This is a genomic window from Gemmatimonas sp., assembly GCF_027531815.1.
Lineage (GTDB): Bacteria > Gemmatimonadota > Gemmatimonadetes > Gemmatimonadales > Gemmatimonadaceae > Gemmatimonas.
In genome coordinates, this window is the sequence record NZ_JAPZSK010000004.1 from 455,740 (window position 1) to 569,960 (window position 114,221).

Genomic DNA, 114,221 nt, shown 5'->3' on the forward strand with positions numbered 1-114,221 from the left:
GCCCGCAGCATCTCTTCAGCGTGGATGTGGAGGACTACTTCCAGGTCAGCGCCTTCGAGACGATCGCCCCGATCGCCACCTGGGATCGTTTCCCCACGCGCGTCGACACGAACACCCGCCGTCTGCTCGACCTGTTGGCCAAGCACGATGCACAGGCCACGTTCTTCACGCTCGGCTGGGTAGCGGAACGTTTTCCGGAGTTGGTGCGCGACATCGCCAGGGCCGGCCACGAGGTGGCTTCACACTCCTTCTGGCATCGTCGGGTGACCACGCTGACCCCGGACGCGTTTCGTGAGGACCTACGTCGGTCGAAGGCGGTGCTCGAGGCGGTCACCGGCGAAGCAATCACGGGCTACCGTGCTCCGTCGTTCTCCATCGTGCCCGGTGTCGAGTGGGCATGGGAGATTCTCGTCGAAGAAGGCTTCACCTACGATTCCAGCGCCTTTCCCATCGTGCGTCCGGGGTACGGCAACCCGGGCGCTCCGCGCGATCCCTACGTGATCCCAACACCCAGCGGCCCCCTGCATCAGTATCCGCTTGCCACCGCCTCGTTCGGTTCCATGCGGCTGCCGGGCGCCGGCGGTGGTTATCTGCGCATGCTGCCTCCGGCGCTCATGCATCGGGCGGTCCGGGAAGCGGCCGCGCGCCACGCTCCGGCGATGTGCTACATCCATCCCTGGGAGATCGATCCGGACCAGCCGCGCCTCGCCGCTGGGTGGCTGACGCGCATTCGTCACTACAGCGGGCTCGCGACCGCACACGCGCGACTCGATGCCCTGCTGGCGTCGGCCTCCTTTACCTCGGTGCGGCACTATCGCGCCAACGACTTGGTAGCGGCCTGATGTCGATCGACGCCGTGTCGTCGCCTTGGCGCATCGTGCGCGGCTTTGCCGATGATGGTGCGTGGGATGCGTTCGTGCGTGCCCAACCATCATGGACGCACTTCCATCTCTCAGGGTGGTCACGCGTCTTCCGCGACGTGCTGGGACACGAGGACTGCCGTCTTGCCGCGTGCGACGCGCAGGGACGTTTACGGGGCGTGCTCCCCCTCATGCGCATTCGGAGTCCCCTGTTCGGGCATTTCCTGGTCTCGATGCCCTTCGTGAACCACGGGGGGGCGCTCGGTCCCGATGACGTCGTGCAGGCGCTCGTGGCCGAGGCCGTGCGCTTGGCGGGCACTGATCACGTGGACCTGCTCGAGCTGCGCAGTCGCACTGTCCAGCCAATCGACCTTCCGGCGTCGCATCGCAAGGTTGCCGTCATTCTGCCGTTGCCCGAAACCCCCGAGGCGCTGTTCAAGGGGTTTCCCGCCAAGTTGCGGAGCCAGGTTCGCCGTCCGCAGAAGGAAGGCGTGACCGTGCGGTTCGGCCGCGACTGTGTGGCAGACTTCCATCGCGTGTTTTCGTCGCATATGCGCGACCTCGGCACTCCCACCCACGGCGTTCGTCTCTTCGAGGCCCTGGCCGATACCTTTGGCGACGAGGCGTGGGTTGGGGTCGCCTATCTCAACGGCGCCCCGATCGCCTGCGGCATGGGATTTCGCTGGGATCAGGAGTTCGAGATCACCTGGGCGTCGTCACTGCGCGCCTACAACCGCGTGGCGCCGAACATGCTGCTGTATTGGGAGTTCATGCAGCGGGCCCTGGCGGCAGGGTGTACCCGTTTCAACTTCGGGCGATCGACCCCCGGTGCCAGCACCCACAAGTTCAAGCTGCAGTGGGGCGGGCACGACGAGATGCTGCACTGGTATCAGGCGGCCAAGGGCGGGCGCACGGCCACCCCTAACCCCGAATCGGGCATGATGTCGTATGCCCCGCGCGTCTGGCGTCGCCTGCCGCTGCCGGTGGCCAATCGCCTGGGGCCGCTCGTGGTCCGGCTCATTCCCTGAGAGAAGACGACCATGTGCGGGATAGCAGGATTGCTGTGGCGTGACGGCCAGCGCGCCGGAGACGCCGCCCTTGTCGGGGCGATGTGCGATGCACTGCGGCATCGCGGGCCAGACGACGAGGGGGTGTGGGCCGACGGCCCCGCCGCCATCGGCATGCGGCGCCTGTCCATCATCGACCTCGCGGGCGGGCATCAGCCGATCTTCAACGAAACCGGCCGCATCGGTGTCGTGATGAACGGCGAGATCTACAACTACCAGGCGCTGCGGGAACAACTGCTGGCGCGCGGTCACGTGCTGCGCACGCACAGTGACACGGAAGTGCTGGTGCACCTGTACGAGGACCACGGCGAGCGCCTCGTGGAGCACCTGCGCGGCATGTTTGCCTTTGCCATCTGGGATGCCGATCGCGGCACCCTGCTGCTCGGTCGCGATCATTTCGGCATCAAGCCGCTGTACGTGGCGGAGGGGCAGGGATTCGTGGCCTTCGCCTCGGAACTCAAGGCGCTGGTTGCCGTGGGCGCCACGTCACGTGAGATCGACGGCGAGGCGCTCGATCTCTATCTGCAGCTGGGGTACGTCCCGGCCCCATGGAGCATCTTCCGGGACGTGCGGAAGCTGCCACCCGCGCACACCATGACCATCCACCGCGGCGAAGCACCGCAGCTGCGCCGCTTTTGGCAGCTGCCCACGGGCACGGCCGATCCGGGGGGCGATGTCGTCGCACTCGTGCGCGACGCGCTCGACGATGCGGTCGCCGCGCATCTAGTGGCCGACGTACCGATCGCCGCGTTCCTCAGTGGCGGCATCGATTCCTCAGCGGTGGTCAGCGGCATGGCCGGCATGGGCTACGCGTCGCGGGCCTTCACCGCGCGCTATCACGGCAGCGGCGCCGAAGGGACCGACGAGGTGCCGCTGGCACGGGCGCTCGCCGATCAGTACGGCCTGCCCCTTACGGTAGTCGATGTGGAGCCGGCGGTGCAGGACCTGCTGCGTCCCATCTGTCACGCGCTCGATGAGCCGCTCGCCGACGAATCGGCCGTGCCCACATGGATTCTGTCGCAGGCCGTGGCCGCGTCGTACAAGGTCGTACTGGCCGGAACTGGCGGAGACGAACTGTTCGGCGGGTATCGTCGGCATCGCGGGCTCGCACTGGCCGACAAATGGAATCACGTGCCGCCGCTGCTGCGCCGCGGCGTGAGCCGTCTGGCCCAGGCGATCCCCGAGCCCCGCGACGGCTCGCTGTCGATCACGCGACTCAAGCGGTTCGTCCGCGCCGGCAGTGGCACGCCGGTCGAACGGTATGCAGACTTCGTTGGACGGCTCGGACCGGCGGAGTTCACCGCCTTGCGCCCACAAGGTCGTGGCGATCGCCACACCGCACACTTCAACGCGCTCGGGGCACCCGGTACCGCCGATGGGGCGCTGCGCACGGCGCTGCGGATCGACTACGGCGGCTATCTGCCCGACGACATCCTCGCCCTCAGCGACCGGGTGTCATCGGCGCACTCGCTCGAGGTGCGCGTGCCGTTCGTCGACGTCCGGCTCGTGGAACGGCTCTTCACGCTGCCCGATCACTATCGCATTCGCGGGGCCGTGCAGAAGTGGGTCCTCCGTGAAGCGGTCCGGCCACGCCTCACACCGGCGCACTTCACGGCGCCCAAGCGTGGCTTCGTCGGACCAACTGCCTCGTGGCTGCGGAACGAAATGCGCGCGGCGTTGGAGGACGAGCTGTCCGCATCGCGCATGCGGCGGCTGGGACTCTTCGACGTGAGTGCGATCGGCGAGCTGCTGCAGGCGCACGCCACCCGTCGTGCGAACCACGAGAGCACGTTGTGGGCGCTCATGGTGTTCTCGCTGTGGCATGGCCAGTACGTCGAACGGCAACCCTCGGGACTCCGCGTGACGGCCTGAGGTGTCACGCCTCACGGCGTCACACCGTGAGGCCGTAGAGCGACATGTAGGCAGATGTCATCGCATCGGCCGTGAACTCGCGGGTGAACGTCGCGCGTGCCCGCGCGCCGAGGGCCACGGCGCCGTCGGCGCGTCCCAGGCCGTCCAGCGTCTCGCAGAGGGCTCGCGCCAGCGCTGCGGCATCCGACGGTGGCACCAGGATGCCGGCCAGCGATGGGCCCAGCGCCGCCGGCATGCCACCAACGGCAGAGGCGACGATGGGCAGCCCCATCGACATCGCCTCCAGCAGCGCCAGCGGCAGCCCCTCCGACACCGAGGGGAGCACGAAGACGTCGAGCGCGCTGTAGAACGCCGCCATGTCGGAAACCATCCCCGGCATGTGCACCGACCCCCCGAGGGCCTGCTGCGCAACGATCGTCTCGAGTGCCGTTCGCTCGGGACCGTCGCCGCCGATCAGCAGGCGGGCACGGGGGTGCGCCGCCAGCACCTGCGGCCACGCGGCGAGGAGGACGTTCAGCCCCTTTTCCCACACGAGTCTCGCGGCCAGCCCGACGATGGGCCCGTCGGTGCGGCCAAACCAACGGGATCGCGTCTGCTCGCGCAACGCCGCGGTCACGGGAGCCACGGCGTTCACGCCATTGGCAATGACATGCAGCTTGTGTGGGCCGATGTGCAGGTGAGCGGCGAGTTGCTCCGCCAGCGGGGCGGAGACGGCGACCATCGCGCCAACAACGGAGGCGGCACACCGTTCGGCGATCATGATGTGTCGTCTGCCGGGCAGAACACGACCGTGGTCGGTATGCACGATGCGTCGTACGCCGCACCAGCGGGCGGACGGCGCACCGTAGATCAGCGGGGCCGAATTGTGCGTGTGAACCACGGTGGGGCGTACCTCGCGCAGCACCGGCACCAGGCGCCGCCACGCGAAGTAGTCCGGTGGTGATACCGGTACGCCCGCGAGGTGCACTGGGATCCCCATGTCCCGCAATTCCTCAGCCACCGCGCCCAGCTGCTTCATGGCGATCACGCTCGTGCGGATTTGCCGTGCTCGCAGCGTTCGGCACAGCGTGGCGATGGCACGCTCCATTCCCCCCATGCCCAGTGTTTCCACCACATGCACGACATGCGGCTCGTCCGGCGTCGCGGTGGTCGCGCTCATTCAAGGACCTCGGGGTTCATGACCCCGTCATCACCGCGGGTGACGTAGAGCTGTGCCGGCGTGAGGCCCACCTCGGCAAGCGCACTGGCGAGCGCCGGCGAGGCCAGACAGGCAAACGACGGCGGCGCTTCCAGAAAGCCTGCCGCGCGAAAGGCGGGGCGCCACTCCGGTGCGCTGTGATTTGCCACAAGCAATTGTGCTCCACCCTCGATCAACGTGCGAACCGCTGCTGTCACGACGGTGCTGGCGTTGGTGGGGTCCGCCAGCATGTCGTGCAGCATCCCCACGCGCAGTGCGCCATACGGACGATGGCGTGCACGCCGAAAGTCGAACTGCTGCGCGGCGAACCAGCCGAGGCGCTGACCGTGCCGTTCGACCGTCCAGAAGCCAACCCCCGGCGCCGACGAGGGGATCGCCCACGCCACCGTGCGTCGACTGCGGTCTGCGATGGCGGGATAGCTGCCGCGCAGCTGGTGAAAGAGCGCGTCCCACCCGTCGTCGGGATGGCGGTGCCGCGAGACCCGAATACCGCTCCGGGTCCCCGCCCCTCGCACGGCGCTCCACGCGCGAAACGCCCCGCGCGCGATTGGACCCGCACCACACTGGCGGAGCACTGATGCGGCGCGCCGGATACGAGGGCGCGACGCGAGTTGCGGCAGTTCCGTCAGTACGACCAGCGGATCGGCAGGGAGCACGTACGTGGGCACGACCGCCCCCGACCAGCGAAGGGCTTGCAGCAGCTTGGCGAACTGTCCCTGCAGGCCACCCATGCCCACCGCCAGCAGCGTGGGCAACTCGCGTTGGAGGTGCATGATCATGGCGGCCGGCACCCCTGCATAGCGTCGCTCCACCAGGCTTTCGGCCACCGGATACTTGATCCATCCCACCGGTATCGAACGATCGGACATCCACAGCCGGCTGCGCCGCAGGTAGACGCTGCCGCGAATCTCATCGCCGTCGGCGACGACGTAGTACGACTCCCGCGGCTCGTCCGGCTGGGCGGCGGGAACGACGTCCGGCGGATACACCGTGGTGTCCACACCGCCCGCCCTGAGGCGCGCGTTGAGCCGCGCGATGGCCTCGGCGTCGTCGGGGCGGGCCAGTCGGATCTGCAGCCCCATCGCGTCAGCGTCCCCCGTGCTGCCCGGCGTGGCGCTGAAGTCGCGGGAGGGCGAACCAGGTGAAGCGCAAATGCTCCGGGAGCGCGCGACGACGGTAGTGCGGACCGAACTGCCCTTCGTAGGGAACAGCGTCGACGGGCTCGCCGCGGGACAGCCGGTCGATTTGCCGGAGCACCACGTCGGTGCCCGCGGCGAATGCGCGACACCAGATGGTCACGTCATCGTCGTCACGGCCGAAGGGCACGCGCGCCACCGCCACAGCGCCACCGGTGTCCACGGTGGGGGCGACATGGTGCACGGTCACCCCGAGGTTGCCGAGGTCGCCATGGGCGAGCGCATGGAAGGTGCTCGCGTGTCCGCGATACTCCGGGAGCACGCCGCAATGGATGTTCAGTGCCGCCACGCGAGCCAGCTCGAAGGTCGCCCGGTTGAGAATCCCGGTGGCGTGCACGACCAGCAGATCCGGCGCCCAGTCGGTGATGAGTGCGCGTGCCTCGGCACTGTTGAGCGATCGGACTGTCCTGACCGGCACGTCGTTGGGCAGCGGTCGCGCTGGGGGAAGTATCCGGGCCACCGCGTCGCCCAGCGCCGAGGGGCGTGTCAGCCGATCGAACACCTCGTAGGCGAGCACCCACGCGGTGTGCCACCATCCTTCCCGTCGGGCGTTGCGCCGGAGATACCGGAGCCGGTCTCCCAACGAGCGGAATCGGTCCTCGTAGATCACCCCGGCCAACGCGTGCCGCTCCGCCAGCCTGCTCAGCAGGTGGCTCGTGAGAGGGTGCGGCTTGGACAGGACGACCACACGCACGGTGGGCGGGGGCACGGCGTCAGGCATCGGGGCGGGATCGCATGGCGGTGGAGATGTCGTTTAGAATAGCAGCGTATCTCCGCACAGGCAGAGAAACGTTCACGGGCGATCATGTCAGGACCGGATTCCATCACATCAGCTGAGGCGGCTCGTGGGCCGCAGGACCCGGAGGCACCGACAGGCGCGCAGCCGCCGGTGATCGTCATCGCTGACGATTGGGGGCGCCATGTATCGACGACCCAGCACCTCTTCCGTCGCATCGTGCGCTCCCACGACGTGATCTGGGTGAACAGTTTTGGTCACCGAAGGCCGCAACTGACCTGGTACGACTTCCGCCGGGCACTGTCGAAGGTCGCGAAGATGTTGTCGGCGCGGAAGGCGCCGCCCACTGACGGGGAGGGCCCGCGCCTGATCATCAATCCGCGCGCCCTGCCATGGCACAACGTCGATTGGGTCAGGCGCTGGAACCGGGGCGTCGTTCTCGCCGACGTGGAGCGGGCGCTTGCCGCCGTCGCGCCGGGACGCACGCCCATTTTCGTTACCGCCACGCCGCTCGGTGCCGATCTCGTCGGTGCCTTCGGCGAGCGCGCCGCCGTGTACCTCTGTCTCGACGACTACGACCAGTTGCCGGGCGTCGAGCGCAACCTGCTCGTACCGTACGAGGCGCGACTGCTCGCGCGGGTGGACGCCACGATCGCCACGGCGGAAAGCCTGACACACAGCAAGCGCCCCGCGTCGGGCCGCACGCTGCATCTCCCGCAAGGCGTGAACTACGCCCACTTCGCGACCGCACGGGAAGTGCCGACGGAGCTGGCCGCCCTGCCGCGACCCATCATCGGCTTTGCTGGTGGCGTGGGACCGGTGATCGACCGCGGGCTGCTCCAGGCCGTTCGCAATCGTTTTCCCTTGGCGTCCATCGTGCTGGTCGGGATGCATCAGGAGGAGATCGATCCGGCCGCCTGGCCCGACGGCACGCACTTCCTCGGTGCCCGCAGCTACGATGTCCTGCCGGCGTACGTGCAGGCGTTCGACGTGGGGCTGGTGCCATATGTCCACAACGCGCACACGGCCGCCGTCGACCCGTTGAAGGTGCTCGAATACCTGGCGGCGGGGATTCCGGTGGTGTCCACCGGCCTGCGCGAGGTGAAAAAGTACGCCACCGTGGTCGAGATCGCAGACGGTGGTGAGGCATTCGCCGACGGTGTGGCACGGGCCCTGAACGCTCGAACCCCCGCGGATCGGGCCGCGCGGCAGGCCGTGGCGGCACAGCACACCTGGGAGCGGCGGGTGCAAACGTTCCTCAGCTATATCGACGACCTGCCGTCTCGACGGTCGCCCGGGTAACGCAGATCGCCTCCCGCGCCGCCTCGGATGATTACGGCCGCGTGAGCACCGCCTGCAACGATCGCGCCGCATCGGCGCAGTCCCGTGGCCCACACGGGGTGCTGATGGCGACGAACTCCGACGGCGGGCTGCCGGTGATCCCGGCAGGAATCTCGAGCAGCTTGGCCTTCATCGATTGCGTGGTGCTGACCCCCGCCACCCGGTACCAATACCACACCAGCCGGACCCCGTCCCTGTGGCGCACGATGGCCTGACGAACAAGTCGCATAGGAAGCGTGGAGAACGCGGTGACTTGGTCGGTCAGCACCTCCACGCTGTCACCGAGATGGCGGTCCGTTCCGATGAGTTCGCCACCCTGCCGCTGGTCCGTGAAGATGACCCGGTCGATCTGTATGGGTGTCGCGCCGTCGCGCACGAGCGCCTGCAGGTGTCGCTGACCGGAAATCGCGCTCGGCGTCCACTGGCCGGGCCGCGCCGTTGTCGGCGCGTTCGCCAGGGCAACGGTCGGGAACTCCGGGAGCGTCGCAGGCGCGGCCGCTCGCGGTCTGGCCTGTAACGCCAACGCCAGCGCCGGTCCGGTCAGGCAGGCGAGCGATGCGCCGGCGACCACCCGCCAGTCCACGTGGCCGATCGGCGACGGCACGACGCGCTCGTGCGGCGCGTGGGGCCAGCGCTGCTCCGCTCTGGCGGCGATCCACAGCCAAAGGGGCTGCACCGCCGCAAAGATCACCCAGCCGTACCAGCCATGGTCGTTGATCAGGGGGTGCTGCATGTTGGTCCAGTGACCTACAAGGATGAGCCCGAATACGCGGAGCCAGTTCGTCACCAGGGACAGCAGCACCGCCGACAGCACGATCACGACGGCGGCCTGTCGAGAGGTGCGCATGAGGCTCACGTACATGGCGGCCAGGCTGATGCTGGCGGCGAAGAAGGCCGACCCCGCGCAGCCGTCGGCCACCTCGAATAGCCCTTCCGGGATCCGAATGAAGGTACCCGTGATTTCGGCCTTGAGTCCCCAGGCGGCCAGCAGCAGGGCATTCGCCGATACCGTGACCGACTGGAGGAGCGGCACGAATGCCGTCAGCAACGGAACGGCGAGGAGCAGCATAACCGCGGCCGCGGCCACCACCGGACGTGCCCCGCGCCCGAACACCGCCAGCGCCCAGCTCGCAAGGATGAGCGGCAACATGGTCTGGTGCACGATCTGCAGCAACGCGATCTGGCCAAGCAACCAGCCCAGCGACAGGGCGAGGGCGACACCGACCATCGCCCACCACGGACAGACGCGCCGGGCGATCTCATGACGCCTCGACCACACCAGCCAGAAGCCGTAGGGCGCGATCAGGAAGCCATGCGAGTAGAAGTCGTTCCACGCAACGAACAGGCTGCGCCACGTCGAGGCGAACCCAGCGGCAACCACGGTGAAGACCAGAACGACAATGGGAACGGGCATGCGCTACACGATTAGGGGAGACGCGTCCTCCGAGCAGCGCGAGGCGCTGAGCGGTGCCTCGCTGGCCGGTGGCGGACGCTCACGGACAGAGACGGCAGGGGTCGCGAGGCGGTCACATCGGTGACGCACCCGCGAGGCCGTGCATTGGCCTACGGCTGCTTCGAGAGCACCCGCACAATGTGGCGAAGGTCCTGCTCGCGAACATGCCGGTGGGTCGGGAGCGTGTGCGTGAAGGCCGCCAGCTGACGGGCGCCCGGCATGTCGCGGCGTCCCAATATGCGCGCGGCGATTTGTTGATACGCATCCAGCGGGCGCGGGTACGAACGCACGACCCCCAGTCGGTGCAACTGCGCCGCCCGCCCGGGATCGACGAGCACCGGAACGCGCAGCGCACCGGACAGCGATGACGGATGCGGCGCCGGCAGCGATACCTCGCGACACCCCTCGAGCGCGTCCAGATACTGCCGCTCGTGGCGGCGGCGGGCCTCGGCAGCCCGTGCCGACTGCTGGATGGCGGTGGCGAGCAGCGCCAGCGCACTCCGACTGATGGGCGTCGGCGGTGCGGGGGCGTGGTAGCGCGTTTCGCCGAGTCCGAGCGCCGGTATGCCGGCGGGAATGCCGTACAGCGTCGGATGCGACAGCAGCTGCGTAATCACGGTGGTGACGGCATGGCGCAGTTCCCCCAGCCGCCCCGGCGCACGCGCATCGACCGGCAGGGGGTCGTCCACTGGTGGCGTGGGGCCCAGCAGGATGCCACCGCCGCCAGCATTGTACCCCTTACCGCGACCGAGGCTCAGAATGGACCAGTCGGCCAGATTGCCGGCGCACACGCCGTTCCAGCAGGCGTCGGCTCCCTGCGCCGCGTCTTCGATGACGATGGCGCCGGTCTCAGCGGCGAGTGCACGCGCCGTATCGAGATTGGCCGTGCGTCCATACGCGTGAATGACCACCACATGGCTCGCGCCACCCGCGAGCGCTTCAGTCAGCGACGCGAAATCTGGCTGGAGCGTATCGGGCTCCACGTCGTAGAGCAGGATGTGGGCGTTGGCGGCAATGGCCGCTGTCCCGAGATCGGGGCAGCCGTAGGCCGGGAGCGCGACCACGGGTTGGTGCGCTCGCCCTGGCGCGGCGCTTGCCGAGATCGCCATCGCCAGCGCCGAGGTGCCGCTGTCGGTCAGGGTGATGGAGCGATCGGGAAAGCGCGCCTCCAGCACCGCTCTGGCGTCCGCGTCCAGCTGTTGCCGGTCGCGCCAGGCCGCACCGAGCGACGCCAGCAGGGCCGTCAGAGGGAGTGGGAAGTGAACCGGGGGCAGGTGGCGTGTCACGGCGCAGGCAAAGGGTTGAGGCGGTCTGCAAGTTGCTCGCACTATCCCCGTGCGTCCATGCTTACAGCTGGGTCATGTGTCTTTTCTGTGCGCAAGCGGAGGGGAGCGGTGGAAGGGTTTGGGTGGTTTCTGGTGGCGCTGCCGATGGTCCTGGGCGGGTACGCCTTCGTGGTGTACCCCCTGCTGGTGAGCCTTTGGGCGCGCCTGCGTCCGTTGTACACCCTGCCTCCGGAGCCGGCCGAGTGGCCGCTCGTCACCATCCTCATCGTCGCCTACAACGAGGAGCGGCGATTGCGGCGCACGCTCGAGAAAGCCCTCGAAACGGAGTATCCTTCCGACAAGCTCGATGTACTGGTCGTCTCCGACGCGTCGACCGACGGAACCGATACGCTGGTGCGTGAATTCGGCGACGCGCGCGTACGTCTGCTGCGCATGCCGGAGCGCAAGGGCAAGGCGGCCGGTGAGAACGCGTCGTCAGCGCACTTGCGTGGCGACATCGTGGTCTCCATCGATGCGTCGATCCTCATCCCGCCTGGCTCGCTCAAGCCGCTCGTGCGTGCGTTGCTCGACCCGGCGGTGGGACTTGCGTCCGGTCGCGATATCAGCATCGGCGACGAAACCCGTGAGGGGAACAAGGCGGAGTCGTCGTACGTCGGCCTCGAAATGCAACTGCGCGCCATGGAAACGCGCGTGCATAGCATCGTGGGGGCCAGTGGCTGCTTCTATGCGGCGCGTCGCCACCTGCATCAGGTGCAGCTGCCGGAGGAACTCGCGCGCGATTTCGCGGCGGCCAGCGTGGCGCGCGCCCACGGCTATCGGGCGGTGTCGGTGGACGAGGCGACCTGTCTCGTCCCCCGGACGCCCACGCTCAAGGCGGAATTGCGACGCAAGAGCCGCACGATGGGCCGCGGACTCGACACCTTGCTGTTCCTGCGGGGCATGATGAACCCCTTCCGCTACGGTAGCTACGCGTGGATGATGGCATCGCACAAGCTGGTGCGGTGGATGCTGTTCCCGGCTTTTCTGGGATGGATCATCGGGCCGTTATTCCTTCTCGAGCGCGCGCCGTGGGCGCTGCTGCTGACCGCCGGGATGCTGGTGGGGCTGTTTCTCGCCAGACTGGTGCTCACGTGGCCCGACGATCGCAAGCTGCCGAAGCTGGTAGCGTTTCCTGGCTATGTCTTCATCAGCATCGTGGCCGGCTGGAAGGCGTGGCTGCATCTGCTCAAACAGGAAAAGAGCGCGATGTGGGAGCCTACCCAGCGACCGGTCGCCGAGGCCCCACTGGCCTGACAGGCGTCAGTGGCCGACTGGCTTGATGCCGCGGACCCGACGCTTGGCGGCGACAAGACCGCGACGCAGCACCGGCGGCAGTACCGCCAACCCGAGCAGCAGCAACGCCCGCAGCGACGGGGCGAGGCGGAGTGACTCCCAGGCGTGCGTCATGGCGGCGCGCGCATCGGTATCGAGTGCTGCGCGGGCCAACTCCCGCAGTTGTACGGGGCGTTCCGCGTCCATCTTGCGGCGATAGCTCGCGGGATAGGCCTCAGGCGCGCGCCGCATGAGGTCGTGCAGTGCGAAGAAGCCATGCAGCATGGCCATTCCGTCCTTGTGACTGTTGCTCTCGTGCACCACCCACTTGATCAGGGGGCGCTGGACGAAAACGAGTGCACCGTACTTGAGCACGCGCAGGAAGCAGCCGGTGTCCTCCCAGCGTCGGGTACGCACGTCGAACGCGCCGGCCTGCACGAGCACGTCACGACGGACCATCGACGCACTCGGCATGAGAAACCACCCCGTCATCGCGAGCTCGTCGAAGGCTCGGCGATGCAGGACCATGTCGCCGTCCCGCTCGTCGATGGTGAGCCGATCATAATGCACGACGCCTCGGGACGCGTAGGACGGGATGAGCACCTCCCCACTCGGAGAGACCGCGGCGCAATCGGCGGCAATCAGCACCGCCTCGGGGAAACGGAGTGCCGCCTGCCACTGCAGCTCCAGCTTGTTCGCGACCCACATGTCGTCGTGATCGAGAAACGCCACCCACGGCTGCGTGGCGGCGGCGATGCCGGCATTGCGCGCCGCCCCGATGCCCCCGTTCGCCTGGCGCACGACGGTGACGCCACAGCGCTCGGCCACGGCGGCCGAGTCGTCCGTGGACCCGTCGTCCACGACGATGATCTCGGACGGCTGGACCGTTTGCGCGTGTACGGAGGCAATGGTATCGGCGAGGAAGCGCGCACCGTTGTACGTGGGAATGACCACGGAGATCGCGGCCGTCGGGCCGGTGCTAGACTCCCGCAAGGTCTCGCACCCGTTCGACCCACATGCGCGGCAGCCCCAGGCTGGCCGTCATGCTCACAGCCACGTGGCGCGGACTGCGATACCACCGAAGGCCTTTCCGCAGCAGCAGGCGGTCGGACTCCGCACGAAGGAACAGCTTCAGCGCGTTCTCGAAATGCACGGCGCGCCAGAAACGGCGGCCAGATTCGTGAACAACGGGGAATGTCAGGACCTTCTCGGCCATCAGACAGTGCGTGTGCGCCAGTCGCGCGCTGGTGACCGCGTCGGGAGACTCGAACAGCGTCCGCGCGAGCGATCCGTCCACGATTCGGTATCGAGCCAGACTCTCGGGCACGAACGCGAACGGACCGAGATTTGCCAGTCGCAACCACATGTCCCAGTCCTCGTACATCAGGCGCGAATCAAAGGCGCCAGCCGCATCGAGTGCCGCCTTGCGCATGAGAACGGTGGGGGCCGGAATGAAGTTGCCCACGGCGAGATCATTCAGCAGGGCGCCGCTCCGCGGGACGAACCCCGGCCGATGCATGGCGATGAAGCTGCACCCCAGATCGCGCGATGCGGCATCCATGCAGGCCGCATCGCTGAACGCCATGGTCGCATGCGCCGGGGCGTCGTCGAGCGCTGCAACGAGACGTTCCAGGAGGACGGGCTGCCACACATCATCGGTCGCCACGCGTATCACCAGGGCGCCGCGTGTGACCGCTAGTGCCGCGTTGAGCGCGCCCGCGACCCCTTGGTTGGTCTCCAGCGCCAGCACCCGTGTCTCCGGCCGACAGCGCGCTACCCACTCGCGAATGCGCTGGACCGAATCATCCGTGGATGCATCATCGACAATGATCAGTTCGAAGTCGCGAAACGTTTGCGCCTCGACGGAATCGAGACATTCGACGAGAAAGCGCGCATGGTTGAAGCACTGCGCGATGACGCTGACTCGAGGCATCAGCGAGCTGGCTCGTCGAAGGTCTCCGCATCGCGGACATAATGCTGCTGCGCGGTCGCGAAGTCGTGGCTGGCGATCACCAGATACAGCGAGTCGTCGCGCAGGACCTCGATGTCGATCCATGTACCCGGTGGGAACACGGCAAGGTGCGCAGGATCATCGAGGACCGTGACGTCCGTGGCGCCGGCATACCGGGCAATAACGCGGACTGCACCGCGAAGGCAGGCAATCGCTTCGTGGACGATCGTATTGGCATGCCCCGCGCGTCGGTCTCCGCGGTGGATATCGTCCACCCAGAACACGCGGACGGCGTCGAACGGCAAGGCCGCAATCATGTCGAGCGACAGCAAACAGCCTTGCCGTTCGGGGGTACGGTGCACCGGAAGGTGAATGTGCTGCACAAAGGCGTCGGACATTGCAGGATCTGCAATAGGATCAGGTCGAGGGAACAGCGGGCGGACTCTTTCGCAGTTTCTTCACAAGCCAATTACGGGCGTCGGCGACGACACCCGACGGGGTGAACCATAGCGCCGCGCCCGTCACGATCGCACCGGCCGCTGTCAAAATCAACAGAGTAAGCATCGGCCCAAGTTTCCCGGGGAGGAGCAGGCGGAGCGGCAGCAGGACGCCGGTCATGGCGGCGGAGGCCAGCGCAGCGGGCCGCAGGAAGCCGAAGAACTGCCACCAATTGGTTTCGGATACCACGAGGGCCCCCTGTACCGTAGGTAGGGCCACGACGAGCACCACCAGGACCGACGCGGCGGCCGCACCGGTCAGGCCGGCGAGCTTGATTCCGGCGAAGTACGCCACCGCGGCAACGGGTACCGCAAGTACACTGGCCAGCGATGTCTGGCGCAACTTGTTCGTCATTTGGCACACCTGCGTGGCGATCATGGAGGCGGTCCAGATCATCACGGAGACGCACAACCACCGCGTTGCCGGGACGGCATCCGTCCACTGGTCACCCAAGATGATCGGCACCGCGAGATCTGCCGTCAGGATGAGACCAGTCAGCGGCACAGCCACGGCAAGAAAGGTCGCCTCCGTGAGACTGCCGAACAGCATGCGTAGGCGTGACAGGTCGTCTCGTGCCGCCACCAGATGCCCCGGAGCGACCGATGTCACCACCGTCACCAGCTTCTCGATCGGGACGTAGGCCAGGGTGCGGGCAGCGGAAAGACTGCCCGCGGCGCCGGCGCCCAGCATGCGCCCCAGCAGCCACAGATCGAGGTTCCGATAGGTCTGCCACGCGAGAGACCCCATGAGGACCAGACGCGCGCGTCCGAACACGCCTACCGGAACGCCGCGCGGATCGAAATCCGGGCGAACAGGGCGAACGCGCCAGAGCATGATGGTGTTGACGATGGAACCGGCGAGCTGTCCGAGTGCGAGAGACCAGAACCCGAATCCTGCAATCGCCAGAGACAGCACGGAGATCGTCTGCACCAGGGAGCGCACCAGATCACAGGTGGCGATCTGGGGGTACTTGAGCTCGCGCGACGCCAATGCGCCGGGTACGACGCGGGCGAAGTCCGCGACCGTCACGAACGACAGCACGATGGCCACGCCGGCCACGGCGTCGTTGCGGAAGAACAGGGCGGCCGCGGGGCCAAGCCCCGCGAGTGCTACGCCCGCAACGAGGCCAATGGTTATTGCCAGACCATGCAGTTTGCGGTGCACGGCCCGGGGCAGTTCGTCGCCCAGAACGATTGCCCCCGCGAGTCCGAAATCAGCGAGCACCGAAATCCAGACCGCGACCGTCCCGGCGAGTCCGGCAATGCCGTAATCCTCTCGTGACAGCAGTCGGACAAGGAACAGCGTCGACGCCCAGCTGAGCAGCTGGGCCGTCCATCGCAGGACGGCCGTCCACGCGAGTCCGGCGCGCATGCTTGTGGGTTGAGTCACCGGTCTTCGGCCCGGACGCGGCGCCCCGGCGTGGAGGGCGTCGGCGCCCCGTCTGTGGACATCATCGGGAAAGTGGAATCCGTGGCGTAGCCAACGCGGAGGATTGACGCCGTATGCAGCACGGGAATTCATTGAGGATAACGGCGCAGGCGCCGGGGCGCCCACGGTTGCGTCGAACATGCGGCACCCGTCTACCTGACGACTGCCGTGTTCCCCTGACAACAACAAACATCTATCCATGGCCGCTACGGGACAGCCGACCATCGAGGTGCCCTTTTACGACCTCTCGGCCCTGCACCGGCAGATCCGTCCGGAGCTGGACGCGGCCTATCGTGACGTGCTCGATGAGGGCCAGCTCATCCTTGGGGCGCATCTCGCACGATTTGAGCAGGCATTCGCCCGCTACTGTGAGGTGCCGGCGTGTGTCGGGGTTGCCAATGGGCTCGACGCGCTACAGCTCATTCTGGAGGCATTCGGCATCGGCCACGGCGACGAAGTGTTGGTCCCGGGCTGCACCTTCATTGCCACGTGGCTGGCCGTCACGCGCGTGGGCGGCACGCCGGTTCCGGTCGACGTGCACCCCCAGAGCTGCAACATGGACCCCGCAAAGGTTCGCGACGCCGTGACCCCCCGTACACGGGCCATCATTGCGGTGCATCTCTACGGCCAGCCGGCGGACATGACGGCGCTGCGCACCCTCGCCGACGAGTACGGGCTCCGGCTCATCGAGGATGCCGCGCAGGCACACGGGGCCCGGTGGGCGGGGCGCCGCGTGGGTGGGCTCGGGCACGCTGCAGCGTTCAGCTTCTACCCCGGAAAGAACCTTGGCGCGCTGGGCGACGGCGGCGCCGTCACGACGAACGATCCGGCTCTGGCCGAGTCCATTCGTCGTCTTCGCAACTACGGCGCGCAGGTCAAGTACCAACATGAGTCGGTCGGCGCCAACTCTCGACTCGACGAGCTGCAGGCGGCGTTCCTGCACGTAAAGCTGCCTTACCTCGACGGATGGAACGCTCGGCGCGCGCATATCGCCGAGCGCTACCGTCAGGCGCTGGCAACGACGCCGCTGATGCTCCCCTGGGTTGCTCCCGACGCGGATCCGGTTTGGCATCTGTACGTGGTACGGCATCCCGAGCGCGACCGCTTGCGCGCGGCATTGACGGACGCCGGGATCGAGACGAGTGTGCATTATCCACGCAATCCCGGCGACCAGGCCGCCTACGCGCATCTCCCCATCGATCGCGCACGGCTTCCGGTGGCCCAAACGTTGCCGAATGAACTGCTTAGTTTGCCGATATCACCCGTCATGACCGACGACCAGGTGGCAACGGTGATTGGCGCTCTCCAGGCCGTGTTGTACTGACCGCCCGTTCATCGCCCAGGACTTTCCAATGACTCGTGGTATCATTCTCGCCGGCGGCTCCGGTACCCGTCTATATCCCGTTACCCGGGCTGTCAGCAAGCAGCTGCTGCCGGTGTACGACAAACCGATGATCTACTATCCGCTGTCGACCATCATGCTGGCCGGCATCCGGGAGATTCTGATCATCACCACGCCGCGGGACTCCGCTGCCTTTCGTGATCTCCTGGGGGACGGGTCCCAGTGGGGGCTGAGTATAGCGTACGCCACCCAGCCGCAGCCGAATGGGCTGGCGGAGGCGTTCCGCATTGGGCGGCCGTTCGTTGAGGGGCACCGTTCGTGCCTGGTGCTCGGGGACAACCTGTTCTACGGCCATACACTCGCGACATCGGTCCAGCGGGCCGCCGCCCAGCCTCACGGTGCGACCGTCTTTGCCTATCGCGTGGCCACACCGCAGGCGTACGGTGTGGTCGAGTTCGATGCGGCGGGGAAGGCCATCTCGATCGAAGAGAAGCCGGCGCATCCCAAATCGAATTACGCGGTCACCGGCCTCTACTTTTACGACGAGACGGTGGTGGATATTGCTGCCGACCTCAAGCCGTCGGCGAGGGGCGAGCTTGAAATCACCGACGTGAACGCGGAGTACCTGCGCCGGGGGTTGCTGACGGTGGAGATGCTCGGCCGTGGCAGCGCCTGGCTGGATACCGGCACCCATGAATCGCTGGTGCAGGCCGGGCAGTTCGTGCAAACGGTCGAGCGGCGGCAAGGGCTCAAGATCTCGGCGCCCGAGGAAGTCGCTTTCCGCATGGGCTTCATCGATTGCTCCCAGTTGCTGCGCCTGGCGGATGGCCTCGGCAAGAGCGACTACGGCACCTACCTGCGCCAACTCGCCGAAGATCACACGAAATGATTCACTGCCAGCCCACCGCACTCCCCGGCGTGGTCGTCGTCGAAGCCTCGGTCCATCGTGATGACCGCGGGTTCTTCCTCGAACTGTTCCACGCGGAGAGCTTCGCCGAGGCTGGGCTTCCGTCGACCTTTGCGCAGAGTAATCACAGTCGTTCGGTCCGCGGGACCCTGCGTGGGTTGCACTATCAGCTCGAGCAACCGCAGGGCAAGCTCGTGCGACCGTTGTCCGGGTGCATCTTCGACGTGGTGGTCGATGTTCGACGCAGTTCACCCCACTTCGGGCAGTGGGTCGGCGTGACGCTCGACGCCGGTGATGGGCGCGCCGTGTATGTGCCCCCGGGCTTCGCGCACGGTTTTCTCGTGCAGAGCGATGTCGCCGACCTGTGGTACCAGTGCACGACCACCTACCATCACGCGTCCGATCGCTCGCTCGTCTGGAACGACCCGGACATCGCTATCGCGTGGCCGCTGCACGGTCAGGTCCCGCTGCTCTCCGCGAAGGACGCCAGTGCGCCCACGATCCGCACGGCCACCGTGTACCCGTGAGCGACTCCCGTCCGTTCCACGTCCTGCTACTCGGTGGGTCTGGACAGGTTGGCCGGGCCATCCAGCACCTCATGCCCCGCCATTGGGTGGTCGAGGCGCCGTCCTCCCGTGAGGTTTCGCTCTGCGATCCCGTTGCGCTCGAGGCGCATGTCGAGCGGCGGGCACCCGCACTGATCGTGAACTGTGCCGCCTATACTCGGGTAGACGATGCCGAGACCGACGAGGGCGCGGCCGCGCTCGTGAACCGGGAGGCGCCGGCGGCGATGGCGCGGGCCAGCAGCCGCTGCGGCGCGCGTCTCGTGCACCTGTCCACCGACTACGTCTTCGACGGAACGGCGGCCCCGTACCAGGCGGACGCCCGCACGGCGCCATTGAATGCCTACGGAAGAACGAAGCGCGACGGGGAGGTGCTGGTGCTGAAGCACGCCGCGGGGGCCTCAATCATTCGGACTGCCTGGGTGCACTCCGGGTCTGGCACCAGTTTCGTGGCGACCGCCACGCGCCTGCTGGCTCGCGGGACGTCCATGAAGGTCGTGGACGACCAGATCGGCACTCCCACGGCCGCCGAGACCGTGGCGGAAGCTGTCATCCGAGTGGCGGCTGATCCGGAGATCACGGGTATTCAGCATGTGACCGATACTGGCGTGGCGTCGTGGTACGACGTCGCGTGTTGCGTGGCTGATGCGCTGCGGAGGACGGGCCATTTACCCATCGGTGCCGAGGTCACGGCCGTCTCAAGTGAGGCCTTCCCTCGACCCGCGAAACGTCCCCGCCTTTCCATTCTGGATACGCACGCGACGCGTGATCGTCTACGCTGGGAACCGCCTCACTGGCGTCACGGTGTCATCCGCTCAACCGAGCAATGCCTGTCGCTCCTGCACAGCGATCGGAGTCCGCATGTCTGAAGTCGAAAGTCGCGCCCCGAAGCGCCTCCTCATCACTGGTGGCGCCGGCTTCATTGGCGGCAACTTCGTGCATCATTGGGTGGCGGCGCACCCGAACGATCGAGTAGTGGTGCTCGACGCACTGACCTACGCCGGTAATCGCGCCACCATCGCGTCGCTGATCGACACGCAGCAGATCGAATTCGTGCACGGCGACATTGCTGACGCCTCCCTCGTGTCCTCGCTGCTGGCCAGTCACGCCATCGACACCGTCGTGCACTTCGCCGCAGAATCGCACGTGGATCGTTCGATCGCCGATCCGGCCGCGTTCATCCGCACCAACGTGGTTGGCACCCTCACCCTGCTCAGCGCGTGTCGACAGGCGTGGCAACAGCAGGGCGTCTGGCGCGAAGGCGTGCGTTTTCATCACGTCTCCACCGACGAAGTCTACGGAACGCTCGGACCGGACGACGCCGCCTTCACGGAGCGTACACCCTACGCCCCCAACTCGCCGTATGCCGCCAGCAAGGCGGGTTCGGATCACCTCGTGCGCGCCTGGATCCATACCTACGGCATGCCGGCCACCATCAGCAACTGCTCGAACAACTACGGGCCGTTTCACTTCCCGGAGAAGCTGATTCCGCTGATGATCGTGAACGCGCTGCACGGGAAGCCGCTTCCGGTATACGGCGATGGCCTGCAGGTGCGCGACTGGCTCTTCGTGGAAGACCACTGCCGCGCCATCGCGCTCATGCTGGAGTCGGCCCTGGCCGGCGAGACGTACAACGTGGGTGGACGGGCCGAGCACGTGAACATCGAGATCGTGAAGTGGGTGTGTCAGCTGCTCGACACCCGCTTTGCGGCTGACGCCGACCTGGCACAGCGCTTTCCCGATTGTCCGGCTGCCATGGGCTCATCGTGCGCGTCGCTCATCACGCACGTGACCGATCGCCCCGGCCACGATCGCCGGTACGCCATCGATCCCACCAAGATCGCCACGACGCTGCGCTTCGAACCCACCGAGTCCCTACCGTCCGGCCTCGCCCGTACCGTGGACTGGTACCTGGCGAACGAGGCGTGGTGGCGCGGCGTGATGGACGGCAGTTATCGCCAGTGGATGCAGGACCAATACCAGATGACGTAACCTGCGCCGCCCGCAGCCTTCAACTCACCCGTTTCGTTCGCTTCTTCAGGAAGTCCATGAGTACGAACTGCCCCAGGCTCATGGTGTTCGTGAAATAGGCCTTGCCTCGACTGATCTGGCTCATCTGCTTCACGAACTCCACCAGGGCCCGGTCGCGCGCCAGCATAAAGGTGTTGATCATGATGTTGCTCTTGCGGCAGGCGGCCACCTCGCGCAGCGTCTCGGCAATCACATACCCGTCGAGCCCCATGCTGTTCTTGTAGATGCGCCCGTCGGGCAGGCTGAGCGCGCTCGGCTTGCCGTCGGTGATCATGATGATCTGGCGCATGTCCTTCTTCTGCGCCATGAGAATGCGTCGCGCCAGCTTGAGCCCTTCGGCCGTGTTGGTGTGGTAGGGCCCCACCTGGGCCTTGGCGAGCGTGGCAATGGGAATCTCCTCGGCGCTGTCGTGGAACAGGACAACGCGGATCGTGTCGCCGGGGAACTGCGTCTTGATGAGGTGCGTCAGCGCCAGCGCCACCTTCTTGGCCGGCGTAAACCGGTCCTCGCCGTACAAAATCATGCTGTGTGACGTGTCCAGCATGAGCACGGTGGCGCAGCTCGAGCGATACTCACTCTGGCGCACCATGAGGTCCCGGTAATCGAGATCGATGGGGACATCGAGTGAGCCGGTGCGCCCCAGGGCGTTCGCCAGCGTCGCCGGCACGTCCAGGTTGAGCGTATCGCCGAACTCGTACGGCTTGCTCCAGGCGTCACTTTCGATGCCGGTGGACAATTGCGGGGTATCATGGCTGCCCAGGCTGGACTTGCCGAAGCTGCCCAGCAGATGTCGCAGCGTCTTGAAGCCCAGAAAGTCGACGCCCTTGTCGGTCAGGTTGAACTGCACGTCACGCGCCGCCGCCTGCGCAATGGATCCCTTCCCGGTGACGGGCTGATGACCGGCGGGCACATTCGCGCCCTGATCGGTGGTGAGGAACCCGTCCTGAATGAGGCGCTGCACCAACCCGTCCAGCAACTCGGCCAGCTTCTCCTCGCTCACCTCATCGCCCTCGCCGCGCAGCGCCTGGAGCATCTCCGGGGTGAGCTGGCCGCTCTCGATGAGCGCGCGGAGGATGGCCTCCTTGAGCGACTCCACCGACCGGTCGGCATCTTCGCCGGGGTCCCCCCAGTACCCCTGGTCCCCCCCGGCGAACCCTGACTGCAGCAGGAAATCGGCGAGTTGGTCGAGCAGCGACTGCAAGTCGACGGCGTCGGCCAGCTGGGGATTGAACTTGGTGTACGTATGGAACCGCATGGGGCATCTCCGGAAAGGTCGCTACGTTGCAGCACATACTCTACGCACGATACCCGGCGCGCGATCCCGATTTTTCCCGAAACTGCTCCCGCTTTGCGCTCCACCCGGCATCCCGTTCCTGCGTGACCGCGCCCGGACCAGCCGCTTCGGTGCCCCTGACGGCGCCGAGAGCATCGGCCAACCCCTTCCGCATTCTCCGGCGCCACCGGAGTTACCGCATCTTCTGGATCGGGCAGACGCTGTCGCTGGTCGGGTCGTGGATGCAGGCGATGGCCGTCGGGTGGCTCGCGCTGGAGCTGTCCAATTCCGCGTTCGTCGTGGGCCTCGTCGCCAGCGTGGGTGCGCTGCCCATCGTGCTCTTCGGCATGCATGCGGGTGCGCTGGTGGACCGGGGCAACCGTTTCCGCATCGTGCAGGCCACGCAGGCGGTCTTCCTGGTGCAGGCCTGCGTCCTCTGGTTGGTGACGCTGAGCGGTCAGGTCACCATTCCCATTCTCCTGCTTCTGCAGTTCGTGCAGGGGGTGGCGAGCGCGGTCGAGATTCCGGCACGGCAGAGCATGGTGATTCAGCTGGTGGGTCGGGAAGACCTGCAGCCCGCCATTGCCCTCAACTCGAGCGGCTTCAATCTGGCGCGCGTGGTGGGGCCTGCCATCGGGGGGGCGGTCATCGGCTCGCTGGGCATCGCGTGGTGCTTCGGACTCAATGCGGCCAGCTTCGGCGCGGTGCTGCTGGGACTGGCCCGCATCAGCAGCGCCGAACTGCTGGCCCCCCCGGCGGGAACGCCCCCAACCGGGGCGCTTGCTGACGTCGTTACCGGGGGCACTCGACGCGTGACACTGCCGCAGGTGCTGCGCGACACGACCGCCAGCGCTGCCGATGGGCTGCATTATCTCCTCCGTCCCGGCCATGCGCGTGACCTGCTGGCGCTGGTGACGGTGGGCGCGGTCTTCGGCGGACCGTATCTCACGCTCCTGCCCGTGATGGCACGCGATCAGTTGGGACTCGATGCCGGCGGCTACGGCGGGATGCTGGCCACGGTGGGGGTGGGGGGACTGCTGGCGGCGCTGCTCGTGGCCGGCCCCATTTCGCATCGTCCGCGCAAGGGGGGCGTGCTGATGTCGGCGGCGATCGCGTTTCCCCTGCTGCTGCTGGCATTCGCCTATACGCGCCACGTCCTGCTTGCGTACCTGCTGCTCTTCTGCTCGGGGCTCGCGATGATCATGTGGAATGCCCTCTCGAATGGTATGCTCCAGCTCATGGTGGAGGAACGCTACCGCGGCCGTCTCATGGCCTTCTACGCCCTCGTGTTCGTCGGCTTGTCGCAGGCGCTCGGCTCGCTCGGGATCGGCGTCGTCGCCCGCCTCATCGGGGCACCGGCCGCCATCGCGTGCTGCGCGCTGGTGCTCCTGGGCGCGAGTCTTGTCACCATGCGACGGGCATCCTTCTGGCGGCAGGTCTAGCGATGCACCAGGGGCTGCCGCACCCGTGGCCGAGGGAGGACTGGAGCGACTGCGCCGCCGATCAGGTCGTGGTGCTGCTCGCTCGCCCGTCTGCGGTGGACATCAGCACCGACGATCTGCTGTCGGTGCTCAGCGCCGACGAACAGCATCGCGTGGCGCGCCTGCGCCGCCCGGAGGATCGGCGTCGCTCGGCCCTCGGCAGCGCGCTGAGTCGGTCGCTGCTCGGGCAATGGATTGACCTGCCGCCCACGGCGGTTCCACTCGCGCGGACCCGGGAGGGCAAGCCCATCCTGACCCCGGCCGCCGCATCCTCCGGTCCCTGGTTCAATGTCTCGCACTCCGAGGACGTCGTGCTGGTGGCCTTCTCGCGCTTCGGACGCGTTGGCGTGGATGTCGAGGAACCCCAGCCACTCGATGACCTGTTGTCGGTGGCCGCCACGGCGTTCGTGGCGGCGGAGGTTGAACAGGTGCGGGCGGCGACCGGGGAGGAGCAACTTGCCTGCTTCTATCGCCTGTGGACGCGCAAGGAAGCGATCGCCAAGGCGCTCGGGATCGGACTCGTGGGGCTCGACCGCATTTGCTGCGACGGCGCCGAGCATGAGCGCAACGCGTTGCGATCGTTGACGATGGAGGGGGAGGAGGCCGCCGCGTGGTGCGTGCGCACCCTCCCCCTGCCGGGAACGCCGTTCCCGGCGGCCATTGCCTTCGAGGGGGGCGGCAGTGGTGTCGTGGTGGTCAGCCTCTGATCCGAACGCGACGTTTATGGCGCTCGTCGCACGTTGGAGCAACGAGGCCCATTCGCAGGGTGGATGAACGGACGTCTACCCTGTAGTGTACCGGAGTCGTCTGATTTGCCCCTCCCTCCATGCCCATGCGTGCCCTTCTTCGTGTGATTCGGTTTGCGCCGGCGACGCCACGTGCCATGCGTTCCCCCGCCGGTGGTCGCGGGTGGTCCAGCATCCTGCTGACCGCCGTCGCGGCCACGATCACCGCCTGCGGTGGTGATCCGGCAGAGCCTGATGTGCCAGCCGTGGTTACCGTGACGGCGACCGGATCCACCTCCGTGACCTCGGGATCCACGGTCCAGCTCACTGCTGCCTATCGAGACAGCAAGGGCCGGCCGGTCGCGAACCCGTCCATCACCTGGGGGTCTGCCGATGCCACCGTGGCCACGGTGTCAGCCACCGGGCTGGTGACCGGTGCCAGGGCCGGTACCGCCGCCATCACCGCCACGGTGTCGGGCACGACGGGTAGCCTGCCCATCACGGTCACCGCGGGTGTTGCGGCGAAGCTGTCGGTGGTCCGACAGCCGGCCGGTGCCGCCCAGCGCACCCCGCTGCTCATCCAACCCGTCGTCGAGGTGCGGGATGCCGCCGACAACCTCGTGACGTCGAGCACCATCGCGGTATCGGTGACGACCAACATTGGGGGGGTCTCCGGGACCACGACCATTCCGGCGCAGCAGGGGGTGGCCCGCTTCACCGATCTCGCGCTGCAAGGCGTGGCAGGCTCGCGCACGCTGCTGTTCACCGCCGGCAATCTCATCACCGCGGCGTCCGACGGTATCGATCTCGCGCCTGGCCCCGTGTCGAGCATCGCACTGGCGAGCTCTGCTCTCCGTCTGCGCAGTGGCGTCCCGGCCGGCGCCAACGGCGTCGTGGCCCAGCTGCGCGATCAGGACGGTAACGCCGTGGCGCTGAGCGGGCGACGCGTGGTGGCTGCCGTCACGGGTGGCATTGGCAGTACCACCGTGAGCGGTACCACCGCCACGACCGATGCGCAGGGGCGGGCCGTCTTCAGTGCCCTCACGGTGACCGGTACGGCCGGTACCCGCTCGCTGGCCGTGACGGCGGATTCCATCACCACACCGGCCACGGCCACGGTGACACTGGGCGGCGGCGTCCCCACCCGTGTGGTTATCGATCGCGATGTTCCCGCCACCATCGATGCCGGTATCGCGATGCAGCCGGCGCCGGTGGTTCGGCTCGTCGATGCGTTGAACAACTTCGCGGAAGAGCCCGGGGTGACGATACGCGTCACCAGCGACGGGGCGACGTTCGTTCGCGAGACCGCCGTTACCGACGCAGTGGGGCGCGCCACCTTCACGGGGCTCACCTTTGCCACGGGGGCCGGGACGCGGACGCTGCGTTTTGCCGCCGACGGTCTCACTGCCGCGACCTCCCGCACGGTCGCCGTGGGGCCCATCGACACCACCACGCAGCCCATTCGTATCGTGACGGCGCGTTCGGAGGCCGACACGTCGGTGCGGGTGATCGAACTCGACAACACGACCTCCGCGCTCACACCGTTTCTGCTGACGCGGGACCTGCAGGGACAGCCCACGAGCCCGGCCAGTGTGCGGTGGGTCTCGCGCGATCCCTCGGTGGCCACGGTGTCGGCGGATGGCCGCATTACCGGCGCCGGCGCCGGACGCACGTTCATCGTGGCCCAGGCCAGTCGAACCAGCAGCGTCGCCGATTCCCTGCTGGTCTTCGTACCGAAGAGCGGCACCGGTCCCATTCTCCGGGCCACCCTGCCAAGCTATCGCATCACCACCGACACGTTCTCGATCACCATCGAAATCGTACCGCGTGATGGGCGCCCGCTGACGGCGGCGGACTTCGAGGTGGCGTGGCCGGGCAATCGGGCCTTCCTCTTCTCACCGTTCAATGTGACCGGGTTCACGCTGCTGCGCCCCGGCATGTTCACCCAGCAGGTCGACCTTGCCCAGTCGTTGCGGGTGACCTGGGCCAGTACCACACCGGTGACCGGTCCCGTCCAGCTCATTCGTCTGCAGGCGCGGGTGAACCAGCGCAGTCAGGGCAACCAACTTGTTATCACGCTCAATCAGTTGCTGCGGGGTGACCTCACCGATGTCACGGCGGCCACCTCGATCTTCAATCCGTCGGTGATCATCCCATGATGTCCTCTGCCCTGGTTCCCCGCCTCGCGATCCTCGCCGTCGTGCTCACGGCCGGTGCCTGCCGCCGCACCGATCTCACCGACGCCGTGGTGCCCGTGGCGGCCACGTCGCTATCGCTGCAGGCGCGCCCCATGAACGACAGCGTCTTCGTCGACGTTGTGCTGGGAGGCGCGGCGCCCCAGACGCTTGGCAGCATCACCGGTGAAGTGGCGCACGCCGGCGACTGGACGTTCGTCCAATGCGAGGCGCAGCAAGCCGATGCGCTGCTGGCCTGCAAGGCGCATGGCGCCACGGTACGCGTTGCGGCCGCCTGGGCCGCCGGTACCCACGCCGGGGCGCTGGTGCGGCTGGCGTTCGTGCGCGCCACACCCTCCGCCACGCCCACCTTCATGCTGGCGGTGTCCGAAGCGCATGGGGCGCGTGGCATGGCCGTGCTGGACAGCGTCGAAGTCAAGCGACAGAGCGTCGTTGCCGGCGGTGCGCCGTGACACGTCCGGCCTTGTCGACCCTCCCCGGTCCAGCGCTCGCAACGGCCATGTGGCTCGTGGCCTGTCACGCCCGCCCCAGCGGCGCGCCGCTCCTCACCAGCGTCACGCCCACCGCGGTCACGTTGACGGGCGGCGCCGTGGCGATGGTCACGGTGCGGGGCCGTGGCTTTGACTCACTCAACACCGTGCACTTCGGCCGCCTTCGCGTGCCGGGCGTGCCGCGCACCAACGACAGCACGATGCGATTTGCCGTTCCTGCCGACGATGCCTTCCTCCCCGGTCGCGGAGGCGCCCCGGTGCTGCCGCTGGCGTCGGGGACGTACGACCTTCGTGTCGAGAATGCGAGTGGCATCTCCAATGCGCTCGCGGTGACCGTGACCGCCGCCCAGGGGGCCCGATGATGAACGCCGCCGTGCAGCACTTGCCGCAGCCCGCTCGCCACCGGCTCGCACGAACGGTGCTGGCGCTCCTGGTCGCAACGGTCGCTGCGTCGCCCCTGGCGGCCCAGGAACGTGAAGGGGATGCCGAGCAGCGCCGGCTGGCGCTGCTCGAGCAGTGGGACAGCGCCACGCCGTTCAATGGCGGAGGCAACGGCGTCACGTTCACCAAGTGGTTGCAGGCCGTGGGGGGGATGCGCGCGTCGGTGCGTGCGTCCGTCACGGTGCCGCAGGCACAGCAGTGGACCAGCATCGGGCCGCGCGGCCTGTACGGCGACAATGGCTTCTTCGGGTCGCTCCCGCAGCTGGACGCCGGACGGGTATCGGCGCTGGCGTTCCACCCGACCGATCGCTTTACCATGTACGTGGGGACGGCGGCGGGCGGTGTGTGGAAGAGCACGAACGAAGGATCCACCTGGGTCCCGCTCACCGATACGGAGTGCTCCCTGACGACCGGCTCCATCGCCATCGACCCGGTGAATCCTGACATCGTGTACGTGGGCACGGGTGAGGTATCTGAGGTGACGGCCGGGTGCGGGATGCTGCGCAGCACGAACGGCGGTGCCTCGTGGACGCTGTTCGGCACCGACGTCTTCACGCAAAATGCCGCCACGGCGTGGCCCATCTACGGCGTGGTGGTGGACCGTGCCAGCGCCGGCACCACCAGCGCCACGACGGTGGTGGCGGCCACCCTGCGCGGCATCATGCGCTCCACGAACTCCGGCCAGTCGTGGACAGTGGTCACACCCGCGCTCACCTTCAGCGACATCGTGCAGCATCCCACCGATGCCAACGTGATGTACGCGGCGCGCGTGGGCGTGGCCGGTAGCGCGTTTCCACCGGGGCTCTGGCGTTCGAGCGACCGCGGGGCCACGTGGGCCGCGGTGACCACGTTCCCGGTGGACTCGGTGCAACGCATGGAGATCGCCGTGTCGCGCGCTCGTCCCGGCAGCGTGTGGATGCTGGCCGGGCGACCGGACCAGCAACTCGGCGGCGTCTGGCGCTGGGATGACGCCACGTCGTCGCGCACGACGCTCGATGCCGTCGGGCCCCGATTGCCCGAACCGAATGGCCGACTCAACTTCGGCACCCAGAGCGGCTACAACCTCATGATCGCCGTGGATCACGCCGATGCCAATATCGTCTACATTGGCGGCGTGCGTGCGTACCGCAGCATCGACGGCGGGGCCACGTTCCGTGAGATGGCCGAGCGTATTCACGTCGACTGGCACGCCATCGCGGTCGATCCGAACAACCCGCAGCGTGTCTTGTCGGGGAACGATGGTGGCGTATTCCTCTCGCGCGATCGCGGCGCCTCCTGGAGCGCACTCAACGCCGGGCTTACCACCACGCTGCATTACCCCGGCATGTCGCTGCACCCGACCGATCCGAGCGGGGTGCTGACCGGGCTGCAGGACAATGGCACGATCATCACGCGCAACGGCATGCTGCAATGGAACGGCGTGTTCGGTGGCGACGGATCGTTCACCGCCATCGATCCCCAATCGCCTACCACGTACTACGTGTCGAGCCAGCGCGGCAACATCAACCGTGTGAACGCCACGACCGGGCAGATCACCCGCGCGTCTATTGACACGCTCCAGGATCTCCGCCGCGCCTTCATCACGCCGTTCGTGCTCGACGTGACGCGGCCCACGCGCCTGTACTACGGCGGGTCGCGCGTGTTCCGTACCGACAACCAGGGCACCACCTGGGTACCCATCTCGCCCGACCTCACGCGCGGTACCGGGGTCATCAACGCCATTGCCGTAGCACCGACGGATTCCAACGTGATCTACGTGGGGACCACCGACGGCAACGTGCGCGCTTCGCGCGACTACGGCATTACGTGGCTGGCGCCGCAAACCACGTTGCCCGCGCGCAGCATGACGGACTTCGCGGTGAAGCCCACTGATCCCAACACCGTGGTCCTCACCGTTGGCGGCTCGGGAAGTCCCCATGTGTACCTGTCCCGGGATGCGGGCGCCACATGGAACGACATCTCCGGCTCGCTCCCCGATGTCACCACGCAGGCGGTCGCCTGGGGCCCCGACAACCGGTTGTACGTGGGTAACATGTTCGGCGTGTACGAAAGCGCCAACGAAGGGCGGTCGTGGACGCGTCAACCGGGCATGCCCACCATTCGCATCACCGACCTGGTGTACAATGCCCGCACCAACCGGCTGGTGGCCGCCACCTACGGTCGCGGCATCTGGGCGTACGACTTCGCCACCGGGGCCGCGGTGCTGCGCGGCGATGTCAACGGCGACAATCAGGTGGATGCAGCCGACGCCCTGCTCATCCAGCAGGCGCTGGCGGGGATTCAGCTGCCGGCCACCGTAACCCTCTTCCCCGCTGCCGACGCCAATTGCGACGGACGCATGCAGGTGCTGGACGCATTGCTCGTGCTCAGGCACGCGGTGGGTGAGAACACCGGGGCGTGCGTGGGGACACGACGCTGACCGGGCCGCCGCCTCGCCCCGCGGCGAGGCGGTGCGCTGTTCATGACCCCAGCGTGAGTCCCACGCGCAGCGTGCGCCCGGGTTGGGGGAGTCCGCACTGATCAAAGGCGGCACGATCGCCCACATTGTCGATCGCCAGCAGCGCCGTGAGACGCTGCAGCAGGCCGCGGGTACGAAGGGCGAACGTGCGGGTGATCGCGGCGTCGCCGATCGTCTGGGCCTTGAGCCTTACCTGTCGGCCCAGGTCGGGGTGCTGGCAGTACTGCGCGCCGATATGTCGGGCCATGACACTCCCGCGAACACCAAGGACGGTCGGTGAGGTCACCGCCAGCGACGCCCGCCGTTCCGGGTTGTGCTCGGCGCGACGTTCATTGTTCGCGTTCCCGGCGATCGTCCGGTCGTACACCCGGATGCGCTGCAGGGTGGCGTCGCCGCTGACCGTTGCCCCGCGCAGCGCGCGCGGTGTCCACGAGGCAAGCATCTCCACGCCCGCGCTGCGGATGGCGTCACGGTTCACGCGACGAAAGAGGCGATTCGGCAGCGTGATGCGCACCACGGCATCATCGAGGCGATGCTGGAAGCCCACGAGCTGGAACTGCACGCCATGCTCGGCGAATCGGCCACCATCCAGGGTGAGACCGGTTTCCACCCCCAGCAGTCGCTCCGGACGAAGCAGCGGGTTGGGATCGAAGCGGTCGAGCGCCCCGCTGTACAGCTCACGCAAGGCGGCAAAACGCGCCCGTTCGCTGGCGGAGGCGTGCAGGCGGATACCGTCGTTCACGCGCAACGTCGTGCCCAGCCGCCAGCCGGTGCGCGCAAGACGCCCCAGGGAAGGGCGACCGCCGCTTTGTGGCGTGGTGGCCTCATCGTGAACCATGCCACCGCTTACCAGCAGGCGCTCGTGAACGGGGATGTCGAGTTCCGCGCCGATACTGCCGAGGCGCTGCTCGTAGCGCGTGGCGCGCGCGGTGGCGAGCTGGGCGTCGAGCGTTTCGTCGTACCTGACGCCGGTTTCCGTGACGGCGAGCCGCAGCTGCGCGTTCCGTGGCAGCGAGTGATTCGCCGCCAAGCGATACACATCACTCACTTCGTCGCCCAGCTCGCGCGTGCTCAACGTGCGGTAGCTGCGATTGGTGAAGCTTTCGATCTCGATGTCCTGCGCGCTTCGGCCGGCACTGGCCTGGACCGACCCGAAGCCGAACGGAGTACGCCGAAGACCGGTGCCCGCGGTGAACATGCCCAGCGTGCGGGCTTGCTGCGGGTACCGCCAGTACCGTGGCGACCGAATGTGCTGTTCGGGCGCGACCCCGCGTTCGGTGTCGTAGCCGGTTGCCGTGAAGCCGGCGAACGCGCCGCTCCGGTGGTCATAGCGCAGCGTGGCAAAGCCGTCGAGCTGGCGCTGATCGGTATTGGTGCGCAAGGCGGCGTTCCCGGGGCTCCCGGCGTCGGGTAGCCCCCCCGTGAGTCCATCTCCGCCGCCGAACGCGGGCAGGGCGAAGCCATCGCGCTGGCGGTGCGTCACGCCGCCGCGTACGCGCAGCGTGCCCCCGGGGACGGCGAAGGGGCGGGCCGCGTGTAGCGAGAGCACCCGTGAGGCATACTGGTCCACCCCCGTGCCGAGTTGCAGCGATGTGGTGTGCCGGGCGCTGCGGGTGAGCGGGCCGTTCAGGTCCATGCGAATCACGCCGCCCAGCGTATTGGCGCCGCTCAGGAGTGAGGCGAGTCCGCGTACCACGACGATCTGCTCGACCCCCGTGGTGGGAATGAGCGACGGGTCGGTACGGGAGTCCCACCCCACGGTAAGCGGCAACCCGTCGAGCAGCACGGCGGCCTGCCGGGAGTCGCTGCCGCGCACCCCGATTTCCATTTCGCCCCGTGAGTTCTGGCGGACCAGCACGAAGGCCGTCTGGCGCAGCACATCGCCAATATGGGGGGCTGGCGCGAGTGGTACCGGGAGCGAATCGGGGCGAATGGTGACCACCGTGGCACCACCGGTCACCGACGGCGCGCGCGCGCCGCGTACGGTGATTGGCTCAATGCGGCGCGCGGTGGAGTCCTGCCGGTCCTGTTGTGCGGACAACGGTGCGGCGACTGCAACACTGGTGATTGCCGCACCGGCGACAACGGCAAAGCGACGGAAAAAGGACATGCCGCATTCTGACGACCTGTCCCTTAACCGGAGATTAACCGCCGCCTGCGCTTACCCGAAATAATCCTGGTTGGGGCGCCGGCGCGGTTCGCGCTCGGCCCGCCCATACGCGCCGGCGTCGGAGCGCGAGATCTTGCGGCGTGCCACCAGCGCTTCCAGCACGAGTTCGCAGGCCACCACGATCATGGCATCGTCGCCCTTGCGGGCGAGGCCAAGCGCCACCACGGTGTCCACCAAGCCGGGAACCAGATTGAAGCCCTTCCGTACCACGTCGATGGCGATGTCGTCGCCGACCTGCAGGGCGCTCCCCTGATCGAACCACATCACGATGTCGTCGGTGTCGAGATCTCCCGCCCGCTCGCGCAACGTGGCATCGCAGGCACGACGAATGAGCTCCCTGGCGATGGCGTTGCCGCCCACCAGCTCCCCCTCGTATTCGAGCTCGATCTTGCCGGTAATTGCGGGGAGCGCGGCATAGACATCGGCCACCCGCGGGACCGCCTCACCGTCGCCGCTCCGCAGCGCACGCTGCTCGGCGTTCGACACGACGTTCTCCATGGCGGTGATGGGCATGCGTTGCGACACGCCGCTCCGCTTGTCAATGCGCTTGTCGTCACGGGCCTCGAAGGCGATGCGCTCCACGACTTCCTCGATGAGGTCGGGGACGCGGATGTCGACGCCGTGGTCGCGCTTTGTCCACGCTTCCTGCCGGGTAATGGAGACCCCGAGCGCGACCGACTCCGGGTAATGCGTGATGATCTCGCTGCCGATGCGGTCCTTGAGCGGCGTGATGATCTTGCCGCGCGCCGTGTAGTCTTCGGGATTGGCGGTGAAGCACAGGAGGACGTCGAGTGCGAGACGCACGGGATAGCCTTTGATCTGGACGTCGCCTTCCTGCATGATGTTGAAGAGGCCAACCTGCACCTTGCCGGCGAGGTCGGGCAGTTCGTTCAGCGCGAAAATGCCACGGTTCGCCCGCGGCAACATGCCATAATGGATGGTGAGCTCGTCGCTCAGCAGGTGCCCACCGCGTGCGGCCTTGATGGGGTCCACGTCGCCGATGATGTCGGCGACCGTCACGTCGGGGGTGGCGAGCTTCTCCACGTATCGCTGGTCACGCGAGACCCACGCAATGGGGGTGTCATCGCCGGCATCAGCAATGAGGGTGCGCGCGTACTTGGAGATGGGCGCGAACGGATCATCGTTCACCTCGCTCCCGGCAATCACCGGCATCGCTTCATCGAGCAGCGAGGCGAGCGCGCGCAGGATGCGGGACTTGGCCTGACCGCGCAACCCGAGCAGGATGAAGTTGTGGCGGGCCAGCAGGGCGTTCACGATCTGCGGCATCACCGTGTCCTCGTAGCCGAGGACACCGCGAAAGAGCGGCCCGCCGTCCTGCAGGCGCGCAATGAGATTGCGGCGAATCTCGTCCTTGACGTCTTTCGGACGATTGGCGGCGTAGCCGGAGCGCTTCAGTGCGCCGAGGGTATCGGGGAGTCTGGACACGGTGAGAAATCAGGGACACGAAAACGGGGAGGCCAGGGGGCAACGGCGTCGCTCACACTCGGCGGGCCGACCCCCTCGGACCTCGCGGGGCACCAAGGCATAGCGCACGAGCCCTGCGAACGGTGCCCGCGAGCTGAGGCCAGGGGGTGCGCCCTGCTCGCGTTTCAGGAACACTGGAAAATCCATGTCCCACAAGCGCTTTCCTCGTGTCGGCACGGGTTAGGATCCGATTACGGCGTCTTGACAGCTGGGTGTGGCACCGTACATTCCTCTCGCTTGATCCCCGTCGGCACACCTGCCGGGGGGGCCGTGCGCATTATGGACGCACGGCGCACACATCGCACCGTTTGGAGTCCAACATCATGAAGCGCATCGCCCTCGTCGCCGCTGCAATCGTGCTCGCCGCCTGCTCCGCCAAGGAAGAGGCCCCCGCCGCCGACACCGCCGCTGCCGCCCCGGCCGCTGCCGCCCCGGCCATGGATTCGGCCGCGATGGCCGCTCCGGCCGACTCGGCCAAGCCTGACTCGGCCGCCGCGGCCGCCCCGGCTGCCGACACGGCCAAGCACTAAGCTGTTCGTGCAGAAAGGGGGCCGCACTTCGGTGCGGCCCCCTTTTTCTTTCCCTTCCACGGGCCCCGCAGGCCGCTCGGGTCACTCGGGGAAGGGGAGCGCCTCGACCGTGGCGGTAATGCCGTCGTGCACTCGCACCGTGTCCCCCGGCGCCACCTCCCGCCGAATCATGGCCATCGCGATCGGACCTAGACGTGGGGACAGCACCGAGCTGCGCACATCGCCGACATCCTTACCGCTGGCGTCGTACACCCGCGCAAACTGCGGGAGTGGCTGGTCCGCGCGAAGGCCACGCAGGTGGCGGTTCACATGGCCACGGAAATGCACCCGGGCCACCGTCTCCTGCCCGGTGTAGCACCCCTTGGTGAAGGAGATCGCCCCCAGGGTGTCGAGATTCGCCTCCTGCGGAATGGTGTGTTCGTCCATGTCGGCACCAAATGCCGGACGTCCCCCCTCAACGCGCGCCACGTTCCAGACGGCACGTGAGGCGTGGCGCTTCGTGGACGCCAGCAACTGACCGCGCACCACTTCGCCGTCGTGCGCGTCGGCAACGATGACGAAGCCGGGCAGGGAACCCATGACCGGAGCGCGAATGAGCCGAACCGATACCGGTCCAATGGTCCAGAGCCCATGCGACCAGACGGGCCACTCGTCGAGTGTGCCGGCCATGAGGTCGCCGAGCGGCGCGGCGCTGGGGGCACCGCCCCCCAGAGTCGCCACGGCAGCGGCCGCCCGCTCCCCATACAGCATGTAGGTGACCCACTGTGCCGACTCGTCGGTTACCTTGGCCAACCGCGGATTGATGTACTTGCGCGCCAGGTCGAGCCACGCCGGAGCGTACGGACGGAGTACGGTGAGCATGAAGCGGTCGGCAGCGGTGCGCACCACATACATGTCGCACACCACCTTCCCCTTGGGTGTCAGCGCGACCGCATGCAGCCCCATGCCCACGGCCAATTCGCTCACGTCGTTCGTAATGAGGCCGTTCAACGCCTCCATGGCCTTCGGCCCTTCGACACTGCTCCAGTGGTTCATCCCCTCGAACCAGACCGCGTCGCGCCGCAAGTCGTGGTACGCCTCGACGTCATCGCGGCTCAGCGGTTCCGGATACACCACGGGTGGTGTCTCCGCGCCGTTCGGCAGGCCGGTCGTTGAAGCAGCAGGGTTCACAGACGGATCGCTCACGAAGCTCCTTGGCGCATGGACGTTGGCGCGGTCGGTGAGTGACGAGGACGCGCGGTCCATTCCGCACGCGTGGCTGAACACCGCTTCTAGTGTAACGAGGCGAAAGAACGAATCAATCTGATGCCGTTCCTCAGAAGGCGCGCACGAGCGCCGCAAACTCGCCGGCCACGGCGGTCGTCGTCGCTCCCTGCGGTTCCCACGCGACTCGCTCGGAGGGTGGCTGACGGAGTCCGTTCAGCCGCCCGTCAATGGCCCGCCAACTGCGCATAAGTGAAGCGTCGGCTCCGAGTGGCCGGTCATCACTGCATCGAACGAAGGCGAGCGTATGGTCGAGCCCAAGCAGGGCGAGCAGCGGCTCCACCTCGCGCCGTTCGCCGTCAGCCCGTACGACGACACGATCGCCCCGACGCCCCGCTGCCTCCATTTCCTCCCGGACCGCCAAGTGCACCGGCACGCCGTGCGCCACCAGCTGGCGGTACCCCCGTTGCGCACGCAGGGCGACGAGTTCGGGAAGGGTGGGATCCCGCTCGAACTCGGCGGCGAACAGCGCCCGCGAGGCCTCCAGCAGGGTGCGCCCTGGGAGTACGGCGAGCGCCGCTGCCGTTGATCTCGGCTGGAACTCGGCCGCCGCCGCGTCGGCGAGCACATGCGCTCGCAACGGAAGGGTGTCGGCAAGAACGCCGTCGAAGGCCACGATCAGCGCGGGCATGCCAGAAAAGCTAGCAGGTCCCACACCGTCCCACGGCGATGTCAGAACGGCTCTTCGAGGCTTTCCGACTGGGGCGTGAACAGCTCGGCACCGCTCTCCGTGATGACCATGTCGTCCTCGAGACGAATGCCGAACTCACCGGGGATGTAGATGCCCGGTTCGTCTGAGAACACCATGCCGGGCGCGAGCGGCATGGTATTGCCGCGCACCAGATAGGGCCACTCGTGCCCGTCCATCCCCATGCCATGCCCCACCCGATGTGAGAAGTACTTGTAGTCGGGACCAAAGCCGGCATCGACGATCACCTTGCGCGCGGCGGCATCGACGGCTTCGCAGGGCACCCCCGGCTTCGCCGCGGCCAGCGCGGCACTCTGCGCCTTGAACTCAATCTCGAAGACATCCTTCATCCGCTGCGTCGCCTTGCCGAGGACGAACGTGCGGGAGATGTCCGAACTGTAGCCCTCCACCTTGCAGCCGCCGTCGATGAGGAGAATGCTGCCTTCCTGCACGACTTGCGGGGTGGCGCTTCCGTGGGGTAGGGCACTGTACTTGCCCACCTGCACCCCGGCACTGCCGCTATAGCCGAGTCGCTTGTGCGCGAGCTGGACGAGATCCTCGAAGTCATCCTGCGTCATCCCTTCCTTGAGCGATCGGTATGCCGCCTCGTATGCGCGCAGGGTGACCTTGCTGGCGTGCCGCATGAGGGCCAACTCGTGCGCGTCCTTCGTGATGCGGCATCCAGCGGTCACCGGCGTTCCGCTGACGGTGCGCACCTGGGGAATGTGCGCGGCGCCGTCGCTGAACTGAAACTTGACCGTCTCTTCCACCCCGATGGTGGCTGTCGCCAGGCCACGGTCACGCAGCCCCTTGCCGAAGAATGCCCACGGATCCTCGTGCTCTTCCCATGCATAGACGGTGGCGTCCATGCCGAGGGGTCCCATGGTGGCCTGCTCGAGGGCACGCTCCTCCTCGAATTTCGGCGTGACAAGGAACGGCGCCCCCTTGGCCGGAATCACCACGGCAAGCAGCCGCTCGCTGTTCCCCCAGCGCATTCCCGTGAAGTACTCCATGCTGGTGCCACCGGCGAGCATGAGGGCGTCAATGTGCTGCTCGGTCATGAGTCGCCGCGCCTTCTCCAGGCGTGCCTTGCGTTCGTCCACCGAGATGGGGACGACCCCGTCCTTCATGGGCGTGAGTGCCGCAATCGCCGGCGGCAGGTCACTGGGCACTGGCGTGGTGCTGACGTTGGCGTTGGCCTGATCGCATCCGGTCACGGCGAGCGCCGCGAGTGACGCAGAGGAGGTGGCGAGGAAATCGCGGCGAGTGGTCATGGGCAGACTCGAGGGGAGGGAAGAGAGGAAACCGTGTACACGATGGCGCACCGAGGAACGTTCAGGGCTGAATGCCACCGCCCCCGTCACCGCCGCTCGACGCGCTGGCGGCGGTGCTGGCGCTGAGGGCGAGCACAAGGACGGCTACGACGGCGCCAACGAGCCCCCAGGTGCGCTTGCGGGAGAATGTGCGCGTTTGCACCTGCTCGATGTTGGCGCGGGCGATCGTGACGGGCACTCCGTTCTGCGGAAAGCGTTCGCGGGTCTGCGTGAAGACGTCGGTGACGATCAGTTCGATCGAGTCGCCGGTGACGCGCGTGATCGGACCGTCAAGCGAGCGGACGTTCTCGCCGAGCTTCCCCTGAACCGCGGTCGATCCGGCGCCGGTGAGGAACACGGAGGATTCGCCGAGGGCGGGCGTGACATTCGTTGCGACCGGGACGTAGCGGTAGCAGCCAACGAGCGGCAGCGCGAGCGACCAGGCGGTGAGCGTGAGGGCCGTGAACGCGGCCGGGCGACGGCGATGAAACGGGTGTGCCATGGCGAATACCGGGTGCGGGTACGGCTGCAAGTTACGGCGCCGACGCGCGAGGGGTCAGAGCCACACACCAAAACCCTCCAACGAAATCGGGGGCGCCGCCAAGCGGTCGCCCCCGATCCCGTCCTCTCCATCCCTCGTACCGGCGATCACCAGCGCGCCGGGACGAGCGTCAGTCGCTTACTGGCACGCGGCCGGCCGATCCTGCGAGGGTTGTGGCGCCAGCGGGTTCTGCTGCCGCTCGTTGAACGAAATGGGGAAGAAGCACGGTCGGGTGCCCCGCGTGCTCACCCACCGATCCGCCCGGATCTGGAAGCGGTAGTGGTCGATGAGGCGACGCGCCTGCAGGAACAGCGACACGTTGCGCTCGTGAACGAGGATGTCCCGTGCCGTCACCGCGCTGGTCGGCGTCCACGCCGGAAGGGCATCCACCGTGCGGACCGCATTGATGCGGCTGGCGAACTCGGTGGTGTTGCCCGTGGCGAGCGCAGCCTCGGCGAGGATGAGCTGCATTTCCTTTGCCGACACGGCCGTCCATCCCACGTTCACCGTCGAGGAGAGACGGCAGCACTCGTTGATGTTCGCGAGCGTTACCGGATCGACCTCGTTGGTGATGGGATCGCGCATGGCGATGCCCGCCGCGCCATCTACCGGACGCGTACCCGCCGCGGTGGGGATGATGTAGCGGTTGCCGGCCCGAATCTCGAGGCGGCCGTTCATCTCGGAACCGGTCGAGAACCAGCCACCAGCATTCTGCGCGATGACGTCGAAGCGGTAGCGTGCGCTGTTGCTGCCGAAGGCAGCAATGGCGGCGGTGGCGTCGGCGTTGGCCCCGGCGTCATTGATGAGCGGCTGGGCCGGGAAACCACGCGGCGCGCGCAGCGTGGCCCACACCGCCCTCGACCACTTCGCCCGCGCCTGCATGGCCAGCAGGCGGGCCCGCAGCGGCTGGTTGTTGAGCGCCGTGGCGACCGCCAATCCCTTGCCCGTGTAGACGATGGCGGAATCGAACATGACACGCATGTTCGCTTCACCCACCGGCGCCCCACTGTTCACGCGATCGGACGAGATGATGAAGTCCTCGTAGTTCTCGCCGATCATGGTGTAGATCGTGGCGCCCAGGAAGTACGCCTGCGCGAGGTCGGCCCGGTTGCGCAGTGACCCGGTGCGATCGTACCCCTCGAGCTTGGGCAGGACATAATTGGTCATCCAGCGGGCCTGGCTCACGAACGGGTACTGTCCGTCGGTGTACTCGTTGAGCGGGTCACCGATGTCCCCCACGTCGAGCAGGTTCCAGTACTCGCGCGAACCCACCCACGTGAGTTCGTCGGCGGCGGCGCCGCTGGTGCCGGTGATCTGGTTGCCAGCCGCGTTCACCGCGCCATACAGGCCGGTCACGAGCGAGGTCGCCGCCGCTGACGCCGTCGCAATGGCGTCCTCGGTGACAGCGTTGGGGTTCTTCACTTCCGTGGAGAACACGGTGCAGGAGGCCAGCGTCATCGTCCCCAGGACCGCCATGGCGGTGCCCATGGAGCGACGGAAGCGCGTTCCCTGCGTCATGGAATGCTTCTGCATAGAGGGATCGTGCTCCGGATCAGAAGTTGAGGTTCAGCGCGAGCGAGACACGACGCGGGATCGGCAGGCCGAAGCCGTCCGTCGCGTTCTGGAAGTTGTCCTGCAGCGCACCGACCGAGCCGCGGCCGTTCTCGTTCGACTCGGGGTCCTGCCCCGGGTACCGCGTCCAGAGGAACAGGTTGCGACCGGCAGCCGTGATGCTGGCGTTGCGGAATCCGATCTTCTTGGCGAGATCGGCGCCGAAGTCGTAGGTGATGGCGAGTTCGCGCCAGCGCAGGAAGTTGCCGTTCTGTCCCTGATAGAGCCCCGGCTCCAGGAGACGACGGTAGCCGCGGATGTACGTCTCGGCCGCCTGTACACGCTGTTCGGGGGTGCTGGCCGGGTTCTGCATGACGGCCTGGATCTCCGAGAACTCGCGGCGATTGGACCCGATGGACGGGTGCTGCGAGAGTCGGAAGCCGTCGGTCAGGTTGGAGATGAGGTAGCCCGTGCGGTATTCGAGCGTGCTCTGGAACTTCCAGTGGTTGGCGAAGCTCCACGTGCCACCAAAGGCCCCGGTCCACGTGGGGATGCTCTTGCCCACGTTCTGCTCGAAGAGAATGCCGCTGCCGTCGTAGTCCGCCAGCAGGGGCTGCAGCACCGACTGCACGGCCGACGTCTGGATGTCACGGGGCTGCGCGAAATAGGCAAGCAGTTCCGCGCGCGTGGCGGCCGTGCCGCGCCCGTTGAAGTTGATCGGCAGCTGGTCGGCGCTGTTGTAGCAGGCGATGGGCCGGTTGGCCGAATTGGTGGCCGGCACCGAGCCGCACGCACCGGCCAGACGCGGCTCGTAGATGGAGCCCAGCGGGGCGCCTTCCTTGAGGTAGATGCGGTAGCGCGCGTAGCCCCCCGACACGCGGATGGGCGGCGCCCCCCCGAGGCTGGCGAGGGTCTGGTTCAGGTACGCCGCATTGGCGAACAGCTCCAGCTTGTTCGTGGCCTTGTTGATCACCTGCGAGCGCAGGCTGATTTCCATGCCGTTTGCGTCGATCTGGCCGATGTTGGTGAGCTGCGCGTTGCGGAAGCCACCCGACGTGGGGAAGGTGCGCGGCACCAGCGCGTCGTTGACCGTGCGCGTCCACGCCGTGTACTCGAGCGCGACCTTGTTGTTGAAGAGCCCCGCTTCGAAGCCGGCTTCGATTTCGGTGGAGATTTCCGGCCGTAGGTCGGGGTTGCCGAGCTGCGACGGAATGAGCCCCGACCCAACCGCGGTCACCTGCGGGGCGAAGGTCGTGAACTGGTCGAAGGCGCCCGGCTGGCGCCCGGACTGGCCGATGGCGGCGCGCACGCGGAAGGTGGAGAGCAACGTGCTGTTCCATCCGTTGCGATCCGACGGCACCACGGAGAGTGAGACCTTCGGGTAGAACACGCCGCCGGCATCCTGACCGAACGCCGACGAGAAGTCGTAGCGCCCACCGATCGTGCCGAACACCCAGTCTTTCCAGCCGATCTGCGACTGCGCGAAGTAGCCGCCGTTCACCGTGGTCAGGAACGACTCACCGGCGGTGATGTTCTGCCCGCCGGCCCCCACCACTTCGATACCCGGACCCGGGAAGAAGTTGGACGAGCCCGAGTTGGTCTCGGTGCGATTGTTGAACACCTGCAGACCAGCCACGTTACTCGTGGTGAACGGACCGAAATCGCGGTTGTAGGCGACCTTGCTGTCGAGGGTGAGCACACGCGTGCCCCCGGAGAACACCGACCGCGAGCCGTCGGGGTTGAGCGACGTGAAGCGGTCGACATCGTAACCGAACGCCGAGAAGCCGAAGTCGCGCTGCGAGGCGTAGTCGAAGCCGAACGTCGACGAGAGTGTGAGGCGCTCGGTGGCGGTGTACGACGCATCGAAGGTGCCGACGTAGCGCTGCGTGGCCGTCCGGTTCGTCTGCTGCATGGCCTCGCGCACCGTCATGAACGCCTGGTTGCCGAAGACGTTACCGGCGCCGGAGCACTTGCCCGGGGCGACATAGGTGGACGCGTTGCAGTTGGCGAGCTCGGGGCGGGCCATATAGGCCAGCGAGTTCACGCCGTAGATGTTGTTGTTGTTCTCGGGGGCTTCGTTGGCCGTGTTGTAGTAGGCGTTGTTGAAGCGGAGCCGGAGATTCTTGGTGGGCACCAGCGAGAGGTTGGCCGACGTCTGGATACGGCGCACGATGTCCTGAGCCGGGCCGAGATCACGTCCGCCGAACGGGCCGTTCTCGCGGTAGTAGCGCCCCGACGCGAAGTACGTCACGCTCTGGCTGCCACCCTGCACGCTCGTGGAGATGGTGTTGCCGAGCCCCGTCTCGGTGATGAAGTCATTGAAGACGGGTACCTCGAAGACCTCGAACGGTCGGAGCCCCGGCTTGTTCCAGAACGTCGCCAGCGAGTCGGCCTGCCCCTGACGACGCGCAAAACCAGAGTTGGGCGCGACGCGGTTGCCGAAGTCCACGGCGTCCTGCTGTAGCTGCATCGTCCAGCGCGGCGAGCTTGACGAGCCCGACTTGGTGAAGAACTGGATCACGCCGTTCGAGGCTTCGGTACCGTACAGCGTGGCCGCGGCGGCGCCCTTGAGCACTTCGACGCGCTCGATGGTGCTGGGGTCGATGTCGTCGATGCGCGACGGCGACCCGCCGCCACCGGTGCCGATGCCGAAGCCGCCGCCCGAGTTGATACGCACACCGTCGACGAAGATGATGGGCTCGTTCGACTGCGACAGCGAGGCGTTGCCGCGAATGCGGATCTTCGCGCCTTCGCCCGACAGCCCGCCCGACACGAGGCCGGAGACGCCCGGTTCGCGCGCCGTGAGCAGGTTGGAGATGTCGTTGATGGGCGCGTTGGCCGGTGGCTGGATGACCGCCACCGTATTGCCCAGGCGCTTCACCTCCGTCTTCTGACCGGACCCCGTCACGACGACCTGGTTGAGCTGGATGGCCGACACCGTGACGGCAAAGTCGCGCTTGGTGGTCTGTCCCGCCGACACGGTGACCGTGCGCGTTTCACGCGAGTAGCCAATGGCGCGCACACGCACCACGACCTCGGCGGTCCCACCCGGCACCGGGATGCCGGTGATCCGGTAGTTGCCCGAGGCGTTGGTCATGGCGCCGAGCTGCGTACCGTCGATCGTGACTTGCACGTTTTCGAGCGGCCGCTGATTAGACGCATCGGTGACACGACCTTCGACGATCGCGGTGTTGCCTTGGGCGTGGCTGGGTGCCAGCGGCACCGCCAGGACGAGCAACAACGCGGCGACGAAGCGTGTGCTTCGTGCGAGAAGAGCTCCGGGCATTCCTTAGCCTCCTGCAGGGACGAGATGAACCGGGGACCGGGTGCAGCGACAAGACGGCAATTGTACGATGCCGAACCGCAGCGGGCAATGACTCGTCCAGTCCCTTCGTCCCGTGCAGTCCCATCTCGGCACACCATTCGGCGGCTTATGTGAAATTACTGCATGCCAACTATCGGAATATCCCGGTCGGCGCGCCCTGTGCAGGATCCGGCCAGACGGTCAGCGCTCCTGCCGTGCCTCGCGCAGTGCCTCGAGTAGTCTGGCGGCTTCGGCGTGGGTCGGATCAAGCCCGAGCGCCCGCCGTGCCGATCGTTCTGCACCGGCAAGGTCACCCGCTTGAACGAACACGAGCGCCAGCTGGAAATGGCCAGTGGCCAGTCCCGGATCACGTGCCAGGGCCTTCTCCAGCCACGGGCGCGCCTCCGCCGCCCGCTCCTCGCGCAGCAGCATGGTCCCGATGTTGAGGTAGGGCACGGCGGCGGTCGGATCGCCGGCGATGGCCCGCTCATAAGCGGCACGCGCGCCGGCGCTGTTGCCCTGCTGCTCCAGTGCCAGCGCCAGGTTCACCTCCCCCAACGGCACCCGCGGATCGATTTGCAGGGAGTGCTGGTACGCGCGCATCGCCGCGCTCCAGTCGCCCTGCGCGGCCAGCGCCAGCCCCAGATTACGCAGCAGCGGTGCTGCATCGGGGGTGACCTCCAGCGCGGCGCGATAGGCGGCCACCGCCTCCCCTGGTCGGCCCGCATCACGGGCGGCATCCCCAATGCCACCAAGCACGGTGGCCCAGCGGCGGCGCAGCGCGTCACGCGTCGATGCATCGGGCGCGGCGGCAAGTCGCGTGGTCAGCTCCCGGCGGATGGTGCCGACATGACCGCGGGTGAGGTGCAGCAGCGCCATGGCGAGCGCCTGTACATCGAGATTGGGGCTGTCCGCGAGCCTGCGCGCCCGTTCCTCGAACTCGGCCGGTACGCGCTCCATGCGCGGCGTGGCAAACCGCTCGAGCCACTCCCCCATGCCGGCAACCTGTGCCATGGCATGCGTGGAACGCGGTTCGAGCAGCAGCGGCGTGGCGCGCTCGATATCGGTGACCCCCTGGGCCGCCAGCACCCCGCCCACGGCGCGGTCGTGCGGCTTGAGCGTGCCCCACCACTGAGTGACCTGCGCCTCGAGGTCGCGCACGCTCCGGTTCATATGGCACGAGCGGCACGCACCAACGAGTCCCAGTGCCGAGTCGAGGGCGGGTCGCGGGATGGCGATGGTGTGGTCGCTGCGGCCATAGCGCACGGCCTGCCCCAGTTCATGCTGCTGCTCGTACGGCATATGGCAACTCACGCAGCGGCTGCCGCGACTGTCGGGGGCGTGCCGCGTATGGCGTGACGGCTCGTCGCGTTTACTGGCGTGGCAACTCGTGCACTGTCGATCGTCGGTGCGTCCCGGAATCGGCTCGCCGTCGACCGTCCGATACCCTTGCGTATGCGGATCGTGACAGCTGGTGCAGGTCATGCCGCCGTTGCGATAACAATCACTCGCGTAGTGTCCCTCCTGATACGCGAAGGTACGTGTGCGACCATCCGGAGTAAACGGTCGGTCGCCCAGTTGCGACAGGGCGGTGGAGTAGAACTGCGTGAGCGGCGCTCCCGGTGTGTAGCCGGTTGCGAGTTGCGTCTTGAGGGCATGGCATCCCATGCAGGTGGCGAGGCTGCGCTCCTTGTCGACCGTCGCCAGTGCCTCGAGTCCGATGTCCGCGCCCGTGCTCCCCTGCTGCATGAGGCGCACGTGCCGGGCGGCAGGACCATGACAGCTCTCGCAGTTCACGGCGTACGTGGCGACCTGGGTGCGCCAGCGTCCGTCGCGCGCCTCGTACTGCACGGAGATGTTGCTGCCATGACAGCCCTGGCAGTTGCTGAAGCGCGGTTCGTCGCCGAGGATGCGCATGGGGGGCCAGTCTCCGCATTCGGCCAACCGCATGGTGGGGCGGATGGGCTGCCAGCCTTGGTCGCTGCGCGTGCCGGTATTGCAGAACCAGCGGCGTCCGTCCCTGCTCCAGTCGAACGGCAGGAAACGCACCGTGCCGTCGGTCCAGTTGGTCACGAACCCCTGCGTTCCGCCGCCCGCCATATGGCCACCACCAATGACGCCGTCCACCATGAAGACGGTGTCCGCTTCCCCCTCCCGTTGCAGGAGGAATTCGTAGCGCCCGCGGCGTTGGCGCGGCGTGACCGTAGCATCGGCAAACCGGATGGGTGCTCCCGAGAAGGGGGCGATGACCGACACGTCGTTGGTCGGGCTACCCGGCACACCGCCGGCTCGTCCGTGTGTGGAGCGGCTCCATTGCTCCACCTGCCGGGCATGACAGGTGAGGCAGGAGGCGTTGCCCGCAAACGACTCCGGTGGCGGCGCCGTGGGCGTGGCCAGCACCACTGCGGTGAGCGGCGTGGTGTCCTGCTCACCGGCGGCGTTGTCGCTTGCGCCCGTGGTGCACGCACCCAGCAGCACCAGCGCGACCCACGCTCGTTGGCGTGTGCGTGTCATGGCGGCCCTCCGTCGCGACTCCACGCCGGTCCCTGACAGCGGCAGAGCGTGCGTATGTACGCCACCAGCGCGCGAATCTGCGGTGTAGTGAGTGTTCCACCGAAGGCGGGCATGCGGTGATGCCGGTTCATGATCGCACCGCCTGCTTCAATGGTATCGAAGAGCGCGTCATCGCTGCGCCATCGCATGGCATCGGCATCGTGGTGGCGCGCCGGTGGCACGGGCAGCGCCTGCGCGTTGGGACCGTCGCCCATACCCGTGGTGCCGTGGCACCCGGCGCACCACTGCGCGTAGAGCCCCTTGCCGTCGGGCGCCGTGGGTGACGGCGCCACAGGTGACAAGGCCCCGGGGGGCACTTCGATGCGGGTGGGGTCACCGCCGAGATAGCGAACAATGAGGGCGCGCTCGCTGGCCGGCATGCGTACGCGCGGCATGCTCACACCGGGCTTCAGCCGCTGCGGATCGCTCACGATGGCGGCAATGTAGGCCGCATCGCGCCGCCCGCGCACGTCGTCGAGCGCCGGTGCCAGCTGTCCCCCTTCACCCTTGAGGCGGTGACAGCCAAGGCAGCTGTGCTTGTCCCGCAGCAACTGCTCGGCCTTGCGGACGGCGAAGCCCGACAGCGATTGCGCCACGCCCTGTTCGCCCGGCACGGTGAGGAGCATGAGGAGTGCGGCGAGGTGGACCGGGGTCCCGCGCGCGTGTCGCACCGCGCCGGTCCTACTTCTTCACCGGAGGATCATCCATGCGCGCCCCCGTCCAGATGACGGCACTGCCGCATCCGTTTCGAGTCTGGAACTGCAACGGGATGCTGGCGGTGCGTGCATAGAGTTCGATGGCGCGGACGTCCTTGGGATTGATGATGTTGTCGAGGTCGCCGTCCTCGATGTTCACGTACAGGCCGTTGAGAAAGATCGCCGGCGCGCAATCGCCGGTCATGCCCGTGCCGCGAACCAGCACCCGGTCGCGCCCGAACTGCCCCGGCATCGTGACCACACCCGGAAGCCCACGGAAGATGTCGCCCATGTAGGTCGGGCCCTTCTTGCGGATCTCCTCTTCGGTGAGGAAGTGGCCAAAGCCCAGCTTGCGGCGCCGCTCGAACTCATCGAGCGGCACCGCGCGATTGGCGCGCACGCGCAGGGTGTCGATATTGGTGACGAGTGCGGAGAGCGTGAGATCGACCACGGCCTCGCGTGTGGCCTGGAGGTCGGCCGGTGCCCGGTGTGGCTGGAACCCGACGGCGCGGGCCTCCACCGTATAGGTCCCTTCGGGCAGGTTGGCGAACTGATACTGGCCGGCGGCGTTCGCGCTGGCCTCGACGCCGGTGCCCCACAACGTGATGCGGGCGCCATTCACCGGCTGGCCGCTCTGGTTGCGCGCGATGCCACGCAGCGACGCGTTGCCGGTCAACACGCTCGTCACACGTGCCGTGCCTCCGGCGCCGCGCGCCTGTTGGCGTACGCCGCGGCCGATGACGAGATCTCGCAGCAGCAGGCCGTTGCCGGGCACCGGCAACTCCACAAAGCCGCTGCTGTCGATGTCGGCGAAGGCGCGCACGGTGATGGCGGTATTGGGGGGCACGCCGCACACGGCGAACGCGCCGTCGGCGGTGCCGGTGGCGATGCGCACGTTGGGTACGCGCTCGAGGCCTCGTGCCGTGACGCGATTGCTGTTGTATTGCGCGCGCACGCGCACCGGGACCGACGGTGGGGACCCGCCGGCAGTGCGTACCGTCCCGAAGAACAGGCCGCGTGGCAGTTCCGGCGTGGGGGCGCCACACCGCGCCTCGATGAGCGTGGCCGCCGACGGGGTGGCGAGGGTCAGCGAGATGGGATCGCCAGTGGTCACGTCCAGACGCAAGAGCTGGCTCTCGACGCCAAGGGAATCGAGGAAGGGGTGAAGAAAGCCGGCCAGATACACCCCGGTTGCCACGTCCTCCAACAGAAACGTGCCTTGCGAGGTGGAGGTCGTGGAGAGAATGCGTCCGCTGCCGTCGGCAGCCGTCAGCTGCACGGTGGCACCGCTCAACCGCCGTGAGCGCACGCTGTCGACGATTTCGCCACGCACCCTCGCGCTGACGCGAGCCGGTGTCTGTGCGAAGGCCGTCGTGGCCGCCAGCGCGAGGGTCCCGGCCGCGCCCACCCATATCATCCTCATCATGAGGCGATCATACCGCAAAGGCAGCCGGGGGGCCAGCCGCCTCCGTCGCGCTCAGCGCAGGCGACGCAGTGTGCCGTCGATCACGGTGCGCTTCCCGCATTCCTGCTCCCGCCCCCGTACGCTCTCGCCGTCCACGCGTGAACGGTGATGACCGTGCGCACAATGGGCACGGGTCGACATGGCAGATGCTCGGGCCGCGAACGACGCCGATTCAGGGAACCGCAGGCTACGGGCGTCCTCGATCGGGATAACTGGCTGCCAGCAACTCGATGGGATGGGCTACCGTGACGCCGGACCCACTCATGAGGAGCCCCGCTCCAATCTGCATGTGGCAACCAGGATTGCCGGTCGCCACGATCTGGGCATGGGTGTCGGCAATGCGGGCGAGTTTCGGGGCCAGCACCGCGTCCGAGGTGGCGGGTTCCACGAGATTGTAGATGCCGGCCGATCCGCAGCACTGATCGGCGTCCTCGAGCGGCACGAGGTCCAGCCCGGGCACCGCCTCGAGCACCACCATGGGGGGTCGCACCACACGCTGCGCATGCATCTGATGGCACGGCGGGTCGTGCGTGACCCGCAGCCCAATGGGGGTGGTGCCCATGCGCACGCCGGAGGAGGCCAGCAGTTCGCTGACATCGCGCGTGCGCGCTGACAGCGCCTCCGCGCGCGCCGACCACGCCGGATCGTCGTGCAGCAGGTGACCATACTGCTTGAGCATGGCACCACACCCCGCCGCGTTCACCACGATGAGATCGGCGGCGGTGCGCTCGAACGCGGCAATGTTCTCGCGCGCCAGGGCCCGCGCCCCCTCGAGATCACCCGCGTGGGCATGCAAGGCGCCGCAGCAACGCTGCCCCGGGGTGGCACACGATCGATACCCGTGGTATGCAAGGACGTGTACCGTGGCGTCGTTGACATGCCCAAACAGCCCCGACATTACGCACCCATCGAGCAGTGTGACCACGGGTGCCGGTGGTGCCGCGACCTCGGTGTTCTTCGCGTGGGCAACGTCTGCCGCGGCCGGCGCGCGTGGGGCCATGATGCGACGGCGCCAAGGCCCCGGTGCGGAGGCCGCCAGCATGGCAAACGGGAAGGCCAGCCGACGGGGGAGCAGGCGCGCGAGGAGCCGTGGCAGTCCAGTGGCGCGCACCGCACGCGCACCCGCCAGTGCCGCGCGCAGCAGCACATGATACCGGAATACGGTCAGTACCACCTGCGCCACGCGCGGGATCCCCCGCACGGGGCGCATCGTGGCGCGGGTGGCCTCGAGCAGTTCTCCGTAGGGTACGCCGGATGGGCACGCCGTCTCGCAGGCGCGACAGCCGAGGCAGCGGTCGAAGTGCTGCGCCACGCCCTCGTCCGCGAGCGCAATCTCGCCGTCCAAGAGGCGGCGCATGAGCACCAGACGGCCACGTGGCGAGTCGTTCTCGTCTTCGAGATTCACGTACGTGGGGCACGCCTGCAGACAGAAGCCGCAGTGCACGCACGCATCGAGCCCCGCCGCCGCCTGCTGCAACGGCGTCCCGGGCAGCGCGCAGTGCGGCGTCACGGCGGTCACGTGATCGGTGGTGGAGGAAACGGACGGAGGCATGGGTTCACGCATCGGGATGGGCACGCGTCGACGGCAACCACTCGGCGAGGCGATTAAGCACGTCACGGGCATCGAAGGCGTACTTCACGCCGGCCTCCAGTGGTGTACGCGGCGTATGGTGCGGTGCGGACCGTGTGCGTCCCTGATCGACCACCACGGTCATCGTGTGCAGGGCGCCGCGCGCAGCGGCGAGCCGGTACCACGTGGCCAGATCGCGTTCCAGCGACGCGAGGCCCGTACCGGGCATGACCAGCCGCAGGGAGCCGTGCGCCGGATCGTAGCTGAGCGTTGCCGAGTCGAACGCGTCGCGCGCGGCGCGAAAGAACGGCACGGCGTCCGATCGATGCGTCCGGGCACGCAGCACGATCGCGTCCGGGGGGGTGGCGCGCAGCGTACGCCATGTTTCGTCGTCGGGTGCTTCCCGTACATCGCCCACCGGCAGCGCCTGCAGCCGCGCGTGCAGCGCGCGCACGCGACTGGTGTTGCCGGAGAGCCGCGCCCAGAGTCGCGGCTCCTCGCCAGGGGAACTCACCAGCAGCATGGGCAGCGGCGCCCGCTGCGCCAGCACCGCGGGCAGCAGGTCGTCGAGGGCACCGGTGTCGGCATGCGGCACGGCGGCGCACACCAGCCGATCGACCGGCGGGCGGGCATGCAGGCGCAGGCTCACCTCGGTGATGACACCGAGCGTGCCCCACGCGCCCGTCTGCAACCGCACGAGGTCGAACCCCGCCACGTTCTTCACCACGTGCCCTCCGGCGCGCATGACGACACCGTCCCCCGTCACGACCTGCACGCCGAGCACGAGGTCGCGCACACGATGGTCACCCAACGCGAGTGGTGCTGGCGACGCGGTGGCCACGACGGCACCGATCGTGTCGTCGGGGGTGCCGTACGGATCGAGGGCCAGCATCTGCCCGTGTGCCGCCGTGGTCGCCGCGAGTTCGGCGAGCGTGGTGCCCGCCGCCACGGTGACGACCAGATCGCCCGGCGTGTACGCGCGAACGCCACGCAGGTGCCGCACCGACAGCGACGCGGCCGGCGCCCACGGCCCTCCGGCATGCAGCCAGCTGCCGCCTCCCTCGATGCGCAGCGGCCCCGACGCTGCGCGGATCTGCTCGGCCAGCCTGGTGATGTCAGACACGGACCTGTGGGCCACGGGGGCTCGGGCCGGTGGCCCCGTGCCACTCACGGCAGCTGTGCACCGGGATCACCTTGCCGGGATTGGCGCGCGTCTCCGGGTCGAAGACACGCCGCACCCGACACATCATGTCGAGCGAGTCGGCGTCAAACAGCGATTCCATGTACGGGAGCTTGTCGAGTCCCACCCCGTGCTCGCCGGTAATGGTGCCTCCCGCCTCGATGCACGCCGTCATGATCGCCCCCATCGCCTCGTGGACGCGCGCGCTCTCCGCCGCGTCGTGCGCGTTGTACGGGATGTTGGGATGCAGGTTGCCATCCCCGGCGTGGAACACATTGCACACGCGCACACCGAACCGTTCGCCGATCTGCTCGATGGCCGCCAGGACCTCGGGGAGCCTGGTCCGGGGCACCACGGCGTCCTGGACGACGAGCGCCGGGGCGAGGCGCCCCATGGCGCCGAAGGCCTTCTTGCGGCCCTGCCACAGCCGTGCGCGGTCGGCGGCGTCGGTTGCCACCGCGACCGATCGGGCGCCGGCCGCATGGCAGGCGTCCCGGATGATGGCCACGTCTTCGTCGAGCCCCTCCGCCACCCCGTCCACTTCGCAGAGCAGCACAGCCGCCGCGTCCACCGGATATCCCGCCGCATAGATGCTCGCCTCCACACACCGGATGGTGGCGTTGTCCATCATCTCCAACGCGGCAGGGACGATCCCGCTGGCGATGATGCGGGAGACGGCACGCGCGGCGTCGGTGACGCTGGCAAAGTCGGCGAGGAGTGTGTGCACCGCATCGGGGAGTGGAACCAGCTGTACCGTGACCTCCGTGGCGATGCCGAAACACCCCTCGCTGCCAACGAACGCACCCAGCAGGTCATAGCCCGACGACTCGGCGTACGCCCCACCGAGCCGTGTGACGGTGCCATCGGGGAGTACCACCTCGCACTCCAGCACGTGGTTCAGCGTGACGCCGTACTTGAGGCAGTGGGGGCCACCGGCGTTTTCGGCGACGTTCCCACCAATCGTACAAGCGGTCTGGCTCGAGGGATCGGGCGCGTACTGCAGGCCATAGCGCGTCGTCACGCGCGAGAGACTCGCGTTCACGACCCCCGGTTCGACGCGCGCCAGACGGTTCACCGGATCGACGTCGAGGATGCGGGTGAGCCGATTCAGGCCGATGAGCACGATGCCGTTGGCAAGCGCGCCCCCAGAGAGGCCGGTTCCGGCGCCACGTGGTACCCACGGGGTGCCGGTGTCTGCCAGCGCCCGTACGACCGCGATCACCTCGGCCCGGGAACCAGGGAACACCGCCAGCGCTGGCGTGGCGCGATACCCCGGCAGGCCGTCGGAATCGTAGGGGGCCAGCTCCGGGGCGCGTGACTTGACCCACCGTGGGCCAACAATTCCCTCGAGCGTCTCGCGCAGCGCAGTCATGGTCGCAAACTGTTGCCGCGGCAGTCGCAGGAGAAGAGGTGCGACCGGTGGGCCGCGCGTTACCCACATGACCATCGGTGACGGGGAAACGGGCACGGCGGAGTCCTTGTCGCCGTGCCCGTTTCGCGTCCGTCCATACTACCAAGCTGAGTGCCGGGTGCTCAGGCGGCGCCCCAGAACCCGGCCAGCGCGTGGCCATCCGGCGATTCGCGCAGCTTTTCGAAGGCCCGCTCCCGAATCTGGCGGATACGCTCGCGGGTGACGCCCATGAGCGCGCCGATGCGCTCGAGCGTCATGGCTTCGGCCCCTTCGTCGAGCCCGTAGTACAGATAGAGGATCTTGCGCTCGCGCGGGGTCAGGTACTTGCGGAAGACACGATCGATGAACTCCCGCATGAGACGGAAGTCGGTGCCGTCTTCGATATCGGCGTGCGTTTCGCCGGCGAAGCGCTCACCGAGCGTGGACGCTTCGCGATCCTGACGGTCGATCGGCGCGTCCAGCGAGACCTCGGTGCTGGTGATCTGGCGGGCGCTGCGCACCTGCTCCACCGGTTCATCGAGCAGCTTGGCCATTTCGGCGTCGGTGGGCTCGCGGTTGAGCACCTGCGAGAGAATCATCTCCCCGCGTGCCATGCGGATGAGTTGCGAATTCTGGTTGAGGGGAATCCGCACGCTGCGTGTCTGCTCGGCCAGCGCCTTGAGCACCGCCTGGCGCACCCACCATACCGCGTAGGAGATGAACTTCACGCCCTGATCCGGGTCGAACTTCCGGACCGCCTTGAGCAGCCCCTCGTTGCCGATGGCCACGAGTTCGGAGAGGTCGAGGCCATGACCCTGGTACTTCTTCACGTAACTGATGACGAACCGGAGATTCGCGGTGACCAGACGCTCCGCCGCGCTCTCGTCGCCCTTCTGCGCCAATCGCGCCAGCCGGCGCTCCTCGGCGGCATCCGTGATGAGGGGGAGCTTCTGAATGTCGTGCAGGTACTGGTCGAAGGCCGTGGAAGGCGCGGATCGGAAGAACCCTTTGGAACGGGTCTCGGAAGTCCTGGTCGCGGCGGCTGCCTGCATACGTCCTCGTCGTACGTGTTGCAGAGGTAGGGCCGGGGGAACGGCCCGAACTAGGGGTGGGAGCGCCACGATAACGGTCCCCGTCTGGACGGTCAATGAAAATTTTCCCAGTGCGACTAATAGAGACAGTAAAAAGCTACTATAAAGACAGTTGATCGAATTCCGTACAAAGATAACCGACTGCGACATGCGGGATTCGGCGTACGCCAGCGACTCGTCCCACCGGTATCCGCGGGGGTGTGGCGGCCATGCCGCGGCTCGTGGCATCGTCCCCCCATTCTCGGTATCGTGCCAAAGGCAACGAGTCCTGCGGCCACCGCGGCCCCGGACATTCGTTCGGGGCGGTGGCGCATCGTGGTTACGCCGCGGTGCCGAGGGACTCGGTGAGCACGGTCATGACCACATCGTCGGGCACCGGTACGGCCCAGCGTCCCTCCGCCGCCTCCATCTCGCCAATGGCGCGGGGAAGGGCATAGCGCGCGGCGCCACTGCGCGCCTTCTTGTCGCCGTGTGTCTCGGCCACCACGGCGGCCGGGTCGATTCCCGGCGGGAGCGTTACCGGCAGCCCGGCGCGCTGTACCGCGTCGCGGATCGACCGCGACAGTCCGTGGTGCGCAAGGCCGATCTGTTCGGCAAGTCGTGCCTCGACCACCATCCCCATGGCGACCGCCTCGCCATGCAGCATGTCGTACTGCCGAACCTTTTCAATGGCGTGCGCAATGGTATGGCCAAAGTTGAGGATTTGTCGCAACCCCCCCTCGCGGGTATCCTCGGCCACCACGTGGGCCTTGATGTGCACGCTGCCGGCAATGAGGGTATCCAGTCCCTTGGCCTTGGCCCCCTGCCTCACGACGTCGGGGAGTGCCGCGAGCACCTGGTCGAAGTAGCTCGCGTCGGCAATCACCCCGTGCTTGAGCATTTCGGCGAGTCCGCTCCGCAGCACGGCCGGGGGCAGCGTCTCGAGCACCAGCGGGTCGATGACCACGGCGGACGGATTGTGAAACGCCCCGACAAGGTTCTTCCCGGCGGGGGTGTCCACGGCCGTCTTCCCGCCAACGGACGCGTCCACCATGGCGAGCAGCGTGGTGGGGACCTGCACGACGGGGAGGCCGCGCATGAACGTGGCGGCAACGAATCCGGCCAGGTCGCCCACGACTCCGCCACCCAGCGCAATGATCGTGGTGTCGCGTCCGGCCCCCCACGCCACGAGCGCGTCCGTCAGCTCGGCCCAGCGCGCTCGGGTCTTTTCCTGTTCCCCGGGGGGAATGGTGAAGAGCTGCGCCGGTACGCCGGCACATTGCGCCAGTATCCTGTTGGCGTGGTGGGCACCCACGACGCGATCGCTGATGATGGCGACGCGATGGGCGGGCGCCGTGTCGCGCACGACGGCCCCCACCTCTGCCAGGACCCCGTTGGCGCAGTACACGGGGTACCCAAGCGGGAGCGCGAGCGGCGTGGGGAGTACGCCCATGTCAGCGCATCACCAGGTGACTTCGCCGGCTCCCGCGCGCTTGTTGGCGACACGGGCCAGCATGAACAGGAGATCAGAGAGCCGGTTGAGGTAGATCACCACGAGGTGCGGCAGCTCCACCTCGCTGGCCAGGTGCACCACGCGGCGCTCGGCGCGCCGGCACACGGTGCGGGCCACGTGCAGCGCCGCCGCCTTGGGGGTGCCGCCGGGAATGATGAAGCTGCGGAGCGGCTCCAGCTCCTGCTCGCACGCATCGATCGCCTTTTCGAGCTCGTCGATGCGTCCTTCGTCGATGCGGGCCTTGGTGAGATGGTCGCGCATCTTCTCGAGGTCCGGGGTCGCCAGCAGCGCGCCGATGGCGAAAAGGTCGCGCTGAACGGGGACCAGCACCTCGTCGATACGCGGGATCATCTGGATGGAGCGGGCCATGCCGAGCGAGGCATTCAGTTCGTCCACGTCACCATACGCGTCGACACGCGGGTGGTCCTTGCCTACGCGGCCGCCGCCAAAGAGAGCGGTCGCGCCTTCGTCACCGGATCGGGTATAGATCTTCATGCCGAAAGATAGCGGATGCCGCTCCAAAGCCGCAGGTCGAGGTTGACTGGTTCCCTGAGCCACGTGAGGTTTCACGCTATAGAACGTGCGATTATTTCCCCGCTTCCTTGCCGCGCTCGCTGCGCTGTGGTGTGCCGCGCCGGTCGCCGCGCAGGACCTGTCCTGCGAACGTGGTGACCGCGAGGTGCGGTCGCTGCGCTTCGTTGGTAACCGTGAGTACTCCGCTGCGGTCCTGGCGACCACCGTGGCGACGCTGCCGTCGACGCTCCCCGGGGTGCCGCTGATCGGCACCCGGCGCTGCCTCGATCCGGTCGAGTTCGCGCGGGATCTCCGCCGGCTGGAGACCCTGTATCGGCGGCGTGGGTACCCTGACGTGCGGGTAGACACCGTCGTTCGCGTGGTGCGCCCGGCTGTCATCGATATCGAGTTCCAGATCGCCGAAGGGGAACCGATGCGGGTGTCGGCGTTCGTCGTCCGCGGGATTGAAAGCAACGAGGCACTGGCCACGGCGGCACGCGACTTCCCGCTCCGCGCGGGCGGGTTGTTCGACCGGAGCGCGCTGGAGGCGGGGCGCGATACGCTCGTCCGGCGCCTGCGCAATCTCGGCTGGCCGCAGGCCGAGGCGCTGCTGGCGTACACCACCGACGTGCGGGCACGTACCGCCGATGTGGAGGTCACGGTGGTACCGGGTGCACGGGCGCGGGTCGGACGCATCGCGATCGCCGTGGACACCAGCCTGGGTGCTCGCGCGGTTTCCGACGCCACCATTCGGCGGACCATGGCGTTGCGCTCGGGCGACTGGTACTCGGTGCGCCGCATCATCGATGCCCAGCGCAACCTGTACCAGACCGACGCCTTTCAGCGGGTGGAGCTGCAGCCTGACAGTGTGCAACCGCCGGGGGACACCCTCGTCAACCTGACCGCGCGCCTCGTCGTGGGCGACCGCTTCGCGGCGCGCGGGGGCGTGGGCTGGGCCACCCTCGATTGCTTCCGCGCGCAAGGGTCTCTCACCGACCGGGATTTCCTGCCCTATGCCCAGCGGCTGGAACTCACCGCGCGTGTCAGCAAGATCGGTCTTGGGGCTCCGCTCGACGGTGCCGATGACTTCTGCCAGGGGCAGGCGCGCAGCGATCCCTACAGCCGCACGCTCAACTACTACACGTCGATGACGCTACGCCAGCCGGTGCGAGCCGATCAGGCCCGGGTGCCGTCGCTCACCGTGTTCAGCTCGACGCTGTCGGAGTTCAAGGCGTACCTGCGCCGCACGCCCATTGGCGGCGTGCTCTCGCTCTCGGATCCCTTTGCCCTGCGTCCGTCGCCCCGCACGCCCAGTACGCTCTCGTATCAGCTGGAACTGGGGCGCACCGAGGCGGAGCCGGCGTTCTTCTGCGCGGTCTTCAACGCGTGCGACAACGATCTGCGCAGTTTCCTGCAGCGCAACAACCGCCTGGCCGCCGTGGAGTTCTCGCTGTCGCGCGAACGGCTGAACGACGCGGTCAGACCCACGGGCGGGACCATCATGCGCGCCACGCTGCGTCACGCCAGCACGTGGATCGGCTCGGACGCCACCCAGCAGTTCAATCGCGCGTCCGGCGACGTGTCGTGGTACCGGCAGGTGGCCGGGGCGACGATCACCGCCCACGTCCGCGCCGGCATCGTGCAGGGGCTGGGGACCGGCAGCGGATTCGCCGGCTTCATTCCGCCGCAGGAGCGGCTTTACGCCGGTGGCCCGACCACGGTGCGAGGGTTTCGGCAGAACGAACTGGGCCCCGCCGTGTACATTGTGAGTGACTTCACCACCGAGACGGTGAACGGCGTGACCTACTTCCGTGCCGACCAGCGCGCGGTCACCGAGCGCGTGGTCCCCACGGGCGGCAACACGCTGGTCGTGGGCAACCTCGAGGCGCAATGGGTGAGTCCCGTGCTCCCGCGCCTGCTGCAGCTTGCCGCCTTTGCCGACGCCGGGCGGCTCTGGAACCGGGGGGGCACGGCGCTTCGCGCCGACGGGCCGGTGGTGAAGGTCACCCCCGGGTTGGGCGTGCGGGTCGCATCGCCATTTGGCGCGGTGCGCATTGACTTCGGGTACAACCCCTACGAGTTGCCGGCCGGTGCGGCCTACTTCAACGCGCGTCCACAAGGCGGGGTGGCCCCGCTCTATTGTGTCAGTCCCGGCAACACCTTGGGGGTGACCCTCGCCGCTGCCGATGGCCAGCCGGCGGCGCAGGCGGCGGGCAGCTGTCCGGCCACGTACCGGCCGGTCCGGCGTACGGGATTCTTCCGTCGTCTCAATCCCAGCATCTGGATCGGGCAAGCCTTCTGATGCTGCGCGCCGCCGCCGCCGGGGGGGCCTCGTAATGGCGCCACGCCGCCGCACGATCGTCCTGGGTACCGCTGCCGTCCTGCTGTCGCTGCTCGCGGCCGTGGTGGGCGGCGTCGTGACCCTCACGCAGACCGCGCGCGGCCGCGCCCTCATTCTCCGCACCGTGATGCCGCTCGCGCGCGCGGCCATTCCGGGGCGGCTCTACGTGGGCGCGGTGGGCGGCAATCTCTTCAGCGACATCACCATCGACAGCGTCGATGTCCGGGCCCCTGACGGGACACCGTTTCTCAGCACGGGGCCGATCCGCCTCAGTTATGATCCGCGCGATCTGCTCGACGCGCGCATCGTGGTGAAGTCGCTCGAAATCACGCGACCGGTGATCACCCTCATCGACTACGGCAAGGATGATTGGAACTGGCGTCGCGCGCTGCAGCGCACCCCGCGCCGTCGCAGCGCGCCAGGCACGACCCGGTTCGGCAAGTACATCGTGATCGACACCACGGCGCTTCACGAAGCGACCTTCGTGATGCGGCTCCCCTGGCAGCTGGCGGACTCCCTGCGCGGGGCCAAGCGCGACAGTGCGTTGGCCTACAACCTGGGGCGCCTCGACGGGGAGGTGCGACGGGAGGATGGCCGGCTTGTGCGCGTGCACCGCTTCGTGCGCGGCAATCTGGCACTGGGGCGTTCATGGCTGGCGCACCCCGACACGGCCGGCATGCGCTTCCCGGTGCGCCGTCTCGACGTGATGTGGATCCATCCGCCCTTCTGGTTCAAGGATCTTTCGGGGGATTTCCGTCGCCTCGGCGATTCCCTGTGGGTGGAGAATGCCCGGTTCGACCTGCCGCGCAGTACGGCGCGCGGCGGCGCCAAGATCGTCTGGGGCGGCAACCTCCCCGTGCGCTACGATGTGCGCCTGCGTCTCGACAGTGTGGCCCTGAGCGATCTCGCGTGGATCGACGAGACCGTGCCGCACACCGGGGGCGGCAGCGCCAGGCTCACCATGCGGAACGACCCGCGCGATCTCAACATCATCGATTACGCGATCACCGACATGGACGCGCGGTCGCTGAAGTCACGACTGCGGGGCTCGATGACCTGGGGCGTGGGTGGCTTCGTGACGCGGCTGACCAACGTGAACCTCGACCTGCAGCCCGCCCACACCGAGCTGCTGCGCTGGTTCAACGGGGAGCCCTTCCCGTACGACTGGCGCGGGGCCGTGCGCGGGACGCTCCGCGCCAGCGGTGGCTACGTGACCGACTGGGCGCTCGATGAGGCACGGGTGACGTTCGAGGACGAGCACGTGCCGGGCGCCATCTCACGGGCACAGGCCAGGGGACGCCTCGACATCTTCCGGCCTGCCGAAGCCATCCTCAAGGGGATGGACCTCACGATCGACCAGCTCGATTTTCGCACGCCACGGTTCGTGAACCCGCTGTTCGCGGAGCTGGGCGGCTTTGCGCGTGGAGTGGTGCGCCTCGACTCCCTGTGGTACGATGCGCGCTTCCGTAACGCGGACGTCGAACTCGTGGACGGCCCGGGGCAACCCTCGCGCTTCACCGGGACCGGCCGCTACACGCTGGTCACGGAAGGGGTCAAGTTCGACGTGGATCTCGAGGCGTTGCCGCTTTCGTACACTACCCTGTCGCGTTCCTATCCCAACATGCCGCTGCGCGGCAGTGCCGTGGGACGCATTCGGGCCACGGGCATGGCCGACCGGTTCGACCTGAACACCACCCTCTCCGGTGAAGGGGGGGAGGTGAGCTTCACCGGCGTGGCGGATGCGCTGGAACCGGTGATGGGGGCGGCCGGCGAGTGGCGAGTGCGCGGCGGGAACCTGCAGGCGCTGTTCGGCAGCAGCACCTTCCCGACGTCGACGCTCAACATGGCGGGCACGGTCGACCTCACGGGCACCGTCAACGCGTTGGGAGTCTTCCGCAACGACAGCTTCACCGGCCCGCTGCGCGCAACGATCGATCAGTTCTCGCGGATCGCCGATGCGCGGGTCTTCGGAGGGAGCGCCGCGCTGCGTTTCGACCAGGGCGTCGTGCGGGTCGACACCCTGACGCTCGAAAGCTCGGCGGCGCGCCTGACGGCCCGCGGGGGGGTGGGCCTGACCGAGGCCAAGCGCGATTCGCTGCTGCTGTCGGTGCACATCGATTCCCTGGGCGGGCTGCGCCCGTGGCTTTCGCCCACCGATACCGGCAAGCGCGCGCTGGTCCTGCCGACCGACACGCTGCGTGGTACCGTGGAGGTGTCGGGCGCCCTCCGTGGCTCCATCGACACGCTGGACACGCGAGGGCTCGATCTGCAGCTGCGGGCTGACGTGAGTGATCTCGTGGTCGCGAGTTCCCGCTCCATCCGCACGGCCTTCGACCTCGACGTGCGTGATGTGCTGCGCGGCGCCACCGGACTCTTCACGGCGTCCGCCGATTCGGCCTATGTGGCGGGCATCGACGTGGCGGCTGCGACGGCGCGTGCCACGCTCAAGGGCGGACTCGCCGATCGGTTTTCCTTTGCCTTGCGCACGCCGTCGGAGTCGCGCGTGGCGATTGCCGGCGGGGTCACGCGGCGTGGAGATTCCACCGACGTGCGTCTGGACACGCTTACGGTGCGCGTCGATACCCTGGGCGCGCGGCCGCGCGGCTTCGCGCTGGTCGGCCCGTCGACGCTGCGGTGGCAGCCCGACGGCGAGGGCGCGCTGGACTCCCTCGTGCTGCAGCACACCGATACGGGGAGAGTGGCCGTGCGCGGGCGGGTGGCGGCCGGCGGCGCCGTCAGCGCGAGCGTCGATGTGGCCCGTTTGCCGCTCAGCGATATCGGTCGCCTCCTGCGCCGCTCGGGGCTCGAACAGGGAGCGCTGTCGGCGCAGGGCGTCGTCAGCGGCACGCGCGAGCAGCCGCGGCTCACGGGCTCGGTCTCGCTGGCCGACGTCGTGGTCGGCCGTGTACGCCTCGGCGACCTGAGCGCACAGGCGCGGTACGACTCGCTGCGGCTCACCCTCAATGGCGCCCTGCGCCTGCGCGGCGTCGATGCCGTGCGGGCCACGGCCTCATTGCCACTCGATCTGGCGCTCGCGTCCCGCACCACGCGCCGTATCGACGAGCCGCTGGCCGGGCGCATCACCGCCCAGCGTACCGACCTGTCGCTGCTCGAAGCGCTCTTTCCGGATGTCACGCGGGCCGCGGGAACACTGGAAAGCGATGTGCAGCTCACCGGCACGTGGAATCGACCACGCCTCCGTGGGCAGGTGCGCATGGACAGCGCAGCGCTCACGCTCGCGAATCTCGGCATTCGTCTGGAGCGCGCCACCGCTGACATCGGACTGACCGGCGACAGCATCCTCATTCGGCGCTTCGGCGCCGTGAGTGGTGCCCCCACCGATACCCTCGGCGTGTCCGGGGTGATCGGCATCACCGAGATCGCCAGGCCGTCGTTCAACCTCCGTCTGGCGGCCAACAACTTCCTCGCGGTGGACAAGGCGCGCACGGCAACGCTCACGGTCAGCACGCCCATGCCGGTCGTGCTCACCGGCCCGGGCGACGCAGCTCGTCTGCGTGGCGCGGTACGTGTCGATCGCGGGCGCGTGTACATCAGCCAACTCACCCAGCGTCGCGCGCTGGACCTGAGCGACAATCTCGATCTCGTGGATACGACGCCACTGGTGATGAATGCGCTGCTGCCCAACGCGCCGAGTGCACTGGTGCGAAACCTGCAACTCGACGATGTGCGCATCGGCATCGGCGACGACGTGTGGCTGCGCTCCCCCGAGGCGAACCTCAAGCTGGGGGGGCAGCTTCGCGTGACCCAGGCGCCATCGCGTGATGGGCGCGTCGCCCGATTGGCGCTGGCCGACTCGCTCACCGTTGAACGGGGCACGTACCAGCTCAACCTCGGGCTGGCCCGGCCAAGCTTCGAGGTGGAACGCGGACTCGTGCGTTTCTTTGGTGATCCGGAGCTGCAGCCCACCCTCGATATCGCGGCGCTGCATACTGTACGCGAGACGCGGGCGAACTCCAACCAGCAGTTCGTGCGCATCCGTGTGAACATCGGCGGGACGGTCGATCGCCCCACGTTGGCGCTCACCAGTGCCGACAATCCGCCCCTGCCCGAGAGCGACCTGCTCAGTTACCTCGTGACCGGGGAACCGGCGTACACCGTGCTGGGGAGCACGTACGCCGAACAGGGGGCCACGCTGGCGCTTCGGCTGGCCGGGTCGTACCTGTCGAGTCGACTGGCCGGTGGCCGCTTCGACGTGGTGCAGGTGGAGCCCACGGCCCTCAATCCGGGTGACGCGGCCAATCTCCGCCAGAACGGCCTCGGCATTCTGGCCTCCACGCGCGTGGGGGTTGGCGGACAGGTGGCCCGCAACACCTTCCTCACCTTCAGTACCGGCCTGTGCGGGCTGGCACCGCAGAGTGGCGGCAACGGCGATGCCCTCTCGCTCTTTGCGCAGGGACTGGGGGTCAAGGTGGAGCGACGCTTCGAGGGGGGGCTCTCCGTTTCAGCGGGGGTGGAGCCCGGGTCGAGCGCCCAGGCCTGCGGCCGGGCAGGCATCAGCCGCACTTTCCAGCAGACGCCGCCGCAGGTGGGGATCGACTTCTTCCGCTTCTGGACCTTCTAGGCGAGGTGGTCTCTGCCGCGACGACGTTTCGCGGCCATGGGGATCGTCGTCCTTTCGATAACCCATGCTCCGCGCCTCCACACCCGCCGCCACACCGGCGACACGACTCCTCCCCGCCATCCTCGACGCGATCGATCGCGCCGAGTCGACCGGGGCACGGGTCCAGATCGCGGCGAATGCCCTGTACGATCTGGGCTTCGATCGGGTGGTTATATCGCTGCGCGATGCGTCGCTCAACCCGACCGTGGTGGCCCATGCCGGCAGCCCCGATCTCACGTCACTGACGGGCTTCGGGCTCAAGCCCCTGCCAGGGGCTGTGTGGCGCCGGCGGCTCTCGCACCTGGAACGCTTCCGGGTGGGCGATCTGTACCTGCTCGATGGTAGCGATCCGTGGGTCGCGCGGGAGTTCTTCGGCACGGAGCCGACCCCGGCCGGCGACGGCGACGGGTGGCTGGCGACCGACCAGCTGGTGGCCGTCATGCGCGGGCCAAGGGGCGAAGTGGTCGGCACGATGAACCTGGCGGGTGCACGCGATGGTCGCCGTCCTGATGAACGGAAGCTGGGCGAGATCGAAGCCGTCGTGCGCCACCTGGCCGCCCGGGTTGCCTACGATGCGCTGGAAGCGCTGGCGCTCCAGCGGCACGAGCGCCTCACGCTGCTCCAGGAGGCCGGCGCGTCGCTCACGCGTTCGCTCGACGAGCAGGAGATCATGCGGGAGCTCGCCCGGCAGGTCCAGCGAGCCATTCGCTGTGACGGTATCGCCGTGCTCGTTCCCGATCTCCACAACGACATTCTCGCGACTGCTCTGCGGCTGGTCCGCGGCGTCGAACGACCGCGCGGCCCCGTGCGGCTGGGCGATGGGCTCGTGGCCGAAGTGGCGCGTACCGGCCGCCCCGTGCGCGTGGGGGACCGCGACGCGGACAAGGCGCGCGAAAAGGCCGGTATTGCGCCGCCGCTCTCGATGTACGATGTCGTTGGCGAATCGGGAGTGGCCAACAGCGTGGTGGCGGTCCCCATTCGCGTGGGAATCCGATTGCTCGGCGTGCTTGCCGTGCACTCCACCAGCCCCGACATCTACACGGCCGAAGACGAGGAGATGCTGGCCACCTTGGCCTCGCAGACCGCCACCGCCATTGCCAATGCGCGGCGGTATGCCGAGAGCGAGCGGGAACGCCGTACCACCGAGGCGCTGGCCGACGTGGCGCGCGCGGTCGGCGAGTCGCTGCGGCTTGGTGAGGTCCTACGCCTCATCCTGCGCCATGCCGTCTCGCTGCTGAATGTCGAGGGCGCGTGCATTGCGCTGCGCACGGGTGACTATCTCCACATCGTGGCCGCCATCGGCAGCGCTGATGTCCTGAGTGGCGTGCACCTGCCCGTCAACGCGAGCCTCATCGGTCGTTCGGTGCTGTCGAACGAACTCATTCTCATGAACGAGTTCGGGGGCGACCATCCGATGAACCGGCTGGTTCAGCATCTCATGCGCATTCAGCGCACGGTGATTGCGCCGTTCGTGACCGGACGCGGCACCATCGGCGCCATCGGCATCCTCAATCGCGAGCGCCCGTTTGACGCGGAAGACGCCAAGGTCCTGCAGCGACTGGCCGATCAGGTGTCGGTGGCCATCGTCAACGCGCGGCTGTTCGAGGAAATCGAACGCGCCACCCGCGAGTGGAAGGTGGCCTTCGACAGTACCGCCAACGGCATCGTGGTACTCGAGGAATCGCTCACGGTGAGCCGCTGCAACAGTCGCGCGGCAGACCTGTGCGGCTTCAGCATTCCCGGGCTCCTGGGCCGGCGCTTTCGCGAAGCCCTGGTGGGCAGCGGGGACTCCGAGGAAGGACGCCAGCTCGACGCCTTCATCGAGCGCGCGCTCACCGAGGGTATGCCGGTACGCGAAACGGTGCGCGACATGGCGACCGGCCGCCTCTTCTCCCTCCTCGCGGCCTCGCACCCGGACGGGGGGTGCATCATCACCTTCGACGACGTGACGGAGACGGCGCGTCTTGCCGAGCAGCACCGGAAGGTGCTCGACACGGTCTCCGACGCCATCATCATCACCGGGCTCGACGGGCGCATCACCTTTGCCAACCCGGCCGCGCACCGGCTGATGGGCTGCAGCAGTCTTGTGGGTGCGCTGGTGACCGACCTCGTCGTCCCCGCTGACGTGGCGGCGCTCGAGCGCGAAGAGCTGGCCACGCGGCGGGGCCAGGCGCGTCGCTACGAGTGTGAAGTGCAACGCGCCGACGGCACGACGCGCGCCGTACAGGTGAGCACTGCGCCCCTTTACGAGCTGAGCGAGGTCACCGGCACGGTATCATGTCTGCGAGACGTGACCGAGCAGCGCGCCGATGCGCTGGCGCGTCACCGCAGCGAGGAGTTGTACCGCCGCCTGGTCGACAACGCCATCGACGCCATCTTCACGGTGGCGCCGGACGGTACGTTCACCTCGGTGAATCCCGGGTTTCTCACCGAGGCCGGACTCCCCGCGAACAAGGTGCTCGGCGAGCATTTCCTGACGCTGGTCGATCCGGTGGATCGAGACTTCGCCGAGCGGGAGATGAGGGCTACGCTGGCCGGGGCGCGTCGCCGCCTCCAGCTGCGCTGCCTTGGGCACTCCGGCTCGCGTCTCACCCTCGTCACCACCGCCCCGCTTCTGGAAGACGGCGTCGTGGTTGGCGCGCTGGGGATCGTGCGCGATATCACGAACGATGAGATCCGGCACGAAGCCACGCTGCAGCAGGCCCGGCTGGCCGCCGTGGGACAATCGCTGGGACGCGTGGCCAACGAATTGAACAACCCGCTCGGTAGCCTGCTGGCCGTCGCCGAGCTCCAGCTGTCGTCTCTCTCGCTCGGGGCAGAGGACCGCCGCGCGGTCGAACAGATCGCGGAGGAGGCGCGCCGCGCCAGCCGCATCGTGGGGCAGCTGCTCGATACCACGGGCGAGGCGCCGCAGCACGGCGCCACCCGCGCGCCGGTGGACGTGAACGCCGTGCTGCGTCGCGCGCTCGACCACCACGGCTACACGCTGCGCGCCATCAATACGACGGTGCACACGGCGCTGGCACCCGGGCTCCGCCTCGTAAGCGGCGATGCGCTGCAGCTGCAGCAGGTCTTCTCGAATCTGCTGGCCAACGCGGAGCAGGCACTCAGCGAGCATCGCGGCACGCGTGAGGTGCGGGTCACGTCGGCCATGCACGGCGACGAGGTCCGGGTGACCATCGAGGACACCGGTCCCGGCATTCTCCCGACGCACGTGGAGCGGGTGCTGGAACCCATGTTCACGACCCGCGGGGCGCGCGGGCATCGTGGGATGGGGCTAACCATCACCCACGCCATCGTGCATGACCATGGTGGACAGGTTCACGTCCACTCCACGCCGGGCCAGGGGGCGCGGTTCACACTCACCTTCCCGTCGCTGGCGGAAGGCACTTCGCTGACACCGCCGCCAGCAGGTCGTACTCCTGTTGGCGCTGCCGCGATTTCCGCGTCGCCGGACGGCACGCTGCCGGCCAGCGATGCCCCGGCTCCCGCTGCGGCCTCGATCCTGCTGATCGAGGACGAGCCGACACTCCGGGCCGCGATCAGCCGGTTCCTGCGCAGCCAGCACTACGACGTGCAGGTGGCCGACAGTGGCCGTGCGGCGCTGGACCTGGTGAGCGCCGGGCGCTTCGATCTCATCCTGCTCGATCTCCGCATGCAGGGGATGTCGGGCGAGGATGTCTACGACGCCATACGGGCCGCGCACCCGGAGCAGGCGCAGCGCGTGGTATTCATGACTGGCGATCTACACAGCGCGGCGGCCTCGCGCTTCATCCGCGCCACCGGACGCCCCGTGCTGGCCAAGCCATTCACGCTGGCCGAGTTGGCCACCCGCCTCGAACAGCTCCTGGAAATCCGGCGCTGAGCCTGCGTAGGTCCCGGCGTGGCTTACGACACGATGCCGGGGTGCGGGGTGGGGAGCGACGGCGCCTGTGCCCCATGCACGGTGAGCGTACAGGTGGCCGTGTGCTGCGAACCGATGTTGATGATCATGCGATACTCCCCCGCCACATCGAGTGGGAGGTCGAGCTGCACGATGACCGGCATATCGAGCTCACTCGAACCGGGCGGTGCACCGCCAATCTCGAGTTCTGCCTGCGAGCTCCAGAGCTCATTCCCTTTGGGATTCATCCAGCGGAGCACGAGCGGGTACACACCGGCATCCTGCGCCGTGGCCTTGAGGCGCAGGACGAACGAGGTGCGCGGGTGCAGGGCCGGGAGTTGCCCGACCTGAACGGCGTCGAAGATCCCCAGGATATTCAGCTTCCCTTCCTGGGAAATGTTCGCCGCATCGGCGAAGAGCGCGAAGGAAACATGCATGTCGCAAGATAACGTGACCGCGCTACCCGGTGTGGGGCCGAGTCATCTACATTGCGGCATGTCGTCGCTGTCTCCCGTGCGCGCACGCGCCACCACTCCCGCGTCTGCCGCCGAAGCGGCCAGTACGGCCGCCCCACAGGGGTTCGGGGCGACCGACGCCGGGTTGGTACTCATGGCGACGATCTGGGGGGTCAACTACAGCGTCGTGAAGGCGGGACTGCAGGCCATGACCCCACTGTCGTTCACCGGGGTGCGCATGGTGTTTGCCTCGGTGGTGCTCTTCGGCATTGCCTCGTTCGTGCGTGCCGAGTGGCCCAACCGGCGCGACATCGTGCGCCTGCTCCTCCTCGGCCTGCTGGGAAACGGCTTCTACCAGCTGCTGTTCATCTCGGGGATGGCCCGCACGCGTGCCGGCGTGGCGGCACTCATCGTCGCGGCGGGGCCGGCATGGATCGCCATTCTGTCGCGGTTGCTCGGACGCGAGCGCGTGTCCCGTCTCGGGTGGGCCGGCATCGGGCTCCAGCTCATCGGTGTCCTGTGCGTGGTAGGCAGCACGCAGAAATTCGACGGCGGGAGCGACGGCCTGCTCGGCGCCGTCCTCATTGCGACCGGCAGCATCGCGTGGGCGTTGTACAGCATCCTGCTGCAGCCGTACACGCAGCGCAGCAATGGCTTGCATCTGTCGGCACTCACCTTGGCCAGCGGGGCGGCCATGATGGGGGTGATCGGCATCCCCGACATGCTCCGGCTCGACTGGGGTGCCGTTGGGCTCACGGGGTGGGGCGCTGTCGCGTACTCCGCCTTGCTGGCCATGGTGGTCGCGTACCTGCTTTTCTACCGCGGCGTACGCATCCTCGGTCCGACCAAGACGGCCATGTACGGCAATCTCCAGCCCATCATCGCCATTGCCGTCGCGTGGATTCTCCTGCACGAAACCCCCACCGGATGGCAGCTGTTGGGGGCCGCCTGCATCATGGGCGGGCTGCTGGTGTCACGAACGGCCAAGGTGCGTCCGGCACCGGAAGCCCTGGAGGAAGCCGCGTGAAGCTGGTGCTCTTCGACATCGATGGCACGTTGCTGCGCACGGACGGCGCGGGGCGGCGCGCCATGGAGTACGCCTTGCACCGCGTCTTCGGTGTTCGCGGTGATCCCGCGTACCACTACGACGGCAAGACCGACCGGCAGATCACCCGCGAGCAGATGCGGTGGGCCGGAGTCCCCGATGCCGATATCGACCGGCGCATGGACGACGTGTTCGCGTGCTACACCGAACGACTCGCCGCCGAGTTGGCGGACGGCGCCGAGCAGGCCATCGTGTTGCCGGGGGTCGAGCCGTTGCTGGCGCGACTGGCTGAGGAAGCGCCGGTCACGCTGGGGCTGTTGACCGGCAATATCGAAGCCGGGGCTCGGCAGAAGCTCAAGGCCGTGAATCTCGCGTGGGAGCAGTTTCTGGCGAACGCCTTCGGCAGCGATCATGAGCAGCGCCCTATGTTGCCCGCCGTGGCGCAACGTCGCGCGGAGGCGTTGCTTGGGCGGCAGGTCCCAGGTGAACGCATGGTCATCATCGGCGACACGCCCGCGGACATTCACTGCGGGCGCGCACTCAACGTACGCGCCATTGGTGTGGCCACCGGGCGCTACACGGTGCCTGAGCTGGCCTCGCACGCGCCCACCGCGGTGTTCGCCACGCTGGACGAGACCGAGGCCGTGGTCGAGGCCATCCTGGCATGACGTCAGCCCCCAGCCCGCTTCCGGTGCACGTCGTGGGCATCGTGCGCGGTCGGGAAATCAATGCGATGTGCACCATCGCGCTCGATCATGACGCCGTGGTGCTGGAATGGCCGCAGGCGGCGGCGTGGCGCCTCGCGCTGGACGGCATCGAGGGGCTCGGCATGGGTGCGCAGGGGCTGACGGTGTATCTCCGCGATCACGACGTGCTGGAGTTGACGGGTGACGACGCGCTGCGGCCTTTCGCGCTGGCGGTCATGGATCGCGTCTGCCTCATGCCCGAACTCACGCGGGGACTGCGGCACTTCGGCGCCGCACCGCGCCCTGCCGACCGGGGCGCGGGGGGCACCACCACGACCGATCGCGATGTGCTGCAGGCGGCCCACGATGCGTGGTTCGGTCCGCTCCTGGCGGCACGACGCGCCGTGCATGGCGTGAGCGATCCGGTCCGTCAGGTCACGCTCATGGATGCCGCGGCGCTCACGGAGGCCATGACGGCAGCGTCCGCGCAAATCGCGCAGCTGCTGGCACCTGCGGATGCCGCGGAACGGCGCGCCACCGAGGCCGCCATCGAGGATGAGGCGCGGGCACTCTTCACCGCCCTCGAGCGACTGCGTGTCACCGGTGACCTCGTGCGCCACGGGGCAACGGACACCCGCTTCGCCGACTGGCGCCGATGGGTGTCGGCGGTGCAGGGAGTCTTCGCGTCGGCCGACGAGGCGTGGACGATGGTCGCGGAGATCGTGCGGGAGCACTGAGTGCGGCGTGCTACCCGGCGGCGCCGCTCAGTCGGCGCCGCTCAGTGGCCGCAGCCGCAGTCGGACCCGCACCCGTTCTTCGGCCGGCGCGCCGCCGCCGTGGCGCGCCAGACCATGCGCCCCACGTAGATCAGCGCACTGGCCACAATGAGCCATACCGCCACGCGCTCGGACGTCATCGTCGTCAGCCTCCGAACCCCAGCGCTCGTCCACCGGCGTACACGACCCACGCGGCACCGTACGCCAGGACGAGCATGTACGCGAACTGAATCGATGCCCACTTCCATCCCAGTGCGCCGCCGCCGGCTTCGCGCACCGTGACGGCGACGGTACTGATGCACATGAGCGCGAACACGTAGAAGACCATCAGGCCGATCGCCACCAGCGGGGTGTACACGCGCGCGCCGGTTGTCGGATTCGTTTCGGTCTGCAGCTTTTCGGTCAGCGCGGCTTCGTTCTCCCCGCCCACCCCGTAGATCGTCCCCATCGTGGACACGAACACCTCGCGGGCAGCGAAGCTGGCGGCGATGCTCACGCCGATCTTCCAATCGTACCCCAGCGGGCGCACCATGGGTTCGATGGCGTGCCCGATCTGCCCCAGCACCGATCCCTCCAGCTGCCGTTCCTGCCGGGCGCCTTCGGGGAGCGACGGATCCACGATGGTGCGCGGATACGTGGCCATGGCCCAGAGCACGATGCTGAGCGCCAGAATGACGGTGCCCGCACGGCGCAGGAACAGCTGACAGCGCTGGGCCACGCTGACCAGCAGCGACCAGGCACTGGGCAGTCGATACGGGGGCAGCTCGAGAATCATGGGTCGCACCGGCCCCTTGAGCAGCGTCCGCTTGAAGATCGCCGCCACCACGAGAGCGGCGACGGTTCCGAGCAGATACATGCCCAGCATCGTGGCGCCCTGCAGCGTCAGCCCCGGCAGCAGTGAGGTCGCCGGCACGAAGGCGCCGATCAGCAGCGTGTACACCGGCAGACGCGCCGAGCAGCTCATGAGTGGCACCACCATGATGGTGGCGAGGCGATCCTTGGGGTCCTCGATGGTCCGCGTCGCCATGACGCCGGGCACGGCGCAGGCGTAGCCCGACAGCATGGGAATGAAGCTCTTGCCGTGCAGCCCGACCGTACGCATGACGCGATCCATGAGGAACGCCGCGCGCGCCATGTACCCGGAGTGTTCGAGCAGGGTGATGAATGCGAAGAGGATGGCGATCTGCGGGAGGAACACGAGGACCGAGCCCACGCCGCCGAAAACGCCGTCCACCACCAGCGACTTGAGGTCGCCGTCGGCCATCCGATCACCCACGGCGCCGCCCATGGCCCCGATGAGTACCTCGATGCCATCCATGAGCGGTGCCGCCCACGAGAACACCGACTGGAAGACGATGGCCATGAGCAGGAGAAAGATCAGCGGGCCCAGCACCCGATGCAGCACGACGCGATCGATGCGATCGCTGAGGTTCTGCTTGATCGAGCGCGGCCGTGACACGGTGCGCTCCACCACGTCGGCAATCCAGGCGTAGCGCAGCTCGCTCTCCAGGCGATTGGGCTGGAACCCCCGATGCCTGAGGGTGGCGATGGCGTCCTGCACTTCGGCCTGGAGGCGGGGCACGGTGGCCAGATGCGCTTCGGACTTCTGGACGCTCAGCAAGCGCAGCGCTTCCATCCCTGCCGCGCTGCGGGTGAGTCCGGCGTCGGTAAGGCAGGTCGTGAGCGGCTCGAGGGCATCGCGCACGTCCGGTGGAAGCGTGAAGCGGCGCTGTGGTGGCGGGAGGGTGGCCGCGGTGAGGAGCGCCCGTTTGAGGGGATCCAATCCTTCACCACGCTTGGCCACCGTGGGTACGATGGGCACGCCCAGGGCGTGAATCAGCTCGGGGACGTCAATGGCGATCCCTTCGTCTTCCGCCACGTCGTACTGATTGAGGGCGACGACGACCGGAATGCCCAACTCGAGCACCTGGCTCGTGAGGAACAGATTGCGCTCGAGGTGCACGGCGTCCACGACCACCAGCACGACATCCGGAGTCCAGCGGTCGCTGTCGCGGTGGAGCAGGACTTCGAGCGCCACCTGTTCGTCGGGGGAGCCGGCGGAGAGCGAGTAGCTGCCGGGCAGGTCGAGAACGGTGAACCGGTGGCCGTCAGGGCCCTTGACGCTCCCTTCGACCCGCTCGACGGTAACCCCGGCGAAGTTGCCGACGCGCTGCCGAAGCCCGGTGAGCGCGTTGAAGAGTGTGGTCTTGCCGGTGTTCGGATTGCCGATGATGGCAACCCGCAGAGGAGCGTCACGGTGCTCGCGCGAGGCCTCGCTGAGACCCGCCCGCCCGCTCTCGGGCGCCTGATCGGCTGGAGCGGGCGGCATCATCGTTGTTACGGGGGGACGGGCGGTCATCGCGTTCAGCTCGAAGCAGCGGCGAAGTGCGCCCGCCGGTGCCGGTTGCGCGGGCTCAGGCTCGCGCGGCGACCGGCTGCACGGTGATCCCCGCCGTGAGCGCCGACCCCAGAGCGAGCCGGGTCCCGCGCACTTCGAGGAGCATGGCGTCGCGCGCGTCGATGATGTTGACGGCGGTCCCTTCGCAGAAGCCGAGCGCACGCAGGCGGCACGCTTCGTCGCCGGAGCACTCGATATCCACCACGGTGGCGCGGGTTCCGGCGCGACAGGCGCTCAGCGCGCAGGTGGTGCGCGGCGCACTGTCAGCAGGCTGGAGCGTAGGAAGGGAGGCCGAGCGCACGGGAGTAGATGAGAATTGTTCTCAACAGGTGTATTGGAGTATACACGACTCGGCGTTCTCGGCGCAATGGGGAATAGGGGCGTCGGGATTGGGGAGGGTGGGGTGCGGTCGTGATCGTCGCGAGGTTCCGCTGGCCTCTCTCTCTACTGCAGACGGCAGACGGCAGGAACCACAGACGGCAGACGGGAGGCATGCGGAAGAACAACCCGGGGCTGGCGCTGCGCGCCGCCCCGATACGACACCCCAAAGGAAATCGGGCGCGCCGCAAAGCGGCCGCGCCCGTGTTGTTCTCCCACATTCCTCCCGTACTGCGAGCTGTCGTTCCTGCCGTCTGCCGTCTGCCGTTGCACCAGCTCGCCGCCGGCACCGTCCTACGCTGCCGCCACCGGTCTCCGCCGCGATACCAGCAACCCCACGCCGATCGAGAAGATCGTGATGGCGATGATCTGCGCGGTGGTGAGCCCCACGGTCAACGCGTCGTCCTTGGCGCGGAAGAACTCCACGATGAAGCGCTCGATCCCCGCCACCACGCAGTAGAGACCAAAGAGCCACCCCTCGCGGTTCGTGTGCGCGCGGAACCGCCACAAGACCATGAACATGATGAATCCCATCAGCGTCTCGTAGAGCTGCGTGGGATGCACCGCCACCACATCGGCGGGGTTCGTTCCGGCGGGGAAGCTCACGCCGAACTGCGAACTCATCACGCTCACCGTACTCGGCGGCGCCCCCTCGGGGAACTGCGTCGCCAGGAAGCCGTTCCACGGCCGTCCGTAGTCGTCGCCCACCGCCCAGCACCCGGTGCGCCCCACCGCATAGCCGGCGGCAATGGCTATTCCCGCCACATCGGCGATGCGCAGGAAGTTGAGCTTCTTGTAGCGGATGACCGCCCAGCAGAGCGCGACCGACCCCATGAAGCCGCCCCAGAACACGAAGCCCCCGCGACTGAAGAAGGCCCCGGGGTCGCCGGTGAGCACCACATAGTACGTCTTCGCGCCGATCAGCGTCCCCAGCAGCGCGGCGAGTACGATGTCGGGAATGGCGTCGGCCTCCACGTCATGCCCGCGACGCCACAGCTCCCGCTGGCAGATGATCTGCGACACGGCGAACGCCGCCAGCACCGCGAGGCCGAAGCCGGTGACCTCGAGCGGGCCGAGCTGGAAGTTCGCGGGGTGGTGTACAATGGGAGAAAGCATGCTCAAAAGTACTCAGTCGGTGACGGCATGCCGGTCGGCGACCAGCCCCGGAAGGGGCAGCGAGGCCACGGCGGTGAAGGTCGGGTCGCCCCGTTCGCCCTGCGACGCCCGAAAGAGCCCCGCTGCGGCAATCATGGCGGCATTGTCGGTGGCGAGTCGCGGAGAGGGCGCGAACACCTCGCCGCCACGACCGGCGAACCGCTCGCGCATGGCCTGCTGCAGCGCGCTGTTGCAGGCCACGCCGCCTCCCAAGACCACGCGGCCACGCCGGTGGGCCTTGGCGGCGCGGTAGGTCTTCTCCACGAGCGTGTCGATCACGGCGTCCTGAAACCCGCGCGCGATGCCCGCCCGGTCCTGCTCCAGCGTACCGGCCTGCTCGGACTTGCGCACGGCGTGCAGGACCGCCGTCTTGAGGCCGCTGAACGAGCAGTCGTAGTAGTCTTCGTCGGTCACGACCGCGCGCCGACGCAGCATGGGGCGCGCGAAATGGTGCGCGTGACCGTGCTCAGGGCTTGGTGCAGTGGCCGCCAGCTGTTCGATGGGACGCCCGCCGGGGTAGGGTAGCCCCAGCAGCTTGGCCACCTTGTCGAATGCCTCGCCGGCGGCGTCGTCGCGCGTCTGCCCCAGCAGCGTGTAGCGCCCCCATGCGGGCACGTCGAGCAGCAGGGTGTGTCCGCCGCTCACCAGCAGCGCGGTAAAGGGCGGCGCCGCCTGCTCGTGTTCGAGCAGCGTGGCAAAGAGATGCCCCTCGAGGTGATGCACGGGCACCACCGGCACGTCGTGCGCATAGGCGAACGCCTTGGCGTAGCTCGTGCCCACCAGCAGCGCGCCCACGAGTCCCGGGGCGTACGTCACCGCGATGGCATCGAGGTCGCCGGCCACTACGCCGGCGTCATGCAGCGCCGCGTCCACCGCCGGCACGATGCCGGTGAGGTGCTGGCGACTGGCAATCTCCGGCACCACGCCGCCGAACAGGCGGTGCACGTCCTGCGACAGAATGACCAGCGACTCGATCGACATTGCCGAGGGCGTGCCGCTCACCACGGCCGCCGACGTTTCGTCGCAGGAGGTCTCGATGCCGAGGACGCGCACGCGTGCCGTGCGCGTTACGACTTGGGCTGCGCGAGCAACTGCTCGAGCAGGCGGCGGTTGCCGTCGGACGCCCAATCGTCGGCGCCGATCCATTTCTTGCGAATCACGCCGTCGCGGTCGAGGACGAATGTTTCCGGGACACCGGTCGTGCGATAGATACCTTGAATGCTGCCGGCCGCATCGTGCAGCACCTCGAAGGTGAGTCCATACTCCTTGACGAACTCGCGGATCTTCTCTTCCTCACCGGCGTTGTCCACGCTCACGGCGACCATCTTGAGCCCCTTGGGGCCGAGCTCCTTGAACAGCTTCTCCATGCTCGGCATCTCGGTGCGGCAGGGAATGCACCAGGTGGCCCAGATGTTGAGCACTACGACCTCGCCACGATAGTCGCTGAGCGACTTCATGCGCGGTGGTGTGTCGAGCGTGGCGGCCGCGAACCCGGGAGCATCGCTCCCCATGGTGATACTCGTGAGTTCGTCCTCGAGGAAGTGCGAGGCGGCGAAGGCACCGCCACCCAGCAGCGCCACGATACCCAGCACGACCAGCCACTGCTGCTTCGCCGTCATACGTGTTCCGAGCAGAGGTTGCGCAGCATGGCGATTTCCTGCTGCGGATGCGCGGCGCCGAAGATGGCGTTGCCGGCCACGAAGGTGTCGGCGCCGGCCCGCCAGCACCGCTGAATGGTGTCGCGCGAAATGCCCCCATCCACTTCCAGCACGGCGCGGCTCTGTGCCTGGTCGAGCAGGAAACGCGCGCGTTCGATCTTGTCCACCGAGTAGTCGATGAACTTCTGCCCGCCGTAGCCCGGGTTCACGCTCATGATGAGTACGAGGTCGAGCAGGTGCACCACCTCCTCGATGGCGCTGAGCGGCGTGCCGGGGTTGAGCGCCACCCCCGCCTTCGCGCCCAGTTCCTTGATGCGCATGATCTGGCGGTCGAGATGCGGCGCGGCTTCGGCGTGAATGGTGAGTACGTCGGCGCCGGCCTTCACGTAATCGTCGAAGTAGTTCTGTGGCTCGAGCACCATGAGGTGCACGTCCACCACCTTGCTGGTGCTCTTCTTCACCGCGTCGATGACTTTCACGCCGAACGACAGGTTGGGCACGAAGCGGCCGTCCATGACGTCCACGTGAATCCAATCGGCGCCGCCGGCGTCACACATGGCGATTTCTTCGCCGAGCTTGCGGAAGTCGGCGCTGAGGACGGACGGGGCGATGCGAACGCTCATGAGGAAGAATGCGAAAGAGAAGACGGTGCCGGTACCGCAAGGGTGTCCGGATCGGTGCCGCGCCCGTCGCTCAGGATGAGCGTGACCGGCGATTCAGGAGCCAGCTGGGCGCCGGCCGCCGGGACTGAGGCCAGCACGGTGCCGGCAGGGCGGGTGGAGGCGCGGAATTCGATTTCCCCCACCACGAGCCCGGCGTCGAGCAGCGCATTTCGTGCGGCACCTTCCTCGAGCCCCTCGAGTGCGGGCACCGCCACGAGTTCCGCAGGCGCCACCACAGGCGCTGCCGGGGGGGCAGCCGATGTGCTCGGGGCAGCCCCGGATGCGCCGCCGCGCGCCGCCGGCACATTCCCGCGCGCAATGCTGTCGAGCATCACGGCCAGCGAATCCACCCCGGTGCCGCGCCCGGGCTCCAGCCGGTTGACCGTCAACACGCCGGCGCCGGCGCCCAGCGCGCCGCCAAGCAGGAGGGCCACGACGGCGCGTTTTCCCCAGCGCTTCAGCGTGGCGTTCATCAGGCCGCCCTGCGCAGTCGCGCGGCAAAGGCCCCATCAAATCCGTGGCGATGCGGCAGGACGCGCAGCAGTCCGCCGTCGAGCAGGGCGTCCGGCACGGTGCCCGGGGATGGGGGTTCGACGGAGTACTCCGGATGATCGGCCAGAAAAGTGGCCACCTGGTCGTCGTTCTCCTCGAGCTCGAGCGAGCAGGTGCTGTACACCAGCAGCCCGCCGGGCTTCACCACGGTGGCCGCCGCCCGCAGGATGCGCTTCTGCAGCGCCCCCAGCACGGCGAAGTCGCTCACGCGCAGGCGCCACCGCGCATCGGGGTGCCGCCGAAAGGTGCCGGTGCCGGTGCAGGGCACATCTACCAGCACCGCATCCACTGGCGCGATTGCCGGTTGCGTTGCGTCGGCGATCACGACCTGCAGGCGATTGGCGTCGAGCCGGCCGAAACCCTGAAGCATGCGATCGACACGGGCGCCCTGCCGGTCGGCCGCAATCACCAGGGCCGCGCGTCGCGACAGCTCGAGCGCCTTGCTGCCGGGCGCCGCGCACAGGTCGGCCACCACGCTGCCAACGTCCACATGGGCATACTGCACCACCAGCGTCGCCGCCGGGTCCTGCACGTAGCAGTTCCCCTGCTTGAAGGCGCCCAGTTCGGTGAGCGCCACCGCGCCGGCCAGGCGCACCGAATCGGGGACGCCGGGGACCTCGTGGGTCTCCACGCCGGCGCCATCCAGCATGGCCACGAGCTGCGGTCGATCGATCCCATACGGGCGCAGCACGATACCGCCCGGCGTGTTGTTGGCGCTCAGCAGCCGGGCGGTGTCTTCCAGCCCCCACCGTTCAGCCCAGCGCTGCACCACCCAGCGCGGGTGCGAATACTGCTGCGCGAGCGCGTCGAGGGGGTCGGCCGGCGCCACCGGCTGGACGTGGGCCCGCTCCCGATCGATGCGGCGCAGCACGGCATTGGCCAGCGTGCTGGCGCCGATGCCGTGACGCTGCTTGGTGAGCTGCACCGTCTGCCCGATGGCGGCATACGGCGGCACGCTGTCCATGTGCAGCAGCTGATACGTGCCGAGGCGCAGCAGGTCGGCCACATCGGCGTCGAGTTTGGCGATGCCCCCCCGCACGCGGTCGGCGAGGATGGCATCGAGTCGCGCGCGCGTGCGCAGCATCCCCCAGACGAGCTCCTGCACCCAGCGGCGGTCGCGCGCGTCGAGCAGCGCCGTGCGGCGTTCGAAGCTGCCGTCGAGCAGCTGCCCGCTACGCAGGTCGGTCAGTACGAGTGCCGCCGCGGTGCGCGATTCGGTGACCTCGGGGCCCTTGTGTGTGCCCTGATAGGGGCGCTTCACGGTACTCACGACGCCGAGCCGTGGGCGTGGTCGCTGCTCGGCACGGCAAAGGCGTCACCCACCTGCACGCCCCGTCCGCGGGCCCAGGCGGCGGCCGTCATGCGCGGCTTGCCGCTGGGCTGGACGTCCATGAGGCGAATGGCGCCGCGACCGCATCGCACGAGCAGCCCGCCATCATCGGCGCTGCGCACCGTGCCGGGCGGACTGGCGCGGGTCGGCTCGTCGAGCGACGCGTCGGTGCCGTCCTCGTGAATCCGCGCGCCGAAGCACTTCACCTCCGCGCCGCGCAGCATGGCGAACGCGCCGGGGCGCGGATCGAAGGCGCGCACGACCCGCGACACCACAGTGGCGTCGGCGGAAAAGTCGAGACGCGCCATGGACCGCTCGATCTTGGGGGCGTAGGTGGAGAGCGCGTCGTCCTGTGGCACGGCGCGCGATACCCCCGCCTCGATGAGCGTGAGCGCCTGCACGATGGCCAGCGCGCCCATCTCCGCCAGCTGGTCGTGCAACTCACCGTAGGTGGTCTCCGCCCCAATGGGAGTGCGCAGGACATGCAGCATGTCTCCCGCGTCGAGCGCCGGTACCATCTGCATGATGGTGACCCCCGTTTCGGCCATCCCCTGCAGCAGGCTGGCCTGAATGGGCGCGGCGCCGCGCAGGGTCGGCAGCAGCGACGCATGAATGTTGAGCGTGCCGTGCGGGGGCAGGTCGATCACGGCCTTGGGGAGAATGTGGCCGTAGGCCACCACCACCGAGATGTCGGGGGCCAGGTCGCGCACCTGCTGCAGGAACTCGTCGCCGCGCGGCTTGAGCGGCTGCAGCACTGGCAGCGATTCCTCGAGCGCGACGACCTTGACCGGTGACGGATCGAGCTGGGTGCGCGAGCGGCCCCGCGGCTTGTCGGGCTGCGTGACGACGCCCACGACATCGTGCCCTTCACCCAGCAGGGCGCGCAACGGTGGCACGGCGAAGTCGGGCGTGCCCCAGAACAGAATTCTCACGGGGCGCCGAGTCCGTTACGCGCTCGCGCCGTCCTTCTCCGGCGGCAGATCGCCGACGGGAAGCACGCGGACGTTCTTCGGATACTTGGCCTTCTCGTACTCCCACTCCTTGAGCGCCGACCGCTTCTTGAGCAGGCTCAGGCGGTCGGTGAACATGCGGCCGTGCAGATGATCGATCTCATGCTGCAGGCATCGCCCCAGCAGCCCCGAGGCGAGTTCCACCTCGTACCAGGCGCCGTCGATGTCCTGCGCGCGCACCGTCACCCGCGCGTGGCGGTCCACATCGGCGTAGATCTCCGGCATGGAGAGGCACCCCTCTTCACCCCGGATCACCCCGCCTTCCGTGTGTACGATTTCGGGGTTGATGACCACGAGTCGCGCATCGTCGGCATCCACCACGCACAGCCGCTCGCTGCGCCCGACCTGCGGTGCTGCGAGCCCCACCCCCTTCGCGACTTCCATGGTTTCGAACATGTCGTCGACCAGGCGGCGCAGCGCCGGGGTGATCTGCGTGACCACCTGGGTCTCCTGCCGGAGAATGGGGGAGCCGAGGACGTGGATATCGAGCAGGGACACGGGACGGTCGGGCGGGAAGTGCGGAAGAAGGAGCGTGAGGTCGCGCGGATGAGGCCGGACTCAGGCCGCGGGCGTGCTGCCAGCCACGGCGGCGATGCGGCCGCGCTCGACCACCAGCTTGCTCTCCCCCGACTTGATCGTGATGCGATCGGCGAGGGTGGCCGTGCCGTCCTTCCCCTGAGAGGCGATGTGCAGCACCTCACCGACGATGCCGCCGGCCGTCACGATCTCGTCGCCCTTCTTGAGCGTCTTCACGCGCTCTTCGTGCTGCTTGCGCTGCTTCTGCTGCGGCCGGATGAGCACGAAATAGAAGATCGCGAAGATCGCGCCGTACATGAAAATCATCTGCGGCACGGCGGCGCCGGGGGCGGCCTGCAGCAGGGCGAAGCTGGCAATGACGGAAGCGCTCATGACGTGGTCTTGCTTGAGTGGTAATGGGCGAGCCAATCACGGCTCCAGCCTGCGAACGTGCCGGCCTGAACGGCGGCGCGGGCATCGCGCATCAACGCGACAAGGAAATGTACATTGTGGAGGCTCAGGAGGCGGAGTCCGAGGATTTCCTCCGCCACGAACAGGTGTCGGATGTACGCCTTGGAAAAGCGGGTGCAGGCGGCGCAGGTGCACCCGTCCTCGAGCGGTGCCGGGTCGAGCCGCCACTGGGCGTTCTTGATGTTCTTTCGCCCGGTGCGCGTGAAGAAGGCCCCGGTCCGTCCCATGCGGGTGGGGGCGACACAGTCGAACAGGTCGATGCCACGGGCAACGCCCTCCACCAGATCTTCCGGGAATCCCACCCCCATGAGGTAGCGTGGCCGGTTCGCGGGGAGCTCCCCGTTCACCACATCGAGCATGGCGTACATGTCGGGTTTGGCTTCCCCCACCGACAACCCGCCCACGCCATACCCCACCCAATCGCCACCGTTCATGATGGACCGCGCCGAGTCCCGGCGGAGGTCCGCATGAATGCCCCCCTGTACAATGGGGAAGAGGGCCTGCACCGGGGTGGGGGCCAGCGTGTCGTCTGCCTGCAACCGCTCGAAGGCCACCCGGCACCGCTCGAGCCAGCGCACACTGCGCTCCATGGCCACCTTCGCCAGCTCGTGGGGCGACTGCCCGGGCACGACATGGTCGAATTGCATGATCACGTCGGCGCCCAGATTGCGCTCGATCTGCATGACCGACTCGGGAGTGAACTGCTGCAGTGACCCGTCGAGGTGGCTGCGGAACGCCACGCCCTCCTCGGCGATCGTGCGCAACCCCTCGAGGGAGAACACCTGAAAGCCGCCGCTGTCGGTCAGGATGGGGCCATCCCACTGCATGAACCGGTGCAGCCCGCCCATGGTGCGGATCATCTCGTCGCCGGGGCGCAGGCGGAGATGGTAGGCGTTGGCGAGGATCATGGTGGCGCCAAGCCGCGTGAGATCCTCCGGGTCGAGCGCCTTCACGCTGGCAAGGGTGCCGACCGGCATGAACTGCGGCGTGGCCACCGTGCCGTGGGGCGTGGTGAACACGCCGGCGCGGGCATGGCCGTCGGTGTGGGTCGTCTGGAATTGAAACGGGCTGGTCACCGCTGAAAAATAGCGGAACCGGCGTCAGGTCACACGATCGCCATCGCGTCGCCGTACGAGTAGAAGCGGTAGTGCTCGGCCACCGCGGTCCGGTACGCGTGCATGGTGCGCTCATAGCCGGCAAAGGCGGCCACCAGCATGATGAGCGTGGACTTCGGCAAGTGGAAGTTCGTGATGAGATGATCGACACCACGGAACTGGTACGGCGGCCGCAGGAAGATGTCCGTGTTCCCCTGGAACGGCTGCACGATACCGTGCGCGTCCGTGGCCGTTTCGAGCGTGCGGACCCCGGTGGTGCCGACCACCCAGATCTTGTTGCCGCGGGCGCGCACGGCATTGAGCCGGTCCGCCGCCTCACGGCTCACCTGGCACCACTCCTCATGCATCACATGCCGCGAGGGGTCATCATCACTCACGGGCCGGAAGGTGCCGGCGCCTACGTGCAGCAGCACATGCACGCGTTCCACGCCCTTGGCGTCGAGTCGGGCGAGGACATCGTCGGTGAAGTGCAGGCCGGCCGTGGGCGCGGCCACCGACCCTGCCTGCTGGGCATAGACGGTCTGGTAGCGGCTCGCGTCGCCCGCTTCGTCGGCCCGCTCGATGTAGGGCGGGAGCGGCACGTGACCGTGCGCTTCCACCGCGTCCATGGGGTTGCCCGTGGTGTGCAGCTTCACGATGCGCGTGCGGCGCGGCGTCGTGTCCACGATCTCCACCGTGAAGCCATCGGCGATCGTGACCGTCCGGCCCGGGCGCAGCTTGCCGCCCGGGTGGATCATCGCCTCGAAGTGCAGGCCGTCGGCCGTGCCCTCGGCGGGGCGCAGCAGCAGGATCTCCGCCGGACCACCGCTTTCCCGATGCCCCAGTAGCCGTGCCCGGAACACCTTGGTGGTGTTCAGCACCAGCGCGTCTCCGTCCGGAATCAGCTCGAGGACGTCGCGAAAGGTGCGATGCGCCAGCGACCCGTCGCGACGGTCGAGCACGAGGAGCCGACTGGCGTCGCGCGGCTCGACGGGCCGTTGCGCGATGTGCGTGTCGGGCAACTCGTAATCGTAGTCGGACGTGCGGGCACCGGTGGGAGCCGCCGGTTCCGCAGGGGCCGCAGGTTCGGACGAAACGGTCATAAGGGAGCGAAAGACAATCGAAACTGGTCCCGGGCGCAACGGCTCACGGTACATTGGTCCCGCCGGAGTGCGGGCTGGTCCCAGATCACGATGATGAACCCATAGGATCTCACACGAATTGCCGCCGCAGACCGGACCGGGGGTGCAACAACGCGTGAGCCACGCGTTTTGGTCCGGCGCCGGGCGGGCTAGAACAGCCCGTGCTGCTCCGCCGCACCGGTTGGTGGCGTGAATCCCAGGTGACGATAGGCGTGCGCCGTGGCGATGCGTCCGCGCGGCGTGCGCTGCAGGAAGCCGTGCTGCACGAGGAACGGCTCGTACACGTCCTCGATGGTGCCGGCATCCTCGCCAATGGCGGCGGCAATGGTGCCCAACCCCACGGGTCCGCCGTCGAACTTCTCGATGATGGCGCGCAGCAGCCGCGTGTCCATGTCATCGAGCCCGAAGTGATCGACATCGAGCAGCGCCAGCGCCGCCTGCGCCACCTCGACGGTGATGCGCCCGTTGGCACGAACCTGTGCGTAGTCGCGCACCCGCCGCAGCAGGCGGTTGGCCACGCGCGGCGTGCCACGCGAGCGCTTGGCGATTTCGTGGGCGCCGGCGGCGTCCATGTCCACGCGTAGCACCTCACCCGTGCGGCGGACGATGATTTCGAGTTCCTCTACCGGGTAGAACGCCAGCTGGTGCACGAGACCGAATCGCGCCCGCATGGGCGCCGTCAGCATCCCCAGGCGCGTGGTGGCGCCAACGAGCGTGAACTTCTGAATGTCGATCTGCACCGTCTGCGCGTTGGGACCGTCGGAGAGCCGCACGTCGATCTTGTTGTCCTCCATGGCCGGATAGAGGAATTCCTCAATCACGGGGCGCAGGCGGTGAATCTCGTCAATGAAAAGCACATCGCCGGCGCGCAGGTTGGTGAGCGGACCCACCAGATCCTTGGGCTTCTCGAGCGCCGGCCCCGAGGTCGTCGTGAGGTTCACCCCCAACTCGCGCGCCATCAGATCGGCGAGCGTCGTCTTGCCAAGTCCAGGCGGCCCGAAGAACAGGATGTGGTCGAGCGGCTCCCGGCGCGCCCGGGCCGCCTCGATCGCGATGGCCAGACTCTCCTTCACCTTTTTCTGGCCGATGAACTCCGCCAGCCGTTGCGGCCGGAGCGACAGTTCGACGAGCCCTTCTTCGGACAGGGCTTCCGGCGTGGTGATTTCGGCGCGCGACATGGCCGCAAATATACCGAAAGGGGACGGTGCGAGGGCAGCGGGTCGGCGGGGGGGACAGCCCGGGCAACATTCCGCCCTCATTCGCGTACATTGAGGTAACCGTTTTGCCTCCGAGACTTACATGACGCGTCGCACCAATTCGTTGCTCTCCGTGGCTGGTCTGGCTGCCCTGGTGGTGGTGGGATCGGCGTTCACTCGCCCGGGCGTACCGCCGGTCGCCAAGCGCGTGGCCATTACGACGCCGGCGCGCCCCACCGATACGCCATCCCCGGTCGGTGCCACGCAACAGCCGGTGAACATCGACTGGCGCGTGCTCGCCGGCCTCGACTACACCAACGGCAAGGCCACGGACACGCTCCGGAAGCTCGAGGGGAAGCAGGTGCGCATCCCGGGGTTTGTGGTGCCTCTCGACGACTTCCAGGAAGAGGGGGCCGAGTTCCTGCTGGTGCCATACTACGGGGCCTGCGTCCACACGCCGCCGCCGCCGCCCAACCAGATCGTCATGGTGGAGATGAGCGGGAAGAAGGCCGTCAAGCTCAATCTCTTCGATGCCGTGTGGATGTCGGGCACGCTCAAGATCGCTTCGGTCGAAAGTCCGTACGGCACCGTGGGCTACACGCTGGAAGGGATGAAGGTCGAGCCGTACTCCGCCAAGTAGGCCGGCACCCGCATGACCACTCCGACGTCGTCGGTGCTGGCCGTCGAACTGTCGAAGCTCCGATTCGCCTATCGCGCGGGCCAGGCGGTGCTGGCGATCGATCATCTGTCGATCGCGCGCGGTGAAACGGTGTTCCTGCACGGGCCGAGCGGCAGTGGCAAGACCACGCTGCTCGGCCTTCTTGCCGGCGTGTTGCGCGCGAATGCTGGCGAGGTGCGGGTGCTGGGGCAGGACTTCAGCCGCATGTCCAACGGCGAGCGCGATGCCTTCCGCGCCCGCCATCTCGGATACGTGTTCCAGATGTTCAACCTCATCCCGTACCTGTCGGTGCGGGAGAACATCCTGCTGCCCATTCGTCTCGAGTCGGCGCGGCGCGCACGACTGGGGGCGCAGACGTTCGACGCGGCGGTGCGCGACGTGGCGTCGCAACTCGACATTGCGCGGTTTCTCGACACGCCCATTGGCGAGCTGAGCGTGGGGCAGCAGCAGCGCGTGGCCGCGGCGCGCGCACTCATCGGCAGCCCCGAGGTGGTCATCGCCGACGAGCCCACCAGCGCCCTCGATACCGACCGTCGCGAGCAGTTCCTCGAACTGCTCTTCCGCTCCTGCGAGAAGGCGCAGGCCACCCTGGTGTTCGTGAGCCACGATCACACGCTCATGCCGCTCTTCTCGCGCATCGTGGAACTGGGCGAGATCAATACCGCGGCGACGAACGGGCGCAGCACCACGGCCGCGTGCCGCTCGCCACAGGCGGACCCGCGCCCATGATGCTCATTCTGCGTCTTGCCCTGGCATCGCTGCGCAGCCGCAAGCTCACCACCGCGCTGACCGTTGCCAGCATTGCTCTTTCGGTCACGCTGCTGGTGGGAATCGAAACCGTGCGTGCCGGTGTTCGGGACAGTTTCGCCGGCACCATTCGCGGCGTCGATCTCATCGTGGGCGCGCGCGGCGGTTCGCTGCAGGTACTCCTGAGCACGGTCTTCGGCATCGGCAACCCGGCCGGCAGCGTCCAGCTGCGCACGATGCAGCGCTGGCAGCAGCACCCGGCCGTGAAGTGGGTGGTGCCCTACTCCCTCGGCGACAGCCATCGCGGCTTCCGCGTCGTGGGGACCAGCACCGAGTTCTACGAGCGCTACCGGTTCCGCAACAACGGGCGCATCACCTTCGCCGCCGGTCGCGCCGCGCAGGCCGACACCGAAGTCGTCATTGGCAGTGAAGTGGCCGCACGGCTCCAGTACGCCGTGGGGACGCCGGTCGTGGTGACGCACGGCCTGCGCGACATTGGCACCAGCAACCACGACGCGCACCCGTTCCGTGTCGTGGGGGTGCTGGCGCGCACCTTCACGCCCATCGACCGCTCCGTGTATGTCACGCTCGAAGGAATCGAGGCGATGCACGAGGAGAGCGAAGGCCCGGCGGCCGCCGCCGCGGTGCAACCGACAGGGGGGAGGAGGGCGGGAACGGAGAATCGCGATCGCGCGATCGTCGAGGCCAACAAGCAGCGTGCGGCGAGCATACCGAAGGCGCCACCGGCAGGCGTGCCCATGGCCATGCCTGGCGCCGAACCGCCTCCCGGGACGCCCATGGTCATGCCCGGAGCAGAACCGCCCCCCGGGACGCCCCTGGTCATGCCGGGAGCGGAACCCCCGCCCGGTACGCCCGCGGCCATGCCTGGGGCCGAGCCCCCCCCGCCTCCCGCCGCACCGAAGGTGCGCGTCACGCCCGCGCCATCGACCGCCGCCGAGCGCGCCGGCGATCAGGCCGAAGACGCGGAACATGATCACGGCGACTATCAGATCACGGCGTTTTTCGTGGGGACCAAGAATCGCTTCGAAGCGCTCATGCTGCAGCGCGAGATGAACACGGATCTGGTGGAGCCCCTCACCGCCATCATCCCCGGCGTGGCACTGGGCGAACTGTGGCAGAACATCGGCAGTGCCGAAGTGGGACTGCGGGTAATCGCGATGTTCGCCGTGGCCATCAGCATCACCGGCATGCTCGTGGCGCTCTACTCGTCGCTCGAGGCACGTCGGCGCGAGATGGCCATTCTTCGCGCCGTCGGCGCGGGACCGCGAACCATTCTTGCACTGCTCGTGCTCGAAAGCACGCTGCTCGCTTTCCTCGGATGCGTCATCGGCGTGGCCCTCGTGTACGGTGGGCTGGCCGCCACGCAGACGCAAATCGAACAGCGCTTCGGCATCCACCTCGCTCTTCGTGCCCTCGGTGACACCGAGTACAGCTATCTCGCGATGGTGATGATCAGCGGCATGCTGATCGGCTTCGTGCCGGCCTGGAAGGCCTACCGGACGAGTCTGGTGGACGGGCTGTCACCGCGCGCTTAGCCGCGCATGTGGAAGCGGCTGGCACCCCGAACGCGACGGCAGCAGCAGGTGGTACGCCTGCTCGCCGTCGCGTTCTTTTTCGTGCCGCTCGTGTTCGCGCTCGCGCAAACGTGGCATCGCTTCGCCGACACCTTCGGCACCACCGACATTCGCGTGCTGCGGCCGATCGGCCTCGACAGCGTACCCGCCGTGGACTCGCCACGCTTCCGCACGGCGCTCGCCGCGTTCACGCAGACAACCATGGAGCCCGGCCATCATGTCGACCTGCTGGTGGACGGCCCGGCGACCATGGCGCGTCTCGATGAGGACCTGCGCGCGGCGACCCAGTCCATTGCGGTCCAGAACTACTACTGCGAACCCGGTGAGGTCACGGAGTGGCTCAAGACCCGGCTTGCCGAACGGGCCCGTGCCGGAGTCGCCGTGTACTTCCTGCGCGATGGGTTCGGCTGCAATGCCCTCACCAGCGGGTGGATGGACAGTCTGCGCGCAGCGGGCGCCGCCGTCGCCACGCTGCGCCCCGTGCGCTGGTGGGCCATGCACGAGTCCATGCATCGGTCACACGTGCGCATCGTGGCGATCGACGGACGCGTAGGCTACGTGGGCGGTTTCGGCTTTGCCGACAAGTGGATCTCCCGCAACGGTGAACCGTCGTGGCGGGAGACCGCCGTCCGCTTCACGGGGCCGGCGGTGTCACAGCTGGTCGGGGCATTCGCCATCGGCTGGGCCAATGCCACCGGTGATCTGCTCACCGGGGAGTTTCCTGCCGATGCGCCGGCTGACGCCGTGGACTCGGGCGCGGTAGCTGGAGTCATGTTCACACAGCGGGCGTTCGGTACATCCGTGCCGGAGCGCTTCCTGGCCCTCGCGCTCGCCGGGGCGCGCCGCCGCGTGTACATCACCAACTCCTATTTCGTGCCCAACCGCGGCCTGCGGGGGTGGCTCGTCGCCGCGGCGCGGCGCGGTGTGGATGTGCGCGTGCTCGTACCCAGCCGGAAGACCGATATTCCGTTCTCCCATTGGGCCGCGCGCAGCACCTATTCCGAACTGCTCGCCGGCGGCGTGCGCATCTACGAGTATCGCCCGGCCATGATGCATGCGAAGACGATCCTGATCGACGAGAGCTTCGTGTCGGTGGGGAGCCTCAACCTCGACAACCTGTCGCTGCGCATCAATGACGAGGCCGTGCTGCAGGTGCAGGACCACGCGCTGGCCGACGACATGGCCGACCAGTTCACGCGTGATCTGGCGCAATCGGTTGAGGTCACGCCCACGCTGCTGTCGAGTCGCGGACTCTTTGAACGTGGCATGACGCTGCTGGCCCGGCTCATGCGCAATCTCATGTAGACGGCGCACGCTTGGTGTGTCGGTCAGCGCGCGTCGGTCAGCGCGCGTCGGCGAGGGTGAGACGGGTCAGCAGCGGGTAGTGGTCGGATCCGTGCGCATCGTCGAGCCGCCGCGACACGGGTCGTTCGAACACCGGCGTCTGGGCGGACGGTGGCGGCAACGGCGTGGAGGCTGACGGACCGGATGGGGCGCGCTCCTGCGCCTCGGCCACGGGCAGGCGGAACAGCATGTGGTCGAGGGTGCGCCCCACACCCATTGGGCGACCGGCGTACGTGGGGCCGTTGGTGGCATTGCCGTGCGGGAAGTGCGCGCGCAGCACGGCGACCGCACGTTCCCACGACGACGGGGCCCAGGTATTGAGGTCACCAGCAACCACGGTTGGCAGCGCGTTCGAGTCCCGCGACAGCGCCGCCGTGAGCGCCTCGGCTTGTCGCGCCCGGCCGCTGCCGAAGCTGCGTTGAAATCGGGACACGATCGACCGATTGTCGAGGTGCACGCTCACGACGCGCAGGGGCAGCGGCCGTCCATCGGGCGTGGTGGACCGCACGGTCGCGCTCGCGGCCACACGGCGCTGCCCCTCGAACGGCAGTTCGATGGCCAGGTGATCGTCGAGCGGCAGCGTGGATATGATGGCGTTGCCGCGGTCCTCGCGAGCGCCGTCCGCATGCGCCCAGCCATTCGCCATGGACGGGACATAGAACAGGTGCAGGCCATGGTCCCGCGCCACTTCGACGACCGCCGCACGCCAGCCATGCGCTGGCCGTGGCGCAATCCGGCGTGGCCGCATGGCCGCCCCGCGCGGCACGTCGTGCCCGGTCCGATACACCTCCTGCAGCAGCAGTACGAAGTGCTCGACGCTGTCGCCATCTGTGAAGCGTCCCGCACGCAGAGCGCGGATGAAGCCGTGCAGATCGCCCCCGCCCACATTGGTGTTCCAGCTCACCACCGTGAGCTCGTGGGCCGACGTGGGACGCTGACCGACAGGCGCCTCGTACCGCTGCACCACCGCCGGGCCGACTCCGGCGCACCAGCGGTCGAGCTCCTCCCGGTCAGTGACCGGACCATGTACCCACGTGACGCGTCGGGAACTGTCTGCCACACAGGCCAGCCCCGCGGGCACCTCGGGGATCACGTGCAGGGCGGTGCCACCAGCAATACCGAGCGCGGAGAGCGACACGAGCAGAGCGGTTCGGGTGCGGAAGGTGAAGAGCACGCGTGTGAGACCCCCCGCCGCGGGAAATGTTCGGGCACCTCCCCGACCGTACCGGATTCACGTCAGTCGCGTGATTCACGCGATCGGCGAGGGGCCGGCCAACACCCGAGGTGCACCGCCCGTCACTTCCCCGTCAACTTGCCCAGCGCGCCCCGCACCACGGTGCTCACGTCGTCGGCGGCGCCGCTCTCCATGACCGCCCGAACCGCACGCTCGGCGTCTGGCTGATTGTAGCCGAGCGCCACCAGCGCGCGCGTGGCGTCGTCGGCCACGGGATTGCCGGGGGGGGCCCCACCCGATGCGGGTCCGCTACCTACCACCTCGATCTTGTCGGCAAGATCGAGAATGATCTGCTCCGCCTTCTTGCGCCCCACGCGGGGGACCCGCATGAGTGTGGTGACGTCCTTCTCCCGCAGCGCCCGCACGACGCGTTCGGGGGTGAGCGCCGACAGAATGCCGAGCGCGAGAGCGGGGCCAACCCCCTTGGCACCGAGCAGCTTCTGGAAGACTGCACGCTCGTAGGGATGCGCAAATCCGTAGAGGTGCCAGGCATCCTCGCGCACCGAGAGATGCGTGTGCAGCGTCACCTGCTGTCCCGAGGCGGGCAGCCCCTCGAATACCGACAGCGGAATGAGGCATTCGTAGCCCACGCCCCCCGCCGTCATGATCTCCACGCGGTCGAGTTCTCGGGTGACCAGCGTGCCGGTGACCAGTGCGATCATGCGCGAGACTCCGAGGAACGGCGAGTGGTATGCGTGCGCGCGGCCGCGCGAACCGAAGCGAGAGACGGCAGGTTGAGCGGCGGCAGCGAGGGCAACGTGACCGACAGACAGGCGCAGAGCGCGGCAGCCACCCCGTCGGCCGCATCGGCTGGCTGTGGTGGCTGCTTGAGCCGCAACAGCCGGCCGACCATGAACTGCACCTGCTCCTTGCTGGCGCTCCCCCGCCCGGTCACAGCCTTCTTGATCGCCGCGGGCGGATACTCGTGAATCGTGAGGGCCGCCTGTTGCGCCGCGAGCAGAATGACGCCCCGCGCATGCCCGAGCACCACGGTGGTGCGCACGTTCTTGGAGTAGAACACGTCTTCGATGGCCAGCGTATCGGGGCGGTGCCGGGTGATGAGTTCCCGCACTCCCTCATGCACCTCGTGCAATCGCTGGGGGAGCGGGTCACGCGCATTGGTGCGAATCACGCCACACTCCACGAGGGCCGTGCTGCGTCCCTCGAGCGACACCACGCCATACCCCGTAACGGCCGTGCCCGGGTCGATGCCGAGCACGAGCTTCATGGGGTGCTCACGGGGTGGAGGAGGAACGCCGCCCCACGTTACGCGCCGGCCATGGCGCTTTCGTCCATCTCGAAGTTGGCGTCGACCTTCTGCACGTCGTCGAGTTCTTCGAGCGCCTCCAGCAGCTTGAGCAGCGCCGCCGCATTCTCCCCTTCCACCTTGACGGTGTTCTTGGGCACCCAGGCGAGCTCGGCGTCTTCGACCTTGTACTTCTGGGACTCGAGCCCTTCCTTCACGGCGTGCAGTGACGCGGGGTCGGTGGTGACGACGAAGAGCTCACCGTCGTTCGCGACGTCATCGGCACCGGCGTCGAGGGCGACTTCGATGAGCGCGTCCTCGTTGACGCCATCGGCTGGCACCGTCATCTGGCCCTTGCGGTCGAACATGAACGCCACCGAGTTGCTCGTGCCCATGTTGCCGCCATTGCGCGAGAGCTTGTGGCGGACATCGGCCACCGTACGCGTGGGGTTGTCGGTGACGGCCTGAATCATGATGGCCACCCCGCCCGGGCCGTACGCCTCGTAGAGCACCTCGGTGTAGTCGACACCCTCGAGCTCGCCCGTTCCCTTCTTGATGGCCCGCTCGATGTTGTCCTTGGGCATCGACACCGCCTTGGCGTTGTCAATGGCGGTGCGCAGGCGCGGGTTTCCGCCAGGGTCACCACCACCGAGCTTGGCGGCCATGGTGATTTCGCGGATGTGTCGCGTGAAGAGCGAGCTGCGCTTCTTGTCGGTCGCCGCCTTCGCGCGCTTGATCGTCTTCCATTTGCTGTGGCCTGCCATCTGCTCCTCGGACTGGTGGTTGTTCAACCGGTCAATTTAACAGGAGACGGCTACTCGGCCACGTCTTCGAAACGGCCGAAGCGGGCATCGAAATACAGATCCACGTAGTTGCGCGCGCCGCCACGATTCTTGAGTACGAGCAGCTCCGCCGCCCCCGACACCCCGCGGTCGAATTCGTACATCTCCTCGCGAAAGAGCCCCAGAACGACGTCCGCGTGCGTGCCCACGGCACCGCCGAGACCGAAATCGGCCAAGCGCGGGCGCCTGTCGGCCCGGGACCGATCAAGCGCGGGCAGGTGCGCGGTGACCAGCACGGCAATATGGCGCGAGAGCGCCAGCCGCTTGAGTGCGAGTACCGCGAAACCCAACGCGTCCGCCAGCCCGTGGTCGCGCAGCAGGGTGCCTTCGAGCGTGTCGATGATGACCAGGGCGGCGCCGGGGGTGGCCTCCACCGCGCGTTCGATGGCGGCGATTCCGCCATCGAGCAGCGTTTCCACCACCGGGGCCTGGTCACGCAGCGACAGGGCGGCCGCTGCCAGGCGGGCCCGCTCGGCCTCATCGACGGCGCCGAGCCGCATGCGCTCCACGGAGACCCGTGCGGACATGGCGAGGGCCCGCTCGTAGATGCGCTCCGGCCGCATCTCGCTGGAGACGATGAGGGCCCGCGAGGCACTCCGCAGCGCCACCGCCAGGGCGAGCGCCGACGACCCCGCACTGTCGTCCCCCCCAAGCACGACCAGGTCGCCGCGCCGGAACCCGCCGCCGAACAGGCGATCGATGGAGGGGAAGTTCGTCGGCACAAGTTCCGGATCCACCTGTCCCTCACCGGTCCGATCGACGCGCGCCACAATGCGGGTGAGCGGCGAGATGTCGTGGTCGCCCGTCATCGGTCAGCCGCCCGCAAGCAGTCGGGCCAGGCGCTCCAACTCCTGCACCGACGGGCCATCGAGGTGAGCCCCGGCGGCGGCAACCACGGTGCGGAGCGCGCCCGCCGCCTGGAGTGGGGTGCCGGTGCTGGCTTCGACACACCGCGCGAACGGCACGCGCGTGGTGGCCGGAAGCGCCAACGACGCCAGCCAGACCTTGGCGCCTGAGGCACGTGCGGCCCGGTCGGATGCCGGGAGCGCGCTGCCCGGCGCGAGCCCATGGGCAAGACGGGCAGCCAACAGGGCCGCGAGCGCCACTTCGCGCCCGCCACCCAACGGCAGGCGCCCCGCCAGGGAGGCCAGGGCGGGAAATCCGAAGCGAAGCGGGTCCAGTGCGTACGGGAGGGGATCAGTCAGCACACTCAATTCTAGCACGAACCGGCACGCCGTGGCGGGGGTACCACCCGTGTATCTTTCCTCCATGGCGCCATCGGCAAAGACCATCCTCTGGGTGGACGACGAAGCGGAATTGCTCGAACCCCATCGCCTGCTTCTGGGCGACAAGGGGTACGTGGTGCAAACCGCGACCAACGCCGACGACGCCCTCGAACTGCTGCGCCGGCACCCGTACGACTTGGTGCTGCTCGACGAGCAGATGCCGGGCACGCGCGGCCTGGACGCCTATCGCGACATCCGCGAGTTGGCGCCCGCCCTGCCCGTGGTCATGGTCACGAAGAGCGAGGAAGACGCCACCCTCAAGGAGGCCATCGGCGCCAACATCCGCGACTATCTCGTGAAGCCGGTGACGCCGCGTCAGGTGCTGTCGGTCATCACGAAGATCCTCGACGGCCCCCTCATCCGTTCGCAGGCCATGGCGCGTGCGTTCGTCGAGCGCTTCCGGGCCATCGAATCGGAGCGCTACGCCAATCTCGACTGGCGTGGCTGGATCGAGCGCTTTGCGGAGCTCATGCAGTGGGACGTGGATCTCGCCGATGCCGGCGAACTGGGGCTGCACGAGTCCCTGCGGGGCCTCTATCCCGACATGCACCGCGCGTTCGCGGAGTTCATGCGCACGGAGTATCCGCGCTGGCTCCGAGAGCTGGAGGGCGATCGGCCGCCACTGTCCGTCGATGTCGTCACCGAGTTCGTGCTGCCGGTGCTGCAGCGCGATCGCAAGGTGATCTTCGTCGTGATCGATTGCCTGCGGCTGGATCAGTGGCGTGCGCTGGAGCCGTTGCTGGCCCCGCTGTTCGACGTGGAAACGACGCACTACTACTCCATCCTGCCCACCGCCACGCCGTACGCGCGCAATGCGCTGTTCAGTGGCCTGTTTCCCGGGGAAATCGCGGCGCGCTTTCCCGACTGGTGGGGGGAGCGGGATGACGAAACGCTCAACGCCCACGAAAAGGACCTGCTCGTGGCGCATCTCGATGAGTTGCAGGTGGCCGCCGCGGTGCGCTACCAGAAGCTCACCACGGCCACCGACTCCGACGACCTGGAGCGCCACTTGCCGGCGGCCATCGCCGGCGATGGCGTGCATGCCTTCGTGTTCAACTTCGTGGACATGCTGACGCACGGCCGCTCGGAGAGCATGATCCTGTACGAGGTGGCGCGCGACGAGATCGCCCTGCGCGCGCTCACGCGGCAGTGGTTCGAACGGTCGGCGCTGTTCACGCTGCTCAAGGAAGCCTCGCGTCGCCACGTGTCGGTGGTGGTCACCAGTGATCACGGGGCGCTGCACTGCAACACGCCGGCGACCGTCTTCGCCAAGCGTGATGCCACGGCGAATCTGCGCTACAAGTTCGGGGAGGATCTCCGCGCCGAGCGGTCGGAGCAGGCGCTGCTGTTCGCCAATCCCGACGACCTGCGTCTGCCGCATCGCGGTCCGGGCACCAACACGCTCATGGCGGCGGGGGACACCTTCTTCGTCTATCCGACCAAGCTGCGCGAGTATCAGGGGCGCTACCGCGGCTCCTTTCTGCACGGCGGGGTGACACCGGAGGAATGCATTCTCCCCGTGTCCCTGCTCACGCCCAAGCGCTGACGATGCCCGACACCGGGGCCCACCGCACGCCGGCGCCTGTCCTCTGGCGCCGCCTGTGGCGTTTCGTGGGGCCGCACAAGGGCAAGCTCTGGCTGGTGGTACTGCTCAATGCGCTGGCGGCCTTCGCCGACGTGTTTTCGTTCACGCTGCTCGTGCCGTTCTTCAATGCGTTCTTCAAGAGCGAGCAGCTGATCCCGGCCACCGGCACGATCGGACGGGTGCTCGACACCACGATCGGATTCCTGCTCGATGAGCGGGATCGCATGGCGTCGCTGCGCAATGTGCTGCTCATCGTGATTGCCGCGGTGACGCTGAAGAACGCGCTGGTGTGGCTGTCGGGGCAGGTTGGCGTGAAGCTGCAGGAGTTCGTGGTGCGTGACCTGCGCAACGCGCTCTACGCGCATCTGCTGCGCCTGCCGTTGCCGTGGTTCACCCGCAACAAGGTGGGGCAGATCATTGCCCGCGTGCTCAATGACACGGGCAACGCGAAGACGGTCGTGACCGAGCTGGTCACGCGCTCGCTCTGGAGCGGCGCGCAGCTGGTGGCGACGCTCGTGGCCATGTTCACCACGTCGTGGCGTCTGTCGCTCGCTGCCCTGGTCATCGCGCCCATCACGATTGGCGCCATTCAGCCGGTCCTGCGCAAGTTGCGGCAGGGCTATCGCCGTCTGGGCAACGAGCAGGGGGAGATGACGAGCCTCGTGCAGGAAGTGGTCAGTGGGGTGCGCCTCGTGAAGTCGTATCGGGCCGAAGGGCGGGAAGAGGCGCGCTTCACCGAGAAGAACAATGCCTTCGCCCGCGGCTTCGTGAAGGTGGGACGTCTGGCGTTGCTCTCGGGCCCGGTCACCGAAACCCTGGGCACGTTCACCGCCGTCATCATCCTCTGGTACGGCGCGCAGCTGGTTTTGGTCGAGGGCAGTCTCACCGGCGCCGAGCTGCTGGTGTTCCTCGTGCAGGTGATGCGCTTGCTGCAGCCGCTCAAGCAGCTGTCACAGACGCCGGCCGCTGCCCAGCAGTCGCTCGCCAGCGCCGAGCGCGTGTTCGAGATTCTCGACGCGCCGGCGGAAACGACCACCGACCGTGGGACGCGCGACGTGGCGACCTTCGAGCGGGAGATCGCGTTTTCGGGAGTGGGGTTCCAGTACGATGGCGGTGCCGCAGCGCTGCAGGATGTCACGTTCACCGCACGCAAGGGCGAGGTCGTGGCGCTCGTGGGTGCGAGTGGCGCCGGCAAGAGCACGCTGGTGGACCTGCTGCCCCGCTTTCTCGATCCCACCGCGGGGCGCGTCACCCTCGATGGCGTGGATCTGCGGGAGATTCGCCTCGGTGCCCTGCGCGCCCTCACCGGCATCGTGAGCCAGGACACGGTCCTCTTCAACGACACCGTTCGCGCCAACGTGGCCTTCGGACGTCCCGATGCCACGCAGGCGCAGCTCGACGCCGCGGCGCGGGCCGCGAACGCGCTCACCTTCATCGAGGCGCTGCCCGATGGGTGGGACACCAATCTCGGTGAGCGCGGAAGCCGCCTGTCCGGCGGGCAGCGTCAGCGCCTGGCCATCGCGCGCGCTCTCGTATCCGATCCGCCCATCCTCATCCTCGACGAGGCAACGTCGGCCCTCGATGTGGAGAGTGAACGGTTGGTGCAGGAAGCCATTGACCGGTTGCTCCAAGGGCGCACGGTCTTCGTCATTGCGCACCGTCTCGCGACCATTCAGCACGCCGATCGTATTCTGGTCCTCGATGGCGGCCGACTCGTGGAAGAAGGCGCGCACGACATGTTGTTGGCGCGCGGCGGACCCTACGCGCGGCTGCACGCGCTGCAGTTCGATCGCCGCTCCACCGACGCGGTTGTCGAGGTCGGGTAACTCTCATGCGCGTGCTGGTGGTGGCCTCCACCCCGGAGTGGACGGCTGGAGCGAGGCTCCTGGCCCAACTCGCGGCCGGTCTCGCCGCCCGCGGTGATGTGGTCGCCATGATCACCGCACTTGGCAGTGCCGCGGAGCGGGCGGTGGAGCAGGGCTGGCCGCGACTCTCGCTGCGCAGTGTGAGCGGGGCCGGTGGACTGCGGCAGGCATGGAGTCTGCGCGGAATCGTCACGGCGCTGCGCCCTGACGCGTTGCTCGTGGGCAGCGAACGCGATGCGGTGCTGGCGGCCTTCGCCATCGGCACTCGCGGTGGCATCGTGCGCCGGGTGGCGGCAGACGAGTACGTCCCGCGCCCGGGTACGGGTGCGGTTCCATCACCTGCGGCTGCAGGGGCCGCAAAGTCCGCCCCGCTGCCATGGCATGCGCGTCTCGCCCTGGCACGGACGCCCATCACGCGGTGGGGTGACACCCGCCTGGCACTCGGCTGGCCATCGCCGCCGGTGGAAGACACGGCCGCGCATGCCACGGCAATTCATCGGCTCCCGTTGACGGCGCCTGCGGTGGTGCTGGTCCCTGGGAGGTCGCACGACGAGGGCACGGCGGCGGCCCTCCGCACGCTTGCGCATCTGCGCACCCGTCGCCCGGATCTGCGTGTGCTGCTGGTCGGGGCCACCGCGGCGCTGCAAGGCACGCGACTGCATGCCGCGTCGCTCGACCTAACGGCGGCGGTGGAGATCGTGCCCGTGGAGGCGCTGTTGCATCACGAGCTGGGGTACGCGTGCGCGGCGTGGATTACGGCACCGGGCGACCACGGGGCGCTGGCGACCCTCGCGGCCATGCAGCAGCGGTTGCCCACCGTCGTGGCCGTCGATGCCCCCTCTGCCGAGCTGGTCACGCATGGGGCCACCGGCTATCATGTCGCGGCCGACAACACGGTCGTGGTGGTGGCCGAGCTCGCGCGCCTCCTGGCAGACGTGAATGCCCAACGTGCGGTGGGGGGCGCGGCCGCCGCCCGGGCGGCTCGCGAGTTCGGCTGGGACGCTCTTGTGGACGAGGCCGCCCTGCTCCTCGCGCGCGCGGCCGGTGTCAGCGGTGCCGGCATTACCCGCCGGCCGGCGCTCATGCCCGCCTGATCTCCCCCGTCTTCCTTCTCCCTTTCCGCGCACACCCTATGCTCGATACGACCTCGCTGCGCGCGACCCAGTTTGCATGGATGGCCGATGATCCCGGCATCTACCTGAATGCGGCATCGGTGGGGCCGATGCCGGAGGCTGCGGTGCGTGAGGCGACGCGCTGGAGTGCGTGGCGCGCCCGTCCGCACGAGATCCCGTTTTCGTCGCTGCTCGATGCGGCCGCGACCGCCCGGCAACAGTTCGCGGCGCTCATCGGTGCCGACCCCGATGAGATCGCGCTCATGCCCAACACCACCTATGGGCTCAATCTCGCGGCCCGCGCATTGCCCCTGCGCCCGGGGGCCATCCTCGCGTTCGACGGCGAGTTCCCCAGCTGCGTGTATCCCTTTCAGGCGCTCGGTTCGCGCGGGGTGACGCTCGAGCTCATGCCGCGCGTCCACGGGCTCCCCGACGAGGACGCGCTCGTTCAGGCGATCGAGCACCGGTCGGATGTGGTAGCGGTCGTCGTGAGCTGGGTGCAGTTCGCGTCGGGGTACGTTGTTGATCTCGAACGGATCGGACGCGCCTGCCGGGCGCGCGGGGTATTCTTCATCGTCGACGGCATTCAGGGATGCGGCGTGCGGCCGCTCGACCTGAACGCCACACCGGTGGACATCTTCGCGAGCGGTGCCCAGAAGTGGCAGCTGGGGCCGTGGGGCACCGGTTTCGTGTATGTGCGCCGCGATCTCGTGACGGCACTGCAGCCGCACGATGTGGGGTGGGCGTGCATGAAGCGCAGCACCGACTACACCCGCCTCACCGACTACGAGTTCGACCTCTTCGACGACGCGCGACGCTTCGAAGTCGTGACGCTGGCCTATCACGACTTCGCCGTGGCCAACGCCGCGACGGCGTTGTTGCTCGAGCTGGGCGTGCCGGCCATTGCCGCGCATCTCGATGCACTGACCGGGCGCCTCACCCAATGGGCGCACGCCCGCGCCGACGTGCGCCTCGTCACCCCGTCCGAGTCCGCGCGTCGCGCGGGCGTCGTATCGTTCGCGCCGGTCGCGCTTGCGTCCATGGCGGCCGCGTTGACCAACGCGCAGGTGCACTTCACCGTGCGGGAGGGGGCCATTCGGCTCTCGCCGCACGTGTACAACACCCTCGACGAGATCGACCGCGTGGTGGCCTTGCTGGACGCCTAGCCGCGAGGGAATTGCGCGTCGGCACTGGACTTGCAACTCCTGACCGCCAGATTGCAGGGGTTGGTCTTCCCTACACCCGATGTCGCGCCCTCCTTCTCTTCGTACCCGCATGGCCCTCGCCGAGCGCACCATCGCCGAGGCGCTGCGTATCCTGACGCCACGCGGAGTGGCGGAGGGGGAGCGTCATGCCACCCTCCCCGCGGGCGAGGCCTTCGGCGCCAACGAGTTGCTGGCGATGGTGGATGAGCAGACGCTCACGGGAGAGCCGCAGAACAATGCCGTGCTCGTCTACGGCCCCGCCCCCATGTTGCTCGAGACGTTGCGCTTCGATGTGTCGCCGGAGGAGTGGCGCCCCTTTGCCCCGTCGCCCGCGCGCGCGTTGCCTGCCGATCGGTTGCGGGTGGGGGCTTTGCGCGGCGGTGTGCTCGTGGCGCTCGCCACGGCCGGTGCGCCGATCGGTAGCCTCTCGCGCCTGCGCGTGCTCGTCTCGCCCGCCTTCCGGCAGATTGGCCTGGGGCACCTGGTGCTGCACCGCGCCGTGCAGGCGCTGCTGCGCGACGGGCTGCTGCCGTACGCGACGCTCGTGTCCACGGATCTGGGTGCCCGCGCGCTGGCACGCGCGGTGGGGTTCGTGAACGTCAGCCGGGCCTTTGGCGGACTGGCGCCGGCGTATTGAACGCACGGCGCCGGTAGGGCGCTCAGGGAACGTGCAGCAGGCCGAACTCGCGTTGTCCCTTCCTGATGAGCAGATATCGACCACGCAGCAGGCGATCGTGATGCACCGTGGGCTGTGCGAGCTTCTCGCCGTTCACGCTGATCCCGCCCTGCTCGAGCAGGCGCTTCGCGGCGCCGCGGGAATCCGCGATGCCCAGCAACTGCAGGGCATGCAGCACATCGACCTCATCCATGGCGGGCTGTGCCACCGGCGCGTAGTCGGCGAACCGGATCTCTGATCGCAGCGCCGTGAGTGCCGCATCCGACAGGCTGGCGGGATCCGCTCTCTCGAAGAGCAGTGCCGACACTTCCTGGGCGGCCCGCGCCGCCTCCTGGCCATGCACGCGTGCCGTCACGTCGTACGCGAGCGCCCGCTGTGCGGCACGCTTCCCCGGATCGCGGCGCACCGCCTCGTCGAGCGCCTCGATCTCCTCCCGGGAGAGCAGGGTGTAGAAGCGCAGGTAGCGCGACACGTCGCGATCGTCGGCGCCCATCCAAAACTGGTAGAACTGGTAGGGCGAGGTGCGGCCGGCGTCGAGCCACACCGAGCCACCGCCGGTGCTCTTGCCGAACTTGGTGCCATCGGCGTTGGTGATGAGCGGGAAGGTGAGCGCGTGCGCGTCCCCACCCTGCGCCTTGCGGATGAGTTCGAGGCCGGCCGTGATGTTGCCCCATTGGTCGCTCCCCCCCATTTGCAGCGTCACCCCTTCACGGCGGTGCAGCTCGAGATAGTCGAACGCCTGCAGCAGCATATAGGTGAACTCGGTGTACGAGATGCCGTTCTCCAGCCGGCTCTTCACCGAATCCTTGGCCATCATGTAGTTCACCGAGAAGTGCTTGCCCGTATCGCGCAGGAACTCGATGAGCGACAGGGAGCAGAGCCAATCGGCATTGTTCACGAGTCTGGCGGCACCCGGTCCCTCGAAATCGAGGAACTTGGCGAGCTGCCGCCGGATCGCCTCCGCGTTGGCGCGGATGGTGTCGAGATCCTGCAGGTTGCGTTCGCTGCTGCGTCCGCTGGGGTCACCGATCATCCCGGTGCCGCCCCCCACCAGGGCGATGGGGCGATGCCCCGCGCGCTGCAGATGCACCAGCCCCATGATCGGCACCAGGTTGCCCACGTGCAGACTCGAGGCGGTTGGATCGAATCCCACGTAGGCGGTGACCTGCCCCGCGGCGAAGGCGGCCGGCAGACCGTCGGTGTGCTGGTGCAGAAGCTCGCGCCAGGCGAGCTCCTCGAGCGGAGCGGAGGTGTTGGTCGTGGCGGACATGCCCGCAAGATAAGCATACCGCCCAACGGTACCGATCCCTTCCCCGGGGTGTACCTTCCACCCTGCTATGGCTCTTTCCACCGTCCTCAAGCGGCGCCCCTGGCTGGGCTGGCTGCTGATGCTCACTGTCTTCGGTGCCGCCATCGGTGCCGGCGGATTGGCGGGTGCCTGGGCCGTCATCTGTCGCGACGGCCGGTGCCCCTCCATTGCCTCGCTCGAGCAGTACGTGCCGCGTCAGACGTCCAAGGTGTACGCGGCCGACGGGCGGTTCGTCACCGAGCTCGGCCTCGAACGCCGTACCCTCATCGGCCTCAAGGACATCCCCAAGCACGTGCGTGATGCGGTGGTCATCACCGAGGACAAGCGCTTCTACGCGCACGACGGCATCGACTACCTCCGCATTTTCGGGGCGCTCGCGCGCAACGTGAAGGCGGGCAGCTATGTGCAGGGGTTCAGTACCATCACGATGCAGCTGGCGCGCAACGTCTTCTCCGATCGCATTTCGCGCGAGAAGACGCTGCTGCGCAAGATCAAGGAAGCCCGCGTCGCCCGCGCCATCGAGCGCCGCTACAGCAAGGACAAGATCCTCGAGCTCTACCTCAACCAGGTCTACCTGGGCAACGGCGCGTACGGCGTGGAGACGGCCTCGCAGCGTTACTTCGGCAAGAGTGTGCGCGACGTCACCGTGGCCGAGGCGGCGGTGCTGGCCGGGTTGCTCAAGGGGCCGGAGCGCTACAACCCGCGTCGCTTCGCCGATCGCGCCATCCAGCGTCGCAACACGGTGCTCGAGCTGATGCGCCGCGGTGGGGCCATCAGCAACGAGGACGCGTCGCTGGCCAAGGCGTACCCGTTGCAGCTGGCCGAGCGCGCCGAGTCGGGTGACGTGGCACCGTACTTCGTCGAATGGGTGCGGAAGGAACTGGAAGAGCACTTTGGTGCGCGGCTCTACGACGAGGGCCTCAAGGTGTATACCACGCTCGACGTCGACATGCAGACGGCGGCGGAGCGGGCGCTGGAGAACCAGTTGCAGGCCATCGAGGGCGGACGCCACGGGAAGTACACCCACCTGACCTACGAGGCGTATCTCGCACGCAGCGCCGACGGCGGCGAAACCGGCGCGGCGAACTCGCCCTATCTGCAGGGCAGTTTCGTGGCCATCGACCCGCGCTCCGGCGCCGTGCGCGCCATGGTGGGTGGTCGCGACTTCGGCGACAGCAAGTTCAATCGCGCAACGCAGGCGCTGCGACAACCGGGATCCACCTTCAAGCCCATCGTGTACGCGGCCGCCGTGCACGAGGGATACGGGCCGGCACAGGTGGTGGACGATTCTCCCATCGCACTCGACCAGATGAGCGGCGAGACGTGGACGCCGCAGAACTACGACATGAAGTTCCAGGGCAGCATGCCCATGCGCAAAGCGCTGTATCAGTCCCGCAATCTGGCGGCGATTCGCACGGGCATGGCCGTGGGCGCCGATGCGGTCATCACGATGGCGCGGCGTTTCGGCATCACCACCCCCATTCCGCCCTATCCATCCGTCTTCATCGGGTCGGCCGACACGTATCCGATCCAGATGATCGGCTCCTACTCGGTGTTCGCGAACCTCGGCCTGCGGACCACGCCGCACGCGATCGCTCGGGTGGAGAACGCGGCGGGGAAGGTGGTGTGGAAGCCCGATCTCGTGCGCGAGGCCGTGCTCTCCCCGGAAGAGGCGTGGCTGATGGTGAACATGATGAAGGATGTCGTCGTGCGCGGCACCGGCGCCCGCATCTGGAGCAGCGGCTTTCGCGTGCCGTCCGGCGGAAAGACCGGCACCACCAACGACGGGGCCGACGTGTGGTTCATCGGCTATACTGCCGATCTGGTGGCCGGCGTGTGGATGGGCTTCGACAAGCCGCAGAAGATCAAGGGGAACGCACAGGGAGGCGACCTGGCGGCCCCGGCGTGGGCATCCTTCATGACGGAGGTGTACCGGCGAAAGCCGCAGCCTCCCGATTGGCCACGGCCCGACGGCGTGGTGGTGCGGGAGATCGACGCGGTCACCGGTCGACTCGCCAACGCCAGTTGCATGGGCGCGCTCACCACGGAGTTCTTCGTGCAGGGATTCGAACCCACGAGCACCTGTACCGATGTCGCGGCACCCTCGGCGTTCAGCATGGACAGTGCGCGCGCCGCGGTGAAGCGCGACACGACCAATCCGTTCCGCCTGCCACCGGCGTGACGTGAGGCCCCTCTGACGCACGTCCCGCCGCTTCCGGTCCCCTCCGAGCGCACGCTCTACACGGCGCGGTGGGTGCTCCCCATCAGTGCACCGGCCATGGAAGACGGGGCGGTGCTGGTATTGGGCGACACGATTGCCTGGGTGGGACCGGCACATGCGGCGGGCGCGGTGCTCTCGGCGCACGGGGCGGAACCCGTGTCCGTGGTCGCCCTGGGTGACGCCGTGCTTCTCCCCGGGCTGGTGAATGCGCATTCCCACCTCGAGCTCACCACGCTGCGCGGATTTCTCGAGGGCCTCGACTTCCGCGAGTGGTTGCGCACCCTCACGGCGGTGCGGCGCGACCTGCTCACGGAAGCAGACCTGCTGGATGCGTCGCGGGTGGGCATCGTGGAGGCGCTGCGCCATGGCATCACCACGCTGGCCGACTGCACCGACTCCGCGATGCCCCTGCACGCCATGCGCGAGCTGGGCGTGCGCGGCATTGGGTATGTCGAGCTGTTCGGCCCGGATCCGGCGCAGCGTGACGAGTCCCTGTCGCGGTTGCGGGCGCGCGTGGAGCTGCTGCGGCAGCAGGACACACCGCTCGTGCGCACCGGGGTGTCGCCGCATGCGCCGTACACGGTGTCGGCATCGCTCTTTCGTGCCACGGCCGAGTATGCGCTGGCCGAGCGATTGCCCATGGCGGTGCATGTCGCCGAGAGTGCCGCCGAAACGGCGTTCGTGTGCAGTGGCGAGGGGCCGTTCGCGGAACGCCTGCGGGCGCGCGGCATGGCCGTCGCGCCGCAGGCCCGCTCTCCCGTGGCGCTCCTCGAGGCCACCGGCGTACTGGCCGTGCGTCCACTGCTCATCCACGCCGTTCGGGTGGATGAGGCGGACCTGCAGCGTATCGCGCATCATGGGGCGAGCATCGTGCATTGCCCCCTGTCGAACGCGAAGCTCGGACAGGGCCTCGCCCCGCTCGACCGCATGCAGGCGCATGGGATCGCCGTCGGTCTCGGCACCGACTCGGTCGCGAGCAACGATCGCATGCACCTGATCGATGAAGCGCGGCAGGCAATCCTGGCGCACGCGATCCGATCCGGCAGTCCGGACTCATTGTCCGCCCACGGGGCGCTCGAGCTGGCCACGGCGGGCGGTGCGGCGGCGCTGGGGCTGGAGGCCGTGGTGGGCACGTTGGAGGTCGGCAAGGCCGCCGACCTCGCGGCCTTTCCGCTGGACGACGCCACGGTGCACACCGTGCACGATCCCGCCGTGACGCTGGTGCACGCGCTCGCCGGGCGGGCGCAGGCGACGCTGGTCACGGTGGGAGGACGAGTCCTGGTACGAGGCGGGCAGGTGCTGGTCGACGATCCCACGTGGCACGTGCGGCAGCGGGAGACGGGAGCGCGGCTCCGCCAGTGGCGGCAGCGTGGTGCGCCATGATATGCTTCGGCATGCGTACGCGTGACGAGCTCGCCGTCTTCAGGAGTTGCGGCGCCCGCCGGATAGGCGGGTGTGCTGGCGTCGTCGCCAGGGCCACGCGTCATTGATCCGTCTGCCCCCCGCCATGCTCCCGGCCACTGCCGGCGCTTCGGCGGGGTTTCGTTTTTCGCCGGGCCCGCGTGCACAAGCGGGGGATGCACCACCGCGCCTCCTGCGGCGCGGCACGACAGCGTTGGTCTCCACGACTCACCGACTTGACGGAGGGTAGGCGTGATCGCCGGTTGTCTCGCATTGAATGCGTCGTACGAGCCTCTCACGATGGTGCCGCTGCGCCGGGCGCTGCGTCTGGTGATCGACGGCAAGGCCGAGATCGTCGAGGCCGACCGGCACGCGCCGGTGCGCTCGGAGAAGCAGGCCTTTCCGCGTCCTGCCGTCATTCGGCTCACGCGCTACGTGCACGTGCCGCGGCGCTTCCGTCGGCAGGTAACGAACATCTTTCTGTTCGCGCGTGACGACTACCAGTGTCAGTACTGCGGGCGCCGGTCCAGTGAGCTCAAGCCGCGCGAATCGCTCACGCGCGATCACCTCGTTCCCATGTCGCGCGGCGGCACGAATGAATGGTCGAACGTGGTGACGGCCTGCAGCTCCTGCAACACGCGGAAGGCCAATCGCATGCCCGCGGAGATCGGCATGCACCCGCTGCACGCGCCGGTCGAGCCGCACTTCGTGCACCTCTCGTGGGCCGTGCGGCGACTCACGCCCATCCAGGCGCAGTACATCCGCACCTTCTACGGCGAAGAGACGTTGCGCGAGCTGGAGAAGATCGAGGGGAGTGGATTGCGGGCGACCGGTCGGCCCTAGAACACCATCGTCGCACTGCGCGCCTCGAGTCGCCGTGCCTCGGCGCCAAGAATGCGCGAGGCGAGCGTGCGCACCCCGCGCGTAATGGCCGACGCCGGGCTGCGCTTGCCGCGCACGGCGGGCGCTCCTTCCCCGCGCAGCCAGCGCTCGACTTCGTCGAGATCACTCACGTCGAGCGCCTGGATGTCCGCCTGCACCAGCACGTAGCCCTTCTGGCCACGCCGCGGCGTGGGGAGCGCTGGCAGGTACGCCAGCTCCGACGCCGCGCGGGCGTCGGCAAAGCGCACGTAGCTGCCCAGGGTCATGACCCGATCGCCCACGAGTCGCGCCACCTCGTAGCTGCGCTCCACCACGTTGTACTGCACGATGACATCCCACTCGGCACGCCCGCGGATGTCATCGAAGTACCGCCCCACGGTCCAGATCTCGGCCCGCAGGTGCATGCGCACCGGAAACCCGTTCTTGAGCAGCTCATCGTGCTCACGTTCCGTGAGCACATTGCGAACGGCCACCAACGGCGGATAGCTCTGCGCCGTCACGCGAATGTCGATCGCCGGCGTGTCCTGCGCGCGCGCCCACCGGCCGCTGCCCACGAGGAGCAGCAGCACCGTCAGGCACAGGCGCAGGAGACGGCTCATGGCGCGCGGTGTGCTCAGAAGCGGCGGCCCAGCCGCACGTACACGTTCGGCGAAAGCCCGCTCTGCGAAACGGCCTGGGCAAGGTAGACGCCGAAGTCACCGAAATCGAAGCCACCGCCGATATCGGTGCGCCACGTGTTCAGGTCGGGTACCCGATTGCGGCCGAAGAACAGCGGATCGGCCGCGCTGGTGGCGCCCGCCACCGTGGCGGGGCGATTCACGAGCCACCCACGCCCGCTGTTGGCGAAGAGCACCCATGTCCCATCCGCGTGGCCGCGCCCGAGCTGCCAGCGCCGGTCGCCCTCATCGTCGTCACCGAACAGGTCGATGCGGAAGTCGCCCTTCCACTCCACCTGCACCAGCGCCATGCGCTCGCACTGGGCGGGCCGCCCCAGCAGCACATACAGCTCCTCGGACCCAGTCGCACAGGTGCCCGCGTCTGCCGTACCGATGGTGCGACGGAAATCGAACCCGGGGAGGGCGTCGATACCGCTCACCGCAAGGCGACGCTGCACGGGCAGGGCATCGCCGTGCACCCAGCCGCCCACGACGGCACGCAGGTTGAGCTGCGCGTTGGGTCCGAGGCGGTTGTAGCGGCGGAGATCGAAGAAGGCACGGCCGTAATCGAGCGCCACGGCCGGTCGCAACTCGCGGGTCACGAGACCGGGACGCCCCAGCCCTTCGGTGAGCGGTGCCAGCGTCAGGGCGTCACTGTGTCCTCGCTCGTACTCCCCGCGCAGGTACCACCCCGAGCGCGGGTACCGGGACTCCGTGCGCGTGTCGAAGGTACCGCTCAGCGTGAGCAGCCGCAGCACACCCTCATCGCCGCGTGGGTTGAGTCGCAGGGCGACCTCGTCATTCAACCGGAAGACATCGCGTGCCCGACGGGCGTTCCACCGCTCCTCCCCGTACGACAGCTTGAGTTCGTGGCCGCGCCCGGCAAAGGCCGATAGGTACGCCTGCGCCCCGTGCCGTTCCCAGTAATCGCGGTAGTCGCGCGAGAAGAAAAAGGTGGCCAGCCCCACCTCGCCATCACTGAGCTGCCAGCGCTCCATGGCGTCCACTTCGTCGAACAGTCGCGTGCCCACGGCGATCCCCGCCTGCTCACCCTGTCGCACTTCGAAGAGCGCGCGATGGCCCAGGTTCTCGTCGTTCCATACCAGGCGGTCACCGGTGCGGAAGATGCCGTATACCTCGGCGCGCACCCGGGTCGCGCCGCTGCGGGCGCGAACGCGCGGGCCCACGTAGATGGGCAGTCCTTCCACGCGGTTATAGGTGTGCGCCGAGGTGAAGAACAGCTGGCTTACCGTTTCCTCTGCGTCGTCCTCCTGCACCCACTGCGAAAAGCGGGTGAGGAAATCCGTGTCGGCCACCAAGGTGTCGCCGTTCTCCTGATACCGGTAGCGCGCGCTCCACACGCGAATCTCGCCGGTCACGCTGGGGCGCTCGGGCGCCTGCAGCGTTCCGCCCACCACGGTGATCCCCTTCGCCAGGCGCGCGCCCTCGACCAGCACCACATCGCCGTTCAGCACGACCACCTCGCCGTTCACCACCCCGGCGAGCCGCGCGTTGCCGTTGAGGACGGCGAGGTCGCCGCGTACCGTGTCGCTCGCGGTGAGGGTGAAGTCTCCGCGCACCTTGCGCGTGGTCGTCGCATTGAACAGGCGTGTGACCTCGAGGGCGACATCCCGCGGGACCCCGCCCACGCGCTGCGCCGCGGCCGGCGCCGGCAGTATCACGAGGCCGAGGGCGAGCAGCCCGCGGGCAACCGCTCCACGGGGGCTCGCCGGGCGCACCACGCTCGTGCGGCGGGGGATCGGGGGGCAGGGCTGACCGGAGGCGGCCGTGGGTTGACTCATTCAGAACTCCTGCTGAGGTTCGCGCTCCGCCATGGCATGCCCCGTACCAGTGCGGCCCGGATTACACCGTGGCCGACGCGTGGCGCTCCTGCAATATCATCAATTCCGGGAGCGACCGGCGCGTCACCGCACCACGTACGATGCGCCTGAAAGGGGACACTGGTGTGTCGGAGTGCTACGCCGTGGCATGGCGGGACATCGGCCATCCGCGAAAGGTTTGAACGCCGGTCAGCGTGCCACGCCGCGATCACTCGGCGGGCGAGGCGAGCCCGAGCCGCCGCATGCGACGATACAGATTGGGCCTGTCGGTCTGGAGCCGCCGCGCCGCCTCGGCCACGTTGCCATCGCTGTGTGCGAGGGCGGCGGCAATGAGGCGCCGCTCGTACACGTCGAGTGCATCGCTCAGCGGCAGCCCGTCGGTGGGATCGGCTCCGGCGCGGTCGCTTGCGCCGTGCGCGGTGGCGGCGCCGTGCGCGGCCTGCGGGATGACCTGCAGCACGTCGGTGCGTGACACCTCGGAGCCGGCATGCAGGATGGCGAGCCGCTCCACCACGTTGGCGAGTTCGCGCACGTTGCCTGGCCAGCGATATCCACCCAGTGCGGCGAGCGCCTCCGGCTGCCAGGTAACCAGGGGCCGCCCTGTGCGTGTGCGATGGCGCGCCGAGAAGTGGCGTACGAGGGCGGGCAGGTCGCCGGGCCGGTCACGCAGCGGTGGCAGCTGCATGGGAATCACGTTGAGCCGAAAGAACAGGTCTTCACGGAACGTGCCGTCGGCCACGGCGCGGGTCAGGTCCTTGTTGGTGGCCGCGAGAATGCGCACGTCGATCCTGATCGGCTTGCCGCCACCCACGCGCTCGATCTCTCGTGCCTCGATGGCCCGCAGCAGCTTGGCCTGCGCTTCGGCGCCGAGATCGCCGACCTCGTCCAGGAACAGCGTACCGGTGTGGGCCAGTTCGAAGCGGCCGATGCGCCGTTCGGTGGCGCCGGTGAAGGCCCCACGCTCGTGGCCGAACATCTCGCTCTCCACCAGGTCACGCGGAATGGCGGCACAGTTCACGCGCACGAAGGGCTTGTCGCGGCGCGGACTCCCTTCGTGGAGGGCGGCGGCGACCAGTTCCTTGCCCGTGCCCGACTCGCCGGTGATGAGGACGCGCGCATCCGTTGGGCCAATACGCGCGATGAGCGCGCGGACCTCCCGCATGACCGGCGACTCGCCGACCATCTCTCCCGAGATGCCCAGGTCTTCGCGCAGCGCTGCCGCTGTGCGGCGCGCCTGCCGCAGTTCGAACGCCGAGGCGAGCGCCAGCAGCACCCCCTCGGGGGTGAGGGGCTTCTCGAGGAAGGTGAAGGCACCGAGCCTGGTGGCGCGCACGGCATCGGTGAGTGCCGCGCGCCCGCTCATCATGACCACCGGCACATCGGGGCGGCGTTCACGCAACTTCTCCAGCAGGGCAAGGCCGTCGAGCTCTCCCGGCATCATGAGATCGACGAGTGCGATGTCCGGCTCGAGCGCTTCCGCCAACGCGAGACCGGTGCGCCCATCGGCGGCGTCGCGCACATCATACCCTTCCGCTGAGAGCAGGGCCCCCACCATGCGCCGGATGTTCGGCTCGTCGTCGACTATGAGTACGCTGGGCATGAACGGGTTCCTGCCGCTTACGCGCGCCCGCGGCCGGCGGAGGCATCGTTGGCCGCGCCCCGTGGAATACCGGCCGGGATCTCCACGGGAATTGCCACTGGCGCAGGTGCCTGGCGCTCCGCAAGGAGCCTGGTGGTGAAGCGCTGCCCTTCAGAGAGCCGCTCCATCTCCACGGCCACCGTGTCGAGGTTGCGTTCGAGCGTCTCGAAGCGGTCGCGCAGACGCGCTTCCAGCGCCGCGGTTTCGTTCTGGGCCGTGTGCTTCCGGTTGAGCCAGCGCACGACTGCGCGCGAGATGGGCCACCAGATGAGGAAGATCGACAGCGTGGCCGGAATGGCCCACGCGATCTGTGTCGCCTCTCGGGGAATCACGTCGCGGAAGGGAATGACCTGCGTATTGCCCTCCTGCGTGAGCACGAGGCTGCCGTCGTTCATCGAGATGCTCACCGGACGACCCTCGTCGCTGGTGAAGACGATGGGCCCTCCCGGCGACGGCGGGTCAGCGGGGGCCGCGGGCGGCGGCGGCGCCTGACGGGCGTTGGTGGCGTTCACCGCACGTTCAGCATCCTGGATGGCGTTCTCGATGATGCGGTCGGCGTTGGCGCGCGCCTGCTCCGCGCTGCGGGCGGCCTGCTCGGCATTCTGCGCCGCACGCGCCGCGCTGGCGGCCTGGTCGCCCGACTGCCCGAAGTGCACCTTGATCACGACGCGCGGGGTCATCGCACACGCTCCGCCTCTGCCGGTGCCCGCTCGGCCAGCAGTTTCGTGGTGAAGCGCTGCCCTTCACTGATGCGCTCCACCTCGACGGCCACGGTTTCGATGGCCTGTTCGATGGCGACCAAGCGCTGTTCAATGAGCGTCTGCTGCCGGATCTCGTGGCGCCTCTCGAAACGCCGCGCCCACGCCTTCACCAGCGGGGTGCCGAGCGACATGACCGTGGCGGCCCCCATGATGATGCCCATCATGTCCACCAGTCCGTCCGGCAGCGCCTTGCGGCGCGGGGCCGCAGGTGGCTCCGCGGCAACGGCCGTCGCGGGGACGCCCTCGACGCTCGAGGTGATGATCTCGCCGGAAGGCGACAGTTCGATGCGCTGCACCGTCCCGTCGCTCTTCTTGGTGACGACAATGGACTTGCCGCCGCCGTCCTGTGGCTGGGTCGCCAGAGTGGCGTCCTGCAGTTGCACCGTCATGTGTTCCTCACGCCGTCACCGGCAGTCGCATCATCATGGTGGTCCCGCGCCCGGGTTCGCTGGTAACCTCGATCGTTCCGGCATGGGCCTGCACCGTCTGCTGGGCAATGGCGAGTCCCAGCCCCGTTCCGCCCGGCTTGGTGGTGACATACGGGTCGAAGATGCGGGACAGCGCCTCGGGGGCGATCCCGCATCCGGTGTCCCGTACGGTGATCACTACCTGCCGGGTTTCAATCGGTGGCGAAACCGTGTCGCCGGCACGGCCGACAGCCGGTCCGGCTGTGACCGCCACTTCAATCGTTCCACCGGGGGGGGTGGCGTCGACCGCGTTGAGTAGCACATTGGCCACGGCGCGCACCAACGGCTCGTAATACCCGCGCACCAGCGGCAGGTCGGGGGCGCAGTCCAGGGTCAGGGTGATCCAATCGGGGACGGTCGTTTCCGCCACGCGGGTGACCATTTCCGCGACATCCACCTCGGCGGCCGGCCCATCGGGGAGGCGACCGAACTGGGCGAAGCTCTTGGCCATGACCTCGAGGCGGCTGGCCTCCTCGGCCAGCACCTCGACCGTATCCTGCAACTCGTCGGGGGCGCTGCGCCGAAGCCGGTCCACGGCGAAGCGAATGGGGGTGAGCGGATTCTTCAGTTCGTGGGCAAAGCGGCGGGCCGATTCGCGAAAGGCGTCGGCGCGCTCGGCCTCGAGCGCGCGGCGACGGCCGACCTCCAGTTCGCTCGCCATGGTCCGCATGCCGCTGCGCAGCACCTCGAACTCCGGGGCCCCGCGGCGGCTGGTGTGCGGCGGAATCGGGCGGCCGCCGCGTATGAGCCCCGTCCAGCCCACCAATTCGTCGAGCGGACGACTCAGCTGCCGACTGAGGTGCCCGGCCACCCGCGACGCCCCCACGGCCACCAGCGCAATAGCGAGGACCGCGCCCAGGATGACCAGGCGAATGGAACGCCCGGTCACGAAGTCGAACCGTCGGGCGAGTTGCGCCGACTCGCGCAGCTCCGCCTGGTGGGCGTCGAGGGCGGCGCGCTGTTCGGCCGAGAGGGGGGCCGCCGTCACGATCCGGTAGCTGTCGTCGCCGCTCTTGGCGATGCGCTCCCACGCCGATCGGGCGGAGAAGAGGGAGAGCGTGCGGGTGGCCACACCAGCCCAGGCCAGCGTTACCGTGACCGTGGGAACGAGGGCAAAGAGCAGCAGCATGGCGAAGAGCCGGGTCCGAAAGGGCGCGCGCGATCCGGCGCGCGGTCCCGCGGTGCTGTCCGCCCCCGCTTCCGTCGCGGAATTCGACCCGTTCAACTTCCGCATCTCGTTCATAGTCGGTAATTTACGTGGCTGTACCCGATCCCGCGTCATGCTTGCCCATCTGGGTGGGCGTTCGCTTCACGGAGTGAGATGGCAGCATCGTGGTCCCTGGCCCCACTGATCGCCCGTCGTGCACAGGAGCACCCTGCGCGCGCGCTGGCGACCACCGGGCAACGGACATGGACATACGAGCAGGTGGATGCCCAGGCATCCTCCCTGGCGGCAGCCTTCTCCGAACTGGGACTGGGGGCAGGCGATCGCATCGCCGTGAACCTCCCCAACGGCGTGGAGTGGATCATCACCACCCTCGCCGCGGCCCGACTCGGTGCCGTGCTGGTTCCGGTGAATCCCACGCTGGGGGTGCATGACCTGCGCTACCAGCTGCGCCATGCCGAAGTCAGCGCCGTCGTCACCATCGAACGGTGGAACGGCGTCGACTTTCTTCAGCGGTTCGAAGAGCTGCTGGGCGACCTCCCCGATCTGCAGTACGTCGTCACGGTGGGGGAGGAGGATCTCTGGTACGACGACCGGATCTTCCAGTTCGAAGATCTCGTGTCGAGTGGCGCCGGGAAGCCGATACCGGTCGTGGCCGATGGTGACGATGCGCGCGATCTCGCGGTCGTGTACACGTCGGGCACGATGGGCAAGCCGAAAGGGGTGCAGCTGTCGCATCGCGCGCTCGTCGAAAACGCCGTCCGCACCGCGCAGGCCCTCGAGCTGTCTCCCGAGGATCGCGTGCTGACGGCGGTGCCGTTTTGTGCGGTGTTCGGCTTCAGTGCCATGCTCGGCACGATGGCCAGCGGTGCCACCCTGGTGCTGCAGCCGGCCTTCGAGGCGGCGGGGGCGCTCGCGCTCATCGCCGAGACGCAGGTCACGGTGCTCCACGGTGTGCCCACGCAGTATCACCTCCTCATGCGCGAGGAGGCGTTCGACCCGTCGCGGCTGCGCTCGCTGCGCACCGGTCTCATGGCCGGCAGTGCGGTGGCCGAAGCGCTCGTGCGCAGGGTGCGTCGCTGGTGCGACGTCCTCGTGGCGTACGGCCTCACCGAAACGGGCGCCGTCGTGACCATCACCCGCTTCAGCGACAGCGAAGCGACCCGCCGCGACTCGGTGGGCATCGCGCTGCCGGGGATCGAGGTGATGGCGATGGACATCATGACGGGACAGTTGCACGGACCCGAGGCGGTCGGCGAGATCGCTGTCCGCGGGTCCAACCTCATGCGCGGGTACCTGCGCATGCCGGCCGAGACTGCCAAAGTCCACACGCCGGACGGTTTCTTCCTCACCGGTGATCTTGGCATCATCGACGAGGACGGGATCGTGAGGATCCTCGGACGTCGCCAGGAAACGATCTCGCGCGGGGGCATCCAGCTCTATCCGCGTGAACTCGAAGATCGCCTGCGCGCGCATCCGGCAGTGGACGATGTCTGCGTGATCGGTGTGCCCCATGACGTCATGGGAGAACTGGTCTGCGCATGCATCGTGGCAGTGGAAGGGGCGGTCATCACGGGCGACGAGATCAAGCGATTTGCCCGGGATACCATGGCTGCCGACAAGGTCCCCGACCTCGTCCGCTTCTTCGACACGTTCCCCATGACGGGGAGCGGCAAGATCCGCCGACGAGAACTCGCGCGTGCCATCGCGCTGAGTGCGAATGCCCTGAGCGCCACGGCGCTGCACGCGAACGCGCTCGATCACCCAGTATCGTATCCAGGCTAGGCTGTCATGAGTCGTCATCCATCCCGGTCGGGCGCATCGTCGCCGACCCGTTCCATTGCCCCGTTCCATCGCGGCCCCGCGTCGGTCGCTCCCATGGCCCCGGTGGCCCAACCCAATGTCGCGCCGCCGGCGCACGCGCCGAATGCCGCGCTGCTCATCGACTTCGACAACGTCACGATGGGCATCCGCTCCGACCTGCAGGAGGAGCTCAAGAACCTCCTCTCGTCGGACATCGTGAAGGGCAAGGTCGCGGTGCGCCGCGCCTATGCCGACTGGCGCCGCTATCCGCAGTACATCGTGCCGCTCACCGAGGCGAGCATCGACCTCATCTTCGCGCCCGCCTACGGCTCGGCGAAGAAGAACGCCACCGACATTCGCCTGGCGATCGACGCGCTCGAACTGGTGTTCACGCGCCCCGAGATCGGCACGTTCGTGCTGCTCAGCGGCGACTCCGACTTCTCGAGCATGGTCATCAAGCTCAAGGAGTACGGCAAGTACGTGATCGGCGTGGGCATTCGCGAGTCGTCGAGCGACCTGCTGGTCATGAATTGCGACGAGTACTACTCGTACAACGCGCTCGCCGGCCTCGTGAAGACGGGGGAGGACGAGACCACGCGCTGGGATCCGTGGGAGCTCGTAACCGAGGCGGTGGGGCGCATGAAGCGGAACGGCGACGTCATGCGCAGCGATCGCCTCAAGCAGGTGATGCAGGAGATCGACGCGTCGTTCGACGAGAAGAACTTGGGCCACCCGAAGTTCTCGCGCTTCGTGCACGAGGCGCAGCAGCGTGGGCTCCTGAAGGTCACCAAGCTCGAGAGCGGCCAGCTCGAAGTGGATGTGCCCGACGGCACGGTGGGGGCAGCCGTTGCCGCCGCGCCGACGGCGCCGGCCGATGATCGCCTCGATCGCGAAGGGCGTGAGGAGCGCGAACGCCGCGGCCGCCGCGGTCGTCGCGGGCGTGGTCGCGATCGCGGCGAACGTGAGCGGGAACCGCGCGACGGGGAACTGGCCGATGAGGGCGCCGAGCGTGGCGCCGACGTGGATGTGGCGCTCGACGAGACGGCCGAGATCCCCGTGCCGGTGGGCGAAACGATCGATCCGCAGACGGTGATTGCGGCGCTCGGCATTCGCCCGTTGCCGGTGGCCTCCGACACCGTTGAGACGACGCCGGCTGATGCCGCCGCGGTCGCGGAGGCGCGCGCCGAGGGGCGCGGCGACCGTGGGCGTCGCGGTCGCGGCCGGGGGCGTGATCGGTTCCGCGACCGTCGCGACGACGGCGAACCGACCGTTGCCGACGCGCGTCCCGAACCGCGGGCGGGCGGCGAAACGGCGCGCCCCGACGTGGCGCCGGCGTTCCGCAGCACGGATGTCTCCGATGCCATCGGCCGCAGCGGCGAACGACTCACCCGCGGCGACGCGTTCGACCTGGTGCGGCGGGCGGTCGAGTCGCTCGTCTCGGGAGATCAGGTCACCACGGCAAGCGCCGCCCGCCAGCGGGCGTTCGAACTGCTCGGCCGCGACAGTGAGTCACTGGCCACACGCATGTTCGAACGGGTGCTGCAGGACGCACACGACGCGAACATGATCGATCTGCGCCGCCGCGGCGACGACTGGGAAGTGGCGCGCGCGGCGGACGCGGCGAGCATCGTGGACCAGCTCAAGGCGGTGGATGACCAGCAGAAGGCCGAGGCTAAGGCGGCGCAGGCGCTGCTGCCGGCCGCGCCACGCGGCATGGGCGCGCGGGGCATTGGCGGGCGCGGCAAGGGGCCGGGGGCCCCGCCGCCGGGACTGCTCATGGTAGGGGTGGTGGGGGCGGCCAAGCCCGGCACGGGGGGGGCATCGGTGGCGGCGGCGACCGAGGCGGCGTCTGTGGCGGCGACTGCCGCGCCCAGCACCGCGCCAGCGGTGGCGTCGGTCACGGCGTTGGCTGCCGCGCCCGCTCCGGTGGCGGAAAGCGCCGTGCCGGCCAAGAAGGCGGCCAAGGGGCCAGCCAAGAAGTCCGCTAACGCGCCGGCCAAGACACCGGCCAAGACACCGGCCAAGACACCGGCCAAGACGCCGGCCAAGACGCCGGCCAAGACGCCGGCCAAGACACCGGCCAAGACGCCGGCCAAGAAGGCGCCGGGCGCCAAGAACGCGGCGGTCAAGAAGGCGGCGCCAGCGAAGAAGGCGGCAAAGAAGCGGTAGGGGTGGTTTGGACCACCAACGGGGAGGCCGATGTGGCCTCCCCGTTTTGCGTTCGGGTCGTGGTCGGGGGTGTGGTCGCGGCACTGCCACGACGGTCGGGGTACGGCCACAGCGGTCGGGGCACCGCCACCACGGTCGGGGTCTTCCTCCAGTCGGGGTTTGGGCCCGGGTCGGGGTCTTTAGGGCAGTCGGGGTCGGGGCTCCGGTCTGGCCGACGCTGCGCT

The 114,221-nt window shown here is 68.2% G+C and carries 93 protein-coding genes (1 of these 93 running past the window's edge); 37 read left to right on the forward strand and 56 right to left on the reverse strand.

Features of this window, described 5'->3' with window-relative positions; all coding sequences use genetic code 11:
- The 3 genes in view from O9271_RS05765 to asnB are tightly spaced (at most 12 nt apart) and all read left to right on the forward strand, a layout consistent with a single transcriptional unit that may run on beyond the window.
- A protein-coding gene (locus tag O9271_RS05765; protein WP_298267008.1) for an XrtA system polysaccharide deacetylase crosses the window boundary here: on the forward strand, positions 1-842 show its 3' portion. Its footprint begins 10 nt before the window's first position; only the last 842 of its 852 coding nucleotides appear in the window; the start codon falls outside the window, past its left edge; its stop codon occupies positions 840-842.
- Positions 842-1,888, forward strand: coding sequence for a FemAB family XrtA/PEP-CTERM system-associated protein (locus O9271_RS05770; RefSeq protein WP_298267010.1), 1,047 nt, complete (start codon positions 842-844; stop codon positions 1,886-1,888). The genes O9271_RS05765 and O9271_RS05770 overlap by 1 nt, the downstream gene beginning before the upstream one ends.
- A gap of 12 nt (positions 1,889-1,900) precedes the next feature.
- Entirely contained in the window at positions 1,901-3,799 is a 1,899-nt protein-coding gene (asnB, locus tag O9271_RS05775; protein ID WP_298267012.1) for an asparagine synthase (glutamine-hydrolyzing), read from the forward strand.
- Positions 3,800-3,818: 19 nt separating this feature from the next.
- On the opposite strand, the gene O9271_RS05780 is transcribed toward asnB, so the two are convergent.
- From O9271_RS05780 to O9271_RS05790, 3 genes are read right to left on the reverse strand one after another with little or no spacing between them, the layout of a single operon-like run.
- Positions 3,819-4,958, reverse strand: a complete 1,140-nt coding sequence (locus O9271_RS05780) for a glycosyltransferase (RefSeq protein ID WP_298267015.1) — start codon at positions 4,956-4,958, stop codon at positions 3,819-3,821.
- Complete coding sequence (locus tag O9271_RS05785; protein WP_298267017.1) at positions 4,955-6,079, reverse strand: hypothetical protein; 1,125 nt, start codon at positions 6,077-6,079, stop codon at positions 4,955-4,957. The genes O9271_RS05780 and O9271_RS05785 overlap by 4 nt, the downstream gene beginning before the upstream one ends.
- Positions 6,080-6,083: 4 nt before the next feature.
- Entirely contained in the window at positions 6,084-6,914 is an 831-nt protein-coding gene (locus O9271_RS05790) for a formyl transferase (RefSeq protein WP_298267019.1), read from the reverse strand.
- 168 nt (positions 6,915-7,082) lie between these two features.
- On the opposite strand from O9271_RS05790, the gene O9271_RS05795 reads away from it, so the two are divergent.
- Positions 7,083-8,231 (forward strand): glycosyltransferase, encoded by a 1,149-nt coding sequence (locus O9271_RS05795; protein ID WP_298267022.1) that lies wholly within the window; start codon positions 7,083-7,085, stop codon positions 8,229-8,231.
- A gap of 31 nt (positions 8,232-8,262) precedes the next feature.
- Here the strand turns inward: O9271_RS05795 and O9271_RS05800 are convergent, their stop codons facing one another.
- Both O9271_RS05800 and O9271_RS05805 read right to left on the reverse strand, forming a co-directional pair.
- The gene (locus O9271_RS05800; protein WP_298267026.1) at positions 8,263-9,684 is read right to left on the reverse strand and encodes an exosortase C-terminal domain/associated protein EpsI; all 1,422 of its coding nucleotides are present in this window, start codon (positions 9,682-9,684) and stop codon (positions 8,263-8,265) included.
- A 149-nt stretch (positions 9,685-9,833) separates the two neighbouring features.
- A complete protein-coding gene (locus tag O9271_RS05805) occupies positions 9,834-11,009 on the reverse strand; it encodes a DegT/DnrJ/EryC1/StrS family aminotransferase (protein WP_298267028.1) in 1,176 nt (391 codons plus the stop codon).
- Between the two features lie 108 nt (positions 11,010-11,117).
- Here O9271_RS05805 and O9271_RS05810 point away from each other — a divergent pair, with 108 nt between their 5' ends.
- Complete coding sequence (locus tag O9271_RS05810) at positions 11,118-12,302, forward strand: glycosyltransferase (protein WP_298267030.1); 1,185 nt, start codon at positions 11,118-11,120, stop codon at positions 12,300-12,302.
- A gap of 6 nt (positions 12,303-12,308) precedes the next feature.
- Here O9271_RS05810 and O9271_RS05815 read toward each other — a convergent pair whose 3' ends face one another.
- The 4 genes from O9271_RS05815 to O9271_RS05830 are packed head-to-tail and all read right to left on the reverse strand — an operon-like array spanning position 12,309 to position 16,140.
- Entirely contained in the window at positions 12,309-13,274 is a 966-nt protein-coding gene (locus O9271_RS05815; RefSeq protein WP_298267033.1) for a glycosyltransferase, read from the reverse strand.
- A gap of 25 nt (positions 13,275-13,299) precedes the next feature.
- On the reverse strand, positions 13,300-14,253 hold the full coding sequence (locus O9271_RS05820; RefSeq protein ID WP_298267036.1) for a glycosyltransferase: 954 nt from the start codon (positions 14,251-14,253) through the stop codon (positions 13,300-13,302).
- A complete protein-coding gene (locus tag O9271_RS05825; RefSeq protein WP_298267039.1) occupies positions 14,253-14,669 on the reverse strand; it encodes a WxcM-like domain-containing protein in 417 nt (138 codons plus the stop codon). Before O9271_RS05825 ends, O9271_RS05820 begins: the two co-directional genes overlap by 1 nt.
- Before the next feature lie 19 nt (positions 14,670-14,688).
- A complete protein-coding gene (locus O9271_RS05830; RefSeq protein ID WP_298267041.1) occupies positions 14,689-16,140 on the reverse strand; it encodes an oligosaccharide flippase family protein in 1,452 nt (483 codons plus the stop codon).
- Between the two features lie 256 nt (positions 16,141-16,396).
- On the opposite strand from O9271_RS05830, the gene O9271_RS05835 reads away from it, so the two are divergent.
- From O9271_RS05835 to rfbB, 5 genes are read left to right on the forward strand one after another with little or no spacing between them, the layout of a single operon-like run.
- Positions 16,397-17,521 carry a DegT/DnrJ/EryC1/StrS family aminotransferase gene (locus O9271_RS05835; RefSeq protein WP_298267043.1) on the forward strand — a complete coding sequence of 375 codons (1,125 nt, stop codon included), beginning with the start codon at positions 16,397-16,399 and terminating at the stop codon, positions 17,519-17,521.
- 28 nt (positions 17,522-17,549) lie between these two features.
- Positions 17,550-18,428, forward strand: a complete 879-nt coding sequence (rfbA, locus tag O9271_RS05840) for a glucose-1-phosphate thymidylyltransferase RfbA (protein ID WP_298267045.1) — start codon at positions 17,550-17,552, stop codon at positions 18,426-18,428.
- On the forward strand, positions 18,425-18,973 hold the full coding sequence (gene rfbC / locus O9271_RS05845; RefSeq protein ID WP_298267047.1) for a dTDP-4-dehydrorhamnose 3,5-epimerase: 549 nt from the start codon (positions 18,425-18,427) through the stop codon (positions 18,971-18,973). The genes rfbA and rfbC overlap by 4 nt, the downstream gene beginning before the upstream one ends.
- Entirely contained in the window at positions 18,970-19,878 is a 909-nt protein-coding gene (rfbD, locus tag O9271_RS05850; protein WP_298267050.1) for a dTDP-4-dehydrorhamnose reductase, read from the forward strand. The genes rfbC and rfbD overlap by 4 nt, the downstream gene beginning before the upstream one ends.
- Positions 19,871-21,001, forward strand: a complete 1,131-nt coding sequence (gene rfbB / locus O9271_RS05855) for a dTDP-glucose 4,6-dehydratase (RefSeq protein WP_298267052.1) — start codon at positions 19,871-19,873, stop codon at positions 20,999-21,001. Before rfbD ends, rfbB begins: the two co-directional genes overlap by 8 nt.
- 19 nt (positions 21,002-21,020) lie before the next feature.
- On the opposite strand, the gene O9271_RS05860 is transcribed toward rfbB, so the two are convergent.
- Complete coding sequence (locus O9271_RS05860) at positions 21,021-22,295, reverse strand: VWA domain-containing protein (protein ID WP_298267055.1); 1,275 nt, start codon at positions 22,293-22,295, stop codon at positions 21,021-21,023.
- Positions 22,296-22,417: 122 nt separating this feature from the next.
- Between O9271_RS05860 and O9271_RS05865 the strand changes: the two genes are divergently transcribed.
- The 6 genes from O9271_RS05865 to O9271_RS05890 all read left to right on the forward strand — a co-directional run bounded on the left by O9271_RS05865 (position 22,418) and on the right by O9271_RS05890 (position 30,065).
- Positions 22,418-23,755, forward strand: coding sequence for an MFS transporter (locus O9271_RS05865; RefSeq protein WP_298267057.1), 1,338 nt, complete (start codon positions 22,418-22,420; stop codon positions 23,753-23,755).
- 2 nt (positions 23,756-23,757) lie between these two features.
- Positions 23,758-24,501: a 4'-phosphopantetheinyl transferase superfamily protein gene (locus tag O9271_RS05870; protein WP_298267059.1), complete on the forward strand. Its 744-nt coding sequence runs from the start codon at positions 23,758-23,760 to the stop codon at positions 24,499-24,501.
- 125 nt (positions 24,502-24,626) lie between these two features.
- The gene (locus O9271_RS05875; protein WP_298267060.1) at positions 24,627-26,678 is read left to right on the forward strand and encodes an Ig-like domain-containing protein; all 2,052 of its coding nucleotides are present in this window, start codon (positions 24,627-24,629) and stop codon (positions 26,676-26,678) included.
- Positions 26,675-27,166: a hypothetical protein gene (locus O9271_RS05880; protein WP_298267064.1), complete on the forward strand. Its 492-nt coding sequence runs from the start codon at positions 26,675-26,677 to the stop codon at positions 27,164-27,166. The genes O9271_RS05875 and O9271_RS05880 overlap by 4 nt, the downstream gene beginning before the upstream one ends.
- Before the next feature lie 11 nt (positions 27,167-27,177).
- Positions 27,178-27,567, forward strand: coding sequence for an IPT/TIG domain-containing protein (locus tag O9271_RS05885; protein ID WP_298267066.1), 390 nt, complete (start codon positions 27,178-27,180; stop codon positions 27,565-27,567).
- Positions 27,564-30,065: a dockerin type I domain-containing protein gene (locus tag O9271_RS05890; RefSeq protein ID WP_298267069.1), complete on the forward strand. Its 2,502-nt coding sequence runs from the start codon at positions 27,564-27,566 to the stop codon at positions 30,063-30,065. The genes O9271_RS05885 and O9271_RS05890 overlap by 4 nt, the downstream gene beginning before the upstream one ends.
- Positions 30,066-30,105: 40 nt before the next feature.
- On the opposite strand, the gene O9271_RS05895 is transcribed toward O9271_RS05890, so the two are convergent.
- Both O9271_RS05895 and O9271_RS05900 read right to left on the reverse strand, forming a co-directional pair.
- Positions 30,106-32,214, reverse strand: a complete 2,109-nt coding sequence (locus O9271_RS05895; RefSeq protein WP_298267071.1) for a TonB-dependent receptor — start codon at positions 32,212-32,214, stop codon at positions 30,106-30,108.
- A gap of 51 nt (positions 32,215-32,265) precedes the next feature.
- Positions 32,266-33,720 (reverse strand): magnesium chelatase, encoded by a 1,455-nt coding sequence (locus O9271_RS05900; RefSeq protein WP_298267074.1) that lies wholly within the window; start codon positions 33,718-33,720, stop codon positions 32,266-32,268.
- A 362-nt stretch (positions 33,721-34,082) separates the two neighbouring features.
- On the opposite strand from O9271_RS05900, the gene O9271_RS05905 reads away from it, so the two are divergent.
- A complete protein-coding gene (locus O9271_RS05905; protein ID WP_298267076.1) occupies positions 34,083-34,289 on the forward strand; it encodes a hypothetical protein in 207 nt (68 codons plus the stop codon).
- An 81-nt stretch (positions 34,290-34,370) separates the two neighbouring features.
- Here the strand turns inward: O9271_RS05905 and O9271_RS05910 are convergent, their stop codons facing one another.
- The 15 genes from O9271_RS05910 to O9271_RS05980 form a co-directional block, all read right to left on the reverse strand.
- Positions 34,371-35,474, reverse strand: a complete 1,104-nt coding sequence (locus O9271_RS05910) for a glycine cleavage T C-terminal barrel domain-containing protein (protein WP_298267078.1) — start codon at positions 35,472-35,474, stop codon at positions 34,371-34,373.
- A 130-nt stretch (positions 35,475-35,604) separates the two neighbouring features.
- Positions 35,605-36,183 (reverse strand): hypothetical protein, encoded by a 579-nt coding sequence (locus O9271_RS05915; RefSeq protein WP_298267080.1) that lies wholly within the window; start codon positions 36,181-36,183, stop codon positions 35,605-35,607.
- 41 nt (positions 36,184-36,224) lie between these two features.
- Complete coding sequence (locus tag O9271_RS05920; RefSeq protein ID WP_298267082.1) at positions 36,225-37,514, reverse strand: Xaa-Pro peptidase family protein; 1,290 nt, start codon at positions 37,512-37,514, stop codon at positions 36,225-36,227.
- 61 nt (positions 37,515-37,575) lie between these two features.
- Positions 37,576-38,055 (reverse strand): hypothetical protein, encoded by a 480-nt coding sequence (locus tag O9271_RS05925; RefSeq protein ID WP_298267085.1) that lies wholly within the window; start codon positions 38,053-38,055, stop codon positions 37,576-37,578.
- 177 nt (positions 38,056-38,232) lie between these two features.
- Positions 38,233-39,627: a RagB/SusD family nutrient uptake outer membrane protein gene (locus O9271_RS05930; protein ID WP_298267088.1), complete on the reverse strand. Its 1,395-nt coding sequence runs from the start codon at positions 39,625-39,627 to the stop codon at positions 38,233-38,235.
- Positions 39,628-39,646: 19 nt separating this feature from the next.
- Positions 39,647-42,931 carry a SusC/RagA family TonB-linked outer membrane protein gene (locus O9271_RS05935; protein ID WP_298267090.1) on the reverse strand — a complete coding sequence of 1,095 codons (3,285 nt, stop codon included), beginning with the start codon at positions 42,929-42,931 and terminating at the stop codon, positions 39,647-39,649.
- A 219-nt stretch (positions 42,932-43,150) separates the two neighbouring features.
- Positions 43,151-45,463: a tetratricopeptide repeat protein gene (locus O9271_RS05940; protein ID WP_298267092.1), complete on the reverse strand. Its 2,313-nt coding sequence runs from the start codon at positions 45,461-45,463 to the stop codon at positions 43,151-43,153.
- Positions 45,460-46,173 (reverse strand): c-type cytochrome, encoded by a 714-nt coding sequence (locus O9271_RS05945; RefSeq protein ID WP_298267094.1) that lies wholly within the window; start codon positions 46,171-46,173, stop codon positions 45,460-45,462. Before O9271_RS05945 ends, O9271_RS05940 begins: the two co-directional genes overlap by 4 nt.
- A gap of 10 nt (positions 46,174-46,183) precedes the next feature.
- Positions 46,184-47,623, reverse strand: coding sequence for a carboxypeptidase regulatory-like domain-containing protein (locus O9271_RS05950; RefSeq protein WP_298267096.1), 1,440 nt, complete (start codon positions 47,621-47,623; stop codon positions 46,184-46,186).
- Between the two features lie 226 nt (positions 47,624-47,849).
- On the reverse strand, positions 47,850-49,214 hold the full coding sequence (locus O9271_RS05955; protein ID WP_298267100.1) for a heterodisulfide reductase-related iron-sulfur binding cluster: 1,365 nt from the start codon (positions 49,212-49,214) through the stop codon (positions 47,850-47,852).
- 4 nt (positions 49,215-49,218) lie between these two features.
- Positions 49,219-50,355 (reverse strand): FAD-binding protein, encoded by a 1,137-nt coding sequence (locus tag O9271_RS05960; protein WP_298267103.1) that lies wholly within the window; start codon positions 50,353-50,355, stop codon positions 49,219-49,221.
- The gene (locus O9271_RS05965) at positions 50,348-51,784 is read right to left on the reverse strand and encodes an FAD-linked oxidase C-terminal domain-containing protein (RefSeq protein WP_298267106.1); all 1,437 of its coding nucleotides are present in this window, start codon (positions 51,782-51,784) and stop codon (positions 50,348-50,350) included. Before O9271_RS05965 ends, O9271_RS05960 begins: the two co-directional genes overlap by 8 nt.
- A gap of 161 nt (positions 51,785-51,945) precedes the next feature.
- Positions 51,946-52,854 (reverse strand): RNA polymerase sigma factor RpoD/SigA, encoded by a 909-nt coding sequence (locus O9271_RS05970; protein ID WP_291260079.1) that lies wholly within the window; start codon positions 52,852-52,854, stop codon positions 51,946-51,948.
- Between the two features lie 358 nt (positions 52,855-53,212).
- On the reverse strand, positions 53,213-54,325 hold the full coding sequence (aroB, locus tag O9271_RS05975; RefSeq protein ID WP_298267109.1) for a 3-dehydroquinate synthase: 1,113 nt from the start codon (positions 54,323-54,325) through the stop codon (positions 53,213-53,215).
- Between the two features lie 9 nt (positions 54,326-54,334).
- The gene (locus tag O9271_RS05980) at positions 54,335-54,880 is read right to left on the reverse strand and encodes a cob(I)yrinic acid a,c-diamide adenosyltransferase (RefSeq protein WP_298267112.1); all 546 of its coding nucleotides are present in this window, start codon (positions 54,878-54,880) and stop codon (positions 54,335-54,337) included.
- Positions 54,881-54,965: 85 nt separating this feature from the next.
- On the opposite strand from O9271_RS05980, the gene O9271_RS05985 reads away from it, so the two are divergent.
- The 3 genes from O9271_RS05985 to O9271_RS05995 all read left to right on the forward strand — a co-directional run bounded on the left by O9271_RS05985 (position 54,966) and on the right by O9271_RS05995 (position 65,725).
- On the forward strand, positions 54,966-57,200 hold the full coding sequence (locus O9271_RS05985; RefSeq protein ID WP_298267115.1) for a BamA/TamA family outer membrane protein: 2,235 nt from the start codon (positions 54,966-54,968) through the stop codon (positions 57,198-57,200).
- Between the two features lie 34 nt (positions 57,201-57,234).
- Positions 57,235-61,821: a translocation/assembly module TamB domain-containing protein gene (locus O9271_RS05990; protein WP_298267117.1), complete on the forward strand. Its 4,587-nt coding sequence runs from the start codon at positions 57,235-57,237 to the stop codon at positions 61,819-61,821.
- Positions 61,822-61,885: 64 nt separating this feature from the next.
- On the forward strand, positions 61,886-65,725 hold the full coding sequence (locus O9271_RS05995) for a PAS domain S-box protein (RefSeq protein WP_298267120.1): 3,840 nt from the start codon (positions 61,886-61,888) through the stop codon (positions 65,723-65,725).
- 23 nt (positions 65,726-65,748) lie between these two features.
- On the opposite strand, the gene O9271_RS06000 is transcribed toward O9271_RS05995, so the two are convergent.
- Complete coding sequence (locus tag O9271_RS06000; RefSeq protein ID WP_298267122.1) at positions 65,749-66,180, reverse strand: hypothetical protein; 432 nt, start codon at positions 66,178-66,180, stop codon at positions 65,749-65,751.
- Positions 66,181-66,238: 58 nt separating this feature from the next.
- Here O9271_RS06000 and O9271_RS06005 point away from each other — a divergent pair, with 58 nt between their 5' ends.
- Genes O9271_RS06005 through O9271_RS06015 form a run of 3 tightly spaced genes read left to right on the forward strand, consistent with a single transcriptional unit; the run spans position 66,239 to position 68,666 of the window.
- Positions 66,239-67,225 carry a DMT family transporter gene (locus tag O9271_RS06005; RefSeq protein ID WP_298267125.1) on the forward strand — a complete coding sequence of 329 codons (987 nt, stop codon included), beginning with the start codon at positions 66,239-66,241 and terminating at the stop codon, positions 67,223-67,225.
- Positions 67,222-67,911 (forward strand): haloacid dehalogenase-like hydrolase, encoded by a 690-nt coding sequence (locus O9271_RS06010; protein ID WP_298267128.1) that lies wholly within the window; start codon positions 67,222-67,224, stop codon positions 67,909-67,911. Before O9271_RS06005 ends, O9271_RS06010 begins: the two co-directional genes overlap by 4 nt.
- Positions 67,908-68,666, forward strand: coding sequence for a hypothetical protein (locus O9271_RS06015; RefSeq protein ID WP_298267130.1), 759 nt, complete (start codon positions 67,908-67,910; stop codon positions 68,664-68,666). Before O9271_RS06010 ends, O9271_RS06015 begins: the two co-directional genes overlap by 4 nt.
- Positions 68,667-68,707: 41 nt before the next feature.
- Here the strand turns inward: O9271_RS06015 and O9271_RS06020 are convergent, their stop codons facing one another.
- From O9271_RS06020 to ruvB, 15 genes are all read right to left on the reverse strand, one after another.
- Positions 68,708-68,845 (reverse strand): FeoB-associated Cys-rich membrane protein, encoded by a 138-nt coding sequence (locus tag O9271_RS06020; RefSeq protein ID WP_298267132.1) that lies wholly within the window; start codon positions 68,843-68,845, stop codon positions 68,708-68,710.
- Positions 68,846-68,850: 5 nt separating this feature from the next.
- Positions 68,851-71,064, reverse strand: coding sequence for a ferrous iron transport protein B (feoB, locus tag O9271_RS06025; protein ID WP_298267134.1), 2,214 nt, complete (start codon positions 71,062-71,064; stop codon positions 68,851-68,853).
- Between the two features lie 55 nt (positions 71,065-71,119).
- A complete protein-coding gene (locus O9271_RS06030) occupies positions 71,120-71,404 on the reverse strand; it encodes a FeoA family protein (protein ID WP_298267136.1) in 285 nt (94 codons plus the stop codon).
- A gap of 371 nt (positions 71,405-71,775) precedes the next feature.
- The gene (locus O9271_RS06035) at positions 71,776-72,597 is read right to left on the reverse strand and encodes a prolipoprotein diacylglyceryl transferase family protein (protein ID WP_298267140.1); all 822 of its coding nucleotides are present in this window, start codon (positions 72,595-72,597) and stop codon (positions 71,776-71,778) included.
- Between the two features lie 12 nt (positions 72,598-72,609).
- Entirely contained in the window at positions 72,610-73,689 is a 1,080-nt protein-coding gene (gene tsaD / locus O9271_RS06040; protein WP_298267143.1) for a tRNA (adenosine(37)-N6)-threonylcarbamoyltransferase complex transferase subunit TsaD, read from the reverse strand.
- Between the two features lie 14 nt (positions 73,690-73,703).
- Positions 73,704-74,255 carry a TlpA disulfide reductase family protein gene (locus O9271_RS06045; RefSeq protein ID WP_298267145.1) on the reverse strand — a complete coding sequence of 184 codons (552 nt, stop codon included), beginning with the start codon at positions 74,253-74,255 and terminating at the stop codon, positions 73,704-73,706.
- The gene (gene rpe / locus O9271_RS06050; RefSeq protein ID WP_298267147.1) at positions 74,252-74,917 is read right to left on the reverse strand and encodes a ribulose-phosphate 3-epimerase; all 666 of its coding nucleotides are present in this window, start codon (positions 74,915-74,917) and stop codon (positions 74,252-74,254) included. Before rpe ends, O9271_RS06045 begins: the two co-directional genes overlap by 4 nt.
- On the reverse strand, positions 74,914-75,429 hold the full coding sequence (locus O9271_RS06055) for a PASTA domain-containing protein (protein ID WP_298267150.1): 516 nt from the start codon (positions 75,427-75,429) through the stop codon (positions 74,914-74,916). The genes rpe and O9271_RS06055 overlap by 4 nt, the downstream gene beginning before the upstream one ends.
- Positions 75,429-76,769, reverse strand: a complete 1,341-nt coding sequence (gene rsmB, locus O9271_RS06060; protein WP_298267153.1) for a 16S rRNA (cytosine(967)-C(5))-methyltransferase RsmB — start codon at positions 76,767-76,769, stop codon at positions 75,429-75,431. Before rsmB ends, O9271_RS06055 begins: the two co-directional genes overlap by 1 nt.
- 5 nt (positions 76,770-76,774) lie before the next feature.
- Complete coding sequence (gene fmt, locus O9271_RS06065) at positions 76,775-77,770, reverse strand: methionyl-tRNA formyltransferase (protein WP_298267155.1); 996 nt, start codon at positions 77,768-77,770, stop codon at positions 76,775-76,777.
- Between the two features lie 15 nt (positions 77,771-77,785).
- Positions 77,786-78,346, reverse strand: coding sequence for a peptide deformylase (gene def, locus O9271_RS06070; protein ID WP_298267158.1), 561 nt, complete (start codon positions 78,344-78,346; stop codon positions 77,786-77,788).
- Between the two features lie 60 nt (positions 78,347-78,406).
- The gene (yajC, locus tag O9271_RS06075; RefSeq protein WP_298267160.1) at positions 78,407-78,757 is read right to left on the reverse strand and encodes a preprotein translocase subunit YajC; all 351 of its coding nucleotides are present in this window, start codon (positions 78,755-78,757) and stop codon (positions 78,407-78,409) included.
- A complete protein-coding gene (gene tgt / locus O9271_RS06080; protein ID WP_298267162.1) occupies positions 78,754-79,911 on the reverse strand; it encodes a tRNA guanosine(34) transglycosylase Tgt in 1,158 nt (385 codons plus the stop codon). The genes yajC and tgt overlap by 4 nt, the downstream gene beginning before the upstream one ends.
- A 29-nt stretch (positions 79,912-79,940) precedes the next feature.
- Positions 79,941-81,032, reverse strand: a complete 1,092-nt coding sequence (gene queA, locus O9271_RS06085) for a tRNA preQ1(34) S-adenosylmethionine ribosyltransferase-isomerase QueA (protein WP_298267165.1) — start codon at positions 81,030-81,032, stop codon at positions 79,941-79,943.
- Between the two features lie 188 nt (positions 81,033-81,220).
- Complete coding sequence (ruvB, locus tag O9271_RS06090) at positions 81,221-82,249, reverse strand: Holliday junction branch migration DNA helicase RuvB (protein ID WP_298267167.1); 1,029 nt, start codon at positions 82,247-82,249, stop codon at positions 81,221-81,223.
- A gap of 121 nt (positions 82,250-82,370) precedes the next feature.
- Between ruvB and O9271_RS06095 the strand changes: the two genes are divergently transcribed.
- From O9271_RS06095 to O9271_RS06110, 4 genes are read left to right on the forward strand one after another with little or no spacing between them, the layout of a single operon-like run.
- Positions 82,371-82,907 (forward strand): DUF3299 domain-containing protein, encoded by a 537-nt coding sequence (locus tag O9271_RS06095; protein WP_298267169.1) that lies wholly within the window; start codon positions 82,371-82,373, stop codon positions 82,905-82,907.
- Between the two features lie 12 nt (positions 82,908-82,919).
- Positions 82,920-83,675 (forward strand): ABC transporter ATP-binding protein, encoded by a 756-nt coding sequence (locus O9271_RS06100; protein WP_298267172.1) that lies wholly within the window; start codon positions 82,920-82,922, stop codon positions 83,673-83,675.
- Positions 83,672-85,249, forward strand: a complete 1,578-nt coding sequence (locus tag O9271_RS06105) for an ABC transporter permease (protein WP_298267174.1) — start codon at positions 83,672-83,674, stop codon at positions 85,247-85,249. The genes O9271_RS06100 and O9271_RS06105 overlap by 4 nt, the downstream gene beginning before the upstream one ends.
- 6 nt (positions 85,250-85,255) lie before the next feature.
- Positions 85,256-86,593: a phospholipase D-like domain-containing protein gene (locus O9271_RS06110; protein ID WP_298267177.1), complete on the forward strand. Its 1,338-nt coding sequence runs from the start codon at positions 85,256-85,258 to the stop codon at positions 86,591-86,593.
- 37 nt (positions 86,594-86,630) lie between these two features.
- Here O9271_RS06110 and O9271_RS06115 read toward each other — a convergent pair whose 3' ends face one another.
- The 6 genes from O9271_RS06115 to O9271_RS06140 form a co-directional block, all read right to left on the reverse strand.
- Positions 86,631-87,806 (reverse strand): endonuclease/exonuclease/phosphatase family protein, encoded by a 1,176-nt coding sequence (locus O9271_RS06115; RefSeq protein ID WP_298267179.1) that lies wholly within the window; start codon positions 87,804-87,806, stop codon positions 86,631-86,633.
- A gap of 122 nt (positions 87,807-87,928) precedes the next feature.
- Entirely contained in the window at positions 87,929-88,528 is a 600-nt protein-coding gene (ruvA, locus tag O9271_RS06120) for a Holliday junction branch migration protein RuvA (RefSeq protein ID WP_298267181.1), read from the reverse strand.
- Positions 88,525-89,094: a crossover junction endodeoxyribonuclease RuvC gene (ruvC, locus tag O9271_RS06125; RefSeq protein ID WP_298267183.1), complete on the reverse strand. Its 570-nt coding sequence runs from the start codon at positions 89,092-89,094 to the stop codon at positions 88,525-88,527. The genes ruvA and ruvC overlap by 4 nt, the downstream gene beginning before the upstream one ends.
- 38 nt (positions 89,095-89,132) lie before the next feature.
- Positions 89,133-89,876 carry a YebC/PmpR family DNA-binding transcriptional regulator gene (locus O9271_RS06130; protein WP_298267185.1) on the reverse strand — a complete coding sequence of 248 codons (744 nt, stop codon included), beginning with the start codon at positions 89,874-89,876 and terminating at the stop codon, positions 89,133-89,135.
- Between the two features lie 50 nt (positions 89,877-89,926).
- Entirely contained in the window at positions 89,927-90,763 is an 837-nt protein-coding gene (locus tag O9271_RS06135) for a DnaB-like helicase C-terminal domain-containing protein (RefSeq protein WP_298267187.1), read from the reverse strand.
- Positions 90,764-90,766: 3 nt separating this feature from the next.
- Complete coding sequence (locus O9271_RS06140) at positions 90,767-91,162, reverse strand: hypothetical protein (protein ID WP_298267189.1); 396 nt, start codon at positions 91,160-91,162, stop codon at positions 90,767-90,769.
- A gap of 61 nt (positions 91,163-91,223) precedes the next feature.
- On the opposite strand from O9271_RS06140, the gene O9271_RS06145 reads away from it, so the two are divergent.
- From O9271_RS06145 to O9271_RS06165, 5 genes are all read left to right on the forward strand, one after another.
- Positions 91,224-92,786 carry a response regulator gene (locus tag O9271_RS06145; protein WP_298267191.1) on the forward strand — a complete coding sequence of 521 codons (1,563 nt, stop codon included), beginning with the start codon at positions 91,224-91,226 and terminating at the stop codon, positions 92,784-92,786.
- Positions 92,747-94,651, forward strand: coding sequence for an ABC transporter ATP-binding protein (locus O9271_RS06150; protein WP_298267195.1), 1,905 nt, complete (start codon positions 92,747-92,749; stop codon positions 94,649-94,651). The genes O9271_RS06145 and O9271_RS06150 overlap by 40 nt, the downstream gene beginning before the upstream one ends.
- A 5-nt stretch (positions 94,652-94,656) precedes the next feature.
- A complete protein-coding gene (locus O9271_RS06155; RefSeq protein ID WP_298267197.1) occupies positions 94,657-95,784 on the forward strand; it encodes a glycosyltransferase in 1,128 nt (375 codons plus the stop codon).
- 38 nt (positions 95,785-95,822) lie between these two features.
- Positions 95,823-96,968, forward strand: a complete 1,146-nt coding sequence (locus tag O9271_RS06160) for an aminotransferase class V-fold PLP-dependent enzyme (RefSeq protein ID WP_298267200.1) — start codon at positions 95,823-95,825, stop codon at positions 96,966-96,968.
- Between the two features lie 109 nt (positions 96,969-97,077).
- Complete coding sequence (locus O9271_RS06165) at positions 97,078-97,644, forward strand: GNAT family N-acetyltransferase (RefSeq protein WP_298267202.1); 567 nt, start codon at positions 97,078-97,080, stop codon at positions 97,642-97,644.
- Between the two features lie 22 nt (positions 97,645-97,666).
- Here the strand turns inward: O9271_RS06165 and tyrS are convergent, their stop codons facing one another.
- Positions 97,667-98,953, reverse strand: a complete 1,287-nt coding sequence (gene tyrS, locus O9271_RS06170) for a tyrosine--tRNA ligase (protein ID WP_298267204.1) — start codon at positions 98,951-98,953, stop codon at positions 97,667-97,669.
- Positions 98,954-99,020: 67 nt separating this feature from the next.
- Here tyrS and O9271_RS06175 point away from each other — a divergent pair, with 67 nt between their 5' ends.
- The 3 genes from O9271_RS06175 (at position 99,021) to O9271_RS06185 (ending at position 103,457) form a co-directional block, all read left to right on the forward strand.
- Complete coding sequence (locus O9271_RS06175; protein ID WP_298267206.1) at positions 99,021-101,174, forward strand: penicillin-binding protein 1A; 2,154 nt, start codon at positions 99,021-99,023, stop codon at positions 101,172-101,174.
- A 72-nt stretch (positions 101,175-101,246) separates the two neighbouring features.
- Entirely contained in the window at positions 101,247-102,596 is a 1,350-nt protein-coding gene (locus tag O9271_RS06180) for an amidohydrolase family protein (RefSeq protein WP_298267208.1), read from the forward strand.
- 318 nt (positions 102,597-102,914) lie between these two features.
- Positions 102,915-103,457, forward strand: a complete 543-nt coding sequence (locus O9271_RS06185; protein ID WP_298267211.1) for an HNH endonuclease — start codon at positions 102,915-102,917, stop codon at positions 103,455-103,457.
- Here the strand turns inward: O9271_RS06185 and O9271_RS06190 are convergent.
- The 6 genes from O9271_RS06190 to O9271_RS06215 form a co-directional block, all read right to left on the reverse strand.
- Positions 103,454-104,095: a hypothetical protein gene (locus tag O9271_RS06190; RefSeq protein WP_298267214.1), complete on the reverse strand. Its 642-nt coding sequence runs from the start codon at positions 104,093-104,095 to the stop codon at positions 103,454-103,456. The genes O9271_RS06185 and O9271_RS06190 overlap by 4 nt on opposite strands.
- Positions 104,096-104,109: 14 nt before the next feature.
- A complete protein-coding gene (locus O9271_RS06195; protein WP_298267217.1) occupies positions 104,110-105,954 on the reverse strand; it encodes a hypothetical protein in 1,845 nt (614 codons plus the stop codon).
- A 247-nt stretch (positions 105,955-106,201) separates the two neighbouring features.
- Positions 106,202-107,593, reverse strand: coding sequence for a sigma-54 dependent transcriptional regulator (locus O9271_RS06200; protein ID WP_298267220.1), 1,392 nt, complete (start codon positions 107,591-107,593; stop codon positions 106,202-106,204).
- A 17-nt stretch (positions 107,594-107,610) separates the two neighbouring features.
- Positions 107,611-108,312, reverse strand: coding sequence for a hypothetical protein (locus tag O9271_RS06205; RefSeq protein WP_298267222.1), 702 nt, complete (start codon positions 108,310-108,312; stop codon positions 107,611-107,613).
- Positions 108,309-108,782, reverse strand: a complete 474-nt coding sequence (locus tag O9271_RS06210; RefSeq protein ID WP_298267224.1) for a hypothetical protein — start codon at positions 108,780-108,782, stop codon at positions 108,309-108,311. Before O9271_RS06210 ends, O9271_RS06205 begins: the two co-directional genes overlap by 4 nt.
- A 7-nt stretch (positions 108,783-108,789) precedes the next feature.
- On the reverse strand, positions 108,790-110,103 hold the full coding sequence (locus O9271_RS06215; protein ID WP_298267226.1) for an ATP-binding protein: 1,314 nt from the start codon (positions 110,101-110,103) through the stop codon (positions 108,790-108,792).
- Between the two features lie 78 nt (positions 110,104-110,181).
- Between O9271_RS06215 and O9271_RS06220 the strand changes: the two genes are divergently transcribed.
- On the forward strand, positions 110,182-111,810 hold the full coding sequence (locus O9271_RS06220; protein ID WP_298267228.1) for a class I adenylate-forming enzyme family protein: 1,629 nt from the start codon (positions 110,182-110,184) through the stop codon (positions 111,808-111,810).
- A 6-nt stretch (positions 111,811-111,816) separates the two neighbouring features.
- The gene (locus O9271_RS06225; RefSeq protein WP_298267230.1) at positions 111,817-113,997 is read left to right on the forward strand and encodes an NYN domain-containing protein; all 2,181 of its coding nucleotides are present in this window, start codon (positions 111,817-111,819) and stop codon (positions 113,995-113,997) included.
- Positions 113,998-114,221: the final 224 nt, after the last annotated feature.

Bases quoted from the DNA above. Each gene is read 5' to 3' on its own strand.
- O9271_RS05965 (WP_298267106.1), bottom strand. From the start codon at position 51,784: ATGACTGCGCTGCGCGAGACGCTCGAGGGAATTGTTGGCCCACGGTGG.
- feoB (WP_298267134.1), bottom strand. From the start codon at position 71,064: ATGACCGCCCGTCCCCCCGTAACAACGATGATGCCGCCCGCTCCAGCC.
- O9271_RS06100 (WP_298267172.1), top strand. From the start codon at position 82,920: ATGACCACTCCGACGTCGTCGGTGCTGGCCGTCGAACTGTCGAAGCTC.
- O9271_RS05890 (WP_298267069.1), top strand. From the start codon at position 27,564: ATGATGAACGCCGCCGTGCAGCACTTGCCGCAGCCCGCTCGCCACCGG.
- O9271_RS05860 (WP_298267055.1), bottom strand. From the start codon at position 22,295: ATGCGGTTCCATACGTACACCAAGTTCAATCCCCAGCTGGCCGACGCC.
- O9271_RS05920 (WP_298267082.1), bottom strand. From the start codon at position 37,514: ATGACCACTCGCCGCGATTTCCTCGCCACCTCCTCTGCGTCACTCGCG.
- aroB (WP_298267109.1), bottom strand. From the start codon at position 54,325: ATGGGCGTACTCCCCACGCCGCTCGCGCTCCCGCTTGGGTACCCCGTG.
- ruvC (WP_298267183.1), bottom strand. From the start codon at position 89,094: ATGAAGCTCGTGCTCGGCATCGACCCGGGCACGGCCGTTACGGGGTAT.
- queA (WP_298267165.1), bottom strand. From the start codon at position 81,032: ATGACCGTTTCGTCCGAACCTGCGGCCCCTGCGGAACCGGCGGCTCCC.
- rfbC (WP_298267047.1), top strand. From the start codon at position 18,425: ATGATTCACTGCCAGCCCACCGCACTCCCCGGCGTGGTCGTCGTCGAA.
- O9271_RS05825 (WP_298267039.1), bottom strand. From the start codon at position 14,669: ATGTCCGACGCCTTTGTGCAGCACATTCACCTTCCGGTGCACCGTACC.
- O9271_RS06020 (WP_298267132.1), bottom strand. From the start codon at position 68,845: ATGACGTCCGAGCGCGTGGCGGTATGGCTCATTGTGGCCAGTGCGCTG.
- O9271_RS05785 (WP_298267017.1), bottom strand. From the start codon at position 6,079: ATGGGGCTGCAGATCCGACTGGCCCGCCCCGACGACGCCGAGGCCATC.
- O9271_RS05820 (WP_298267036.1), bottom strand. From the start codon at position 14,253: ATGCCTCGAGTCAGCGTCATCGCGCAGTGCTTCAACCATGCGCGCTTT.
- O9271_RS06035 (WP_298267140.1), bottom strand. From the start codon at position 72,597: ATGCTTTCTCCCATTGTACACCACCCCGCGAACTTCCAGCTCGGCCCG.
- O9271_RS06220 (WP_298267228.1), top strand. From the start codon at position 110,182: ATGGCAGCATCGTGGTCCCTGGCCCCACTGATCGCCCGTCGTGCACAG.
- O9271_RS05990 (WP_298267117.1), top strand. From the start codon at position 57,235: ATGGCGCCACGCCGCCGCACGATCGTCCTGGGTACCGCTGCCGTCCTG.
- O9271_RS05925 (WP_298267085.1), bottom strand. From the start codon at position 38,055: ATGGCACACCCGTTTCATCGCCGTCGCCCGGCCGCGTTCACGGCCCTC.
- rpe (WP_298267147.1), bottom strand. From the start codon at position 74,917: ATGAGCGTTCGCATCGCCCCGTCCGTCCTCAGCGCCGACTTCCGCAAG.
- O9271_RS05780 (WP_298267015.1), bottom strand. From the start codon at position 4,958: ATGAGCGCGACCACCGCGACGCCGGACGAGCCGCATGTCGTGCATGTG.
- O9271_RS06110 (WP_298267177.1), top strand. From the start codon at position 85,256: ATGTGGAAGCGGCTGGCACCCCGAACGCGACGGCAGCAGCAGGTGGTA.
- O9271_RS05905 (WP_298267076.1), top strand. From the start codon at position 34,083: ATGAAGCGCATCGCCCTCGTCGCCGCTGCAATCGTGCTCGCCGCCTGC.
- O9271_RS05980 (WP_298267112.1), bottom strand. From the start codon at position 54,880: ATGAAGATCTATACCCGATCCGGTGACGAAGGCGCGACCGCTCTCTTT.
- asnB (WP_298267012.1), top strand. From the start codon at position 1,901: ATGTGCGGGATAGCAGGATTGCTGTGGCGTGACGGCCAGCGCGCCGGA.
- O9271_RS06000 (WP_298267122.1), bottom strand. From the start codon at position 66,180: ATGCATGTTTCCTTCGCGCTCTTCGCCGATGCGGCGAACATTTCCCAG.
- O9271_RS05940 (WP_298267092.1), bottom strand. From the start codon at position 45,463: ATGACACGCACACGCCAACGAGCGTGGGTCGCGCTGGTGCTGCTGGGT.
- O9271_RS06045 (WP_298267145.1), bottom strand. From the start codon at position 74,255: ATGACGGCGAAGCAGCAGTGGCTGGTCGTGCTGGGTATCGTGGCGCTG.
- O9271_RS06200 (WP_298267220.1), bottom strand. From the start codon at position 107,593: ATGCCCAGCGTACTCATAGTCGACGACGAGCCGAACATCCGGCGCATG.
- O9271_RS05930 (WP_298267088.1), bottom strand. From the start codon at position 39,627: ATGCAGAAGCATTCCATGACGCAGGGAACGCGCTTCCGTCGCTCCATG.
- O9271_RS05800 (WP_298267026.1), bottom strand. From the start codon at position 9,684: ATGCCCGTTCCCATTGTCGTTCTGGTCTTCACCGTGGTTGCCGCTGGG.
- tyrS (WP_298267204.1), bottom strand. From the start codon at position 98,953: ATGTCCGCCACGACCAACACCTCCGCTCCGCTCGAGGAGCTCGCCTGG.
- O9271_RS06130 (WP_298267185.1), bottom strand. From the start codon at position 89,876: ATGGCAGGCCACAGCAAATGGAAGACGATCAAGCGCGCGAAGGCGGCG.
- O9271_RS06190 (WP_298267214.1), bottom strand. From the start codon at position 104,095: ATGAGCCGTCTCCTGCGCCTGTGCCTGACGGTGCTGCTGCTCCTCGTG.
- O9271_RS06175 (WP_298267206.1), top strand. From the start codon at position 99,021: ATGGCTCTTTCCACCGTCCTCAAGCGGCGCCCCTGGCTGGGCTGGCTG.
- O9271_RS05790 (WP_298267019.1), bottom strand. From the start codon at position 6,914: ATGCCTGACGCCGTGCCCCCGCCCACCGTGCGTGTGGTCGTCCTGTCC.
- O9271_RS06015 (WP_298267130.1), top strand. From the start codon at position 67,908: ATGACGTCAGCCCCCAGCCCGCTTCCGGTGCACGTCGTGGGCATCGTG.
- O9271_RS05970 (WP_291260079.1), bottom strand. From the start codon at position 52,854: ATGCAGGCAGCCGCCGCGACCAGGACTTCCGAGACCCGTTCCAAAGGG.
- O9271_RS05950 (WP_298267096.1), bottom strand. From the start codon at position 47,623: ATGATGAGGATGATATGGGTGGGCGCGGCCGGGACCCTCGCGCTGGCG.
- O9271_RS06155 (WP_298267197.1), top strand. From the start codon at position 94,657: ATGCGCGTGCTGGTGGTGGCCTCCACCCCGGAGTGGACGGCTGGAGCG.
- O9271_RS06165 (WP_298267202.1), top strand. From the start codon at position 97,078: ATGGCCCTCGCCGAGCGCACCATCGCCGAGGCGCTGCGTATCCTGACG.
- O9271_RS06215 (WP_298267226.1), bottom strand. From the start codon at position 110,103: ATGAACGAGATGCGGAAGTTGAACGGGTCGAATTCCGCGACGGAAGCG.
- yajC (WP_298267160.1), bottom strand. From the start codon at position 78,757: ATGAGCGCTTCCGTCATTGCCAGCTTCGCCCTGCTGCAGGCCGCCCCC.
- O9271_RS05915 (WP_298267080.1), bottom strand. From the start codon at position 36,183: ATGCCCGCGCTGATCGTGGCCTTCGACGGCGTTCTTGCCGACACCCTT.
- O9271_RS05935 (WP_298267090.1), bottom strand. From the start codon at position 42,931: ATGCCCGGAGCTCTTCTCGCACGAAGCACACGCTTCGTCGCCGCGTTG.
- O9271_RS05835 (WP_298267043.1), top strand. From the start codon at position 16,397: ATGGCCGCTACGGGACAGCCGACCATCGAGGTGCCCTTTTACGACCTC.
- O9271_RS05880 (WP_298267064.1), top strand. From the start codon at position 26,675: ATGATGTCCTCTGCCCTGGTTCCCCGCCTCGCGATCCTCGCCGTCGTG.
- O9271_RS06160 (WP_298267200.1), top strand. From the start codon at position 95,823: ATGCTCGATACGACCTCGCTGCGCGCGACCCAGTTTGCATGGATGGCC.
- O9271_RS06185 (WP_298267211.1), top strand. From the start codon at position 102,915: ATGGTGCCGCTGCGCCGGGCGCTGCGTCTGGTGATCGACGGCAAGGCC.
- O9271_RS06005 (WP_298267125.1), top strand. From the start codon at position 66,239: ATGTCGTCGCTGTCTCCCGTGCGCGCACGCGCCACCACTCCCGCGTCT.
- ruvA (WP_298267181.1), bottom strand. From the start codon at position 88,528: ATGATCGCACTGGTCACCGGCACGCTGGTCACCCGAGAACTCGACCGC.
- O9271_RS05895 (WP_298267071.1), bottom strand. From the start codon at position 32,214: ATGTCCTTTTTCCGTCGCTTTGCCGTTGTCGCCGGTGCGGCAATCACC.
- O9271_RS05875 (WP_298267060.1), top strand. From the start codon at position 24,627: ATGCGTGCCCTTCTTCGTGTGATTCGGTTTGCGCCGGCGACGCCACGT.
- O9271_RS05955 (WP_298267100.1), bottom strand. From the start codon at position 49,214: ATGCCTCCGTCCGTTTCCTCCACCACCGATCACGTGACCGCCGTGACG.
- O9271_RS05995 (WP_298267120.1), top strand. From the start codon at position 61,886: ATGCTCCGCGCCTCCACACCCGCCGCCACACCGGCGACACGACTCCTC.
- O9271_RS06095 (WP_298267169.1), top strand. From the start codon at position 82,371: ATGACGCGTCGCACCAATTCGTTGCTCTCCGTGGCTGGTCTGGCTGCC.
- O9271_RS06210 (WP_298267224.1), bottom strand. From the start codon at position 108,782: ATGACGGTGCAACTGCAGGACGCCACTCTGGCGACCCAGCCACAGGAC.
- O9271_RS06195 (WP_298267217.1), bottom strand. From the start codon at position 105,954: ATGAGTCAACCCACGGCCGCCTCCGGTCAGCCCTGCCCCCCGATCCCC.
- O9271_RS05830 (WP_298267041.1), bottom strand. From the start codon at position 16,140: ATGCGCGCCGGACTCGCGTGGACGGCCGTCCTGCGATGGACGGCCCAG.
- O9271_RS06055 (WP_298267150.1), bottom strand. From the start codon at position 75,429: ATGAACGCCACGCTGAAGCGCTGGGGAAAACGCGCCGTCGTGGCCCTC.
- O9271_RS06105 (WP_298267174.1), top strand. From the start codon at position 83,672: ATGATGCTCATTCTGCGTCTTGCCCTGGCATCGCTGCGCAGCCGCAAG.
- O9271_RS06150 (WP_298267195.1), top strand. From the start codon at position 92,747: ATGCATTCTCCCCGTGTCCCTGCTCACGCCCAAGCGCTGACGATGCCC.
- O9271_RS06135 (WP_298267187.1), bottom strand. From the start codon at position 90,763: ATGACGGGCGACCACGACATCTCGCCGCTCACCCGCATTGTGGCGCGC.
- O9271_RS06205 (WP_298267222.1), bottom strand. From the start codon at position 108,312: ATGACCCCGCGCGTCGTGATCAAGGTGCACTTCGGGCAGTCGGGCGAC.
- O9271_RS06225 (WP_298267230.1), top strand. From the start codon at position 111,817: ATGAGTCGTCATCCATCCCGGTCGGGCGCATCGTCGCCGACCCGTTCC.
- O9271_RS06145 (WP_298267191.1), top strand. From the start codon at position 91,224: ATGGCGCCATCGGCAAAGACCATCCTCTGGGTGGACGACGAAGCGGAA.
- rfbA (WP_298267045.1), top strand. From the start codon at position 17,550: ATGACTCGTGGTATCATTCTCGCCGGCGGCTCCGGTACCCGTCTATAT.
- ruvB (WP_298267167.1), bottom strand. From the start codon at position 82,249: ATGTCGCGCGCCGAAATCACCACGCCGGAAGCCCTGTCCGAAGAAGGG.
- rfbB (WP_298267052.1), top strand. From the start codon at position 19,871: ATGTCTGAAGTCGAAAGTCGCGCCCCGAAGCGCCTCCTCATCACTGGT.
- O9271_RS05870 (WP_298267059.1), top strand. From the start codon at position 23,758: ATGCACCAGGGGCTGCCGCACCCGTGGCCGAGGGAGGACTGGAGCGAC.
- O9271_RS05770 (WP_298267010.1), top strand. From the start codon at position 842: ATGTCGATCGACGCCGTGTCGTCGCCTTGGCGCATCGTGCGCGGCTTT.